This window comes from Saccharopolyspora sp. NPDC003752 (assembly GCF_053605825.1).
Genome location: NZ_JBSGJZ010000019.1, coordinates 57,672 through 148,996 on the forward strand (window position 1 = coordinate 57,672; position 91,325 = coordinate 148,996).

Annotated in this window: 84 protein-coding genes, 2 tRNA genes and 1 pseudogene; 48 read left to right on the forward strand and 39 right to left on the reverse strand. The window is 69.8% G+C overall.

Features of this window, described 5'->3' with window-relative positions; genetic code table 11:
• Positions 1 to 379 precede the first annotated feature (379 nt).
• Positions 380 to 784: a DUF5318 domain-containing protein gene (locus ACWEV3_RS24075; RefSeq protein ID WP_207954109.1), complete on the reverse strand. Its 405-nt coding sequence runs from the start codon at positions 782 to 784 to the stop codon at positions 380 to 382.
• 248 nt (positions 785 to 1,032) lie between these two features.
• Here ACWEV3_RS24075 and ACWEV3_RS24080 point away from each other — a divergent pair, with 248 nt between their 5' ends.
• Positions 1,033 to 1,623 carry a PadR family transcriptional regulator gene (locus ACWEV3_RS24080; RefSeq protein ID WP_452616086.1) on the forward strand — a complete coding sequence of 197 codons (591 nt, stop codon included), beginning with the start codon at positions 1,033 to 1,035 and terminating at the stop codon, positions 1,621 to 1,623.
• 20 nt (positions 1,624 to 1,643) lie between these two features.
• Positions 1,644 to 2,735, forward strand: a complete 1,092-nt coding sequence (locus ACWEV3_RS24085) for an inositol-3-phosphate synthase (protein WP_452616163.1) — start codon at positions 1,644 to 1,646, stop codon at positions 2,733 to 2,735.
• Positions 2,736 to 3,246: 511 nt separating this feature from the next.
• Here the strand turns inward: ACWEV3_RS24085 and ACWEV3_RS24090 are convergent.
• Positions 3,247 to 4,098, reverse strand: a complete 852-nt coding sequence (locus ACWEV3_RS24090) for a GGDEF domain-containing protein (protein WP_452616087.1) — start codon at positions 4,096 to 4,098, stop codon at positions 3,247 to 3,249.
• A 292-nt stretch (positions 4,099 to 4,390) separates the two neighbouring features.
• Between ACWEV3_RS24090 and ACWEV3_RS24095 the strand changes: the two genes are divergently transcribed.
• Complete coding sequence (locus ACWEV3_RS24095; RefSeq protein ID WP_452616088.1) at positions 4,391 to 5,695, forward strand: glycosyltransferase 87 family protein; 1,305 nt, start codon at positions 4,391 to 4,393, stop codon at positions 5,693 to 5,695.
• 115 nt (positions 5,696 to 5,810) lie between these two features.
• On the opposite strand, the gene ACWEV3_RS24100 is transcribed toward ACWEV3_RS24095, so the two are convergent.
• On the reverse strand, positions 5,811 to 7,178 hold the full coding sequence (locus ACWEV3_RS24100; RefSeq protein ID WP_452616089.1) for a hypothetical protein: 1,368 nt from the start codon (positions 7,176 to 7,178) through the stop codon (positions 5,811 to 5,813).
• A 177-nt stretch (positions 7,179 to 7,355) separates the two neighbouring features.
• Positions 7,356 to 8,219: a hypothetical protein gene (locus ACWEV3_RS24105; protein WP_452616090.1), complete on the reverse strand. Its 864-nt coding sequence runs from the start codon at positions 8,217 to 8,219 to the stop codon at positions 7,356 to 7,358.
• Positions 8,220 to 8,420: 201 nt separating this feature from the next.
• Here ACWEV3_RS24105 and ACWEV3_RS24110 point away from each other — a divergent pair, with 201 nt between their 5' ends.
• Positions 8,421 to 9,599, forward strand: a complete 1,179-nt coding sequence (locus ACWEV3_RS24110; protein WP_452616091.1) for an AI-2E family transporter — start codon at positions 8,421 to 8,423, stop codon at positions 9,597 to 9,599.
• Positions 9,600 to 9,693: 94 nt separating this feature from the next.
• On the opposite strand, the gene ACWEV3_RS24115 is transcribed toward ACWEV3_RS24110, so the two are convergent.
• Positions 9,694 to 10,890 carry a GGDEF domain-containing protein gene (locus ACWEV3_RS24115; RefSeq protein ID WP_452616164.1) on the reverse strand — a complete coding sequence of 399 codons (1,197 nt, stop codon included), beginning with the start codon at positions 10,888 to 10,890 and terminating at the stop codon, positions 9,694 to 9,696.
• Between the two features lie 174 nt (positions 10,891 to 11,064).
• Here ACWEV3_RS24115 and macS point away from each other — a divergent pair, with 174 nt between their 5' ends.
• The 6 genes from macS (at position 11,065) to ACWEV3_RS24145 (ending at position 16,144) form a co-directional block, all read left to right on the forward strand.
• Positions 11,065 to 12,249: a MacS family sensor histidine kinase gene (gene macS / locus ACWEV3_RS24120; RefSeq protein WP_452616092.1), complete on the forward strand. Its 1,185-nt coding sequence runs from the start codon at positions 11,065 to 11,067 to the stop codon at positions 12,247 to 12,249.
• Positions 12,246 to 12,923: a response regulator gene (locus ACWEV3_RS24125; protein WP_093260900.1), complete on the forward strand. Its 678-nt coding sequence runs from the start codon at positions 12,246 to 12,248 to the stop codon at positions 12,921 to 12,923. The genes macS and ACWEV3_RS24125 overlap by 4 nt, the downstream gene beginning before the upstream one ends.
• Positions 12,924 to 13,269: 346 nt before the next feature.
• The gene (locus ACWEV3_RS24130) at positions 13,270 to 13,437 is read left to right on the forward strand and encodes a hypothetical protein (RefSeq protein WP_452616093.1); all 168 of its coding nucleotides are present in this window, start codon (positions 13,270 to 13,272) and stop codon (positions 13,435 to 13,437) included.
• 81 nt (positions 13,438 to 13,518) lie between these two features.
• Entirely contained in the window at positions 13,519 to 13,692 is a 174-nt protein-coding gene (locus ACWEV3_RS24135) for a hypothetical protein (protein WP_165967928.1), read from the forward strand.
• Positions 13,693 to 13,807: 115 nt separating this feature from the next.
• The gene (locus ACWEV3_RS24140) at positions 13,808 to 15,139 is read left to right on the forward strand and encodes a hypothetical protein (RefSeq protein WP_452616094.1); all 1,332 of its coding nucleotides are present in this window, start codon (positions 13,808 to 13,810) and stop codon (positions 15,137 to 15,139) included.
• A 249-nt stretch (positions 15,140 to 15,388) separates the two neighbouring features.
• Complete coding sequence (locus ACWEV3_RS24145; RefSeq protein ID WP_452616095.1) at positions 15,389 to 16,144, forward strand: AfsR/SARP family transcriptional regulator; 756 nt, start codon at positions 15,389 to 15,391, stop codon at positions 16,142 to 16,144.
• Between the two features lie 308 nt (positions 16,145 to 16,452).
• Here the strand turns inward: ACWEV3_RS24145 and ptsP are convergent, their stop codons facing one another.
• Positions 16,453 to 18,090, reverse strand: a complete 1,638-nt coding sequence (gene ptsP / locus ACWEV3_RS24150) for a phosphoenolpyruvate--protein phosphotransferase (protein ID WP_452616096.1) — start codon at positions 18,088 to 18,090, stop codon at positions 16,453 to 16,455.
• Positions 18,091 to 18,301: 211 nt separating this feature from the next.
• Here ptsP and ACWEV3_RS24155 point away from each other — a divergent pair, with 211 nt between their 5' ends.
• The gene (locus ACWEV3_RS24155; RefSeq protein WP_452616097.1) at positions 18,302 to 18,580 is read left to right on the forward strand and encodes a hypothetical protein; all 279 of its coding nucleotides are present in this window, start codon (positions 18,302 to 18,304) and stop codon (positions 18,578 to 18,580) included.
• A gap of 298 nt (positions 18,581 to 18,878) precedes the next feature.
• Here the strand turns inward: ACWEV3_RS24155 and ACWEV3_RS24160 are convergent, their stop codons facing one another.
• Positions 18,879 to 19,211 (reverse strand): glutaredoxin family protein, encoded by a 333-nt coding sequence (locus tag ACWEV3_RS24160; RefSeq protein WP_358568329.1) that lies wholly within the window; start codon positions 19,209 to 19,211, stop codon positions 18,879 to 18,881.
• A gap of 254 nt (positions 19,212 to 19,465) precedes the next feature.
• Here ACWEV3_RS24160 and ACWEV3_RS24165 point away from each other — a divergent pair, with 254 nt between their 5' ends.
• Both ACWEV3_RS24165 and ACWEV3_RS24170 read left to right on the forward strand, forming a co-directional pair.
• On the forward strand, positions 19,466 to 20,173 hold the full coding sequence (locus tag ACWEV3_RS24165; RefSeq protein ID WP_452616098.1) for a TetR/AcrR family transcriptional regulator: 708 nt from the start codon (positions 19,466 to 19,468) through the stop codon (positions 20,171 to 20,173).
• 195 nt (positions 20,174 to 20,368) lie between these two features.
• Complete coding sequence (locus tag ACWEV3_RS24170) at positions 20,369 to 20,995, forward strand: hypothetical protein (RefSeq protein WP_452616099.1); 627 nt, start codon at positions 20,369 to 20,371, stop codon at positions 20,993 to 20,995.
• Positions 20,996 to 21,181: 186 nt separating this feature from the next.
• Here ACWEV3_RS24170 and ACWEV3_RS24175 read toward each other — a convergent pair whose 3' ends face one another.
• Positions 21,182 to 21,574: a hypothetical protein gene (locus tag ACWEV3_RS24175; RefSeq protein WP_452616100.1), complete on the reverse strand. Its 393-nt coding sequence runs from the start codon at positions 21,572 to 21,574 to the stop codon at positions 21,182 to 21,184.
• A 46-nt stretch (positions 21,575 to 21,620) separates the two neighbouring features.
• The gene (locus ACWEV3_RS24180) at positions 21,621 to 22,019 is read right to left on the reverse strand and encodes a zinc finger protein (RefSeq protein WP_452616101.1); all 399 of its coding nucleotides are present in this window, start codon (positions 22,017 to 22,019) and stop codon (positions 21,621 to 21,623) included.
• A gap of 15 nt (positions 22,020 to 22,034) precedes the next feature.
• On the opposite strand from ACWEV3_RS24180, the gene ACWEV3_RS24185 reads away from it, so the two are divergent.
• Entirely contained in the window at positions 22,035 to 22,898 is an 864-nt protein-coding gene (locus ACWEV3_RS24185; RefSeq protein ID WP_452616102.1) for a helix-turn-helix domain-containing protein, read from the forward strand.
• A 4-nt stretch (positions 22,899 to 22,902) separates the two neighbouring features.
• Complete coding sequence (locus ACWEV3_RS24190) at positions 22,903 to 23,094, forward strand: DUF397 domain-containing protein (RefSeq protein WP_452616103.1); 192 nt, start codon at positions 22,903 to 22,905, stop codon at positions 23,092 to 23,094.
• A gap of 68 nt (positions 23,095 to 23,162) precedes the next feature.
• Here ACWEV3_RS24190 and ACWEV3_RS24195 read toward each other — a convergent pair whose 3' ends face one another.
• Entirely contained in the window at positions 23,163 to 24,686 is a 1,524-nt protein-coding gene (locus tag ACWEV3_RS24195; RefSeq protein WP_452616104.1) for an ATP-binding protein, read from the reverse strand.
• A 136-nt stretch (positions 24,687 to 24,822) separates the two neighbouring features.
• Here ACWEV3_RS24195 and ACWEV3_RS24200 point away from each other — a divergent pair, with 136 nt between their 5' ends.
• Complete coding sequence (locus tag ACWEV3_RS24200) at positions 24,823 to 25,440, forward strand: GOLPH3/VPS74 family protein (RefSeq protein WP_452616105.1); 618 nt, start codon at positions 24,823 to 24,825, stop codon at positions 25,438 to 25,440.
• A 106-nt stretch (positions 25,441 to 25,546) separates the two neighbouring features.
• Here ACWEV3_RS24200 and ACWEV3_RS24205 read toward each other — a convergent pair whose 3' ends face one another.
• The gene (locus ACWEV3_RS24205; RefSeq protein ID WP_452616106.1) at positions 25,547 to 26,512 is read right to left on the reverse strand and encodes a hypothetical protein; all 966 of its coding nucleotides are present in this window, start codon (positions 26,510 to 26,512) and stop codon (positions 25,547 to 25,549) included.
• A 142-nt stretch (positions 26,513 to 26,654) separates the two neighbouring features.
• Between ACWEV3_RS24205 and ACWEV3_RS24210 the strand changes: the two genes are divergently transcribed.
• Positions 26,655 to 27,482 (forward strand): isocitrate lyase/PEP mutase family protein, encoded by an 828-nt coding sequence (locus tag ACWEV3_RS24210; RefSeq protein ID WP_452616107.1) that lies wholly within the window; start codon positions 26,655 to 26,657, stop codon positions 27,480 to 27,482.
• A 110-nt stretch (positions 27,483 to 27,592) separates the two neighbouring features.
• Here ACWEV3_RS24210 and ACWEV3_RS24215 read toward each other — a convergent pair whose 3' ends face one another.
• Positions 27,593 to 29,518, reverse strand: a complete 1,926-nt coding sequence (locus ACWEV3_RS24215) for an acyl-CoA dehydrogenase family protein (RefSeq protein WP_452616108.1) — start codon at positions 29,516 to 29,518, stop codon at positions 27,593 to 27,595.
• A gap of 231 nt (positions 29,519 to 29,749) precedes the next feature.
• On the opposite strand from ACWEV3_RS24215, the gene ACWEV3_RS24220 reads away from it, so the two are divergent.
• Positions 29,750 to 30,286 carry a nuclear transport factor 2 family protein gene (locus ACWEV3_RS24220; protein ID WP_452616109.1) on the forward strand — a complete coding sequence of 179 codons (537 nt, stop codon included), beginning with the start codon at positions 29,750 to 29,752 and terminating at the stop codon, positions 30,284 to 30,286.
• Positions 30,287 to 30,340: 54 nt separating this feature from the next.
• Here the strand turns inward: ACWEV3_RS24220 and leuS are convergent, their stop codons facing one another.
• Together leuS and ACWEV3_RS24230 are read right to left on the reverse strand one after the other, a co-directional pair.
• Positions 30,341 to 33,229, reverse strand: a complete 2,889-nt coding sequence (gene leuS / locus ACWEV3_RS24225) for a leucine--tRNA ligase (RefSeq protein ID WP_452616110.1) — start codon at positions 33,227 to 33,229, stop codon at positions 30,341 to 30,343.
• Positions 33,230 to 33,422: 193 nt separating this feature from the next.
• The gene (locus ACWEV3_RS24230; protein WP_452616111.1) at positions 33,423 to 34,487 is read right to left on the reverse strand and encodes an esterase-like activity of phytase family protein; all 1,065 of its coding nucleotides are present in this window, start codon (positions 34,485 to 34,487) and stop codon (positions 33,423 to 33,425) included.
• Between the two features lie 66 nt (positions 34,488 to 34,553).
• Between ACWEV3_RS24230 and ACWEV3_RS24235 the strand changes: the two genes are divergently transcribed.
• Together ACWEV3_RS24235 and ACWEV3_RS24240 are read left to right on the forward strand one after the other, a co-directional pair.
• Positions 34,554 to 34,967: an SdpI family protein gene (locus ACWEV3_RS24235; RefSeq protein ID WP_452616112.1), complete on the forward strand. Its 414-nt coding sequence runs from the start codon at positions 34,554 to 34,556 to the stop codon at positions 34,965 to 34,967.
• Between the two features lie 64 nt (positions 34,968 to 35,031).
• Positions 35,032 to 36,000 carry a magnesium and cobalt transport protein CorA gene (locus tag ACWEV3_RS24240; protein ID WP_452616113.1) on the forward strand — a complete coding sequence of 323 codons (969 nt, stop codon included), beginning with the start codon at positions 35,032 to 35,034 and terminating at the stop codon, positions 35,998 to 36,000.
• Between the two features lie 291 nt (positions 36,001 to 36,291).
• On the opposite strand, the gene ACWEV3_RS24245 is transcribed toward ACWEV3_RS24240, so the two are convergent.
• Positions 36,292 to 36,867, reverse strand: coding sequence for a YqgE/AlgH family protein (locus ACWEV3_RS24245; protein ID WP_452616114.1), 576 nt, complete (start codon positions 36,865 to 36,867; stop codon positions 36,292 to 36,294).
• A gap of 205 nt (positions 36,868 to 37,072) precedes the next feature.
• Positions 37,073 to 38,521 (reverse strand): CCA tRNA nucleotidyltransferase, encoded by a 1,449-nt coding sequence (locus ACWEV3_RS24250; protein ID WP_452616165.1) that lies wholly within the window; start codon positions 38,519 to 38,521, stop codon positions 37,073 to 37,075.
• A gap of 250 nt (positions 38,522 to 38,771) precedes the next feature.
• Here ACWEV3_RS24250 and ACWEV3_RS24255 point away from each other — a divergent pair, with 250 nt between their 5' ends.
• The 9 genes from ACWEV3_RS24255 to ACWEV3_RS24295 all read left to right on the forward strand — a co-directional run bounded on the left by ACWEV3_RS24255 (position 38,772) and on the right by ACWEV3_RS24295 (position 49,742).
• Positions 38,772 to 39,329: an NUDIX hydrolase gene (locus ACWEV3_RS24255; protein WP_452616115.1), complete on the forward strand. Its 558-nt coding sequence runs from the start codon at positions 38,772 to 38,774 to the stop codon at positions 39,327 to 39,329.
• Positions 39,326 to 41,593 carry a DUF6049 family protein gene (locus ACWEV3_RS24260; protein ID WP_452616116.1) on the forward strand — a complete coding sequence of 756 codons (2,268 nt, stop codon included), beginning with the start codon at positions 39,326 to 39,328 and terminating at the stop codon, positions 41,591 to 41,593. Before ACWEV3_RS24255 ends, ACWEV3_RS24260 begins: the two co-directional genes overlap by 4 nt.
• Before the next feature lie 224 nt (positions 41,594 to 41,817).
• Positions 41,818 to 43,563: a murein biosynthesis integral membrane protein MurJ gene (gene murJ, locus ACWEV3_RS24265; protein WP_452616166.1), complete on the forward strand. Its 1,746-nt coding sequence runs from the start codon at positions 41,818 to 41,820 to the stop codon at positions 43,561 to 43,563.
• Positions 43,564 to 43,660: 97 nt separating this feature from the next.
• Entirely contained in the window at positions 43,661 to 45,238 is a 1,578-nt protein-coding gene (locus ACWEV3_RS24270; protein ID WP_452616117.1) for a protein kinase family protein, read from the forward strand.
• 120 nt (positions 45,239 to 45,358) lie between these two features.
• Positions 45,359 to 45,967, forward strand: coding sequence for an RNA polymerase sigma factor SigM (gene sigM, locus ACWEV3_RS24275; RefSeq protein WP_093260861.1), 609 nt, complete (start codon positions 45,359 to 45,361; stop codon positions 45,965 to 45,967).
• Entirely contained in the window at positions 45,964 to 46,779 is an 816-nt protein-coding gene (locus tag ACWEV3_RS24280) for a hypothetical protein (protein ID WP_452616118.1), read from the forward strand. The genes sigM and ACWEV3_RS24280 overlap by 4 nt, the downstream gene beginning before the upstream one ends.
• A 170-nt stretch (positions 46,780 to 46,949) precedes the next feature.
• Positions 46,950 to 47,939: a thioredoxin-disulfide reductase gene (gene trxB / locus ACWEV3_RS24285; protein WP_452616119.1), complete on the forward strand. Its 990-nt coding sequence runs from the start codon at positions 46,950 to 46,952 to the stop codon at positions 47,937 to 47,939.
• Between the two features lie 36 nt (positions 47,940 to 47,975).
• The gene (trxA, locus tag ACWEV3_RS24290) at positions 47,976 to 48,305 is read left to right on the forward strand and encodes a thioredoxin (protein WP_358568250.1); all 330 of its coding nucleotides are present in this window, start codon (positions 47,976 to 47,978) and stop codon (positions 48,303 to 48,305) included.
• Positions 48,306 to 48,593: 288 nt separating this feature from the next.
• Positions 48,594 to 49,742: an N-acetylmuramoyl-L-alanine amidase gene (locus tag ACWEV3_RS24295; RefSeq protein WP_452616120.1), complete on the forward strand. Its 1,149-nt coding sequence runs from the start codon at positions 48,594 to 48,596 to the stop codon at positions 49,740 to 49,742.
• A gap of 206 nt (positions 49,743 to 49,948) precedes the next feature.
• On the opposite strand, the gene ACWEV3_RS24300 is transcribed toward ACWEV3_RS24295, so the two are convergent.
• Positions 49,949 to 50,575 (reverse strand): GNAT family N-acetyltransferase, encoded by a 627-nt coding sequence (locus ACWEV3_RS24300; RefSeq protein WP_358568247.1) that lies wholly within the window; start codon positions 50,573 to 50,575, stop codon positions 49,949 to 49,951.
• A gap of 590 nt (positions 50,576 to 51,165) precedes the next feature.
• On the opposite strand from ACWEV3_RS24300, the gene ACWEV3_RS24305 reads away from it, so the two are divergent.
• Entirely contained in the window at positions 51,166 to 52,509 is a 1,344-nt protein-coding gene (locus ACWEV3_RS24305) for an aminotransferase-like domain-containing protein (protein ID WP_358568244.1), read from the forward strand.
• A gap of 341 nt (positions 52,510 to 52,850) precedes the next feature.
• Positions 52,851 to 53,801, forward strand: a complete 951-nt coding sequence (locus tag ACWEV3_RS24310) for a D-alanine--D-alanine ligase family protein (RefSeq protein WP_452616121.1) — start codon at positions 52,851 to 52,853, stop codon at positions 53,799 to 53,801.
• A gap of 121 nt (positions 53,802 to 53,922) precedes the next feature.
• Here ACWEV3_RS24310 and ACWEV3_RS24315 read toward each other — a convergent pair whose 3' ends face one another.
• The 8 genes from ACWEV3_RS24315 to rpmH all read right to left on the reverse strand — a co-directional run bounded on the left by ACWEV3_RS24315 (position 53,923) and on the right by rpmH (position 59,349).
• Positions 53,923 to 54,924, reverse strand: coding sequence for a ParB/RepB/Spo0J family partition protein (locus tag ACWEV3_RS24315; RefSeq protein ID WP_452616122.1), 1,002 nt, complete (start codon positions 54,922 to 54,924; stop codon positions 53,923 to 53,925).
• Positions 54,921 to 55,820, reverse strand: a complete 900-nt coding sequence (locus tag ACWEV3_RS24320) for a ParA family protein (RefSeq protein WP_452616123.1) — start codon at positions 55,818 to 55,820, stop codon at positions 54,921 to 54,923. Before ACWEV3_RS24320 ends, ACWEV3_RS24315 begins: the two co-directional genes overlap by 4 nt.
• Positions 55,821 to 55,918: 98 nt before the next feature.
• Positions 55,919 to 56,617, reverse strand: coding sequence for a 16S rRNA (guanine(527)-N(7))-methyltransferase RsmG (gene rsmG / locus ACWEV3_RS24325; protein WP_397527314.1), 699 nt, complete (start codon positions 56,615 to 56,617; stop codon positions 55,919 to 55,921).
• A gap of 284 nt (positions 56,618 to 56,901) precedes the next feature.
• A complete protein-coding gene (locus tag ACWEV3_RS24330; RefSeq protein ID WP_452616124.1) occupies positions 56,902 to 57,450 on the reverse strand; it encodes a Jag family protein in 549 nt (182 codons plus the stop codon).
• A gap of 32 nt (positions 57,451 to 57,482) precedes the next feature.
• Positions 57,483 to 58,415: a membrane protein insertase YidC gene (yidC, locus tag ACWEV3_RS24335; protein ID WP_452616125.1), complete on the reverse strand. Its 933-nt coding sequence runs from the start codon at positions 58,413 to 58,415 to the stop codon at positions 57,483 to 57,485.
• Between the two features lie 5 nt (positions 58,416 to 58,420).
• Positions 58,421 to 58,747, reverse strand: coding sequence for a membrane protein insertion efficiency factor YidD (yidD, locus tag ACWEV3_RS24340; protein ID WP_093260838.1), 327 nt, complete (start codon positions 58,745 to 58,747; stop codon positions 58,421 to 58,423).
• Positions 58,747 to 59,193, reverse strand: a complete 447-nt coding sequence (gene rnpA / locus ACWEV3_RS24345; protein ID WP_452616126.1) for a ribonuclease P protein component — start codon at positions 59,191 to 59,193, stop codon at positions 58,747 to 58,749. The genes yidD and rnpA overlap by 1 nt, the downstream gene beginning before the upstream one ends.
• Positions 59,194 to 59,205: 12 nt before the next feature.
• Positions 59,206 to 59,349: a 50S ribosomal protein L34 gene (gene rpmH, locus ACWEV3_RS24350; RefSeq protein WP_083822226.1), complete on the reverse strand. Its 144-nt coding sequence runs from the start codon at positions 59,347 to 59,349 to the stop codon at positions 59,206 to 59,208.
• Between the two features lie 608 nt (positions 59,350 to 59,957).
• On the opposite strand from rpmH, the gene dnaA reads away from it, so the two are divergent.
• The 11 genes and pseudogenes from dnaA (at position 59,958) to ACWEV3_RS24405 (ending at position 73,714) form a co-directional block, all read left to right on the forward strand.
• Complete coding sequence (dnaA, locus tag ACWEV3_RS24355) at positions 59,958 to 61,667, forward strand: chromosomal replication initiator protein DnaA (protein WP_452616127.1); 1,710 nt, start codon at positions 59,958 to 59,960, stop codon at positions 61,665 to 61,667.
• A 1,533-nt stretch (positions 61,668 to 63,200) separates the two neighbouring features.
• Positions 63,201 to 64,325 (forward strand): DNA polymerase III subunit beta, encoded by a 1,125-nt coding sequence (gene dnaN, locus ACWEV3_RS24360; protein WP_358568219.1) that lies wholly within the window; start codon positions 63,201 to 63,203, stop codon positions 64,323 to 64,325.
• Positions 64,326 to 64,478: 153 nt separating this feature from the next.
• Positions 64,479 to 65,366 carry a phosphogluconate dehydrogenase (NAD(+)-dependent, decarboxylating) gene (gnd, locus tag ACWEV3_RS24365; RefSeq protein WP_452616128.1) on the forward strand — a complete coding sequence of 296 codons (888 nt, stop codon included), beginning with the start codon at positions 64,479 to 64,481 and terminating at the stop codon, positions 65,364 to 65,366.
• A 292-nt stretch (positions 65,367 to 65,658) separates the two neighbouring features.
• Positions 65,659 to 66,834 carry a DNA replication/repair protein RecF gene (gene recF, locus ACWEV3_RS24370; RefSeq protein ID WP_452616129.1) on the forward strand — a complete coding sequence of 392 codons (1,176 nt, stop codon included), beginning with the start codon at positions 65,659 to 65,661 and terminating at the stop codon, positions 66,832 to 66,834.
• A gap of 82 nt (positions 66,835 to 66,916) precedes the next feature.
• Complete coding sequence (locus tag ACWEV3_RS24375; RefSeq protein WP_452616130.1) at positions 66,917 to 67,474, forward strand: DUF721 domain-containing protein; 558 nt, start codon at positions 66,917 to 66,919, stop codon at positions 67,472 to 67,474.
• A 359-nt stretch (positions 67,475 to 67,833) separates the two neighbouring features.
• Positions 67,834 to 69,807, forward strand: coding sequence for a DNA topoisomerase (ATP-hydrolyzing) subunit B (gene gyrB, locus ACWEV3_RS24380; protein WP_452616131.1), 1,974 nt, complete (start codon positions 67,834 to 67,836; stop codon positions 69,805 to 69,807).
• A gap of 49 nt (positions 69,808 to 69,856) precedes the next feature.
• Positions 69,857 to 72,352: a DNA gyrase subunit A gene (gyrA, locus tag ACWEV3_RS24385; RefSeq protein WP_452616132.1), complete on the forward strand. Its 2,496-nt coding sequence runs from the start codon at positions 69,857 to 69,859 to the stop codon at positions 72,350 to 72,352.
• A 54-nt stretch (positions 72,353 to 72,406) separates the two neighbouring features.
• Positions 72,407 to 73,186: a DUF3566 domain-containing protein gene (locus ACWEV3_RS24390; RefSeq protein WP_452616133.1), complete on the forward strand. Its 780-nt coding sequence runs from the start codon at positions 72,407 to 72,409 to the stop codon at positions 73,184 to 73,186.
• Positions 73,187 to 73,301: 115 nt separating this feature from the next.
• A tRNA-Ile gene (locus tag ACWEV3_RS24395) sits at positions 73,302 to 73,375 on the forward strand.
• A 62-nt stretch (positions 73,376 to 73,437) separates the two neighbouring features.
• Positions 73,438 to 73,545, forward strand: a pseudogene (locus ACWEV3_RS24400) (DLW-39 family protein); the annotation flags it as partial.
• A 96-nt stretch (positions 73,546 to 73,641) separates the two neighbouring features.
• A tRNA-Ala gene (locus tag ACWEV3_RS24405) sits at positions 73,642 to 73,714 on the forward strand.
• A 385-nt stretch (positions 73,715 to 74,099) separates the two neighbouring features.
• Here ACWEV3_RS24405 and ACWEV3_RS24410 read toward each other — a convergent pair.
• Positions 74,100 to 74,294 carry a hypothetical protein gene (locus ACWEV3_RS24410; protein WP_452616134.1) on the reverse strand — a complete coding sequence of 65 codons (195 nt, stop codon included), beginning with the start codon at positions 74,292 to 74,294 and terminating at the stop codon, positions 74,100 to 74,102.
• A 220-nt stretch (positions 74,295 to 74,514) separates the two neighbouring features.
• Here ACWEV3_RS24410 and ACWEV3_RS24415 point away from each other — a divergent pair, with 220 nt between their 5' ends.
• A complete protein-coding gene (locus ACWEV3_RS24415; protein WP_452616135.1) occupies positions 74,515 to 75,762 on the forward strand; it encodes an MFS transporter in 1,248 nt (415 codons plus the stop codon).
• A 12-nt stretch (positions 75,763 to 75,774) separates the two neighbouring features.
• Here the strand turns inward: ACWEV3_RS24415 and ACWEV3_RS24420 are convergent, their stop codons facing one another.
• The 4 genes from ACWEV3_RS24420 to ACWEV3_RS24435 all read right to left on the reverse strand — a co-directional run bounded on the left by ACWEV3_RS24420 (position 75,775) and on the right by ACWEV3_RS24435 (position 77,752).
• A complete protein-coding gene (locus tag ACWEV3_RS24420) occupies positions 75,775 to 76,320 on the reverse strand; it encodes a Clp protease N-terminal domain-containing protein (RefSeq protein WP_452616136.1) in 546 nt (181 codons plus the stop codon).
• 2 nt (positions 76,321 to 76,322) lie between these two features.
• Entirely contained in the window at positions 76,323 to 76,532 is a 210-nt protein-coding gene (locus ACWEV3_RS24425) for a helix-turn-helix domain-containing protein (protein WP_093260818.1), read from the reverse strand.
• Between the two features lie 47 nt (positions 76,533 to 76,579).
• The gene (locus ACWEV3_RS24430) at positions 76,580 to 77,074 is read right to left on the reverse strand and encodes an SRPBCC family protein (RefSeq protein ID WP_452616137.1); all 495 of its coding nucleotides are present in this window, start codon (positions 77,072 to 77,074) and stop codon (positions 76,580 to 76,582) included.
• 102 nt (positions 77,075 to 77,176) lie between these two features.
• Positions 77,177 to 77,752 carry a hypothetical protein gene (locus ACWEV3_RS24435; protein WP_452616138.1) on the reverse strand — a complete coding sequence of 192 codons (576 nt, stop codon included), beginning with the start codon at positions 77,750 to 77,752 and terminating at the stop codon, positions 77,177 to 77,179.
• 140 nt (positions 77,753 to 77,892) lie between these two features.
• Between ACWEV3_RS24435 and ACWEV3_RS24440 the strand changes: the two genes are divergently transcribed.
• Together ACWEV3_RS24440 and ACWEV3_RS24445 are read left to right on the forward strand one after the other, a co-directional pair.
• On the forward strand, positions 77,893 to 78,441 hold the full coding sequence (locus ACWEV3_RS24440) for a peptidylprolyl isomerase (RefSeq protein WP_452616139.1): 549 nt from the start codon (positions 77,893 to 77,895) through the stop codon (positions 78,439 to 78,441).
• Between the two features lie 195 nt (positions 78,442 to 78,636).
• Positions 78,637 to 79,563 carry a rhomboid family intramembrane serine protease gene (locus tag ACWEV3_RS24445; protein ID WP_452616140.1) on the forward strand — a complete coding sequence of 309 codons (927 nt, stop codon included), beginning with the start codon at positions 78,637 to 78,639 and terminating at the stop codon, positions 79,561 to 79,563.
• Positions 79,564 to 79,567: 4 nt separating this feature from the next.
• Here ACWEV3_RS24445 and ACWEV3_RS24450 read toward each other — a convergent pair whose 3' ends face one another.
• Positions 79,568 to 79,975: a PH domain-containing protein gene (locus tag ACWEV3_RS24450; RefSeq protein ID WP_452616141.1), complete on the reverse strand. Its 408-nt coding sequence runs from the start codon at positions 79,973 to 79,975 to the stop codon at positions 79,568 to 79,570.
• Between the two features lie 167 nt (positions 79,976 to 80,142).
• Positions 80,143 to 80,409: a cell division protein CrgA gene (gene crgA / locus ACWEV3_RS24455; RefSeq protein WP_132479410.1), complete on the reverse strand. Its 267-nt coding sequence runs from the start codon at positions 80,407 to 80,409 to the stop codon at positions 80,143 to 80,145.
• A 183-nt stretch (positions 80,410 to 80,592) separates the two neighbouring features.
• Between crgA and ACWEV3_RS24460 the strand changes: the two genes are divergently transcribed.
• The 3 genes from ACWEV3_RS24460 (at position 80,593) to ACWEV3_RS24470 (ending at position 82,270) form a co-directional block, all read left to right on the forward strand.
• Positions 80,593 to 81,420 carry a class E sortase gene (locus ACWEV3_RS24460; protein WP_452616142.1) on the forward strand — a complete coding sequence of 276 codons (828 nt, stop codon included), beginning with the start codon at positions 80,593 to 80,595 and terminating at the stop codon, positions 81,418 to 81,420.
• Positions 81,420 to 81,548, forward strand: a complete 129-nt coding sequence (locus ACWEV3_RS24465; protein WP_452616143.1) for a hypothetical protein — start codon at positions 81,420 to 81,422, stop codon at positions 81,546 to 81,548. The genes ACWEV3_RS24460 and ACWEV3_RS24465 overlap by 1 nt, the downstream gene beginning before the upstream one ends.
• Before the next feature lie 80 nt (positions 81,549 to 81,628).
• Positions 81,629 to 82,270 (forward strand): aminodeoxychorismate/anthranilate synthase component II, encoded by a 642-nt coding sequence (locus tag ACWEV3_RS24470; RefSeq protein WP_452616144.1) that lies wholly within the window; start codon positions 81,629 to 81,631, stop codon positions 82,268 to 82,270.
• A 246-nt stretch (positions 82,271 to 82,516) separates the two neighbouring features.
• On the opposite strand, the gene pknB is transcribed toward ACWEV3_RS24470, so the two are convergent.
• The 7 genes from pknB to ACWEV3_RS24505 form a co-directional block, all read right to left on the reverse strand.
• The gene (gene pknB, locus ACWEV3_RS24475; RefSeq protein ID WP_452616145.1) at positions 82,517 to 84,472 is read right to left on the reverse strand and encodes a Stk1 family PASTA domain-containing Ser/Thr kinase; all 1,956 of its coding nucleotides are present in this window, start codon (positions 84,470 to 84,472) and stop codon (positions 82,517 to 82,519) included.
• A gap of 37 nt (positions 84,473 to 84,509) precedes the next feature.
• Entirely contained in the window at positions 84,510 to 85,820 is a 1,311-nt protein-coding gene (locus tag ACWEV3_RS24480) for a protein kinase domain-containing protein (RefSeq protein WP_452616146.1), read from the reverse strand.
• A gap of 3 nt (positions 85,821 to 85,823) precedes the next feature.
• Positions 85,824 to 87,278, reverse strand: coding sequence for a peptidoglycan D,D-transpeptidase FtsI family protein (locus tag ACWEV3_RS24485; protein ID WP_452616147.1), 1,455 nt, complete (start codon positions 87,276 to 87,278; stop codon positions 85,824 to 85,826).
• A complete protein-coding gene (locus ACWEV3_RS24490) occupies positions 87,275 to 88,684 on the reverse strand; it encodes an FtsW/RodA/SpoVE family cell cycle protein (RefSeq protein ID WP_452616148.1) in 1,410 nt (469 codons plus the stop codon). Before ACWEV3_RS24490 ends, ACWEV3_RS24485 begins: the two co-directional genes overlap by 4 nt.
• A complete protein-coding gene (locus ACWEV3_RS24495; RefSeq protein ID WP_452616149.1) occupies positions 88,684 to 90,063 on the reverse strand; it encodes a protein phosphatase 2C domain-containing protein in 1,380 nt (459 codons plus the stop codon). The genes ACWEV3_RS24490 and ACWEV3_RS24495 overlap by 1 nt, the downstream gene beginning before the upstream one ends.
• The gene (locus ACWEV3_RS24500) at positions 90,060 to 90,524 is read right to left on the reverse strand and encodes an FHA domain-containing protein FhaB/FipA (RefSeq protein ID WP_132479402.1); all 465 of its coding nucleotides are present in this window, start codon (positions 90,522 to 90,524) and stop codon (positions 90,060 to 90,062) included. The genes ACWEV3_RS24495 and ACWEV3_RS24500 overlap by 4 nt, the downstream gene beginning before the upstream one ends.
• A gap of 45 nt (positions 90,525 to 90,569) precedes the next feature.
• Positions 90,570 to 91,325 (reverse strand): FHA domain-containing protein (locus ACWEV3_RS24505; protein ID WP_452616150.1); only part of this gene is annotated, 756 nt, incomplete at its 5' end.

The window sequence follows — 91,325 nt, forward strand, 5'->3', positions numbered from 1 at the left end:
CTCCGAGCTGCGGTCCGCACCCGGCCACCGGTTGCCCGGCGGGTTCGGCGGCGCTGGCCGCTGGCCCGGCCCGCCCGGTCGCGGCTCCTCGCCCGGCCATGCCGGACCGCCCGCACCGGGCGGGCCCGGCGGCGGGCCGGACGCCGGACGCTGAGGGGGCCGCGCCTGGTCGCCGGCGCGCGGGGGCCCGGGGGGCGGGGGTGGCGTGCCTCGACCGTCGGGGTGCGGATGCCGTGAGTGGCGCCCTCGGGTGGGGTCGTCACGCTCGTCGTTCACGAGTGGGCCTCCAGGACAGGCGTCGTCGGACGCCGTGTGATGCGTTCACGTCGGGGTTTGCGCCGCACCGGGCGCGCGATCGTGTTCGGGGGCACGACCGCTGTCACTCCGCTGCAGTCTTGCGCCGGGACCGGCTGTTGTTCAACCCATCCGTCCCGAGGACGTACGACTGCACGAGGTGGTTCCAGTTACATGTGCGGCATACCTCTACGACGTAGACGTTGAACTCCTCGAACATGGCCGCCATCCGGTCGAGCTCCTCGGGGGCCCGCGCCGTTCCGGACGCGTGCTTGAGGGCGTCGCCGAAGACCCAGGAGACCAGGGTCAACGGTTCCTTCCGGCACACCGGGCAGGTCACCCCGCTCGGCTCACCATGGAATTTCGCCGCCCGCAGCAGGTACGGATCGGCGTCGCAGACCTCCATCACCCCGACGCGGCCAGCGTGGACCTGCGCGAGCAGCGCTCGGCGCTGCAACGCGTAGTCGACCACTTGCCGTTGGGTCCGCACGCCCACAGAGTACGTGTCGGTGACGGCTGCTCCATGCGCCGTTCAGGGCAGGCCGGGCCCCCGACCGCCACCAGCCGTGACGACTACCACGTCAAGGGCCGCTCGATTGTGTTTTCCGATATATCGGCGCGATACAATCCGAAGGGTGGCCTGCCTCGCCGCGATCTGTGGGCGTGCGGGGCCGCCCTGGAATCCGGCGCCGCGTTTGGGCGGCAATCGGGCGCTGAACGCGGGCGGAGGAGGTGCGAATGCTGGAACTCGCCGTGCTCGGGCTGCTCCACGAAGCCCCGATGCACGGCTATGAGCTGCGGAAGCGGTTGCACGACACGCTCGGCGCCTTCCGCGCACTGTCCTGCGGAACTTTGTACCCGACGTTGCGCAGGCTGCTGCGCGCCGGGTTGATCGAGGAAGAAACCGACGCACCCGGCTCGCGCGGGTGGGGTCGGCGGACGCGCCGCGTGTACCGCATCACAGCTGCCGGGCAGCACAGGTTCGCCGAGCTGGTCGGCGACTGCGGGCCGCAGGCCTGCGACGACAACGCCTTCGGCGTGCACATGGCGTTCTTCTCCCGCACGCCGGCCGAGGTCCGGATGCGGATCCTGGAAGGGCGTCGGCGCCGCGTCGAGGAACGCCGCGACGGCCTGCGCAGCGCGCTGGCGGGCTCCGGGGACCGGCTGGACCGCTATGCCCGCGAGCTGCACCGGCTCCGGCTGGACCACAGCGAGCACGAGGTTCGCTGGCTCGACGAAATCATCGAACAGGAACGCGCCGAGCAGGCTGCTGCGGCGCCGGGCCGACCCAACGTCGGCGAGCAAGAACTGCAAGGACACGACAGATGAGCAAGAAGGAGGGCCCTGCCATGGGCGGAGATCGTCGAGCGGTGCGGGTGGCGATCGTGGGCGTCGGGAACTGCGCGGCGTCGCTGGTGCAGGGCGTTCACTACTACGCCGACGCCGAGCCCGGGACCCGGGTTCCGGGCCTGATGCACGTCGCCTTCGGCGACTACCACGTGCGCGACGTGAAGTTCGTCGCCGCCTTCGACGTGGACGCGAAGAAGGTCGGCCGCGACCTGTCCGAGGCGATCGTCGCCAGCGAGAACAACACCATCAAGATCGCCGACGTGCCCCCGCTGGGCGTCACCGTGCAGCGCGGCCACACCTACGACGGTCTCGGCCGCTTCTACCGGGAGACCATCGAGGAGTCCGACGAGCGGCCGGTCGACGTGGTGCAGGCGCTCAAGGACGCCGAGGTCGACGTCCTGGTGTCCTACCTGCCGGTGGGCTCCGAAGCGGCGGACAAGTTCTACGCGCAGTGCGCGCTGGACGCCGGCGTGGCCTTCGTCAACGCGCTGCCGGTGTTCATCGCCTCCGACCCGGAGTGGGCGCAGAAGTTCACCGACGCGGGCGTGCCGATCGTCGGCGACGACATCAAGTCGCAGGTCGGGGCCACCATCACGCACCGGGTGCTGGCCAAGCTGTTCGAGGACCGCGGCGTGCACCTGGACCGCACGATGCAGCTGAACGTCGGCGGCAACATGGACTTCCTGAACATGAAGGAACTGGAGCGGCTGGAGTCGAAGAAGACCTCCAAGACGCAGTCCGTGACCTCGCAGGTGGACCGCGACCTCGGCAAGCGCAACGTGCACATCGGGCCGTCGGACTACGTGCCGTGGCTGGACGACCGCAAGTGGGCCTACATCCGGCTGGAGGGCCGTGCGTTCGGCGACGTGCCGCTGAACCTGGAGTACAAGCTGGAGGTGTGGGACTCGCCGAACTCGGCGGGGATCATCATCGACGCGATCCGGGCCGCCAAGATCGCCAAGGACCGGGGCATCGGCGGGCCGATCCTGTCCGCGTCGTCGTACTTCATGAAGTCGCCGCCGGAGCAGTACTCCGACTCCGCCGCCTACCAGGCGGTCGAGGACTTCATCGACGGCAAACTGGAGCGCTGACCGCAATTTCAATGAGGTTTTTCCAACCTCGATTTGCGTGGCGGTGCGGGTAGCGGCCCCCCTGCGGGAGTTACAGAGGCTCCCTGGACTGTGGATGCCCCTCCTGATGTATGCCCAATACACGGCGGAGGGGCCGTCCTCGCCGAGGGAACCCCGGAGGGGTGGGCACCGTGAACCCGCGACGGTGCGAGTGCCGTAGGTGGGCTATGCGCCTGCGGCGCATGCGACAGCCCATCGACGTGTGGCTTTGCGACCCGCGGCTGCGGACCGACCAGGATGAAAGACGCTCAATGGAAGTTGCGCCCTGTCGGCGTGTCACGCCACGACACACCGAACCCCTGTGGACAACTTCGGCCGACTGTGGATAACTCGCGCAATTTCAATGGAAATCGAAGGTCCGATTTCCATTGAAATTGCGGAGAACCGGACGGCGGAGGGGGCACCCGCTTCGCGCGGGTGCCCCCTGTTTCTTGCTCGGGGTCTGCTCAAGACCCACGCGGTACCTCCTTTCCTAGTGTTGGAGCTGTTGTTCGGCCCGGGCGAGGACCGCGTGCACCGACGCTTGACCGTCGGTGGTCACCCAGCTCACCCGCAGTCCGGGACGAACTCGCTTCCGGCCGATGCGCACCGGCCAGCCAGCCACCTCCCGCGCCTGCGCGGCGATCTCCTCGCCGGTGCCGCTCGGGTGCTCCGCGACCACCGCGAACTCGTCGCCGCCGTAGCGGGCGACGGTGTGCTCGTCGCTGAGCCCCTCCCGGAGCCGCCCGGCCAGCGTGGTCAGCAGGTCGTCGCCCCGGTCGAAGCCGTACTCGGCGTTGAAGGCGGCCAGCTGCTGCACGTCGATGAGCACCAGCGTGGACAGCGTGCCGCGGCTGCGAGCGCGGACCAGCGACTGCTCCAGCCGGTCCAGCAGGAGGACGCGGGCGGGCAGGCCGGTCAGCGGGTCCAGCAGGCCGCGGCTGTGCGGGACGTCGGTGTGCACCGGCTGCAGCAGCATCAGCACCCGGCGGCGGCCCTGCACCTGCACCGCGTGGTAGTCCGCCCAGATGCGGCTCAGCGGTTGGCCGCTGCGGGCGATCACCATCGGGATGGACAGCGGCGAACCGGCCCGCAGCACCTGGCCGGCCAGCTCGGCCCAGTCGGGCATCGGGGCGCCGGTGTCGTCGCGCACCTGCCAGCCGGTGGGCCGGGCGCCGGTGAGCAGGTCGGCCTTGGCCAACTGCATCAGTTCGGCGGCGACGTCGTTGGTGGCCAGCACCTGGCCGCGGTCATCGGTCAGCAGCACGCCGAGATTGAGTCCGCTGATGAGTTCGTCCCAAACCGGCGCCAACTGGCCCGGTGCGGTCACCTCGAGGACACTCATTCGGCCCCCTCCTCCCCACCAAACGGAGCAGTCCGTCTGAGCCTCCCCTCAGTGCAGGGCGAAATTCAAGGCCTCAGTGACCACCCGTAATGGTGGTATTCACGCTGTGCACATAACTGTGCGTTAGTTGTTCACGCACCGTTTCCGCCCAGGTCACCTCGACGGCCGGGACTTGAGGAAGCGAGCAGGTGAAACATCGTTAGGTGGCATTGCGCTCAAAACGCCCCGCGCCGCCCCTTCGGCCGATCGGATCCCTACTCTGGTCGAGGTGCCGCAGGCGAGAGGATGGTGCATGCCGGTGCACGGGACCGCGGGTCGACCGCCGCTGCGGGAGCGGTTGCGCGACCACCGATCTCTGCTGGCCGTGATCGCGGTCGCGGAGCTGGTCGCGGTGATGGTGGTCTCCACCGTCAACACGCACGACCACATCGACGGCGAGGTCTACCGGCTCGGCGCGAAGGCGCTGCTGGCCGGGCGCGACCTCTACAACGGCCTCCCGGCCACCGAATCCGGGCTGGAGCTGCCGTTCATCTACCCGCCGTTCGCGGCGATCCTGTTCGCGCCGCTGGCGCTGATCCCGAAGGCCGGCTCGACCGCGGTGATCATGCTGGTCAGCCACCTCGCGCTCATCGCGACGCTGTACGTGGTGCTCAGCGCCTCGACGTTCCTGCGCGCGCACCGGGACAAGGTGCTGCTGGTGACGGTGGCCGTGCTGCCGCTGGCCACGATCAGCGAGCCGGTGCTGGAGACGATCACCTACGCGCAGATCAACATCGTGCTGATGGCGCTGGTCGCGATCGACTGCCTGTGGCGGACCGACGGCGCGAAGAAGCTGCCGTACCCGCGCGGCCTGCTGATCGGCCTGGCCGCCGGGATCAAGCTGACGCCGCTGGTGTTCCTGCTGCTGCCGCTGCTGCGCCGGGACTTCCGGACGATCGTGGTCTCGCTGCTGACCTTCCTGGGCACCGCGCTGCTGGGCTTCGCGCTGACCTTCGACAACGCCCGGCGGTTCTGGCTGCAGGAGATGCTGGCCAGCAGCAACGTGTCCTTCGGACCGAAGTTCACCGGCGACGCGTCGACCTACGCGGGCAACCAGTCGTTGCGCTCGCTGCTGAGCAAGATGTCCACGCCGAGCCTGACCGTGGTGTTCGGGCTGCTCGCGCTCCTCGCGCTGGTGCTGGCCGTGGTGGGGATGGTGCACGCGGTCCGGCAGCGGGATCTGCCGACGGCGGTGACGATCAACGCCATCCTCGGGTTGCTGGTGTCGCCGATCTCCTGGTCGCACCACTGGGTTTGGGCGATCCCGGGCCTGGTGCTGCTGCTCGGCGCGGGCTACGTCCGGCGGAACTGGGGGTTGCTGCTCGCGGCCGCCATGGCGGCCGGGTTCTTCATGATGGGCCCGCACTGGAAGATGCCCCAGGGCGACGGCCTGGAGCTGACCTGGAACTTCTTCGAGCAGCTGATCGGCAATTCCTACGTCTACTTCGGACTGGCGTTCCTGCTCTACAACGCGGTGCTGTGGTGGCGCTCCCGGCGCACGGTGATCGACCCGGGCGAAGCGGCCCCGGAAGCCCCCCGAACCGCCCCGGTGCCGTAGCCGTTCGTGAGTGCTTTGGGGCGCTCCTAAGCACTCACGAGCCCTGGCCATCCTGGACGTGGGCATGAAAAAACCGGGGCGAGCACCACGCTCGCCCCGGTTTTTCGCGTTCGGATCAGATCCGGTTGAACACGACCGTGTCCGCGTTCTCCAGGGAGCGCAGCGCGCTGTCCGAGGTCAGGCCCGGCGTCGGGAGCGTGTGGCCCTGCACCGCCGTGATGTCCGGGACGCCGCCGCCGAGCACCGGCAGCGCCATGCCGCCGGTCCGCGGCGCGGGCACCGGCCGGAACGGGTTCTGCGTGACGACCTGCTCCGGGGGCACCGCCGCGGCCAGCTCGTCCAGCACCGTGACCGCCACGTCGGAGCGCAGCGGCGCAGCCGTGAACGCCGGCTCCTCGCTGCGCGCCGCGGTGCCGTCCAGCGCGGAGGAGATCCGGCTGACCTGCGGCACCGAGGTCTGGCCGCCGCTGAACGCGTTGAGCTCGCCCATCACCGGCAGCGGCGCCGTCACGCCGGGGGACTCACCGCGCTGCGTGGTGCCCGGCGTCCGGGACACGCTGACCAGGGGGATTCCGGTGAGGTCCGGGATCTCGTTGGCCTTCACCTGGTGCTCGCCCGGCACCTCCAGCGGCACGAGGTCGGCGCGCGGCGTCGGCTCGGCGGCGACCGCGGACAACGCCCCCGCCAGCACCTCGTGCGGCACGGTGCGCAGGTCGCTGCGCAGGCCGGGCAGCTCCGCGGTGGTGAGGTCCACCTGGTCCGGCGTCACCAGGCCGCCCTGGCCGCGGGACAGCGCGCCCTCCCAGAGCTCGACGATGCCGCCGGCCGGGGCGCTGAAGCCGTCGAAGTAGACCAGGTCGTCGTGCGGGATCACCAGGTCTGCAGGGACATCCAGGAGCGCACGCGTTTGAAAAGCACCCTCGTCGAGGGTGTTGGCACCCCCCTGGATGACGGCACCGATGGGACCTGCCCAGCTCAGCGAGCGGTGGAAGCCCTCGGCGGGCGTGACCGGGCGGTCGCCGTCGAAGGGCGACAGGCCGGGCACGAGGTCCAGCGGCCGGGCTTCGGCGGGGTCGGCGACCCAGCCGGCCAGGTGCAGCGGGGCGGTCTGCGCCGGCATGTGCCAGTCGCGCAGCGCCGGCATCTCCCGGGTCAGCTCGTTCTCGACGGCGGGCAGCAGGTCGCGCACCGGGTCGATGGTGCCGGCGATCGCGGTGACCGGGTGGCTGGTCCGCGACTCCACCAGCGGCACGTTGTGCCGCGTGCCGGAGCCCTCGGGGAACAGCTCACCCGCGAAGCACCGATCGGCAGGCACCGCATCGTCTCCGAGCTCGTCGAGTACTGGGGGGAGCATCGATTCGCCCAGCGGCGGGGTCGGACGCTCCGGGCAGGCCTGGCTGGCGGACGCGACCCCCGTGCCGACGGCCAACATCCCACCAGTGACCAGCGCGGCTTGCACACCGCGCTTCGCCCAAGACTGCATGGATCTCTCCTTCACAAGGTTTCCCCCTGCCGGGGAGGAAAATCAACTGCGGGCGCCACACCGTCATCGGAACTTGATCATCGGGAGACGGCGGGCATCGGAAATGTGGAGCCGGGTTGCGCGCGGCGGATTTCCTTTCGGCGGCAACGAGATCCGTCGCCTGCGCCGCGCGGCGGTCTAGTCGGGCGTGGTGCCCGGCTGCGGTTCGGGCGCGCTCATCAGCGTGCTGGCGATGTCGCGGGTCGACGCCCCGGCGAAGGCTGGGGTGCGGGCCGGTTCGGCCGGGTAGCAGCCGACCGCGGCGGTGTTGTGCTGCTGCCCGTCGCCGGTGCCTCCGCAGCCGGGCGCGCCGGGCAGCGTGGGCAGAGCGAAAGGCCTTGGCCAGCCCTGGTTTCCGGGCGCCTCAGCGGGTTCCGGCGCGTGCGGCCGGGTAACCGCGTCCGCCTGCTCCGGCGACCGCTGGTGCTCGACCAGCTGCGCCGGCTGCGGGACGGCGGGCGCTACGCCCGGCGCCGGTGCGGCCTGCGGAAGCGGCGCGGACGGCGAAAAACCCTGCTGCGGGCTGGTTTCCCCGGACAGCAGCGGGCCGCCGAGCCCGTCCAGTCCATTGTCGACGGACGTGGACAGCTCGCCGGCCTGGGCTTCGGTGACCGACAGCGCGTCGCCCGCGACGTGCTGGACGCCGTCGGTGGACTCCTGCAGCACGCCGGTCACCGGCTTCGCCGCGTCGAGCAACTGCTCCGCCGGCTCGGCCCGGACCAGCTCGACCGGGTTCAGGCGGCCGAGCGAGAACTCCGCCGGGCCGGACCGGTCGGTGGTCGCACCTCCCGCCGGCGCGGCCGGTGGGTTCGCCGATTCCGGCGGCGCGGCCGATTCGTCGGCGGGCGCGGCCGGGGCGAGGTTCGCGGCGTCCGCCGGGAGCCCGGTGCCGATGAGCCAAGCCGCGGAGGTTCCGGCGGCCGTCGCACCCGCCACCACCAGGGCACGGGTCAGCAGCCGCCACGGTCGGGCGGCTCCCGTCGTGCGGTAGCGGCCGGACATCTCGGTGCCAGAACCTCCTCGGCTTCGGGCGACTCCCCGTTGGACACTGCCTCCTCGCCGCGCCGCACTCTTTCACCACAACTGCCACTTCCGTAAGCACAGAGCGACAGCTTCGCCACATCGTGTTACTGGTGTTCCGGCTCGATAGCGCGCCGTGGTCGTTTCGCCCCCGGGTCCGGTGGTCGGCGCTACGGTGGCAGGGTGAACGACTTCAAGATCACCACCCGGGACGACGCCGCGGCGTCGATTCCCCGCGTGCTCCGCGTCTCGGCGGCGTTGAGCTGGCGGTTGGTGGTGGTACTCGGCGCCCTGTACGTGGTGGGGCTGGTCATCGGCCAGATCTACGTCGTCGTGATCCCGGTGGCCATCGCGCTGCTGCTGTCGGCGCTGCTGGCCCCGATCGTGTCCTGGCTGGCCCGGCGCGGCGTGCCGCGGGCGCTGGCCACCGCGATGGTGCTGGTCGGCGGCCTCGCGGTCGTCGGCGGCGTCCTCACCTTCGTCATCAACGCGTTCATCGAGGGCTTCCCCGACCTGCAGCGCCAAGTCGTCGCCAGCCTCAACCAGCTGAAGGACTCGCTGGCGCAGGGCCCGCTGCAGATCAACGAGGAGCAGATAGGCCACTACCTGGACCAGGCCCAGGAGTGGCTGGCCGCCAACCAGGCGGCGTTGACCAGCGGTGCGCTGTCCACCGCGGGCACCTTCGGCAACTTCCTCACCGGGTTGGTGCTGGCGCTGTTCACGCTGATCTACTTCCTGCACGACGGCCGCGGGGTGTGGCTGTTCGTGACGAAGCTGGCGCCGAAGCACGTGCGGCACCGGGTCGACGTCGCCGGCTGCAAGGGCTTCGCGTCGCTGGTCGGCTTCGTGCGGGCGACCGCGCTGGTCGCGGTGGTGGACGCGCTCGGCATCGGAACGGGCCTGATGATCCTGGGCGTGCCGCTGGCGATCCCGCTGGCGGCGCTGGTGTTCCTCGGCGGCTTCGTGCCGATCGTCGGCGCGGTGGCCTCCGGCGCGGTCGCGGTGCTGGTGGCGCTGGTGACCAAGGGCTGGGTCGTCGCGCTGATCGTGGTCGGCATCGTGCTCGTGGTGCAGCAGATCGAGGGCAACGTGCTGCAGCCGCTGATCCTGGGCCGCGCCGTGCAGATCCACGCGCTGGGCGTGGTGCTGGCGATCAGCATCGGCATGGTGGTCTCGGGCATCGTCGGCGCGCTGCTCGCGGTGCCGATGGTCGCGGTGCTGAACTCGGCGATCCGCTCGCTGGTGGAGGAGGAACCGGAGCAACCGGCCGAACCCGCCGGGGAGGCCGAAGCGGAACCACCGCCGCCCGACGAGACCCCGGACGAGAAGCCGGAACAGGCGCCGCAGAACTCCGAGGTCTGACGCGGTTCAAGAGGCTGTTTCGAACGTCGTGGCGTGGGGTGTTCGTTGTCTTTGAAGCGGCGCAGCCGCTTACCCCACCTGCGGAAACAGGCCCTCAGGCGAGGGTGACCGCGTTGCGGCCGCCGGACTTCGCCGCGAGGAGGGCCGCATCGGCGGCGACCAGCAGGTCGGTGAGCTCGTAGCCGAAGCGGGACGTGGTGGCCACGCCGATGCTGACCGTCAGGTCGTCGAGCTCCCGGTGCCGCCCGTGGACGTCGCGGGCGGGCACCGACAACGCGGCCGTCGACGCCCGGATCCGGTCCGCCACCGCGCACGCGATGCCCGTGTCCGTGCCCGGCAGCAGCACCACGAACTCCTCGCCGCCGAAGCGGCCGACCACGTCTTCCCGCCGCACGCTGCTGCGCAGCATCATCGCGACGGCCGCGAGCACCGTGTCGCCCGCCAGGTGCCCGATCTCGTCGTTGACCCGCTTGAAGTGGTCGAGGTCGAGCAGCAGCAGCGAGGCGGGCTGGCCGCGGACCTGCGCCCGGTGGAGCTCGTTGCGCGCCAGCCGCTCCCAGTGCGCGGCGTTGGCCAGGCCCGTCTTGCCGTCCCGCTGCGCGGACCGCCGCCACTGCGGCAGCTGGCCCGCCAGGTCCAGCAGGACCAGCGGCGGCCCGGCCAGCAGGGCGCTGCCCGGCTCGCTGTGCACCGCCACCGCCAGCAGCCCGCCCAGGCTCGCCGCGACGATGCCGAGCAGCACGTCGATCGGCTCGCCCACCACGTCCGCCCGCGCCGCCGACGGGTTGCGCAGCCGGATGCCGCCGGCGACCACGAAGGCCCGCACCAGCAGCAGCACCGCGCCGGTCAGCACGAACTGCGCGGGCGACCAGCCGGGTTCCGACCAGCCGATGAGGAACCGCGCGGACAGCGTGGCGATCGTGGTGGCCGCCGTGGTGAACAGCCAGCGGTGCAGCTCCGGGCGGCCGTCCAGCACGCCGTGCAGCGTCGGCCCGAGCAGCAGGAGCACCAGCAGGTTCGGCGGCAGCGTGAGGATCCCGGCGGCCAGGTAGGCGATGTGCAGCGTCCACGGGTTCCGCCGCACCTGCCGCTGCACGTTGATCGACACCGAGGTGATCACGATGACCGTCCCGGCGGTGGCGGCCAGCATCGCGAAGGTCAGCAGCTCGCGCGGCAGCGGCGACCGGCTCGTCACGAAGACCAGCACGACCAGCACCAATGCGATCGCTTGCACGGTGAGCACGTAGGCGATCGCCGCTGGCCGCAGTCGCCACAGCAGCCATCCCCCCACCAAGCCGATCACCTCCCCCGCCGAGCCTCGCACAGCGGACCGCCCCGCCGAAGCTCGCCACTCGGGCCATTCGGGGCGATGCTCGTCGTGATCACAAACACGCAGAGTGCTCGATCCGGCGGTCTCCGCCAACCCCGATGTACGGCAGGATGGTCCGCTGGGGAAGGAGCGAATGTGGGCAATCCGCAACAGCCGTCGCGCCAGCCGCAGGTCGCCGACGGCCGCTCGCCGCTTTGGCGCGGGCACAACGTGTTCCGCGTGGTCACGTTCCTCTACGCCTGCTTCTGGTTCTTCTACCAGCTCGGCGATTACGAGCGGCCGTGGCTGGCGGCGCTGGTCATCTTCCTGATGGGCGTGTGGACCGCGTTCACCGTCTGGCGGTACTGGTCCCGCGCGGGACGCACCAACCGGATGGTGCTGATCGACTGCGTCGTGGTGTCCGCGCTGTTCCTCAGCAACGAATTCATCCTCACCGAGCACCAGATGCTCGACAACCTCCCGACGGTGGTGACGGTGTGGCACCCGACGATGGTCACCGCCGCCGCCTCGCAGTGGGGCGTGTTCGGCGGGCTGGCCACCGGGATCATCGCGGCGGCCAGCAACTACCTGATCCGCGGCTTCAGCGATCAGACCATGTCGCTGGACACCCTGCTGCTGGTCGGCACCGGCCTGGTGATCGGCCTGGCTTCGGACACGGCGCGCCGGTCCACCGATCGGCTGGCCCGCGCGCTGCGCGCGGAGGCCGCGACCGCGGAGCGGGAACGGCTGGCGCGCAACATCCACGACAGCGTGCTGCAGGTGCTCGCGCGGGTGCGCCGGCGCGGCGCGGAGCTCGGCGGCGAAGCGGCTGAGCTGGCGAAACTCGCGGGAGAGCAGGAGATCGCGCTGCGCGCGCTGGTCGCCACCACGCCGCAGGAGACCACGGAGGACGGCGAGGTCGACCTCGCCGCGCGGCTGCAGGTGTTGCGCACCGGCCGGATCAACGTGTCGATACCGGGCAATCCGGTGCGGTTGCCGGAGCCGCTGAGCAGCGACCTGTTCGCGGTGGCGCGGGAAGCCCTGGCGAACGTCGAGAAGCACGCCGGCGCGGACGCCCAGGCGTGGGTGCTGCTGGAGGAGCTGCCGGACGAGGTCGTGCTCACCGTTCGCGACGACGGCCCGGGCATCCCCGAGGGCCGCCTCGAAGAAGCCGCCGCCGAGGGACGGTTGGGCGTGGCCAAGTCGATTCGGGGCCGCGTGGAGTCGATGGGTGGCACGATCACGCTCGACACCACGCCCGGCGAGGGAACGGAGTGGGAGGTCCGGGTGCCCCGACCCGAAGCGATCCCGGGCAAGCGCCGCAGAGGAGGAAAACGATGAGCGAGCCGCCCGTCACCGTGATGGTCGTCGACGACCACCCGATGTGGCGCGACGGAGTCGCCCGCGACCTGACGGAGCGCGGCTTCGAGGTTCGGGCCACCGCGAGCGACGGCGCATCCGCGCTGCGCATCGCGCGGACCGTCAAGCCCGACGTCGTGCTGATGGACCTCAACCTGGGCGACACCTCCGGGGTCAGCGCCACCCTGCACATCACCCAGGAGATCTCCGGGACCCGGGTGCTGGTGCTGTCCGCCAGCGGCGAGCACAACGACGTGCTGGAGGCGGTGAAGGCCGGCGCGTCCGGCTACCTGGTGAAGTCGGCGTCGGTCGAGGAGCTGGTGGACGCGGTGCAGCGCACCGCCGCCGGCGACGCGGTGTTCACGCCCGGCCTGGCCGGGCTGGTGCTCGGCGAGTACCGGCGGATGGCGATCACCCCGGACTCGGAGTCGCAGGCGCCGCAGCTGACCGACCGGGAGACCGAGGTGCTGCGGCTGGTCGCGAAGGGGATGACCGCCCGGCAGATCGCCAAGAAGCTGGTCATCTCGCACCGCACGGTGGAGAACCACGTCCAGTCGACGCTGCGCAAGCTGCAGCTCCACAACCGGGTGGAGCTGGCCCGCTACGCCATCGAGCACGGCCTGGACCAGGAGGAGGCCGAGCCCGAGGGAGCCTGACCTCCCGGGATTGGCCCGTGTTGCGGCCGCGCCGCTTCAAGAACAACTGAATTCGCAGGTCAAGACCCGTGTGCCCGGTCGGCGCACGGGTCTTTTTTTCGTTCTGTGACCCGCGATCCGTGCAGGATTTTCCTGGTTCACCCGATTCAACGATGAAAGGCCTTCACCAGGCCCCCTTTTCGCTGGACACCCCCGCCATTACGGGCCGTGACCCCGGGGCCTGCGCGGCGCATCGCGACTCCGCGTGACGGTGTGGTGACGGCCGAGTGACGGGCCTCTGGCGTACTCGTCACCAGCGGCACGAAGCCGCGGTCGAAATTCCGTCAATGCGAACAGGAGCATGACCATGGAGTTCTCGTACGAGTTCGCTGAGATGCTGCCCGAGCGCGAGGCCCTCGGCGGCTGGTGGGGCGGCGACGTCAACACCATCGTGGCCGACAACACCGCCGTGGCTCTCTTCGGGTCGCAGGCGACGGCTGCCCAGGTCATCACCCAGTCCAGCGGCCGGTGGTAACCGATCTGCCGTTAACACCTCCGGCCGCCCACCGCTGCTGCGCGTGGTGGGCGGCCGGCCACCAAAACGAGGAGATGGAACATGGACACTCTCGATCTTCACGACCAGTCCGCGGAACTGCTCCCGCAGCGCGAGGCCCTGGGTGGCTGCGGCTGCAACCTGTTCCCTGACGTCAACACCGTCGTGGCGGTCAACACCGCCGTGGCCCTCTTCGGGTCGCAGGCCACGGCCGCCCAGGTCATCAACCAGGTCTGACGGCCCAGTCTGGCCGGGAGCGAAGCGTTCGCTCCCGGCCAGGCTCGCGCGCCGCCCACCACCCGCCAAACCAGTGCAGCCCACCCGCACGTGAACGGGTTCGCAGGAGGAAGCCATGTCAGAAGTCACCCAGACCGACCACGCGGCGGAGACCGACGAGCAGGCGGTCGCGCGGCTGGCCGACGGAGTGTCGCTGTGCGGGGAGTACGAGGGTGGCGGCTTCGACGAACCGCGTTACCTGATCTCCCGCGGCGACGGCCAGATGGTGCTGGTGTCGCCGCTGCTGTACCAGATCGCGACCGCGATCGACGGCACCCGGAACCTGGCCGAAGTGGCGTCGCAGGCGTCGCAGGCGACCGGCCGGGAACTGTCCGCCGCCAACGCGGAGTTCCTCATCAACGAGAAGCTGCACCCGCTCGGCATCGCCACCCTGTCCGAGCCGCTGGCCGAGCCGCCTAAGGCGGATCCGCTGCTGTCGCTGGCCATGCACGGCGTGCTCGCGCCGCCCCGGGTGGTGCGGGCGGCGGCCGCCGTCCTGGCGCCGCTGTACACGCCCGCCGTCGTGGTGCTCGTGCTGCTGGGGCTGGTCGCGTTCGACGCGTGGCTGATCGGCTCCGGCTACGTCGACCTGGCGTTCCAGCAGTCCGTCGGTGAACCGTCGCAGGTGCTCCTGCTGCTCGCCCTGATGGTGAGCAGCACGCTGTTCCACGAGCTGGGGCATGCCGCCGGGTGCCACTACGGCGGCGCCAAGCCGGGCGCGATCGGCGTCGGCGTCATGCTGATCATCCCGTGCTTCTACACGAACGTCACCGATGCCTACCGCCTGGACCGGCGGGGCCGGCTGCGCACCGACCTGGGCGGCATCTACTTCAACGCGGTGTTCATCCTGGCGATGGCCGGGATCTACGGCCTGACCGGCTTCGCGCCGCTGCTGGTCTTCATCGCGCTGAGCCACATCCAGATCCTGCAGCAGCTGCTGCCGCTGCTGCGCATGGACGGCTACTACATCCTCGGCGACCTGGTCGGGGTGCCGAACCTGTTCTCCCAGATCCGCCCGTTCCTGCTGCGCCTCGTCGGGCGGAGCGGCAACGTGCCCGGCACGCACTCCGGGCTGCGGCCGCGGGTGCGGATCCTGGTCACCGCCTGGGTCCTGGTCGTGGTGCCCACGCTGCTCTTCGCGCTGGGAATGCTGCTCTGGCGGCTCCCGGTCTACCTGTCCAGGGCGTTCAGCCGGGGCCACGACTACTGGACGATGCTGGTGACCGGTGTCGGGCAGGGGCAGTTCTGGGCCCCGGTCCTGGCGATCGTCTCGATGGTCATCCTGCTGCTGCCGTGGCTCGGCGCGGGCGCCTTCGCGGTGCGCAGCTACCGGCGGATCTCCCGGCTCATCGCGCGCCGCCGCAAGCAACGGAGCACCGGCGGGCGCCACCGCAGCGTGCGCGCCTGAAGTGCTCCTCCATGGGGCTCCCACCGGGGGGTGTGGGAGCCCCACACGTGTGTGATGAGGACCGCTGGTCACGGTCCGTAGTGCGGTAACAGCAAAGTGGAGTGGCCCCGATAGGCACGAATGTGGGCCCTGGTTCCGGCGTCAACGCCGGTGCTCGGGAACTTCCGGGGGAGGGCAGTGGCTTCCCCGCGGAGCGCCCGTTTCAGGCCTGTCGAGGGGGGAACTATGACCGGTGGAACAGTGCGTCCGATGACACGCGTGCGGGCGCGCACTCCTGCGCAGCCCGACCAACCGTTCCGGCTGTCGCTGCTCGGCGGCTGGGATCTGCAGGCCGGCGGCGAGGGCGTGGCGATGTCCAGCAACGGGCAGCGCGTGCTCGCCTTCCTCGCGCTGCGCGGGCGCACCCAGCGTGACTACCTCGCCGGCATCCTGTGGCCAGAGAGCGATGAGCAGAGCGCGCTGGCCAATCTCCGGACGACCCTGTGGCGGGTGCGCCAGCGGGCCAAGGGCGCGGTGATCAGCACCTCGCACGAGCTCCAGCTCGCGCCGCTGGTGACGCTGGACGTCGACGGACTGGTCGCGGCGGGGCGCTACCTGGTGCGCCAGGATTCGGCGGAGTCGCCCGCGGACTGCGCGGAGATCGGCCGCGACCTCGCTAGGCACGCGCCGCTGCTGCCGGGCTGGTACGACGACTGGGTGCTGACCGAGCGCGAGAGCCTGCAGCAACTGCAGGTGCACGCGCTGGAGGTGGCCGCGGAGCGGCTGGTGCAGTCGCGGCACCTGGGGGCGGCGCTGGAGATCGCGCAGGCGGCGACCCAGGTGGAGCCGTTCCGCGAGACGGCGCACTGCGCGGTGGTCAAGGTGCTGCTGCAGCAGGCGAATCCGGCGCAGGCGGTGCGCCACTACCAGCGCTACGAGCGCCTGCTGGACCGGGAGCTGGGCATCGAGCCGTCGCCGAACCTGCGCGACCTGGTCCGCCCGGTCCTCGCCCGATCCCAGGCCTGACCCCGAAAGCCCGTTCCAGGCCGGCACCGCGGTCGGTGCTCCGCCGCGCGCTGGGGGGATGAAGTGAACGGCCTGTTCACCTCGCCTATCGGGACGAACGGTCCGTTCACTCCACACCAGCAGTGCCCACCGACGCCGAGGCGGATGAAGCGAACGGCCTGTTCACCTCGCCTATCGGGACGAACGGTCCGTTCGCTCCACGCCAGCAGTGCCCACCCGACGTCGGGTGGATGCGGTGAACGGCCTGTTCACCTCGTCTATCGAGGCGAACAGGCCGTTCACTCCGTACTAGGCGCGGGGCCAGCCGGTCAGGCGAGGACCGTCCGGACCGCTTCCCGGGCGCGGGCCGGGGTCGCCGCCGCGAGGGCCGCTTCCGCCGCCTGCTCGAAGGTCGCGATCGGGTGCTCGGCGAGCGCCGCGCCGACCGCCGGGACCGCCGCCGCGGCCATCGACAGGCTGGTCACGCCGAGGCCCGCGAACACCCCGGCCAGCAGCGGGTCGGAGGCGGCCTCGCCGCACACGCCGACGGGCTTGTCGAGCTCCCGCCCGGCCCGGCCGATCATCGCGATCAGCCGCAGCAGCGCCGGCTGCCACGGGTCGTTGAGCTCGGCGAGCGCGCCCGCCTGCCGGTCGGCGGCGAAGACGTACTGCGCGAGGTCGTTGGTGCCGATGCTGACGAAGTCGACCGCGCCGAGGATCTCCGCCGCGCTCAACGCCGCCGCCGGGATCTCGATCATCACGCCGGCCCGCGCCAGGCCCGCAGCCCGCACCCGGGCGGCGAACCAGGCGGCCTCGTCGACGGTCGCGACCATCGGGGCCATCACGGACACCTCGGCGCCGGAGTCGGCCGCGGCCGCGGCGATCGCCTCCAGCTGCCGTTCCAGCACGTCGGGCCGGTCGAAGGCGACCCGCAGCCCGCGCACGCCGAGCGCCGGGTTCGGCTCCACGCCCATGTCGAGGAACGCCAGCGGCTTGTCCGCGCCGGCGTCGAGCGTGCGGACGATGACCGGCTTGCCCGCGAACGGCGCGATGACCTCGTGGTACGCGGACCGCTGCGTCTCGACGGCCGGTTCCTCGCTCGCGCCGAGGTAGCAGAACTCGGTGCGGAACAGGCCGACTCCCTGCGCACCGGCCGCGACGGCGGCGCGCGCGTCGGCGCCCGATCCGACGTTGGCGATGACCTTGACCGGCTTGCCGTCCGCGGTCTCGCCGACGCCGTTCCACTCCGTGGCCGCGGCGCGCTCCGCGGCGTGCACGGGCACCGCTTCCTCGGAGGTCTCGACCTCGCCGCTGTCACCGTCCACGATCGCGCCGGCCACGTCGGGCACCCCGAGCACGCCGCGGACCGCCACCACCGCCGGGATTCCCAGTGCTCGCGCCAGGATCGCGGTGTGGCTGGTCGGGCCGCCTTCCTCGGTGACCAGCGCGAGCACCAGGCTCGGGTCGAGGTCGGCGGTGTCGGCGGGGGCGAGGTCGCGGGCCAGCAGCACGCTGGGCCGCGCCAGTTCGGGCACGCCGGGCGGCGTCACGCCGTGCAGCTCGGCGATGATCCGGTCCCGGACGTCCTGCACGTCGCGGGCGCGTTCGGCCATGTAGCCGCCGGCCGCGCTCAGCGCCTCGGCGAAGCCGTTGGCCGCCTCGAACACCGCGCGCGGCGCGGGCATCGAGCGGCCGGTGACGAGTTGTTCGGCTTGCGAGGTCAGCGCCGGGTCGAGCGCCATCGCGGCGGTCGTCTCCAGCACGGCCTTGGCGTCGCCCTCGACCCGGGTGGCGCGCTCGAACAACCGCTCCGCAACGGCCTCGGCGGCGGGCCGGATGCGGGCCGCGTCGGCGGCCGGGTCGGTGGGCGCGGGGGTGGCGGACGGTTCGGGCAGGGGATCGGCGACCCGGGCGACCGGCCCCGAGGCGCGGCCGGAGCTGACTCCGACACCAGTCAAACGCGACATGGTCTAGACCATACCCTTCTCGCTCGGGCTTTGGGGCGATCGTAGGCACGAGTACACCGTTCGGCCCGAACGTCGTGGCCAGCGTGAACACGCCCCGTGGCGACAGTGGTTCTTACGTCCCCCGAATGTCGCATTGAATCCATTACCGATGAGTAACAACTGAGTAGCCGTACGGATCCGACCGCAACCCCCGGAACAGGAGGCTGTGGGCATGGCATTGAGCACTCAGATCACCGAAACGAAACCACGCCTCGACTGGTTCGCCGAGCCCCTGGCCGCGATCGTGAACCTCTTCGCCAGCCAGCTCTCCGAATCCGGCACCGGCAGGAGCGACGACGCGTCGGGGACGGCCTCCGACAGACTCCCGCCGCCGACGAACGAACTGCCCGCCAAGCCGGTTCCCATCCCGGGCGAGCCCGTCGACACCAGCCAGGCCCACCCAGCGCAGTCCCCGGTCGTTCAGACCGGGGCTGCCCCGTCTTCGGAGTGATTCCGCGTTCATGCCACCAAGACACCGCCGCCAGACCCGCGAACGGCCCGTTCACCTCGGAAGCAGAGGAGAACGGGCCGTTCGTCGCATGCCTGGCCGACCACAGTTCGATCCCGTTCGGGGATCCACCGTTCGAGCTAAATTCCAGTCGTACATGGATCTTTTCGGAGCAGTCGAGCGTCAGACTGAACGGGTTGTTGCTCGCCGGTATCGCGCCACCGACGATCACAACCTGCTGAGGGCCGGCCGCAACGCCCCCCGTGCGGTCGGCCCCCGGTGAAAAGCCCGTCGGGCGCGCTCAGTCCCGCGCCTTGCGCAGGCCGAGGGCCTTCAGCGCTCCGTCCACCTTGCCGGGCTGCTGCTCCGGCAGCAGGTGCGGCGCCTGCTCGGCGACCGCGGAGACCACCTCGCTCGCCGAGGGGTTGACCGCCTGCCACTCGCCCACGACCACGGTCGGCACCGTCTCGTTGCCATCGGCGATGGAGCGGACCACCGCCGCCGCGTTCGGGTCCTCCCAGATGTCCACCTCGGTGAAGGCCAAGCCCTGGCGCCGCAGCCCGGCGCGCAGCGCGGTGCAGAACGGGCAGCCGGGCCGGGTGTAGACGACGACTTCCTCGACGACGGCGGTCATCTCTTCTCCTCCAGTCATGCGTGCTGGTCGCCGCGCGGATCCGGGGCCGGTCTCGCGGCGTTGCCCACGAGCTGCAACATCGCGGGCACCCGAATCATTCGCGACACCGCCGCATCCGGGGCCGGAGCGAGACGATGCTCACCCCGGGGCCCCCTCCCACTCACGCCCGCGATGGCGGATTCGGCCGCGTGCCCCCAGGCGAGGGGCCGGATGGGCCACAATCACGTGCGTCCACAGCGACACGGGAGTGGCACATGACCGAGGTGTCTCGACGCGGGCGGGTTCGCGCGGCCACCGAGCTCGAAATCCGCCAGCACGCGCGGGCGCTGCTCGTCGAGCACGGGAGCGACGCGGTCACGCTGCGCGCAATCGCCCGCGAGCTGGGCATCACGGCACCGGCCCTGTACCGGTACTGCGAATCCCGCGAAGACCTGCTGCACCAGCTCTGCGACGACATCTGCGCCGACCTGGCGACCGAGCTGCACGCGGCGCTAAAACCGGCGGCCGGGGGCTTCCTGGACAAGATCTTCGCGGTCTGCCGGGGGTTCCGGGGCTGGGCGATGGCGCATCCCGAGGAGTTCGCGCTGGTCTTCGCCACGCCTCGGGGCGAGGAGGGCAGCCGCAGGCAGGACCAGTTCGCCGGCGTCTTCCTGGGCATCGTCGGCCCGTTCCTGGCCGAAGGCGCCGTGAAGATCGATTCCGCGGTGGGGCTGCCGTTCGAGTTACCGGACATGTCGGCGCAGCGGGACGCCTTGGCGGCGGCGTTGTCCACCGAGGGCATCGAGGTGCCGGCGGAAGCCCTGAGCCCGGACGCGGTGTACGTCCTGCTGCGCTGGTGGGTCCGCCTGTACGGGCACGTGGCCCTGGAGGTCTTCGGCCGCTTCCCGTTCGACCTCACGCACGCCGACCGCCTCTTCGACTCGATGCTCCACGAGCTGGCCCACGAATCCGGCCTGGCCTGAACGCCGTTCGCGGTGCCCGTCGAGCCCTCCCGTTTTGCCTGGATTTGGGCGCTTCAGCGCCCCATCGGATCATTCGAGTAGTCCGATCGGAGCAAGTTTCGGGATCCTGCCGATCTTTTCGCGGTCCTCGATCAACCCCGCCCTCGCGCCGGGCGTCACAAGGACATTCACCGAAAGCGCGGGAAGGGTTGCACGATGTTCCAGAAGTCGGGGCGAGTTCTCATTGCGGCACTGGCGGTTGGCGCCGCCCTCTTTGCCGGCGGTTGCGCCGCCGGCGCGGGATCGGCACTGCAGGCCCCACACCCGCCGAACATAGCGACGACCGCCGAGGGATCGATCGCCGGGGACAGCCAGGCGACGCAGAGCTCCGGCGGCAGCACCGCGTCCGAGAGCACCGAGACCGGCAAGAACACGGGCAAGAACACCGGCGAGGTCACCGGCGAGAACTCGGGCGAGGGCAAGGAAACCGGCAACGGCTCGACGGCCGGTGTCGAGCAGGACATCCCGATCAGCAGCTACGCGTCGGACCACGAGACGAAGAAGCTGGTGACCTGGCCGAAGGAGCTGATCCTGCCGGACGAAGCCAGCGGCGGCGCCTCGGACGTGCAGTTCAAGAACATCACCTGGATCAGGTGGGGCGAGAACGGCGCGGAGGGCAGCGGCGACGCGTACGTCACCGGCGGCGGTGCCCCGCCGGAGACCATCCACAATGTACGGATCATCGTGGACGACGCGAAGACCGTCGGCGGCGTGCGGCAGTACACCCACTTCCTGATCATGTACCCGGACGGCATGGTCAACGAAGGCCGGACCGACTTCTGATCCCCGCATTCTTCGACGAGACCGGAACACGGTGCACGACCCCCTGGTGCACCGAACGGCGCCCGTTCTCGTCGAAACTGCCACCCCGGCAAGCCATGCCGGGGTGGCAGTTCTGCACCGTCAGCCGATGGCGGCGACGGCCTCGATCTCGATCTTGAGCCCGGTGGCGCACCCACACCGTCGTTCTCAGTGCGAGCGGAAGGCAGTGGTCGCGAGGGTGGCGGTGATCGGGGGATCGATCTCGTCGACGAGATCCTCCGTGGCGAGTCGGTGTTTGCCGACGTAGGACGGGGTTTCGGCGGCTAGTGCCCGGCGGCGTTCAGCCAGATATGCCCGGTAGTGCTCCGCGACCATGTCCTCGAAGACGGTCCGCTCGCGCACTTCCGGTTGTCGCGTAGCCGCCGCCTGCATGGTGTCTCGTATCTGCCAGACGCTCAACGAGCCGAGCCCCGCGCCGGCATGCTGCCCATTTCCGCCGCGCAATGGGAAAACCGCAACGAGCGCCGCGGCGGCGGCGAGCAGCCCGAACGCAGTCGGTGCGCCGAGCGGCGAATTGAAGAATCCGAGCACCACGTCCATGTCCAGCCTCCTTGTTCAGCAACCGCGTTCCGATGTCCGACGTGGATCAGCCGGCGGCGTCGCGCCGCGCTTTGGCTTCAGACCAGCATTTTTCGCAGGTGGGAGCCAGCCACTCCACCTCGGTAGGCCGGACGATGCCGATGGTCCGACCGCAAAGGGTCGAACGCTCCTGCCCGGGCACCGGCGGTTCGTCCGGCTCCAAACCATGCCGAGCGCCCTCGAAAGGCCGCCAATAGGCAACGGGCCGCTGAGGCTCCAGGAAAAACACCAAGAACACCTCCAGAGGTAAGGGGAAGACGGCGGCGGGCCAGCGGGGTCGGGGGGGAAGGGAACCGGCCCAGCCACCGTCTAGATCAAAAATTATCCTAGAAAGCTTTCTGGAGGTATTACCTGATCGGGTTCCCTTCAGTGTGCTAAACCTGAACCACTTCCCGATCCGCCACATGACATGGGGGACTAGATGGCACCCTCTTCGCCGCCCGTTGCAGCGTGGGAACTCGGAATCCGGCTCCGGGAAGCCCGCGAACTGGTCGACCTGAGCTCCACCGATGCCGCGAAATCCATTGGCATCACGCAGAACTACCTGAGCAACGTCGAGCACGGCCGACGCCGGATCGCCGAGGACAAGCTCGACAAGCTGCTCACCAACTACGGCGTGCGCGACGACGAACGCGAAGAACTCCTGGCACTGCGCCGAGCATCGGACGGGAGCGGTTGGTGGTCGCGTTACAGCGGGCTTTTCTCTCCAGAGCTCATCAGATTCTTCGGATACGAGCACGGCGCGCAGGAGGTTCACACCTACGAAGGCGCGATGATCTCGGGCTTGCTCCAGACCGAGAACTACTCCCGCGCCGTGCACAGCGGCGACAGCGCGAACCTGCGCAAGTCCGAGGTCGAGCGCCGCATCGAAGCCCGCATCCGCAGGCAGGAACGCTTGAGCGGGCCAGACCCGCTCAACGCGACGATCCTCATGGCCGAAGGCGCTCTTCACCAGCAGGTCGGCGGCCCCGAAATCCTGGCCGAACAGCTGCAACAACTGCTCACGATGATGGACGAGCACTCCGGAACGCTCGACGTCAGGATCATCCCGTTCAGTGCTGGCGCGTACTGCGCGCTGGGTAGCTCAACCTTCCACCTGCTTACCTTCCCGAGCACCCGGCTCGTGCGCTTGGGCTGGCACGAGACCGTGACCTCGCTGAATCTCGTCGAGAGCGAGCTGAAGATCCACCAGTACAGCGTCGCGTTCTCGGAAGCACTGAGCCGCGCAGCGGATCGAGACGGCTCCAAACAGCTCATTCACAAGGCGTTGCACCAGATAACATGAGCGGGTGTCGGATTTAGCGAAGAACTTAGCCAACGCCAACTGGTTCAAGTCCAGCTACTCGACAAGCTCCCAAGGCTGCGTCGAGGTCGCCCTGGCCGCACCGATCGTCGGTGTCCGCGACAGCAAGGACCCGCACGGCGGGAGCCTGGTGTTCGGCCGTCGACAGTGGGCCTCGTTTATCGCCTCTATGCGGTAATCAGCCCGTCAAGCCGCGCAGATCTGCGCGAACTTCGCGCGCTTCAGGCAAGCCAAGTTCCTCCACGATCACCAATGCTTGCCGCCACGCAACACGGGCACCGTCCAAGTCGCCAAGCTGCCGCAGCGAAGCCCCGAGCCGGCGCAGGCTGCCCGCTTCACCTCGGCGATGCCCAAATGTTGGAAGTCAATGGCATCCTTGAGAATTTCCATCGATTTTTGGAACTGGCCAAGGCATGCGTGCGCTTCGGCCATCCGGCTCAACGCCATACCCTTTCCTATTTCACCGCCAATCAAATCGCGCCACGGCTTCCCGTTGTCGTTGAAAGTCAGGCCAGGGACAGCAGACTTAGGGTGCTCCGGCGCGAAACGCCCGGTATGCGACGTTGTCTGCCAATTCGCGGCCGAGCTCGTACGAAGGTAGAAGTCGAGGAGACGTCGGACCGCTGTGTGGCGGGTGTCGACCGGCTCGTCGGCCGCCGCGCATTCGGCCGCGTAGGACCTGAGCAGGTCGTGGAATCGGTAGCGGCTGCGCTCGGGTTGTTCGATCAGATTGGCCCGCAGCAGCTCCGCCAAGGGGCGCCGGAGATCTCGCTTGGTGCGGTCGGCGAGAGCCGTCAAGGCATCCAGGCCGATGTCCGGGCCGGTCGGGAGGCCCATCAGGCGGAAGAGCCTGGCCGCTTCCGCGGAGAGCGAGTGGTAGGACCAGGAGAAGACCGCGCGCACGCCGGTTTCGCCGCCTGCGTCCAGGGCGTCCAGGCGTTCTCGTTCGTCGCGGAGCTCTTCGACCAGCTCGTCCAGCGGGAAGTCCGAGAACTCCGCTGCTCGGACCGCGACCACGCCCAACGCCAGCGGGAGTCCGGCGCAGTACGACACGATTTCCGCCACGGCTTCCGGTTCGGCGGTCAGCCGGTCCTGGCCCAGGTAGCGGGCCAGCAGCTCGTGGGACTCCTGTTCGGTCAGCACGGTGAGAGTCATGCGAGTGGCACCTTCGCGGATCACCAGGTCATCGAGGCGGTTTCGGCTCGTCACCACGACCAAGCAGGTAGGCGTGCCCGGCAGCAAGGCGCGCACCTGATCGGCGGTGCGGGCGTTGTCACAGAGCACGAGCATTCGCTTGTCGTGCACGAGGCTTCGGAACATCGCTGCCCGGGCGTCGTCGCTCGGCGGGATCCGTTCCGGCGCGACGTCGAGAGCGGCGAGGAAGAGGCCCAGTGCCTCGTTCGGCGCCATCGGTTCCGCGATCGGGTCGAATCCGCGCAGGTTGACGTACAGTTCGCCGTCCGGGAAGCGTTCCCGCACCCGGTGCGCCCAGTGCACCGCCAGCGTCGATTTGCCCACCCCGGCCGTGCCATCAATGGTCGACAGCAGTACCGCACCGTCGCTCCGCGAGCCGGCCAGCAGCGTGGTCAGCATGTCCTGCTCGACCGCGCGGTTCACGAAATGTCGCGTCGCACCCGGCAGTTGCCGCGGGACCACCGAATCCTTCGCGCCGTGGAAATGCACGTCACCCTGAATCGAGCCCGCTTGCACCACCGGCCCGTGCACCGGTGCCGCGACCTCGTTGCCGACCCCGTCCGCCTTCTCGCGCACGCATCCCCCAAGCCGATAGATCAACAATCAGCCTGGCACGGACGCCAACCCGCCAACACCTCCAGACACGTGAACGCTCCCGCCGGCCGGCCCGTCGCCGGGGGGCCAGGTGCTTTCGGGGCTCGGACGGATCACCATGGTGGGCATGGATCTTTCCCTTGCCGAACAGTTCGTGCTGTTGGCGCACAAGCCCACCGGCGGGCGCGTGCTCGCAGCTGACTACTCGGGCGCCGCCGAACTCGGGGACTTGACCCTTTGGCGTCGCGTCGAATTCGTCGGGGTGAAGATCCGGCTCCTCGACGTGACTCCGACCGGCATCGCGTGGCTCGACGGTGGGATCGGGCTGCTGCGCCAGTACGCCGGCTCCAGGAACAAGCCCGTGCCCGCTTACAAGTACATCCGTGACCGGTCCCCGGTTGGTTCGCCGAGCACATCGGCACTGGCCATGCACCGGAGTTCTCTCGCGCAGCGGGACTACCTGCGATGCGTGCGCAAGCGCGCGCTCGGTGTCATACCGCGCAAGCGCTACTACCCCAACCCGGCCATCTGGAATGCGGTGCTGGGCGATCTCCGAGCCTTCGCCCGTGGAGAACTCCAGCCGGACGGCCGCCTCACCCTGCTTGCCGCGTTGGTGCACTCCACCGGCTTGGCCCAGTCACTGCCGCTCGCCAACCCCGAACGCGGGCAGCTCAAGGCGATCAGCAACAACACCGCCCTCGGCGTGGCTGTCCGAGGCGTCATCAACTCGCAATAGCGTCCCGACCGGCCGACGGTTCCGGCCGCTCTGAGGCAGCGCCGCACCGCGCAAAAAGGAGCAGCGGCCCGTGGGGTGCTCGGGCCGCTGCTGGCGTCTGTCGGGATCAGAAGTTGGTGATCGCCGAGATGTTGCCCTTGTGGAGGTTCTCGATCACGTTGCGGGCGTCGCGGTACTTGTAGGAACCCGACTCGAAGAGCAGGTAGGCATCGCCCTTGTACTCAGTGATGCCCTCGGCCATGCTCGGCGCGCGGAAGCACTTCGTGGACGGCTTGTCGATGTCCGTCGCGCCCTTGTCCACCACGAAGACGTTGCTGCGCTTGTCGCGGCCGTAGGACGTGCTGAAGATGAACTTGTCCTTCGTGACCATCAGGCCCTGCGTCTTGGTGGGCACCTCGTAGCCGTGCTCCGTGGTCAGCGAGCCGTTGTCGTTGATCTTGTACGAGAACATCTTGCCGCGGCCGCCGTCGTTGAACTTGCCCGCGTACAGGGTGTCCCCGTAGCTGGAGATGAACGACGCCGCGTACACCCGGCGCCCCTGGCCGTCCTGCTTGACGTACGGGACGCCGCCCTTCTTCATGGCATCCTTGATGTCGGACAGCTTGTACTTGCGGATCGTGTCCCACTTGCCGGAGTCGCGGCCCTGCACGAAGGCCCAGCCCTTGCTGACCGTGATGCCGCCGACGTGCGACTCGGCGATGGCGACCGTGCCGACGTGCTTGCCGGTCTTCGGATCGATGCCGACGATGCGCGCGTCCTGGCCCTTCTCGCCGTACTCGGTCACCAGCAGCAGGTCGCTGTTGGCGCCGTCCCAGTTGTACCAGGGCGAAATGCCCTGCGGCGTGTACTTGTCCAGGCCCGGGACCGCCGGGCCCTTGCCGAAGGCCTTGTCGTAGACCTCCGACGCCGACGGGCCGCTGTAGAACGGGCCGTTGCCGCCGGCTTTCGTCTCGCACTTGATGCCCTGGTCGGCATCGCCTTCCTCGGCCGCGGCCGTGGTCGTCGCAGCAGTGCTGAGCAGGAACGCACCGCTGACCGCGGTGATCGCGACTTTGCGGAGGAGGTTGGACATCGTGCCTCTCAAACATTTCGGCATCCGTCGTACCTCCCTGTGACGCACGGGAGCCGCCACGGTTCCACCTGAGATCCACTTCTTGTTCATCCGCTGGTCACGGCGGAGAACGCTTGTCGGCCGAGCGTGGTGGACTGGGAACATGACGACCACCCAGCAGGACAAGGCAGAACTCTTCCATTCGCTGCACACCGACCGGGCCCCGCTGGTCCTGGCGAACGCCTGGGACGTGGCCAGCGCGCGGCTGGTCGAAGAGGCCGGGGCCGCGGCGGTGGCGACCACCAGCGCCGGCGTCGCGTGGAGCCTCGGCGCGGCGGACGGCAACGCGCTCGACCGGGGGCTCGCCGTCGAGCTCATCGCGCGCGTCGCCGCCGCAGTGGACCTACCGGTCACCGCGGACATAGAAGGCGGCTTCGCCGAAAGCGCCGGCGGCGTCGGGGAAACCATCCGCCTGGTGCTGGCGGCGGGCGCGATCGGCGTCAACATCGAAGACGGCGTCGGGCCGTCGCTGCGCCCGGTCGAGGAGCAGGTCGCGCGCATCACCGCTGCCCGCGCGGCGGCCGACGAAGCGCAGATCCCGCTGTTCATCAATGCGCGCACCGACCCGTTCCTGCGCCCGGTCCACGACGACCCGGCCGAGCGGTTGCGCGACGCCATCGGCCGCGCGGCCGCCTACGCGGAGGCCGGGGCGTCCGGGATCTTCGTCCCCGGCACCACCGATCTGGCGGTGGTCGCCGAGCTGGCGAAGAACATCGAACGGCCGCTGAACGTCCTGGCCGGGCCGGGCGCACCCGCCGTCGCGGAACTGGCGGAGGCGGGAGCGGCCCGCATCAGCCTCGGCGCGGCGGTGGCGCAGGCGGCGTACGCCGTGGCGCGCAAGGGGATTCGGGAGGCGCTGGAGCACGGCACCTACGGTTCGATCGCGGACGCCGTGGACTTCGGCGGCTTCAACGCCCTGTTCCGCAGCTGACCGGCACGACGAACCCCACGTCCACATCGGACATCCACCGGTAGGTGCGCGGTCCGGCCACGGGTGGAGGGCTCCCGATTCCAATCGGGAGCCCTCCGGCACCGGGAGGATCACCGGGCGTCGTGCGCGCGCTGGGCGTCTTGGCGGTCGGCTTCCGCTCCCGTGGCGATCGGGGCCGTGAGCCACTGGCGCGGGATGCCGAAGCCCGCCACCAGGTCCACCGCGTGCGGGCGGAGCCGTCCGCACAGCGCGTTGACCGCCTCCGTGATCGCCTTCGACCGGCGCGGCGAGATCCGCTCGTGCTCCAGGAACCAGGCGCGGTCCGCCTCGATGTTGGACAGCACGTACAGGTCGCAGAGCTCGTTCAGCAGCGCGGCGGTGCGCCGGTCGCGGCAGCGCTCGATCGCCGCGACGAACGCCTCCAGCACGATGCGGTCCACGTGCGCGCGAGCGGCGCGCAGCACGTGGTCCTGCGCGTTGTTGAAGACCTCGAACGCGTTGTCGCGGTTGGCCTTCCGCAGGCGGCGGCCCAGGCCGTCGAGCACGTGCCGCTCGCGGTCGTCGAACATCTTCAGCTGCCAGCCGCGGTCGAGGATGTCGTCCTTGCCGGAGCCGTCGATGATCCGCTGCACCAGGGAACGCGTCGCGGTCCGCTCGATCACCGCGCCCACGAACTGGTCGGCGATGAACTTGGCCATGCCGAGCGTGCCCAGGTCGTCGAACTGGTCCTTGTAGTTCGTCAGCAGGCCCTTGGCGACCAGCTGCAACAGCACCGTGTTGTCGCCCTCGAACGTGGTGAAGACGTCGGTGTCGGCCTTGAGCTGCGCCAGCTGGTTCTCCGCCAGGTAGCCCGCGCCGCCGCAGGCCTCGCGGCAGGTCTGGATGGTCTGCGTCGCGTGCCAGGTCGAGACGGCCTTCAGCCCCGCGACGCGGGATTCCAGCTCGCGCTGCTCGCGCTCGCCGCTGGGCGCGTCGTGCAGGGTGGCCACCAGCTCTTCCTGCGCGAAGTGCAGGGCGAACGTCTTCGCCAGCGCGGGCAGGAGCTTCCGCTGGTGCGCCAGGTAGTCCAGCACCACGGCCTCCTCGCCGGTGCCGGGCCGCTCGAACTGGCGGCGGGCGTCGCCGTAGCGCAGGGCGATCTCCAGCGCCAGCTTGGTCGCGCCGCCCGCGGTGCCGGCGACCGAGATCCGGCCGCGGATCAGGGTGCCGAGCATGGTGAAGAACCGCTTGCCCTTGCTGCTGATCGGGCTGCGGTAGGTGCCGTCCGGTTCGACGTCGCCGTAGCGGTTGAGCAGCGCCTCGCGCGGCACCCGCACCTGGTCGAAGTACAGCCGGCCGTTGTCGACGCCGTTGAGCCCGGCCTTGCGGCCGCAGTCCTCGATCCGCACGCCCGGCGCGGGCTGCCCGGCCTCGTCCCGGATCGGCACCAGCAGCGCGTGCACGCCGTGGCTCTCGCCGCCGGTGATCAGCTGCGCGAAGACCACCGCCAGCCGGCCGTCCCGCGCGGCGTTGCCGATGTACTCCTTGCGCGCCGCCTCGTGCGGCGTGTGCACCACGAATTCCTGCGCAGCCGGGTCGTACGTGGCCGTGGTGCGCAGGTTCTGCACGTCGGAGCCGTGGCCGGTCTCGGTCATCGCGAAACAGCCCGGCAGGTCCAGGCTCATGATGTCGCGCAGGTAGCGCTCGTGGTGGCGCTCGGTGCCCAGCGCGACGACCGCGCCGCCGAACAGTCCCCATTGGACGCCGGCCTTGACCATCAGGGACAGGTTGCCGGGCAGCATCTCCAGCGACACCACGGAACCGCCGGTGTCGCCGCGGCCGCCGTAGGCGACCGGGAAGCCGAGGTCGGTGATGCCGGACTTGGCCAGCAGGCGCAGCTGTTCGAGGGTCTGCGCGCGGTGGCTCTCGGTGTCGAGGCCGTCGGCCGGCGGCAGCGGGACGCCGTCGAGGGTGTCGCGGACCTGCTTGCGGACGTCGGCCCAGCGGCCGTCCAGCAGCGTCGCGAGCTCGCGTGCGTCGAATCCGGAGCTTCCCATCGCGGCCTCCACTCGTCGGTACCGGCTGCTCCGAGCGTAGTTACTCGTCAGTAACCCTGCCATGTGAGCTAGCTCGCCGCGCCACCGGACCCGGTGAGCGTCTCGTTGGGGGAGTGCGGATCGGCCGGACGCGGCAGAAGATCACTAGGGCGCCGGCACCGGCGGCCACCGCAATCACCCCGTTGCAGTTCGACACCCGCTGTTCTCACGAGGTTCAGGAGGTGCAGTTGCATGAGCTCGGACCCCGGCAACACCGATCTCGGCGCGATCTTCGACGAGCACTTGGCCGACGAGTTCGTCATGAAGGACGTGGCCGCGACGATGGCGACGATGACCAGGAAACCCGTGGTCAACCACGTGCCCACCACGGCGGGCGGCGTCGGCCGGGCCGCCGTTTCCCGGTTCTACCGCGACCACTTCATCGGCCAGTGGCCCGACGACATCAACATCACCCGCTTGTCGCGGACCGCCGACGCCGAGCGCGTGGTCGACGAAATGGTCATCACCTTCACCCACGACCGGGTCATCGACGCGCTGCTGCCCGGCATCGCCCCGACCGGCCGCCAGGTGGAGATCGCCGCGGTGGCGGTGATCGGGTGCGCGAACGGCAAGGTGGCCTACGAGCACGTCTACTGGGACCAGGCATCGCTGCTGGTCCAGGTCGGGCTCCTCGACCGCGACGGACTGCCGGTCACCGGCGCGGAGCAGGTCAAGGCCCTGCTCAACGACGGACCCCTGAACCTCCTGCAGCCCGCGAAGAGCAGATGAGCTCCCGACGAAGGGCGCCTTCACCGAGAAGGCGCCCTTCGGCCAGACAGAGACTCAGGCGACGACGTTGACCAGGCGGCCCGGGACGACGATGACCTTCCGCGGGTCCTTGCCGTCCAGCGCGGCGACGATCTTCTCGTCCGCCAGCGCGGCCGCCTTGACGGCGTCCTGGCCGGCCGACGCCGGCACCACGATGCGGGACCGCACCTTGCCGTTGACCTGGATCGGGTACTCCAGCGTGTCCTCGACCAGGTACTGCTCGTCGGCCACCGGGAACGGGCCGTGCGCCAGGCTGTCGCCGTGCCCCAGCCGGGCCCACAGCTCCTCGGCCAGGTGCGGCGTCAGCGGCGCGACCATCAGCACTAGCGGCTCCACCACCGACCGCGGCGTGCCCGCCGCCGACGAGTACGCCTTGGTGATCCGGTTGTTGAACTCGATCAGCTTCGCCACCGCGGTGTTGAACCGCAGCGCCGAGTAGTCCTCCCGGACCCCGGCGATGGTCTTGTGCAGCGCGCGCAGCATCTCGGTGTCCGGCTGCTCGTCGGTCAGCCGCAGCTCACCGCTGTTCTCGTCGACGACGTTGCGCCACAGCCGCTGCAGGAACCGGTGCGAGCCGATGACGTCCTTGGTCGCCCACGGCCGCGAGGCCTCCAGCGGGCCCATCGCCATCTCGTACAGCCGCAGCGTGTCCGCGCCGTAGGCGTCGGCCATCTCGTCCGGGGAGACGGAGTTCTTCAGGCTCTTGCCCATCTTCCCGAACTCGCGGTTGACCTCCTGGCCGTTGTGGAAGAACTTGCCATCACGCTCCTCCACCTCCTCGGCCGGGACGTACACACCGCGCGAGTCGGTGTACGCGTAGGCCTGGATGTAGCCCTGGTTGTACAGCCGCCGGTACGGCTCCTCCGACTGCAGGTAGCCCAGGTCGTGCAGCACCTTGTGCCAGAAGCGGGAGTACAGCAGGTGCAGCACCGCGTGCTCCATGCCGCCGATGTACAGGTCGACGCCGCCCGGGTCGTTGGGGCCGTGCAGCTCCGGGCGCTTGCCCATCCAGTACTGCTCGTTGGCCGGGTCGACGAACCGCTCCGAGTTGTCCGGGTCGATGTAGCGCAGCTGGTACCAGCAGGAACCGGCCCACTGCGGCATCACGTTGGTGTCCCGCTTGTAGTGCTTCAGCCCGTCGCCCAGGTCCAGCTCCACCTCGGCCCAGTCGGTGGCCTTGGCCAGCGGCGGCGCCGGCTCGCTGTCGGCGTCCTCCGGTTCGAAGGTGCGCGGCGAGTAGTCCTCCACCTCGGGCAGCTCGACCGGCAGCTGGTCCTCCGGCAGCCCGCGCGGGATGCCGTCCTCGCCGTAGACGATCGGGAACGGCTCGCCCCAGTAGCGCTGCCGCGCGAACAGCCAGTCGCGCAGCTTGTACTGGACGGTGCCCCGACCGTGGCCGTGATCCTCCAGCCAGGCGATGACCGTCTTCTTCGCGTCGGCGATGTCCAGGCCGTCCAGGCTCAGCCCGGTGGTCTCCGAGGCCGAGTTGATCGCCGGGCCGTCGCCGGTGAACGCGTCGCCGTCGAAGCCGTCCGACGGCTGCACCGTGCGGATGATCGGCAGGCCGAAGACGGACGCGAAGTCCCAGTCCCGCTGGTCCTGGCCGGGCACCGCCATGATCGCGCCGGTGCCGTAGCCCATCAGCACGTAGTCGGCGATGAACACCGGGATCTGGCTGCCGTTGACCGGGTTCGTCGCCCAGGCACCGGTGAAGACGCCGGTCTTCTCCTTGTTCTCCTGGCGGTCCAGGTCGGACTTCATCGACGCCGCGCGCCGGTACTGCGCGACCGCCTCCGCCGGGGTCGCCGCGCCGCCGGTCCAGCGGTCGTCGACCTCCGCGGGCCACGCTGTCGCGGTCAGCTCGTCGACCAGCGGGTGCTCCGGCGCCAGCACCATGTAGGTCACGCCGAACAGGGTGTCCGGGCGGGTGGTGAACACCTCGATGTGGTCGGCCGAACCGTCCAGCGGGAACCGGACGTTGGCACCCTGCGAGCGGCCGATCCAGTTCCGCTGCATGGTCTTGACCTTGTCCGACCAGTCCAGCCGGTCCAGGTCGTCGACCAGGCGGTCGGCGTAGGCGGTGATCCGCATCATCCACTGCTTGAGGTTGCGGCGGAACACCGGGAAGTTGCCGCGCTCGGTCAGCCCGTCGGCGGTGACCTCCTCGTTCGCGACCACGGTGCCCAGGCCGGGCGCCCAGTTCACCGGCGCCTCGGACAGGTAGGCCAGCCGGTACGAGTCGACGACCCGGCGCTGCTCGACGTCGGTCAGCTCGCCCCACGGGCGGCCGTCCGGGGTGGCGCGCTCACCGGTGGCGAACTGCTCGACCAGCTCGCCGATCGGCCGGGCGCGGCCCTTGCCGCCGCCTGCGTCGGTGTCGTACCAGGAGTTGAAGACCTGCAGGAAGATCCACTGCGTCCAGCGGTAGAACTCGATGTCGGTGGTCGCGACGCGGCGGCGCTCGTCGTGGCCCAGGCCCAGCCGGCGGATCTGCCCCAGGTAGCGCTCGATGTTCTGCTCGGTCGTGGTCCGCGGGTGCGTGCCGGTCTGCACCGCGTACTGCTCGGCGGGCAGGCCGAACGAGTCGAAGCCCATCGTGTGCAGCACGTTGCGGCCCAGCATCCGGTGGTAGCGGGCGTAGACGTCGGTGCCGATGAAGCCCAGCGGGTGGCCGACGTGCAGCCCGGCGCCGGAGGGGTAGGGGAACATGTCCTGGACGAACAGCTTGTCCTCGGGGACGTCGCCCTTGAGTGACCCGACGGGGTTCGGCGCGTGGAACGTGCCGCGCTCCTCCCAGAGTCGCTGCCAACGCTGCTCGATCTCGGTCGCCGTTTCCGCCGTGTAGCGGAACTGCGGGACCTCTTCGGCAACCCCGGTCGTCGAGCCCTCTGCCTGGCCACTCATCGTGTTGCGTCCTTCCCTGCCTTCTCGCCCGAACGCGCGGGTCATGCGCTCTTAGTGTGCCGCCTCCCGAAAATGGAAAACCCCCCAGGCCCTGGTGGGCATGAGGGGTTGCCGCGTCGAAGCGTCGCTACCGGACGTTCAACGCGGCCTCGCAAGAAGCAGACGCGTGCTCACGAGCCCAGGGTAACGCACCTCACCTCACGGACAACGTGATTACCTGCGTGGTCTGGTTCGGGGCGAAGTTGTCGTCGCTGACCAGCACCAGGCTGCGGCGGCCGTCAGGGAGCCGCGGGCCCCAGGTCATGCCCTCGACGTTGTCGATCGTGCTCAGCCCCAGGTCGGCGAGGTCGGCCACCAGCTCCTTGTGGACCGGGCGCACCTCCGCGTCCTGCAACGACGAGACGTCCTGCACGTCCGTCGCGCCGCGGGTGGTGATCCGGTAGATCCGGATCGAGTTGCCGACGCCGGTCACGAACGAGCGCTCCACCACCAGGTACCCGTCGCGGTCGGCCAGCAGCGCGCTGACGCCGTTGTTGGCGAAACCGCCGGTGGGGGACTCGGCGAACACCGGGTCCAGCGGGTAGGCGTACTGGCCCTGCACCTGGCCGGACCGGGACTGCACGGTGATCCGGGACAGCGCGCCGTGCTCGACGGTCGGCGACTCGCCGTCCTGCAGCAGCGGCCCCTCCATCGCGGTGACCACCCGGCTGCCGCCGGCGGCGAACGTCAGGCCCTCCAGCACCTCGTTCTGCTTCGGCCCGGCGGTCGGCTCCATCCGCAGGTTCGCCGGCAGCGGCAGTTCGCGGGAGGAGTGGCCGTCCGCGCCGACGCTGGAGATCGACGGGTCGATCAGCTGCGCGGCCCGCTCGCCCTCGCTGGTCCACCAGATCGTGCCGGACCACGGATCCCAGCGGACGTCCTCCGGGTCCACGGTGCCCTTCGGGTAGGTCGTGCCGTCCGGCCGCAGCAACGGCTTGGTGGCGGTCAGCCGGAAGCCGCCGCCGTCGAAGCGCGCGGTGTAGAACCGCGCGGGCTGCCGATCGGAGCGATCGTCGCTGATCAGCACCCATTCACCGGTGCGCGGGTCGTAGTCGATGCCGGAGAGGCCGCCGACCGTGGTGCCGTCGAACTCCATCGCGTGCGGCAGGGTCAGCTCGCCCACCAGGGCGACCTCGTCGGTCTTCGCCGCCGCCGGTGCCGCCGCGGCGACCAGCAGTGAGACGGCCAGCAGACCGGCCGGGACAATCTTCTTCGCCATGTGGGTCAGCACACCTGACCAGGGTGTCCGGCAGGTAGCGATGAGGTGGCGGCTTACGCTGTCGGGGTGTTCGCTGTTCAGGTGATCCTCTGCGCGCTCTTGGTCCTCGGCGGGGCGGCGCTGCTGTTCCTCGGCTTCCGCGGGCTGCGGGGCCAACTGGTCCGCAACCGCTACATCGGTGTCCGCACCCCCGCCGCCATGCGCAGCGAGGACGCTTTCGAGCTCGCCAACCGGGCCGCCGGGCCCGCGATGCTGGCGGGCGGCGCGATCGCGGTGCTCGCCGGTGTCTCGATGCCGATGCTGGCCGCCGCCTCCAGCGTCGTGATGGTCGCGGTGTTCGGGCTGGTCGGCGCCTTCGCGCTGATGACCGTCGGCGGTGTGGTCGGCAACCGCGCCGCCGAGGCGATGCCCGCGCCGGCGCCCGCCGCCGGCTGCGGTGGCTGCGCGGGCGGCTGCTGCGGCGTGCCCAAGCAGAGCTGACTCGCCGGCGAACACGGGCCACGGCTGCGCCGCGTCACGGCGAAGCCGTGGCAACGTGACCGGCATGCTGAGGTGCACCCGCTTCCGCGACGGCCGCCCCGAGGACATCCCGGGCGGCGAGGCTCTCGACGCGCTGCGCGACGTGCCGGCGGACGCCTTCGTCTGGCTGGAGGTGCCGCCGGAGCGGTTCGACCTGCTGCACGAGGCGGCGCGGCTGCTGAACCTGCCCGCGCTGGCCGTCGAGGACGCCGTGCGCGCCCAGCACCAGCGCGCCAAGTTCGAGCGGTACCCGGGCTGCGAGTTCATCGTCCTCAAGGTCCTCGGCTACGCCGAGGAGAGCTCGGCGGTCAGCACCTCGGAGCTGATGATGTTCCTGACCGAGCGGGTGCTGATCACGGTGCGGCACGGCGACCAGGACCCGGCCACCGAGGCCCACCGGCGGGCCGCCGACCGGCGAGACCTCGTCGCCATGGGCACGCGGGCGATGGTGTACCTGCTCACGGACTCGGTCGTGGACTCCTACCTGGTCATCGCGGCGGAACTCGGCGAGGACCTCGTCGCGCTGGAGCAGCGGGTGTTCGCCCCGAACCGGGACGACCCGACCGAGGACCTGTACTCGCTGAAGCGCGAGGTGCTGGAGTTCCGCGACGCCGTCGAGCCGCTGCTGCCGGTGGCGCACCAGCTGATCCGGCAGGACAACGGCGTGCCCGGGCTGCTCGGCCAGCACTTCCGCAACGTGGCCGACCACGTGATCCGGGCCGAACGCCAGATCGTCTCCTGCGACGAGCTGCTCAACTCGGTGCTCGCCGCCCAGTTCTCCCGGGCCGGGCTGTGGCAGAACGAGGACATGCGCAAGATCTCCGCGTGGGCGGCGATCGCGCTGATCCCGACCATCGTCGGCGCGATCTACGGGATGAACTTCGAGAACATGCCGGAGCTGCACTGGGCCTTCGGCTACCCGCTGGCGCTGCTGGTGATCGTCTGCCTGTGCTGCGTCCTCTACGTGATGCTCCGCCGGAACCGCTGGCTCTGACTTATCCACAGGAAGCTGTCCACAACTCTGTGGATAACTTCGAGATCTGGGGATAACTCACCCACCAATCCACAGGCCCGGGGATGGGTCGCATGGCAGTTTTTCTTTGAAGCGGCGCAGCCGCTTAGCCCACCCACGCAACTCGCACCGCCGCGGGTTCTCAGAGGTCTTCTCGCGAGGACAGCCCCGACGTGGTGAATTGGTCATTCATGATGTCGGGGATCCCACAGCGAGAAGGCCTCTGAGGTTCCGCCACCCGCACCGCCCCGCAAGGTGGGCCGGTACCTGAAATTAGTTGAGCTTGACGTCGCCGGGGTGGGTGGCGAGGAAGGCCAGCGGCGGGCCTTGGCGGCGGAGGACCCGGCCCCAGAGCTCGGTTCCCGGGTCGGCGATGACGTCGTCCGGCAGGGCCGGCACGACGATCCAGTCGCCGCGGTCGATCTCCCCGGCGAGCTGGCCGGGCTCCCAGCCGGCGTAGCCGGCGAAGAACCGGAGGCCGCGGGCCCGGGGGACCAGCTCGGCGGGATCGCCGTCGAGGTCGACCAGGCCGACCGGTCCGCGGACGCCGACCATGCCCGCGACCGCCCCGACGTCCTGGCCCGCGTGGAGCGTGGCCAGGCAGATCGCCGTGCGCTGCTCCACCGGCCCGCCGACGAACAGCGACTGCGGTTCGCTCGCGTGCTCGCCCCACTTCGGCAGCACGTCGTGCACCGCCACCTCGCTCGGCCGGTTCAGCACGACGCCCAGGGTGCCCTCGGCGCGGTGGTGGATCACGTAGACCACCGTCCGCCGGAAGTTCCGGTCCAGCAGCTGTGGGGCAGCGACGAGCAGCGTCCCCGGTTCCACGTCCGCGTCTGATCCCACCATCGCATGATCTCACTGGTTGCCCGTGCACGAACCACCCTGACCGAAACCGGGCCCGCCGGCACCGCCCGGAGAGCCCGGATCCCGGCAACAACTACTGATCAGCAATCAGCGATCGCAGGGAGATTTATTCATCATTAATATTAAAACTCTCTGACCTGTGAAGACTTCTCCGCAGGTTAGGCCAGCGGGGCCGGGCACCGATGGATCAGGGAACCTCGATGCCCTGTTCGCGGGCCCAGTTGAACAGCTCCTCGACGGCCTCGTCGTGGGACATCGGGCCGCGGTCCAGGCGTAGCTCTTTCAGGTGCTTCCAGGCCTGGCCCACGACCGGTCCGGGCTCGACGCCGAGCAGCCGGATGATCTCGTTGCCGTCCAGGTCCGGGCGGACCTTCGCCAGGTCCTCCGCCGCGGCGATCCGCGCGATCCGCTCCTCCAGGTCGTCGTACGCCCGCTGCAGCGCCGACGCCTTGCGCTTGTTCCGGGTCGTGCAGTCCGCGCGCACCAGCTTGTGCAGCCGGGGCAGCAGCGGGCCGGCGTCGTTGACGTAGCGGCGCACCGCCGAGTCGGTCCACTGGCCGTCGCTGTAGCCGTGGAAGCGCAGGTGCAGGAACACGAGGTCGGCGACGTCCTTGATGACGTCCTTCGGGTAACGCAGCGCGCGCAGCCGCTTGCGGACCATCTTCGCGCCGACGACCTCGTGGTGGTGGAAGCTCACGCCGCCGCCCGACTCGAACCGGCGGGTGGCCGGCTTGCCGATGTCGTGCAGCAGCGCCGCCAGCCGCAGCACCAGGTCCGGCGCGCCGCCCGGATCGTCCGCCTGCTCCAGGTCGATCGCCTGGTCCAGCACGGTCAGCGAGTGCCGGTAGACGTCCTTGTGCTGGTGGTGCTCGTCGATCTCCAGCTTCATGGCCGGCAGCTCGGGCAGCACGTGGTCGGCCAGCCCGGTCTCCACCAGCAGCTCGATGCCGCGCCGCGGGTGCTCGCCGCACAGCAGCTTGGACAGCTCGACCTGCACCCGCTCCGGGGTGATCCGGGTGATCTCGATGGCCATGTCGGTCATCGCCGTCACCACCCGGTCGGCCGCGGTGAAGCCGAGCTGGGAGACGAAGCGGGCGGCGCGCAGCATCCGCAGCGGGTCGTCGGCGAAGGAGTCCTCCGCCGCGGCCGGGGTGTCCAGCCGCCGCTCCGCCAGGTCGGCCATCCCGCCGTGCAGGTCGACGAACGTGCGGGCCGGCAGCTCGATGGCCATCGCGTTCACGGTGAAGTCGCGGCGCACCAGGTCGCCCTCGATGGTGTCGCCGAAGGCGACGTCGGGATTGCGGCTGACCCGGTCGTAGGTGTCGGCGCGGAACGTCGTGATCTCCACGGTCGTGCCGTGCCGGTACGCGCCGAGCGTGCCGAACTGGATCCCGGTGTCCCAGATCGTCTCCGCCCAGCCGGTCAGCAGCTCGCGGACCTGCTCCGGGTGCGCGTCGGTGGTGAAGTCCAGGTCGGTGCCCAGCCGGCCCAGCAGCGCGTCCCGCACGCTGCCGCCGACCAGGTACAGCCGGTGGCCCGCGGCGGCGAAGCGCTGCGCGAGCTCCTCGGCGATCGGTGCGACCTTCACCAGCTCCACGACGGCGTTGCGCTGCGCTTGGCGCTCCCGAGCCTGCAGCTCGGCGGGCGTGGCGGAGTCGTGGTGCGGCGAGGAAGGGGACACGATGTACCAGGGTATCGGCTGCTCAGGAGGTCCCCACCGGCTACCTGCGGCATGCGCGCATGCGCACTCGGCCACTCCGGCGCCGGACGAGCGGAGCAGCCGGTTGACCCGGCCGCGCGAACGGGATCGCGGGAGGTCGCCGGGGCGGCCGTTCGCCGAACGACCAGCTCCACTCGGAGGCGCTGATCGCACTACCATCGGCGGCATGCCCCCGTCGCCCGGCCGCTCCGGCGGTACCCAGCCGGGGCGTCGGAACCGGCGCCGGCGGCGCAGGCTGCGGACCGTCGACGAGACCTCGGCCGGTGGGCTGGTGGTGAACGGCGCCGAAGGCCGCGCTGCGATCATCGGGAGGCTGGACCGCAAGGGACGACTGCTCTGGTCGCTGCCGAAGGGCCACATCGAGGCGGGCGAGACCGCGGAACAGACCGCGGTGCGCGAGGTCGCCGAGGAGACCGGCATCATCGGCCGGGTGGTGGCCCCGATAGGCACGATCGACTACTGGTTCGTCGCGGGCAACCGGCGCATACACAAGACCGTGCACCACTTCCTGCTGGATGCGGTGGGCGGACAGCTTTCCGACGAGGACGTGGAGGTCACCGAGGTGGCGTGGGTGCCGCTTGGTGAACTGGACGAGGTACTGGCCTACGCCGACGAACGTCGGCTGGTGCGCCGCGCGCTGAGCCTGCGCGACGGCGAAGCGAACGAGGCGGGCGAGCGGCTCGGGGCCCGGCCGGCACGAGGTAGCGGAACGGAGCCGGGGTGAGGTTTCTGCTTGCCGCGCTGGTCGCGGTGTTGCTGTGCGCGTTGGTTCCGCTGGTCCCGGGCCCGCAGGCGGCCGCGCAGGGCGAGTCTCCGACCGTGCTCGACGTGACCAAGATCACGCCATCCGTGGTGAGCGCCGGTTCGCCCGGCGAGGTCGTCATCACCGGCCGGCTGACCAACACCAGCGATCACCAGATCAACAACGTCGAGGCCCGCGTCCAGCGCGGCAACGCGACCACCACCGAGCCCGCGGTCCAGCGCGCGTTGCGCGACGACCCGGCCACCGTCACCGAGCCCGCGTTCACCTCGGTCGCCGGCCGGCTCGCGCCCGGTCAGCAGATCCCCGTCGAGCTCCGCATCCCGCTGACCGGACCCAACTCCCTGCAGCTCAGCCAGCCCGGCGTGTACCCGCTGCTGATCAACGTCAACGGCGCGCCCAGCGGCGGCGGCCGCGCCCGCATCGCCCAGGCCCAGTTCCTGCTGCCGGTGCTCGCCACCCCGGGCGGCGAGCAGGCACGCCCGGAACGGCCGACCGAGACCAGCATGCTGGTGCCGATCGTCGACTTCCCGCGGCTGGAGCGGGAGGCCATCGGCGGCATGCGCGCGGTGCTGGTGGACGACCAGCTCTCCGCCTCGCTGGCGCCCGGCGGCCGGCTCTACGACCTGGTGCAGGCGGTGACCGACCGCGCGGGCCCCGGCTCGCCGGTGGGCAACGCCCTGTGCTTCGCGATCGACCCGGACCTGCTGATCACCGCCCGCGCCATGAAGGACGGCTACCTGGTGCGCCAGCCCGACGGCTCGCTGGTCGAGGGCATCGGCGCCGGCGCCGCCGGCCTGTGGCTGAGCAAGCTGCGCGAGGCCACCAACGGGCGCTGCGTGATGGCGCTGCCCTACGCCGACGCCGACATCGTGGCGCTCGGCCGCGCCGGGCTCCCCGACCTGGTCAAGGGCGCGCTGGACGGCGCCAGCCTGTTGCGCGACCCCAACATCCTGGGCGTCGAGCCGCGCGGCCTGCTCTGGCCTGCGGAGGGCGCGCTGGCCGATCCGGCGATCGCGGACCTGCCCCGCACCGCGCTGCTGGAGCCGCGGGCGCTGAACCTCCCCGCCGGATCGCTGTCGCCGGTCCGGGTGCGCGGCAAGGACATGGCCGCCGTGCCGATCGACCCGCTGCTGACCAGCGCGCTCGACCCGCTGCACGACACGGAGCTGAAAGTCACTTCGCTGTCGCCGCCGGAGAACGGGCTGCTGTCCGCTCAGAACGCGCTCGGCGCGCTGGCGTTCCGCGCGACGCAGGGCCAGGTGCCGGGCGCCACCTCGGTGCTGGCGCCGCCGCGTCGCTGGAACCTCCGCGGCGACGACCTGCGCGCCCTGCTCGACGGCATGCAGCAGCTGAACGAGGCCGGGCTGATCCGGCTCACCCCGGTGCCCGAACCGAACCCGGCCACGCTGCCGGAGGCCGACCTCGACTACCCGGTGGACGCCGGTTCGGCGGAGATCCCGCAGCCGGTGCTCGACCAGCTCGCCGCGCAGAACTTCAAGGTCGGCGACCTGTACGTGTCCTCCCAGGAGGAGCGGTCCAGCCCCGTCCAGCGCGGCCAGGTCACCACGCCGCTGCGCAACGGCCTGCTCCGCGGCGCCGCCAGCGCCTGGCGCGGCAAGCCCGACGCCGCGCGCCAATGGGTGGACCGGGCGACCGTCGCGATCAACGACGTGCTCGGGCAGGTCAGCGTCGAGTACTTCGAAGGCCAGCTCATGCGGACGGACTCGGCCGACAGCCCGATCCCGGTGACCGTGGTCAACGACCTGCCGATCACCGTGCACGTGGTGTTCCGGATCCCGCCGGTGCCCGGTGTCGAGATCCAGCAGGACTTCGGCGGCACGCTGTCCATCCCGGCCAACGGGCGGCGCCAGTTCTTGCTGCAGACCAACGCGCAGCGGGCCGGCAAGTTCACCATGGACGTGACCGTCACCACCGAGGCCGGCACCCAGTTCGGCACCACCAAGCGGCTGCAGATCGAGTCCACCAACTACGGCTCGCTGATCCCGATCCTCACCGGGATCGCCGCCGCGTTGCTGGTGCTGATGTCGACGATGCGGATCATCAAGCGGGCCCTGGCCAGGCGCCGCCGGGCAGAGGCGGCCGCCTCTGCCGACGCCGCGGAGCCGGCGGAACCCACCGACGCGGCGACGAACGGCGCACCGCAGGACAGCACGCCGGAAGCCGCCCACATCGCCACCACCGACGGTGATCGGAACCGGAACTGAGATCCTGAGCGGGGCCACGCCCATCACTCGTAGGTGTGGACCTCGATCGAACGACAGGACCGGTGCGTGCACTCGGTGTGCCGAGGGGCGAAGGATTTGAGGCAGTGAACCGAGACAGGGATGCCGGACGGTTCGGTGGTAATCCCGGGCCGCCCAGGCCCGCGCCGCACCCGGCACCACGCCCCGACGCCCGCCCGACCGCGCCGATCCGCCGCCCCGGCGCGATGCCCCAGGCGCCGGGAGCACCGCGCGGCTGGCACGTCGCGGAGACCCAGCCGATCCCGGCGGTGCCGCCGGAGCCCGGCATCAGCCAGGCCGCGGAGCAGGCCACCGAGCAAACGCAGGTCATTCGCCCGGTCTCGCCGGGCAAGCCGTCGCTGCTCAAGGCCAGCGGATCGATGGCCATCGCCACCCTGACCAGCCGGGTCACCGGCTTCCTGTGGAAGCTGATGCTGGCCGGGGCGATCGGCTTCGCGGTCGAGAACGACTCGTTCAACGTGGCCAACACGATGCCGAACATGCTCTTCGAGCTGCTCATCGGCGGCGTGCTGACCAGCGTCGTGGTGCCCGTGCTGGTGCGGGCGAAGAAGTCCGACGCCGACGGCGGTGAGCGGTTCGTCCAGACGCTGATGACGCTGGCCACCGTGGTCCTGGCACTCGGCACGCTGGTGGCGATGCTCTGCACGCCGATCCTGACCTGGGCGCTGGTCACCGATTCCGACGCCTCCAACCGGGATCTGGTCAGCGCCTTCGCGTACCTGCTGCTGCCGCAGATCTTCTTCTACGGCATCAGCGCGCTGGTCGGCGCGATCCTGCAGGCGAAGCAGATCTTCAGCCCGCCGGCCTGGGCGCCGGTGGTGAACAACCTGGTCGTGATCGCCACCATCGGCGTCTACGTGCTGCTGCCGGGGCGGCTCACGATCGACCCGGTATCGATGACCGACGCGCACCTGCTCGTGCTGGGCGTCGGCGTCACCCTCGGCGTGGTCTGCCAGGCTGCGGTGCAGGTGCCGGCGCTGCGCAAGACCGGATTCCGGTTCCGCTGGCGGTGGGGCTGGGACCCGCGGTTGTCGGAGTTCGGCGGGCTCGCGCTGTGGATGCTCGGTTACGTGGCGGTCAGCCAGGTGGGGCTCTGGGCGCTCACCCGGGTGGCCACCGGTGCCGCCGGCGGCGCGCTGTCGACCTACACGTACGCGTGGATGCTGCTGCAGCTGCCCTACGGCGTGATCGGCTTCTCGATCATGACCGCGATCCTGCCGCGGATGAGCGCCGCCGCCGCGGACGGCGACAACGCCAAGGTGATCGACGACCTGTCGCTGGGCAACCGACTGTCCACTGTGACCTTGTTGCCGATCAGCGCGGTCATGACCGCGCTCGGCGTCCCGCTGGCGGTGGCCCTCTTCACCACGGCCAAGCCCGACCTGCTCGAACAGGCCAACACCCTCGGGCTCGGCCTGGCCGTCTCCGCGTTCGGCGTGCTGCCCTACGCGCTGACGATGATGCAGATGCGCACGTTCAACGCGTTCAACGACGCGCGCACCCCCACCCTGATCATGGTCGTGATGACCGTCGCGAAGGTGCTGATGGCCTTCGCGCTGCCCTCGGTGCTCGCGCCCGAGCACGTGGTGTTCGGCCTGTGCTTCGTCAACTCGTTCACGTTCGTGGTCGGTTGGCTGGTCGGCGAAGCCTGGCTGCGGCACCGGCTCGGCCCGCTGGGCAGCCGGCGTTTCCTTGTCACACTGGCAAAAACGTTGACGGCCTCGGTGCTGGGTGGGCTCGTCGCCTGGGCGAGCACGCTCGGCGTGGACGCGCTGATCCCCGGAACCGCCGGCGCGGGAACGGGATGGTTGCAGCTGATCGTCGGTGTGCTGGCCGGTTTCGCGGCGATCTTCGGCCTGATGTCCTTGCTGCGGGTGACGGAACTCCAGCCTGCGATCGGGCGGCTCACCGGTTTGCTGCGTCGTCGCTGACTTCCGCGTCACGTACCCTCGTTGGCGAAGTCTCCTTCCGTGGGGGATGGGGGTGGCACGCAACCCCTTGCAGACCGGGAGGAGCGGGAGAGGGAAGGTGACCAGCAAACCCACCGAGCAGATCGCGGCGGAACGCGACGAGTCCGGCGACGAGGGTTCGACCGAGCAGGCGCTGACCCCTGGCCGCGTACTGGATCATGGCCGGTATCGACTCCTTTCCCAGGTCGGCGTCGACGACCGCTGCAACGTGCAGCTGTGGCGGGCCAAGGACGGTGTGCTCGGACGGGATGTCGCGCTCACAGTCCTGGTCGGCGACCGCTCGGACGCCGAAGCAGCGTCGAACGCGCGCCGGACCCTGGAACGCGCGATGCACGCCAGCACCTTCAACCACATCGGCGTCGCGCGGGTGCTCGACGTCGTCACGCAGTCCTCCAGCGATCCGACCGGCGTGCTCGGCATCGTGATCGCCGAGTGGACCCACGGCACCGACCTGCTCGACCTGGTCGCCGAAGGCCCGCTGCCGCCCGGCACCGCGGCCCGGCTGCTGCAGCCGCTGGCCGCCGCGGTCGAGGCGGCGCACCACGCCGGGCTGGTGCTGGGCGCCGACCACCCGCAGCGGATCCGGGTCACGCCGGACGGCGAGATCCGGATGGCCTTCCCCGGCCCGATGGCGCAAGCCACCTCCAGCGACGACGTGCGCGGTCTCGGCTCCGCTCTGTACCTGCTGCTCACCGGCCGCTGGGCGCTCGGCCCCGCGCCGGAGGGCCTGCCCGCCGCCCCGACCGGCCCCGACGGCAACCTGGTCGCGCCGCGCACGCTGCGCCCGACCGTGCCGCTGGAGCTGTCCACGGTCGCGGTGCGCGCGCTGGGCAACCCCGACTCCACGGGCACCACCGGCGGCGTCCGCACCGGTGCCGCCGTGCTCCGCGTGCTGGAGCAGCACGCGACCTTCGAAACCACCAGCACGGTGGGGCAGAGCGGGCAGTCCACCGAGAGCAACGAGGTCTGGCGGCGCGAGGACCCCAAGCCGGACCAGGAGAAGCGCAAGAAGCTGATGATCAGCGTCGGCGTGCTCGCGGTGGCCACGCTGCTGGTGGTCGGCTGGATCGCGGCGTCCCTGATCGGCATGTTCACCGAGAACAACGCCACCCGCGGCTCGGGCCAGGTCATCGGCGAATCCGGCAACCACCCCGGCGGCCAGCAACCGCCACCCGCCCAGCCGCCGGCGGCCGCGACCCCGGTGAAGATCACCGGCGGCGTGTCGTTCAACACCAGCGGCGACGCCGATGCGCCTGCTCGCATCCCGAACCTGTTCGACGGCAACCCCGGCACCTGGTGGTCGACGTTCAACTACCGGCAGCAGCTCGGCCCGGGCGGCATCAGCAACGGCACCGGTGCGGTGCTGACGCTGGAGCGTGCGGCGGTGCTCCGCCAGGTGGTGATCAACTCGCAGAGCGCGGGCACCAAGGTGGAGATCCGGCAGGTCAACGGCACGCCGAGCATGGACGGCAAGCTGCTCGGGTCCGCGGTGCTCACCGCCGGGGACACCCCGATCCAGATCCAGGCCGATTCACCCAGCCAGCAGATCCTGGTCGTGATCACCCAGCTGGTGCCCAGCAACGGCGAGTTCGCATCGCAGATCAACGAGGTCACGGTCAGCGGCAGCGTCGCCTGATCGGTCGCGAGCGCGCGCCGGGTTCCGCCCGGGCGCGCTCGTGATCGTTGACCTGGCCCGATCCGTCACTCGTCAGTGGGGCGGGTGTGCCGGTTCACACGAACAGTAAAGTTCTGTTCCGTGTCTGTCCCCGTCAGCTCGGACGCCGAACTCATAGCGGCGCATACCAACGGAGATCCACATGCGTTCTCCGAGCTCTTCCGCCGACATCGGGATCGGCTGTGGGCGGTTGCGCTGCGGACCATGCGCGATCACGAAGACGCCGCGGATGCGCTTCAGGACGCGATGATCTCGGCCTTCCGCAACGCGTCATCGTTCCGCGCCGAATCCCAGGTGACCACCTGGCTGCACCGGATCGTGGTGAACGCCTGCCTCGACCGGATCCGCCGCCGCCAGGCCCGTCCCACCGTCCCCCTTCCGGAAACCGGCCCCACCGAACCGGCGGTGCCGCGCGACGCGATCGCCGAACAGGACACCAGGATGGCGGTCCAGGAGGCGCTCGCCGAACTCCCCGAAGATCAACGCTCCGCGATCGTCCTGGTGGACGTGGAGGGATACTCCGTGGCGGAGACCGCGGTGATGCTGGGCGTTGCGGAGGGCACCGTCAAGAGCCGGTGCGCACGTGGTCGGGCCAAACTCGCCAAACTTCTGGGGCACCTGCGGAACCCAAGTGCAGATGCGAACGTCCCAGATGACGCGATGGCCATCCGTCGACGGGAGGGACGATGAGTGGTGAACAACGGCGCACGGGGGCGCCGCAGGGACCACCGTGGTCCCTGGACCTGCTGGCCGATCTGCACGCGGGGGTGCTGGACCAGCAGACCGCCGATCAACTGCGCGTCCAGGTCCAGGATGACCCGGAGGCACGGGAGATCCTGGCGGCGTTGGACGCCACCAGTTCCGATCTGGCGGCCCTGCCGCCACTGACGATTCCGGACGACGTCGCGGCACGCATCGACGCCGCGCTGGAGGACGAGGTCCGGGCCTGGGCCCAGGAGCAGAGCGGTGCTGCGGCACCTGCCGAGCCCGTGGCCCCGCAGCCCGCACCAGCCGCCGAGGAGGGCGGCCAGGTGATCGACTTCGCGGCGGCCAAGCGGCGCCGCCGGCGGAAGTTCACGCTGGGCGCCGGACTGGTCGGCGTGGCCGCGGCGGCCGCCGCGGTGGTGTTCTCGGTCCTGCCGAACAGCACGAGCTCCGACAGCAACCAGGCGCAGCCCGGTGCGACGACCGGCAGACCCGCGCCGCTGGCGCTGCAGGGTGATCAGGTCACGCTGAACGGCGAGCAGTTCGGCGAGATCATGAAATCGGAGCAGTACAGCAGCGCGCTGGCCGATCCGCAGCGGCTCATCGGCTGCCTGCAGGCCAACGGCGTCACGGGCGGCAAGCCGCTCGGGGCGCGGGAGATCACGCTCAACGGGAACCCGGCCCAGCTGCTGATCCTGCCCGGGGGCGGCCTCGGCAAGTTCCGCCTCTTAGCGGTCGGACCCGACTGCGGCCCGGGCAACCCGGCCAAGATCTCGGACTCCACCTTCGGCGGCTGAGCCGCCGGAACGCAGCCGCGCCGGCTCCCGGTCCATGGGACGGGAGCCGGCTTCGCTGTGCCCTGCCGCACCGCCTCCCCGTGATCGGGAACAGACCCGAATAGGATCGCGTTGAGCCGGATACGGTCGCGCGCCGAGCGCGGCGGAGACGCTACGACGGAAGGGGCGCGGTGACTGACGACGTCCGCAACGTGATCATCGTGGGCTCTGGCCCTGCCGGGTACACCGCTGCGGTGTACGCCGCACGGGCGGAACTCGAACCACTCGTCTTCGAGGGCACCCAGTTCGGTGGCGCGTTGATGACCACCACCGAAGTGGAGAACTTCCCGGGCTTCCGGGAAGGGATCATGGGCCCCGACCTGATGCAGGAGATGCGGTCCCAGGCCGAGCGCTTCGGCGCCGAGCTGCGGGCCGAGGACGTCGAACGCCTCGACCTGACGAGCCAGGTCAAGACCGTGCTGGCCAACGGTGTCGAGTACCGCGCGAAGGCCGTCGTCCTGGCGATGGGCGCGGCCGCTCGCTACCTCGGCGTGCCCGGTGAGGAGCGGCTGCTCGGCCGCGGCGTCTCCGCCTGCGCCACCTGCGACGGGTTCTTCTTCCGCGACCAGGACATCGCCGTCATCGGCGGCGGTGACTCGGCGATGGAGGAGGCCACCTTCCTGACCCGCTTCGCGCGGTCGGTGACGATCATCCACCGCCGCGAGGAGTTCCGCGCCTCCAAGATCATGCTGGAGCGGGCCCGGGCCAACGAGAAGATCAAGTGGCTGACCAACAAGGCGGTCACCGAGGTCGTCGGCGACACCACCGTCAGCAGCCTCAAGCTGCGCGACACGGTCACCGGCGAGACCTCCGAGCTGGACGTGAGCGGCATGTTCGTCGCCATCGGCCACGACCCGCGCAGCGAGCTGGTGCGCGACCAGGTAAGCGTGGACGACGAGGGCTACGTGCAGGTCCAGCAGCCCACCACGCACACCGGCCTCCCCGGCGTGTTCGCCGCGGGCGACCTGGTGGACCACACCTACCGGCAGGCGATCACCGCCGCGGGTTCCGGCTGCTCCGCGGCCATGGACGCCGAGCGCTGGCTCGCCGAGCACGACGTGCCCCAGGCCGAGATGGCCGCAGAGCTCGTCGGCGGCGGCTACGGGCCCTCGGCGAACTGACTCCAGGCAGCACCAAAACCGATAGGGAGAAGGAACATGGCCGACACCAACACGGTGGTCGTCGACGAGAGCACGTTCAAGGAAAAGGTCCTGGACAGCGACAAGCCGGTCCTGGTCGACTTCTGGGCCACCTGGTGCGGCCCGTGCAAGATGGTCGCCCCGGTGCTCGAGCAGATCGCCGGTGAGCACAAGGACAAGATCGTCGTCGCCAAGCTGGACATCGACGCCAACCCCAGCCTGCAGCGCGACTACCAGGTGATGTCGATCCCGACCCTGCTGCTGTTCGACAAGGGCCAGCCGGTCAAGCAGATCGTCGGCGCCAAGCCGAAGGCGGCGCTCGAGTCCGACCTGTCCGATTACCTGTGAAATCGGACTCCATCTGACGCAACCGAATAACGCGGTCCCGCCGTCTCTCCGATAGGACAGTGACGGCGGGATCGTGTTTTCGCGCACTCAACGAGATCACCCACCCACGGACCGTTGTCGCACGTCCGCCCCGGTGGCCGTGGGCCGCAGCGCCGGGTCCCGGTACACAAGGCACAATGACCCGACGGGTCCGCCTTCCGGACCCGGCACGCAGAACAGGACCCCGGGTATCCCCGGCCATCCTTCGCGTCGGTGCCAAAACCGGCGCCTGAATCGAGCGAGGAGTGCATGCAGCTGCTCCACCGCGGTGACGTCGGTCCGGCCGTTGCCGAGATCAAGAACACTCTTGCGGCGTTGGGTCTACTTCCGTCCAACGGTCGGACGGGACCGGTGATCTACGACGAAGCGGTGGAACAAGCGGTCCGGGTCTTCCAGCAACAACGCGGGTTGATCACCGACGGCGTCGTCGGCCCGGCGACGTACCGGGCGCTGACGGACGCGCGCTGGCGGCTCGGCGACCGCTCGCTGGCCTTCCTGGTGTCCAAGCCGATCAGCGGCGACGACGTCTTCGCGCTGCAGGAGCGGCTGCTGGAGCTCGGCTTCGACGCGGGCCGCCCGGACGGCATCTTCGGCCGGGAGACCGAGCAGGCGCTGCGCAGCTTCCAGCGGGACTACGGGCTGAACCCGGACGGCATCTGCGGGCCGGGCACGCTGCGGGCGCTCAAGCAGCTCGCGCCGAAGGTCCGCGGCGGGCGACCGGTGTTCCTGCGGGAGCAGGAGAAGGTCCGGCGTGCTGGACCGCGGCTGCGCGGAAAGCGCATCGTGATCGATCCAGGGCACGGCGGTGCGGATCGCGGGGTCTGCCTGGGCAACGTGCACGAGGCCGACCTGACCTGGGACCTGGCCCGCCGGCTGGAAGGCCGGATGGTCGCCACCGGGATGGAAGCGCTGATCACCCGCGGCCCCAACGCGAGCCCGCCGGACGCCGACCGGGCCGGCTTCGCCAACGAGGCCGGCGCCGACATGTTCCTGTCGCTGCACATCGACGCCAACCGCTCGCCGCTGGCGGAGGGCGTGGCCAGCTTCCACTTCGGCACCGGCAACGGCACCACGTCCACCGTGGGGGAGGCCCTGGCGGGCTTCCTGCAGCGCGAGATCGTCGCCCGCACGGGGCTGCGGGACTGCCACACGCACCCGAAGACCTGGGACGTGCTGCGGCTGACCCGGATGCCCGCGGTGCGGATGGAGATCGGCTACCTGACCAACGCCCGGGACCGCAACCGGCTGCTGGACCCGGCGTTCCGGGACGTCGTGGCGGAGGGCCTGCTGGTCGCGGTGAAGCGGCTGTACCTGCTGGGCAAGGACGACCAGCCCACGGGCACCTTCACCTTCGACGACCTGCTGCGCCACGAGCTCGCCCGCGCCGAAGGCGCCTGACCCCTCCTGGTCTCCCCGGTCGACCGCAATTTCAATGGAAATCGAAGGTCCGATTTCCATTGAAATTGCGGCGAACGAAACCCGGGTTCTGCGATGCGGAAGTTTCCGGGAGGATTTGTCGACTTGGTGACTTGGCGGCTTGGCGGCTTGACCACTCCGGGCGCCGGGGCACCTGGGTCGTGGGGCGCAGGTGGTCTTGGGGTCGGTCAGGCGCCGCCGACCATCGGTTCCGCCGTTTTGATCGTCACCGAGCTCAGCAGCCGCTCCAGCGCCGCTTCCACGTCTTCCTTCCAGGAGATCGCGGTGCGCAGTTCCAGCCGCATCCGCGGCCACTTGGGGTGCTGGCGGACCGTCTTGAATCCCACCTGCTGCAGGAATCCGGCCGGGATCACGCAGCCCGAGGCCGAGCCCGTCAGGTCACCGAACGCCTCCACGGCCTTCACGCCGCGCCGGGTCAGGTCCTTCGCCACGTTCTGCACCAGTACGCGCCCCAGCCCGCCGTGCTCGTACTCGGGCTGCACGCGCAGCGCCGTGAGCAGCACTGCATCGGCGCTCACCGGGGCGGTAGGGAAGGCTCCGCCACGCGGCACGGCCGCAGGAGGGGCGTACATGGCGTAGCCCGCCGGAACCCCGTCCACGTAGATGATGCGGCCGCAGGAACCCCACTCCAGCAGCACGCTGGAGACCCAAGCTTCCTTCTCCAGTTCGGTCTCGCCGAACTCCTCGGCCTGCTCCCGGACGTGCGGCGCCAACTCCCAGAAAACGCATCGGCGACACCGCTGGGGCAGGTGGTCGAGGTTGTCCAGCGTGACGCCGACGACGCGTCGCGACACCTGACCTCCTGGAAACCCGCACGAACCCGCGCACATCCGGCGGGAATGTCGCCAGGATAAGCCGCCGCAGGCCGCGACCGGAAGCGCCAGCGCTCACCGTCAGCGACTCGATGGGGTGAGATGGGTTACCGCCCAGTCGGTTTGGCGATGAGAACCGGCACGACCATCGGCGCCACCATCAACCCAACCCCGGAGCCATCTGAACAACCCTGGAGCTCTCTGAACAACCGCCGCCGCGACGCCCGGCGCAGCATGTGCGAGAGCTGCCGCAAGCGGCGCAGCCGCTTAGCCCACGCCCGCAACCGGCACCGCCGCGGGTTCTCAGACGGTGCCCACCCCACTGGGGTTCTTGGCGAGGACAGCCCCGACGCCGCGTATTGGTCATACGCAAGTCGGGGATCCCGGAGTCCAGACGGCGGCCGTAATTCCCGTAGGGGCCGCCACCCGCGCCGCCACGCAAAACGAGCCTGGAATCCCCTCGAAGCGAGGTGCTGGTTACATGTCGAGGGGGTTGTGGCGATAGGACCTATAGAATCGCCCGATCGTCCCCATGGGACGACCAGAGCGCACAACCGAAACCGGAGCGCGATATGTCGGATCACGGAAGCCAGCCGGCCAAGCCGGAACAGCCCAGCTCGCCCGAGAAGCCCGCACGCAACCTGGACGCGTACCGGGCGCACTACGCCGAGCGGACCGCTGGGATGACCGCCTCCGAGATCCGAGCTCTCTTCGCCGTCGCCAGCCGCCCCGAGGTGGTATCCCTGGCCGGCGGCATGCCGAACCTCGCCGCGCTGCCGCTGGACTCGCTGGCCGCCGAGGTCGCCCGGTTGATCTCCGTCGACGGCCAGGTGGCGCTGCAGTACGGCTCCGCGCACGGCGTTCCGGAGCTGCGCGAGCAGATCTGCGACGTCATGGCGCTGGAGGGGATCTCCGCCCACCCGGACGACGTGATGGTCACCGCGGGCTCCCAGATGGCCCTGGACATGGTCACCCGGATCTTCTGCGACCCGGGCGACGTCATCCTCGCCGAGGGCCCGTCCTACGTCGGCGCGCTCGGCTCGTTCGCCGCCTACCAGGCCGAGGTCGTGCACGTCGCGATGGACGACGACGGCCTGCAGCCCGACGCGCTGCGCCAGGCCATCGCCAACGTGAACGCGCAGGGCAAGCGGATCAAGTTCCTCTACACGATCCCGAACTTCCACAACCCGGGCGGCATCACGCTGGCCCTGCCGCGGCGCGCCGAGATCCTGGAGATCTGCGCCCAGCATGGCATCCTGGTGGTGGAGGACAACCCGTACGGCCTGCTCGGCTTCGACGGCCAGGCGCTCCCGGCGCTGCGCAGCATGGACGCGGACAACGTCGTGTACCTCGGTTCGTTCTCCAAGACCTTCGCCTCGGGCCTGCGGGTCGGCTGGGTGCTGGCGCCGCACGCGATCCGGGAGAAGCTGGTGCTGACCGCGGAGTCGGCCACGCTGTGCCCGCCCACGCTGAACCAGATGATCGTGTCCCGCTACCTGAGCACGCACGACTGGCAGGGGCAGATCAAGATCTTCCAGGAGCAGTACCGCGAGCGCCGCGACGCGATGCTCAGCGCGCTGGAGCAGTACATGCCCCCGGGCTGCACGTGGACGCGCCCGGACGGCGGTTTCTTCGTCTGGCTGACCGTGCCGGAAGGCGTGGACACGAAGGCGATGCTGCCGCGCGCGGTGACCCAGCGCGTCGCGTACGTGTCGGGCACCGGCTTCTACCACGACGGGTTCGGCAGCCGGCAGATGCGGCTGTCGTTCTGCTACCCGACGCCGGAGCGGATCCGCGAGGGCGTGCGGCGACTGGCCAACACGCTGACCGAGGAGATGGAGCTGGTGCGAACCTTCGGCACGGTGCCCCAGCGCAGCGTCCAAGGCCCGCAGGCTCCGTCGCCCGACACGGCGTAGAGTTTTCGCCGAATCCTGGCAGGAAAAGGGTTCGCTGGCTGGTTTGCGTAGGTGGTCCCTCAGCGGAACCTCAGACGCCGTCTCGGCTGCGGGATCCCCGACTTGTGTATGACCAATACGCGGTATCGGGGCTGTCCTCGCGAGACGACCTCTGAGAACCCGCGGGTGGTCGACCTGCGCAGGTGGTCGGAAGCGGCTTCGCCGCTGCCTGACGTCACAGTGCGGTGCGGTGGGACGGATCTCGCCTGCCAATCCGCGTGATCCGAAACGAGAAAACAGTCCACTGTGCACCAGGAGTCCTCCTGAGCACAGTGGACTACTACTTTCCAGGGGTGTGCTGAGTGTCTGATCGCTGGGTTGCCGTGCTCGCCGGAGGGCTGTCGCACGAGCGCGAGGTGTCGTTGCGCTCCGGGCGTCGATTGTCCGCCGCGCTGCGCTCGGTCGGCTTGACCGTGGCGGAGTGGGATGCGGACGCCCGGCTGCTGTCCCGCATCGAGCAGGAGCGCCCCGATGCGGTCGTGGTCGCCCTCCACGGCGGGGAAGGGGAGAACGGCGCGGTTCAGGCCGTGCTGGACATGATCGGCGTCCCGTACGTCGGCACCGGCCCGCACGCGTGCCGCAGGGCGTGGGACAAGCCCACCGCCAAGGCCGAGCTGGCGCGCGCCGGACTGGCCACCCCGGACTGGGTCGCGCTGCCGCACGCCACCTTCCGCGAGCTCGGCGCGCAGGCGGTGCTGGACGCGCTCGTGGCGAAGCTCGGGCTGCCGTTGATGCTCAAGCCGGACCAGGGCGGGTCGGCGCTGGGCGCGCACGTGGTGCGCGACGCCGCCGAGCTCCCGTCGGCGATGGTGGGCGCGCTGTCCTACGGGGACGCGGTGCTCGTCGAGCAGTTCGTGGAGGGCACCGAGGTGGCGATCACCGTCATCGACGGGCCGGACGGTCCGGAGGCGCTGCCCGCGGTGCAGATCGAACCGGCGGACGGGGTTTACGACTACACCGCCCGATACACCGCCGGGCTCACGAGCTACCGCGCACCCGCCGAGGTCTCGCCGGAGGCCGCCGCCGCTGCGGGCGAGTTGGCGATCGCCGCGCACCGACTGCTCGGGCTCCGCGACGTCTCCCGGACCGACGCGATCATCGACCGCAACGGGACGCCGCACTTCCTCGAAGTCAACGTGTCGCCCGGGCTGACCGAGACCTCCCTGCTGCCGATGGCGGTCGAGGCCGCCGACCGGTCGCTGGGGGAGGTCTTCGCAACTCTCGTCGAGCGGGCGATCGCGCGATCGCAATGATCCGCCGTTTCACGTGAAACAAGAGGGCCGGTCTCCGACGAGACCGGCCTTCTTGTTTTGGCCACCAATCGTGATTTTCAATCACTCAAAGTCATCGTCACCGTGACGAAAGACCCCGGTGTCATTGATCGTCGAGTCCGCGGGCGTGTTCGCCCAAGATCAACTCCGTGACCCGTTCAAGATCGTCCACGGACCCGAACTCGACGACGATCCGCCCCTTGCGCTTGCCGCGCTCCACCTTGACCCTCGTGTCGAAGTGGTTGGACAGCCGATCGGCCAGCCGCTCGAAGCCAGGGGCCTGGATCGGCTTCTTCGCCGCCGGCTTCTCCTTCGCGGGCGTCGCCGACTTCTGGAGCGTCACCGCTTCCTCCGTCGCGCGGACCGACATGCCCTCCGCGACGATCCGCTTCGCGAGGTCTTCCTGGGCTCCGGCGTCCTCCAGGCTGAGCAGGGCGCGGGCGTGCCCGGCCGAGAGGACCCCGGCCGCCACCCGGCGCTGCACCGCCATCGGCAGCCGCAGCAGACGGATGGTGTTCGAGATGACCGGGCGGCTGCGGCCGATCCGGTCGGCCAGCTCGTCGTGCGTCACGCCGAACTCCTCCAGCAGCTGCTGGTAGGCCGACGCCTCTTCGAGCGGGTTGAGCTGAACCCGGTGGATGTTCTCCAGCAGCGCGTCGCGGAGCAGCTCGTCGTCCTGCGTCTTGCGGACGATGGCCGGGATGAACTCCAGCCCGGCCAGCTGCGAGGCGCGCCACCGGCGCTCGCCCATGATCAGCTCGAACTGATCGGCTTCGAGCTCGCGGACCACGATGGGCTGCATCAGGCCGAACTCGCGGATGGAGTGCTGCAGCTCCTGCAGCGCCTCCTCGTCGAAGACCTGACGCGGCTGCTTGGGGTTCGGCGTGATCGAGGAGATGGCGATCTCGCGATAGACCGCGCCGGCCACGGTGCCGCCGGTTTCACGTGAAACCGGCTCCGCCACCGGCTCGGTGCTCGGCGCGCCGCGGAGCACCGGACTGCGCAGCGCGGCGCCGTCGGCTCCCGCTGGGGGAGCGCCAGCCGGGGGACCGCTGGGGATCAGCGCGGCGATGCCACGGCCGAGACCACCTCGACGCTCGGTCATGCTGTCTTCCTCTCGGCCCCCCGCTCGGCGATCTCCCGAGCGGCGTCCAGGTAGCTCATCGACCCGCGCGAGCCCGGGTCGTACGTCAGCACTGTCTGGCCGAAGCCGGGCGCCTCGGAGATCTTCACGCTGCGCGGGATGACCGTCCGCAGCGCAAGCTCGCCGAAGTGCCCGCGCACCTCGGCGGTCACCTGATCCGCCAGCTTGGTGCGCCCGTCGTACATCGTCAGCAGGATCGTCGAGACCCACAGCGCCGGGTTCAGGTGCGCCTGCACCAGCTCGATGTTGCGGAGCAGCTGCCCCAGGCCCTCCAGCGCGTAGTACTCGCACTGGATCGGGATCAGCACCTCGTGCGCGGCGACCATCGCGTTCACCGTGAGCAGGCCCAGCGACGGCGGGCAGTCGATGAAGACGTAGTCGGGCGCGAGCTGCTCCACCGCTTCGGAGTTCAGCGCCTCCTTCAGGCGGCCCTCGCGCGCCACCATGGTGACGAGCTCGATCTCCGAGCCCGCCAGGTCGATCGTCGCCGGCACGCACCACAGGTTCTTCGACTGGGTGCTCTGCGCCGCCGCGTCGGCGATGTTGATTTCGCCGAGCAGCACCTCGTACACCGACGGCACGCCGGAGCGGTGCTCGACGCCCAGCGCGGTGCTCGCGTTGCCCTGCGGGTCGAGGTCGATGACCAACACCTTGAGCCCGTGCAGCGCGAGCCCGGCGGCGAGGTTCACCGTGCTCGTCGTCTTGCCGACGCCGCCCTTCTGGTTCGCCACGGTGATGATCCGCCGGCGGCTGGGGCGGGGGAGTTCCAGGGCCTCCGGGTGCAGCACCCGGGTCGCCCGCTGGGCCTCCTCCATGATCGGCGTCCAGCCGATGTCGTCCCTGCCGAAGCTGCTCATCGACGGGTCGCTACCCGGCCCGGAAGGAAACCGCAGCCCGCCCATTGCACGCCCCTTCGTTTCACGTGAAACACGACCCGCTCCGTTTGACTCCGGATTCACCGTCCACGATCCTTTCTCGTTCGACGTGCACCGTCACGACGCCGACCGGACGCATTTCGGGCCGCCGAGACCCGCTCCACCACGACAACGGTCGTCGGCACTTCGAGCACGCCGACGCCGCACGAAACCACCTCGCCGGGGCCGCCACCTACCGCGGCGATCGCCGCGGCGTCCCGTTCGAGTTCCTCCGCCGCGCTCTCACCCTTCATGGCGAGCAGCCGGCCGCCCGTCCGCAGCAGCGGGACGCACCACTTCGCGAGCCGTTCCATCGGTGCCACGGCGCGCGCGGTCACGGCGTCCTGATCGGCCAGCCGTTCGCGCACCGGGCCCTCCTCGGCACGTCCGCGCACCACCTCGACGGTGAGCGCCAACTCGGTGATGACTTCCTGCAACCACGTCACCCGTCGAGCCATCGGCTCCAACAGGGTCAGGCTGAGATCCGGGCGGGCGATCGCCAACGGGATGCCCGGCAGCCCCGCCCCAGAGCCTACGTCCAACACCCGGCAATTCGGTGGCAGCAACTCCGCAATGACCGCAGAGTTCAACAAATGTCTTTCCCAGAGCCGGTCCAACTCGCGCGGACCGATCAATCCGCGGCGGATCCCGTGCTCCTGGAGCAGGTCGTAGAACCGTTCGGCCAACGCCACTCGCTCACCGAACACGACCTGCGCCGCCGCCGGCACACCTTCGGTCAAAGCATTCACCCCGATGTTTCACGTGGAACCAGGTGTCTGACCTAAGCCTGCCGGATTGCGCTCCGCAGCCAAGCATCAACCCACGTTTCACGTGAAACCCACCGCTTCGGGCTTGAAGGCCCGCCGAGAGGGATGCCGGATTCGGTGTTGTTTCACGTGGAACACGGCCCAAATACACCGGTGCTCCTGCCGTATCGGACAGGAGCACCGGATCAAGATATTCAGTTCAATCGACCGCAACTGCGAAGCTCACCGCCGCCACGCAGAGCGAGCCGTCCATTCACCTAGCTCTTGAAGACGACGACCTTGCGGTTGGGCTCTTCGCCTTCGCTCTCGCTGTGGACACCATCGACGGCCGCGACCGCGTCGTGGATGATCTTCCGCTCGAACGGGGTCATCGGGCGCAGTCGCGCCTCCTTGCCGCTCTCCAGCACGCCCTCGGCGGTCGACCGCCCGAGCTCCGTCAGCTCCTGCCGACGGCCGGCCCGCCAGCCGGCGACGTCCAGCATCAGCCGGCTGCGGACACCGGTCTCCTGCTGCACCGCGAGCCGAGTCAGCTCCTGCAGCGACTCCAGCACCTGACCGCGGGTGCCGACCAGCTTCTCCAGGTCTTCGCCGCCGTCGATGCTCACCACCGCACGGCCGGCCTCCACGTCGAGGTCGATGTCCCCGTCGTAGTCCAGCAGGTCGAGCAGCCGCTCGAGGTAGTCACCCGCGATGTCGCCCTCCTGCACTAGGAGCGCCTCGGTGTTCGACACCTCGGACTTCTCGGCGGTCTCTTCGTTCTGGGGCTCGGCCGCGGACGGGCTCGACTCCTGCACGGTTTCGGACACTGGGTGTCTCCTCTCCAGGGTTCGCGACGAATTCAGCGGGACTCGCCCGGCTTGTCCGCGTCGCGAGAACGGTCTTCGATCACCCCGGGGATCTCACCGGGTTCGTCCTTGGCCACCGGGTCCGCGCTGCGCGTGGTGTCGGTCTCCACCGCGGTGGATTCGACGACCGCGGGCGCGCCGGCCAGCGCAGCCTCCTCGCGGTCGATCCGGCTGTACACCACCCGCTGCTGACCCAGCGTCCAGAAGTTGTTGGCCAGCCAGTAGATCAGAATGGCCAGCGGCAGGAACGGACCACCGATGATCGCGAACATCGGGAAGATCCACAACGTCATCCGGTTCATGATCGCCGTCTGCGGGTTGGCCGCGGCGTCCGCGGTCTGCCGCTGCACGGAGTGGCGCGCGGTGAAGTGCGTGGCGATCGCGGCGGCGATCATCAGCGGCACGCCGACCAGCATCATGTCCCAGCGGTCGGTGCCGAACGTCGCGAGCACCTCGGGGGCCTGGCTGATGGTGTTCGACAGCTTGGCGCCGAACAGGTCGGCCGCCACGAACGAGGCGACGTCGTCGGCGTTGAAGATGAAGTTCGAGGGCGCGCCCGGCTTGAACCCGCTGAGCACGTGGAAGAGCCCGATGAACACCGGGACCTGGACCAGGACCGGCAGGCAACCGCTGATCGGGTTGAAGCCCTGCTCGGCCTGCAGCTTCTGCATCTCGGCGGCCAGCTTCTGCCGGTCGTCGCCGTACTTGGCCTGCAGCTCGCGGATCTGCGGCGCGAACTCCTGCATCTTCTTCATCGACCGCACCTGGTGCACGAACGGCTTGAACAGCAGTGCGCGCAGCGTGAAGACCAAGAAGATGACCGCCAGTGCCCAGGCGTAGCCGCTGGCCGGATCCAGCACGAAGCCGAACACCTTGTGCCAGAACCACAGGATGGCCGACACCGGGTAGTAGATGAAGTCCAGCACGCGGGCTACTCCTCGGCAGGTTTCTCGGGTACGCGGCCACCCGCCGCGGACCGCTCACGGGGCGGTGGGACCGGGTCCAGGCCTCCAGGGTGCCAGGGGCCGCAGCGCAGCAACCTGCGCAACGTCAACCAGCCGCCGCGGAACAGGCCGTGCACGGTGAGCGCCTCGACCGCGTAGGTGCTGCAGCTCGGGTAGAACCGGCACGAAGGCGGCAGCAGTGGCGAGATCACCTTGCGGTAGACGTGCACCGGACCGAGCAGCACCCAGGCGAGCGGGCTCGGGCGCCGAGCGGGGGCGCGGAGCCTGTCGTCCTGCTGCTCGTCCGGAGCCATCACCTGGAACCTGTCGCCGGAACATCGGGGGCGATGACGCGGAGCTTGCGCAGTGCCGCGTCGAGGTCCGCACCGAGTTCACGGCTGGACGCACCTGCTGCCGGTGGCAGGGCGCGGACCACCACCAGTGTGCCAGCGGGAAACGCGGGCAGGAGGTCGCGCATCAGGTGCCGGAGGCGGCGGGTGACCCGATGCCGGACCACCGCCGTGCCCACGGCCTTGCTCACGACAAAACCCACCCGGGTCGCGATATCCGATTTCCGGGTGGGTGCCGTATTCGCCTCGGCTTCCGGTAAGGCCTCGCCGGTGCGATGCGGGCCGAGGTCCCGTGCCTGGTCCGCGCGCAGAACGTGGACCACCAAGCGGGACCGACCGGCCCGACGACCACGACGGACCACCAGGCGGAACTCCTGGTTCTTGGTCAGCCGGGCTGCCGCGGGAAGCACGGCCGGACGCGATCAGGCAGTCAGCTGCGCGCGACCCCGGCGACGGCGCGAGGCCACGATGGCCCGGCCGGCCCGAGTGCGCATGCGCAGCCGGAACCCGTGCTTCCTGGCACGGCGGCGGTTGTTCGGCTGGAAAGTGCGCTTGCCCTTGCTCACGGTCGGATCTCCCGGTTACTACAGGCACCGATGGCCACGGTGAACCACGGTTCGGTCAAGGTGTCCCTGCCTCGCGAGCCGCAGTCGCCGGACGTGCGGCGATCGGCAACACCGAGCGGTGCACGGCGCCAGAATCTCGGCGCAGCGACATGCCCGCTCAGGAAGCGGGGGACTGTACGAGGGTACGCACTGGCGGCGAGGGGCGCTTAACCGGGGTCATGATGTGGAAGCGACAGCCCGCGCGCCGACGGTCCACAGGCTGCCACATCGCGATCTTCCTGGCATCTCCGGGACTCGCTTGTAAGCGTGGCGTGACCTTGTTAGCGTGCCCCCCTGCGATTCGCGGACCGGTGGGTGGGAGCACCGGACTCTGTGGGGATGCCCTGACCTGGATCGCAGCGGTACGACGGCCCCAGGGGGGATCACCGGACCGGCCTGCCGTACCTTCATACACAAGTTGTGGACAACTCTGTGGACACCTGCTCGAACAGGTGTCCACAGGAGTCTGGCCCCATCGTCCCGTGACACCGAACGCGCCCGAGCATCGTGGGGGCCAGGCCCCGGGACCGCACCGGGGGCTGCGCGAGCGAGGGGAGGGGAGCAAGGCGGTGTCCGACCACCAATCCGATCTCGGTCGAGTTTGGGAAGAGGTGGTGCAGGAGCTGTCCTCCGGCACCCTCTCACCACAGCAGCGCGCCTGGATGCGGGTGACCCGGCCGATCGGGCTGCTGGACGGTACGGCGTTGCTCGCCGCGCCCAGTGATTTCGCCAAGGAAGCCATCGAGCGCGCGCTGCGCGATCCGATCACCGACGCGCTGTCGCGCCGCCTCGGCCGCGCCGTGTCGCTCGCGGTGAAGGTGGACACCGCGGTTCCCGCACCCACCCGCCCGGTCGCGGCGCCCGCGCCGGCCGACTCCTGGTCCGGCCGCGCCACACCGCCCGGCGCCGATCAGCCCACGCCCGGTTACGTCCCCGCGACGGGCTTCGGCCGGGGCACCGACACGTTCGGCCACACCGCGCACACCGGCTCGATCCCGGCCGTCGTCGAAGGGCGGCACGCCGCGCCGGACCCGAAACCCGAGATCGACTTCCCGACCGCCGAGTTCAAGTGGCCGGGCGGCGACGTCCCGCAGCCGCTGGAGGCCGACGAGGCGGATGCCGAGCCGGAGAGCGCGCCCGAGCCGGAAGCCGAGGAGAACGGCAACGAGATCTGGCCGACCTTCGGCCGGGGCGAGCCGCCGCAGGGCCAGCCGTTCACCGCGCCGAAGCACGCGCCGCCGACCTCGCAGACCAGGCTGAACGCGAAGTACACCTTCGACACGTTCGTCATCGGGTCCTCGAACCGGTTCGCGCACGCCGCCGCCGTCGCCGCGGCGGAAGCGCCGGCCCGCGCGTACAACCCGCTGTTCATCTGGGGCGAGTCCGGGCTCGGCAAGACGCACCTGCTGCACGCGGTCGGGCACTACACCCAGCGGTTGTTCCCCGGGATGCGCGTCCGCTACGTGTCCACCGAGGAATTCACCAACGACTTCATCAACTCGCTGCGCGACGACCGGCAGGTGGCGTTCCAGCGCCGGTACCGCGACGTCGACGTGCTGCTGGTGGACGACATCCAGTTCCTGGAGGGCAAGGAAGGCACCCAGGAGGAGTTCTTCCACACCTTCAACACCCTGCACAACTCGAACAAGCAGATCGTGGTGTCCTCGGACCGGCCGCCGAAGGGGCTGCGGACCCTGGAGGACCGCCTGCGCACCCGGTTCGAGTGGGGCCTGATCACCGACATCCAGCCGCCCGAGCTGGAGACGCGGATCGCGATCCTGCGCAAGAAGGCCGCCCAGGACCGGATGAACGCGCCGGCCGACGTGCTGGAGTTCATCGCGTCCCGGATCGAGCGCAACATCCGCGAGCTGGAGGGCGCGCTGATCCGGGTCACGGCGTTCGCGTCGCTGAACCGGCAGCCGGTCGACCTGCAGCTGGCCGAGATCGTGCTGCGCGACCTGATCCCGGACTCGCAGACCCCGGAGATCACGGCGCCGACGATCATGGCCGTGACCGCGGACTACTTCAGCGTGACCATCGACGACCTGTGCGGCCCGGGCAAGACCAAGGCGCTGGCGCAGGCCAGGCAGATCGCGATGTACCTGTGCCGGGAGCTGACCGACTCGTCGCTGCCGAAGATCGGCCAGTACTTCGGCGGCCGCGACCACACCACGGTGATGTACGCGGACAAGAAGATCCGCAAGGAGATGGCGGAGCGGCGCCGCGTGTACGAGCACGTCCAGGAGCTCACCGCCCGCATCAAGCAGCAGTCCCGCTGATTCTTGGGAATCTGGGGTTTTTCTGCGTAGCGGTGCGGGTAGCGGCCCCCCTGCGGGAATCACGGCAGCCTTCTCGACTCCGGGATCCCCGACTTGAGTATGTCCAATAGGAGGCGTCAGGGCTGTCCTCACGAGAAGACTCCTGAGAACCCGCGGCGGTGCGAGTTGCGAGGGTGGGCTAAGCGCCTCCGGCGCTTGCGGCAGCTCAGGTTCGTGTCGAGTTGAGTTTCGCGGCGGCGGTTGCGCTTGCGGAATGGGTAACGGGCCATCTTGGCCTGACGTCTCGGCTTCTGCCCAGGTCAGAGGGGTCGACCCGCTCAGATGGCCTGTGCCGGGCTATCGCGCTGTCCCCGGTGTGATTCCCTTCGGCTCGCGCGGCGAATCTTTCTGCCGACCCACCCTGCCGCGAGCCGCCCCCGTCAACAGAAAGCTCTCCGGCCGAGCGCCGTAGGTCATCGGTCCGGCGAGTCGCCGCCGAGCCCGCAGCGGGGAGACGTCCGGGCGCGGATGGCAGCGCGCCCCTCGGGCCCCTTCGGAACTCGGGGCATCTCAGGAGTCCGCCGGGCGCGGCGAGATGTTTCTGTTGGGCCGCCCGGCCCGGATCAGACCGCTCTGACAGAAAACTTCGGGTTCCTCGCCGGGCTCCGGAGGCCGCGAAGCGCACGCGTCGAGCCGTCGCCGGCCGCGCCGGGACAGCAAATCACCACGTTCCGAGGTCGATCAAGCGCGCTCCGCAGTTGTGGAGGGAGTTGGCGCGCCGAACTTTTCTGGGGACCAGGGTGGTCTTCGCCTCACCCCTCCGGCAAAAAAGTCCACCGGAGCGCTGGCTGTCCACAGATTTTCCATCCCCAGGCCTGACCTGGAGTTTTCCCCAATCCATCCACAAGCTGTGCACAAGTTGAAGCGGTCTGCCCACAGAGCGGAGCCGGGTTGACCACAACGCTCTCACAGCTTTGCCCACAGCCCGATCGGTGGAGGGGCCCAAAACCGGCAGGGGATGGGTACAACTGGGTCGACAACTGTGGATGGAACTGTGGACAACTGGGGATGGTTGTGGACTGACCGAGATGGGGCAGAAGTTGTCCACCACCCGGTTGCCGTAGTCCCCGGTTACATCCCGTGCTCATCCACACCCGACCACGCCACCCGACCAGCCCAAACGCCACTTGTCCCCACAACTCACAGCCCTTACTACTACTGCTCTCATTTCTTCTCTTTGAAGAAAAAAGAAAAAGAGAAGAAGGCTCGGTGGATAAGTGGACAACTCGGCCCGGACCGCCAGGACGGCCTGACGAACTGCTCGGACCCGGATGCGGAGATCGCGTCGCACGCTCTACGGTGGAACTCCCGCGGAGACCGCCGGCGTGAACTCCGGATCGAGCTCGGGCCGAACTTCGCGTGCACGGCGCTCGTGGGGGATCGCTTCGCCCTCATTGCGGGGACACGAGGCACAACGACCCGATGAGCTGCTTCGCTCCAGCTCGACACACAGTTCTCGGCAGCCGAGCCACGGCTGGAACCGAAAGGACACCCATGAAGATCCGCGTGGAACGTGACGGTCTCGCCGACGCCGTCGCCTGGGTCGCGCGCAGCCTGCCGTCGCGGCCACCGGTTCCGGTGCTGGGCGGAGTGCTGCTCGACGCGAGTTCCGGAGAGGCGCTGACCATCTCCGGGTTCGACTACGAGGTCTCGGCCCAGGTCACCATCGACGCCGCGATCGACAACAGCGGGCGGACCCTCGTTTCCGGGCGGCTGCTGGCGGACATCACCAAGGCGCTCCCGGCCCGCCCGGTGGAGCTCACCGTCGACGGCTCCCGCGTCACCATCACCTGCGGCAGCTCCCGGTTCAGCCTGCCGACCATGCCGGTCGAGGACTACCCGGAACTGCCCGCGATGCCCGAGCACGCCGGTTCCGTCCCGGGCGATCTGTTCAGCGAGGCCGTCGGCCAGGTCGCGGTGGCGGCCGGCAAGGACGACACGCTGCCGATGCTCACCGGCATCCGGATGGAGATCAACAACGACAAGCTGACCATGGTCGCCACCGACCGGTTCCGCTTGGCGATGCGCGAGATCACCTGGGAGCCGGGCACTTCGATGGACGACACCGCGGTGCTCGTCCCGGCCAAGACGCTCGCCGACTCCGCGAAGACGCTGGGCGCCGGCGGCAGCAAGGTGGAGATCTCGCTGGCTTCCGGCGACGGCCTGCTCGGGCTGTCCGGGACCGCGCGCCGCAACACCACCCGGCTGCTCGACGCCGAGTTCCCGAAGTACCGCCAGCTGCTGCCCGCCGAGAGCGCGGTGACCGCCAACGTCGACGTCGCCCCGCTGGTCGAGGCGATCAAGCGCGTGTCGCTGGTCGCCGAGCGCGGCACCCAGGTGCGCCTGGAGTTCTCCGACCGGGTGCTGCGGCTGACCGCCGGCGGCGACGACGAGGGCAGCGCCGAGGAAGAGCTCGCGATCGAGCTCTCCGGTGAGCCGCTGACCATCGCGTTCAACCCGGCCTACCTGCTCGACGGCCTGGGCGCGATGAAGACCGAACGCGCCCAGCTGCAGTTCACCACCGCCAACCGCCCCGCGCTGGTCAAGCCGGTCGGCGAGGATGGCGAAGTGGCGGAGGGCTACCTCTACCTCCTGATGCCGGTCCGCCTCCCGGGCTGATCTGGGTCACATCCGGCGCACTGCCCGGCCGGAGCCGCGGCCGTCGATGGCTAGGCTCCGGTCGGATCGATTCAGCTGGTGAAGGTCCTCACCCCGCGGCCGGCCATCCGCGCCGACCAACCAGTCGATACACAGCTCGCAGAGGGAGATCCGGTGCAACTCGGACTTGTCGGTCTCGGCCGAATGGGTTTCAACATGCGTGAGCGGCTGCGCGCCGCCGGTCACGACGTCGTCGGTTACGACCGCAACCCGGACGTCAGCGATGTCGCGTCGATCGCGGAGCTGGTGCAGAAGCTGGCCGGCCCGCGGATCGTCTGGATCATGGTGCCGCACGGCGACCCGACCCGTCAGACGGTCGAGGAGCTGGCCGGGCTGCTGTCCGCCGGTGACCTGGTGATCGAGGGCGGCAACTCGAAGTTCACCGACGACCAGGCCAACGCGGCGCTGCTCGCCGAGCACGGCATCAAGTACCTCGACGTCGGGGTTTCCGGTGGGGTGTGGGGCGCCAAGAACGGCTACGGCCTGATGGCCGGTGGCGACGCCGAGGACGTCGAGCGCGCCATGCCGATCTTCGACGCGCTGCGCCCGGAGGGGCCGCGCGAGGAGGGCTTCGCGCACGCCGGCCCGGTGGGTGCCGGGCACTACGCGAAGATGGTGCACAACGGCATCGAGTACGGCCTGATGCAGGCCTACGCCGAGGGCTTCGAGCTGCTGTCCGCCTCGGGCGTGGTCACCAACGTGCCGGAGACGATCAAGGCGTGGAGCCGCGGCACCGTGGTCCGCTCCTGGCTGCTGGACCTGCTGGTCCGGGCGCTGGAGGAGGACCCGGAGCTGGCCGAGCTGCGCGGCTACGTCAGCGACTCCGGCGAGGGCCGGTGGACGGTCGAGGAGTCGATCAACAACGCGGTGCCCACCCCGGTGATCACCGCCTCGCTGTTCGCGCGGTTCGCCTCGCGGCAGGAGGACTCGCCGGCGATGAAGGCGGTCGCGGCGCTGCGCAACCAGTTCGGCGGCCACGCCGTGCAGAAGACCGAGGACTGATCGCGGCCTTCGCGGGCCGGGTCGATTTGTCGACAAATCACCCCGGCCCGCGAAGGGGTGCACGTCGTCAGATCGCCTTGTCGACAAATCGCCAGATGCAGGTCGACGGCCGCTCGGCGCCGCTATTCCGGTGCGAACGTCCCGTTCGCCCGCGCCGGACCACCTGCCGGCTCGGTGTGAACGGACCGTTGACCTCGTAGAACGTGGCGAACAGGCCGTTCGCTCCACCTCACCGACCGACCGGGGCAGCAGGGCTCCGGCCGGCGCGGGCCGACCTCTAAGTTGGATCGTCGTGTACGTCCGTCATCTGCAAGTGACCGACTTCCGGTCCTGGCCGCACGCCGACCTGGCCCTGGAGCCGGGCATCACCGTGCTGGTCGGGTCCAACGGACAGGGCAAGACGAACCTGGTCGAGGCGATCGGGTACGTCGCGACCCTCGGCTCGCACCGCGTCGCCACCGATGCGCCGCTGGTCCGCGACGGCGCGGCCCGCGCGGTGGTGCGGGCCGCCGTGGTCAACAGCGGGCGTGAGCTGCTGGTCGAGCTGGAGATCACGCCGGGCAAGGCCAACCGCGCGCGGATCAACCGCGGCGCCGTCGCGAAGCCGCGCGACGTGCTCGGCATCCTGCGCACCGTGCTGTTCGCGCCGGAGGACCTCTCGATCGTCCGCGGCGACCCGGGCGAGCGCCGCCGGTTCATGGACGACCTGCTGGTCTCGCGGTCGCCCCGGTACGCGGGCGTTCGCGCCGACTACGACCGGGTGCTCAAGCAGCGCAGCGCCCTGCTGAAGTCCGCAGGAGCGGCGCGGCGGGGCGGCGGTTCGGCGGACGTGCGGACGCTGGAGGTCTGGGACGGTCACCTGGCCCGCTGCGGCGCCGAGCTGCTGGCCGGCCGGCTCGACCTGGTCGCCGCCATCGCACCGCACGTGACCAGCGCATACGCCAACGTCGCCGCCACCGACGAGGCCACCTTGCCGTCCGGCCGGGTGGCCGACGTCCGCTACCGCAGCAGCCTCGGCGAGTCGCTTCCCACCGGGTACGGCGTACCGCTGGGCAAGGCCGCCGACCCGGCCGAACTGGAATCGGCCCTGCTCGCCGAGCTGGAGCGGGTCCGGCCGCAGGAGATCGAGCGCGGCGTGTCGTTGGTCGGGCCGCACCGCGACGACCTGGAACTGCTGCTCGGCGACCTGCCCGCGAAGGGATACGCCAGCCATGGAGAATCTTGGTCCTTCGTACTGGCGTTGCGGCTGGCTTCCTACCACCTGCTCACCGAAGATGGCGCGGAGCCGGTGTTGATCCTGGACGACGTCTTCGCCGAGCTCGACCGCCGCCGCCGGGCCCGGCTGGCCGACCTGGTCGCCGGCGCCGAGCAGGTGCTGGTGACCGCGGCGGTGGCGGAGGACGTGCCGTCGGAGCTCATCGGCGCCCGATTCGACGTCCGCGAAGGCGAGGTGCGACGTGTCGAGTAACCGTTCGCGGTCGTCAATTACACGCAGAGTGACCGAAGAGGCGGGAAAAGTCGTCGATCTACCCACATCTGGGGATAACTCTGTGGATGGTGTGGATAACTCGGCGGCGTCAACACAGGTCCCGGTCGGGTCCGATGGCGCCGCGCTGTCCGGGCCGGATCTCGCCCGGGCCGCCCTGCAGGCCGCCCGCGAGCAGTCCGCCGCCCGCCGCCGCGACGCCAAGAAGAAGGGTGGTGGCGTCCGGACGCGCCGCCGTCGTGGCTGGTCGGGGCCTCGCCCGGACGACCGCGACCCGCAGCCGCTGGGGCGGCTGGCCGCGCGGATCGCCAGCGAGCGCGGCTGGACCGAGCACCTCTCCGGCGGCCAGGTCTTCGCCCAGTGGGCCACCCTGGTCGGCGGCGACGTCGCCGAGCACACCAAGCCGGTGGCGCTGAAGGACGGCGAGCTCACCGTCCAGGCCCAGTCCACCGCGTGGGCCACCCAGCTGCGACTGCTCCAGCGCCAGATCCTGAAGCGGATCAGCGACGGCGTCGGCCGCGACGTGGTGCGCCGGATCAAGGTGCAGGGCCCGGCCGCCCCCAGCTGGCGACACGGCCCCCGGCACGTTCCCGGGCGGGGCCCGCGGGACACCTACGGCTAGTAGCCTCGCGGTGCGCGCCGTCCTCCGGACGCGCGGGCGACCGGCCGATCGCGGCAGAGATCCCCCGGCGATCGCTCGCGGCTCTCGGATGGTGGATTGATTCGAGTTCTCCGCTCTGTGAGGAAGTCAGGGGTGTCCTTGCCCTACTTCTGTCACGGGGGACCAGTAGAATCAGAAGAGGGTGTGGCCGACGCCTTCGACCGCGGTGAGCTTCGAGGCGCGGGGCGACGGCGCGCATCAGGGTGCGGCCCCGGCAGACGAGTCGCCCCGAAGTGGTCTGCGGTGCGGGACGGGGCGCGTTTTCGAACCGGCACCGGCCAACCTGACAGCACAGTCGGCTCAAGGAGAAATCGAGGCCCGTGGCACCGAAGAAGAGCGATTACAACGCGTCATCCATCACCGTTCTCGAGGGCCTTGAGGCCGTTCGCAAGCGTCCCGGCATGTACATCGGTTCGACCGGTGAACGCGGTCTGCACCACCTGGTGTGGGAGGTCGTGGACAACTCCGTCGACGAGGCGATGGCCGGCTACGCGTCCAAGGTCGAGGTCACCCTCCTCGCCGACGGCGGCGTCCGCGTCGTCGACGACGGTCGCGGCATCCCGGTGGACATGCACCCCGTGGAGAAGAAGCCGACCCTGGAGGTCGTGCTGACCGTGCTGCACGCGGGCGGCAAGTTCGGCGGCGACGCCTACGCCGTCTCCGGTGGTCTGCACGGCGTCGGCGTCTCGGTGGTCAACGCGCTGTCGATGTCGCTGGAAGCCGAGATCTGCATCAACGGTTATGTGTGGCGGCAGCGCTACGAGGACTCCAAGCCCGTCTCCGACGTCGAGCGCGGCGAGGCCACCGACCGGACGGGCACGAGCATCACGTTCTGGGCCGACCCGAAGGTGTTCGAGACGACCCGGTACAACGCCGAGACGGTCTCCCGCCGACTGCAGGAGATGGCGTTCCTGAACAAGGGCCTGACGATCGTGCTCCGCGACGAGCGAGCGGCCGAGGAAGACGAGTCCGGTGAGGACGCGTCCGGCGCTGCCGCGCGAGCCACCGAGCGCACCTTCCACTACCCGGGCGGCCTGGAGGACTTCGTCCGGCACATCAACGCCACCAAGGAGCCGATCCACAAGAAGGTGGTGTCCTTCAGCGCGTCCGGCAACGGCTCCGAGCTGGAGATCGCGATGCAGTGGAACTCCGGCTACAACCAGTCGGTCTACACCTTCGCGAACACCATCAACACCCACGAGGGCGGCACCCACGAGGAGGGCTTCCGGTCGGCGCTGACCCGCGTGGTCAACAGCTACGCCAAGGAGAAGAAGCTCCTCAAGGAGAAGGACGGCAGCCTCACCGGCGACGACGTCCGCGAGGGTCTCGCCGCGATCGTCTCGGTGAAGGTCCGCGAGCCGCAGTTCGAGGGCCAGACCAAGACCAAGCTGGGCAACACCGAGGTCAAGTCGTTCGTGCAGACCACCGCCTTCGAGTGGCTCACCGACTGGTTCGAGCGCAACCCCGCCGAGGCCAAGGTGATCGTCAACAAGGCGGTGTCCTCGGCGCAGGCGCGGATGGCCGCGCGCAAGGCCAAGGAGCTGGTGCGCCGCAAGAGCGCGATGGACATCGGCGGCCTGCCGGGCAAGCTGAAGGACTGCCAGTCCAACAACCCGGAGGAGTGCGAGCTCTACATCGTGGAGGGCGACTCCGCGGGCGGCTCCGCGAAGGAGGGCCGCGAGTCGCGGTTCCAGGCGATCCTGCCGCTGCGCGGCAAGATCATCAACGTGGAGAAGTCGCGGATCGACAAGGTCCTCAAGAACAACGAGGTCCAGGCGATCATCACCGCGCTGGGCACCGGCATCCACGACGAGTTCGACCTGTCCAAGCTGCGGTACCACAAGATCGTGCTGATGGCCGACGCCGACGTCGACGGCCAGCACATCCGCACCCTGCTGCTGACGCTGCTGTTCCGCTTCATGCGCCCGCTGATCGAGAACGGCCACGTGTTCCTCGCGCAGCCGCCGCTGTACAAGATCAAGTGGCCGCGCTCGGAGCCGGAGTACGCCTACAGCGACAAGGAGCGCAACGCGCTGCTGGAGCAGGGCGCCGCCGCGGGCCGCAAGCTGCCCAAGGACGACGGCATCCAGCGCTACAAGGGTCTCGGCGAGATGAACGCCGACGAGCTGTGGGAAACCACCATGAACCCGGAGACCCGGCTGCTGCTGCAGGTCTCGCTGGACGACGCGGCGACCGCGGACGAGCTGTTCAGCGTGCTGATGGGTGAGGACGTCGAGGCCCGGCGCTCGTTCATCACCCGCAACGCCAAGGACGTCCGCTTCCTCGACGTGTGACGCCACGCGCCGCTAAGCCCCCGAACTTCCCGGAAAGCGAAGGACGAGCATGACGGAAATCCTGCCGCCGGAACACGGCCGGATCGAGCCGGTCGACATCCAGCAGGAGATGCAGCGCTCCTACATCGACTACGCGATGAGCGTGATCGTGGCCCGCGCGCTGCCAGACGTGCGCGACGGCCTCAAGCCGGTGCACCGGCGCGTGCTGTACGCGATGTACGACTCGGGCTTCCGCCCGGACCGCGGTTACGTGAAGTGCTCCCGCGTCGTCGGCGACGTGATGGGCAACTACCACCCGCACGGCGACTCGGCGATCTACGACACCCTGGTCCGCCTGGCCCAGCCGTGGTCGATGCGCCACCCCCTGATCGACGGCCAGGGCAACTTCGGTTCGCCCGGCAACGACCCGGCCGCGGCGATGCGGTACACCGAGTCGCGGCTGGCCCCGTTGGCGATGCACATGCTCGCCGACATCGAAGAGGACACCGTCGACTTCGCCGACAACTACGACGGCCGCACCCAAGAGCCCACCGTGCTGCCGTCGCGATTCCCGAACCTCCTGGTCAACGGCGGTGGCGGGATCGCGGTCGGCATGGCCACCAACATCCCGCCGCACAACCTGCGCGAGGTCGCCGACGGCGTCGTCTGGGCGCTGGAGAACCCGGAAGCCGATGACGAGCAGCTGCTCGAAGCGCTGATCGAGCGGATCAAGGGTCCGGACTTCCCGACCCGCGCGCTCATCCTCGGCACCACCGCGATCGCCGACGCGTACCGCACCGGTCGCGGCTCCATCAAGATGCGGGCCGTCGTCGACGTCGAAGAGGACAACAAGGGGCGCACCACGCTGGTCGTCACCGAGCTGCCCTACCAGGTCAACCCGGACAACCTCATCGAGAACATCGCCTCGATGCACCGGGAGGGCAAGCTCACCGGCATCTCCGACATCGCCGACGAGTCCAACAGTCGGCGCGGCATGCGGATCGTGGTCACGCTCAAGCGCGACGCGATCCCGAAGGTCGTGCTGAACAACCTCTTCAAGCACACCCAGCTGCAGACCACCTTCGGCGCCAACATGCTGTCCCTGGTCGACGGCGTGCCGCGCACCCTGCGGCTGGACCAGATCATCCGGTACTACGTCAAGCACCAGGTCGAGGTCATCGTCCGGCGCACCAAGTTCCGGCTGAAGAAGGCCGAGGAACGCGCCCACATCCTGCGCGGTCTGGTCAAGGCGCTGGACATGCTGGACGAGGTCATCGCCCTGATCCGCCGGTCGCCCACGGTGGACGACGCGCGCACCGGGCTGATCGAGCTGCTCGACGTCGACGAGATCCAGGCCAACGCGATCCTGGAGATGCAGCTGCGCCGCCTGGCCGCCCTGGAGCGGCAGAAGATCGTCGACCAGTTGGCCGAGATCGAGCGGGAGATCGAGGACCTCAAGGACATCCTCGCCAAGCCGGAGCGGCAGCGGCAGATCATCCGCGACGAGCTCATGGAGATCGTCGACAAGTACGGCGAGGACCGCCGCACGAAGATCGTCCCGTTCGAGGGCGAGGTCTCCATGGAGGACCTCATCGCCGACGAGGACGTGGTCGTCACGATCACCCGCACCGGCTACGCCAAGCGGACCCGCACCGACCTGTACCGGGCGCAGAAGCGCGGCGGCAAGGGCGTGCAGGGCGCGCAGCTGAAGCAGGACGACATCGTGTCGCACTTCTTCGTGTGCTCCACGCACGACTGGATCCTGTTCTTCACCAACAAGGGCCGGGTCTACCGGGCGAAGGCCTACGAGCTGCCGGAGGCCAACCGCACCGCTCGCGGCCAGCACGTGGCGAACCTGCTGGCGTTCCAGCCGGACGAGCAGATCGCCCAGGTCATGCAGATCAAGGACTACACCGCGGCGCCGTACCTGGTGCTGGCCACCCGGAACGGGCTGGTGAAGAAGTCCCGCCTGACCGACTTCGACTCCAACCGATCGGGTGGTCTGATCGGCGTCAACCTCAAGGACGACGACGAGCTGGTCGGCGCGGTGCTGTGCTCCGCCGATGACGACCTGCTGCTGGTGTCCGCCGAGGGCCAGTCGATCCGGTTCCACGCCACCGACGAGGCGCTGCGGCCGATGGGCCGGGCCACCTCGGGCGTGCTGGGCATGCGGTTCAACGACGGCGACGAGCTGCTGGCGATGGGCGTGGTCCGGGAGGACCGGTACGTGCTGGTGGCGACCGACGGCGGCTACGCGAAGCGCACCCCGATCGATGACTACCCCGTGCAGGGCCGCGGCGGAAAGGGAGTGCTGACTCTCCAGTACGACAACAAGCGTGGCAGGCTGGTGGGGGCTCTCATCGTCGAGATCGACGACGAGCTCTATGCGATCACCTCGACCGGTGGGGTCATCCGGACCACCGCCAAGGAGGTGCGCAAGGCCGGCAGGCAGACGAAGGGGGTTCGTCTGATGAACCTGGACGAGGGGTCCGCGCTGGTGGCGATCGCGCGCAACGCCGACGAGGCCGCCGACCCGGACGCTGCGGGGCCGGAGCAGCAGCAGTAAAACCGTGGGAGACCACGTCGCACACCGCCGCCGACGATCATCGAAGGATCGCTCGTGACACCTTCCGAGAAGCCGGAGCAGGCTGATCCGCAGCAGGATGCGGACGGGGCTTCGGTCAGCACCCAGACAGCCGACGACAGCACCGGGGGCGAGGGCACCGAGTCCGGCTCGGCCGCCAAACCGGACGCCGAAGGCAACGGGGAGGCCCTGCACGGCACCGAGGCACCGCCACCGTGGCAACGCGCCTCGGCGACCGCGCCGGGCGAGGCCGGTACCCCGATGGCGACCACCGCCTCGGGGCCGGACGTCGCCGACACGCAGAACATCCCGAAGCAGGTGCAGGACCAGGAAACGGTGCGCACCAAGGTGCCGCAGGCCGCGCGGACGACCGTGTCGTTCACCGGCGGCGCCACCGGTGCCGCCGGGGCCGCCCGCACCTCGCCGACGGCCTCCGCGCGGCGGCCGAGCAGAGGCCCGCGGCGGGCCAGCCTGCAGGTGAAGCGGTTGGACCCGTGGTCGGTGCTGAAGCTCGCCCTGGTGCTCAGCGTCGCGCTGTTCTTCGTGTGGATGATCGCGGTCGCGGTGCTGTACGGCGTGCTCGACGGCATGGGCGTGTGGGACCAGCTCAACGGCACGTTCACCGAGCTGACCCAGCCCGACGACGCGGCCAGCGAGCCGCTGATCAGCGCCGGCCGGGTGTTCGGCGTCGCGTCCATCATCGGCGCGATCAACATCGTGCTGGTGACCGCGCTGGCGACGGTGGCCGCGTTCATCTACAACGTGGCGGCCGACTTCGCCGGCGGCGTCGAGGTCACCCTCTCCGAGCGGGAATGAGCCGCTGACGTGGCGATTCCGGTCCCTGACCGGGATCGCCACGTCCGGGGAGATCCCAACGGGGACCCCCGTTTCGGGTGCCGGAAGGCGTCCTGTAGTGTTTGAAGCACACCAAGGGCCTATAGCTCAGGCGGTTAGAGCGCTTCGCTGATAACGAAGAGGTCGAAGGTTCAAGTCCTTCTAGGCCCACTGGAATTTTTCCCAGCTCCGAGAACTGCTCGGGCTGACGCCGTGCTAGGAGGCGACCGGAAGTGAAGAAGCTGCTCGCACTCGCCGCAGTTGCTGGAGTCGTGCTGTTCGTCATCCGGCGCAACCGGGCCGCCAAGGCCGAGGCCGACCTGTGGCGCGAAGCCACCGCCGAGGCCTGATCGTTTCTCCGGGCGCTTGAGTCGGCCGTCGAGTCGGCAGCCATCGCGCGTCACCGGTCAGCAGACCTGAGTGGGGCTGCGATAGCCGGGGACGTAGCTCAATTGGCAGAGCACCGCCTTTGCAAGGCGGGGGTTAGGGGTTCGATTCCCCTCGTCTCCACGCGTTAGTTCGGTGGAGTGTGCCCACGGAAAGCGTGGGCCTTTACTACCGCGTCATTATTTTGCGGGGGCCGAGCCCCCGCAGACCCCCACGGTGTGGGGGTCTTTTTTTGTCTGCTCCTCACCCTGGGAGCGTTCCCGGCCTGCTCACGGACCAGCCTTTTGGTGGGTTTTCTCCAGCCTTCGGCTGTCGGAGTGCTGGGCGGCTTCCCGGTGTGCCGTTCGAGGTGTTCGGCCTTTTGTTCGGCCTCGGTTTGTGGGGTAGCGCCTGTTCGTCCTGTTGCGGGCTTTTCGTCAGCCTTCGGCTGTGTTTGGGTATTGGCAGCCTTCGGCTGTCCGTGCTTTTTCTGGTTGTTGGTCAGCCTTCGGCTGTGTTGTTCTTGTTGTCAGCCTTCGGCTGTGATGGCTTTTGCGGGCTTCGGCTGCGTGCTCGTGTTGGTCGGCTTGGCTCTGGTTCGGCTGCTGGTGTCTCGGACATTGGTGGCTTCGTCTTCTCTGGGGTTGCTCCCCGCCTCCGCCTCGGCGTCTGCCTTCGGCTCCTGCTTGTTCTTCCGCTTGGTTTGGTTGTCCTCTTTGGACATTTGGTTTCGTTGGTCTTGGTTTCGTTGCGGGTTTGGTCCTGGTTTCGTGGTGGTTTGGTTTTCGGGGTCGTTACCTGGGGATTCGTTGTCCTTCCTGGTTCGGGGGGCGGGTGACGGTTTTGCTTCGATTCCGTTCAGTGGAAGGTCTTGTGGTTGGTCGGGCCTCTGCGGCGGGGAGCATTCGCGCATTCCGGTTCTGCGACGGTGCAGTGGAGGTGGCATGTCGAGCCAGGTCGATGCCGGGCGGGCCCGTTGGGTTCTGCCCCTGTGCTGGACCGCCGTGTTGCTGGACGGGTTCGACCTGGTCGTGCTCGGCAGCGTGTTGCCCGTGCTGCTGGAGGCGAAGCAGTGGGGGCTCACCGCCGCGAGCGCTTCCGTCGTTTCCACCGTCGGCCTGGTGGGCATGACCATCGGCGCCCTGGCCATCGGCACCATCACCGACGTCGTCGGCCGGCGGAAGGCGCTGATCTTCTCCGTCGCCAGCTTCTCCGTGTTCACGGCGCTGTGCGCGCTCGCGCCTTCGGTCTTCGCCTTCGGGTTGCTGCGATTCCTCGCCGGGCTCGGGCTCGGCGGGTGCCTGCCGACCGCGATCGCGCTGGTCACCGAGTACGCCCGCGCGGGCAAGGGCGGCAGCGCTACCACCACGATCATGACCGGCTACCACGTCGGCGCCGTGCTCACAGCGCTGCTCGGTATCGCCGTGCTGCCGAGCCTCGGGTGGCGCGCGATGTTCGTGATCGGGGCCGCGCCCGCGCTCGTGCTCGTTCCCCTGATGCTGCGCTACCTGCCGGAATCGGCTTCCTTCCTGCGCGCCGCCGCTCCGGAGCGCAAGCTCAGCGGCGGCGCCAGCGCGGTGGCCTCGCTGTTCCGCGGCGGTTTCACCCGCGCCACGCTCGCGTTCTGGGTCACCTCGTTCATGGGGTTGCTGCTGGTCTACGGGCTCAACACCTGGTTGCCGCAGATCATGAAGTCCGCCGGGTATCCGCTGGGCGCCGCGCTGGGACTGCTGCTGACCCTGAACATCGGGGCCGTGATCGGGCTGGTCGTCGCCGGGGCGGTGGCCGACCGGGTGGGGCTGCGGCTTTCGACGATCGGCTGGTTCGCGGCCTCGGCCGTGTTCCTCGCCGCGCTGAGCGTCAAGCTGCCCGGCATCGGCGTGTACGTGGCGGTGCTCATCGCGGGCTGCTTCGTGTTCAGCTCGCAGGTGCTCGTCTACGCCTACATCGGGCGCGTGTACCCGGCGGAGAGCCGGGCGACCGGGCTCGGCTGGTCGGCGGGGATCGGGCGCATCGGGGCGATCTGCGGTCCGCTGCTCGGCGGCGCGATGCTCACCGCCGGCATCGCGTACCCGTGGGGCTTCTACGCATTCGCGGTGGTCGGCGTGCTGGGTGCGATCGGCGCTGTCGCGGTCGGCCGCCCCGCAACCGCGGAGGAGTTCGAGGCCGAGCCGACCCAGCAGGCGTCGTAGCGGTTTCCCGGTTCAGGCCGCGCTGCGCAGGGACGCGCGAACGCCTCGGTAGGTCATGCCGTGGCGTTCGAGCAGCTCTGCGGCGACTCCCTTGCCGAGCAGCAGCGCGAGCAAGAGGTGTTCGTCACCGATGCGGCGGTCGCCGAGCTCGATGGCCTCGCGCAGCGTGGCTTCGAGCAGGCGCTTGCCTGCGGTGCTGAACGGGATGTGCGACTTGAAGAAGCGCCGCCGTCGGCTGGGCCGGCGGGCGAGGGCGTCCGCGCCGAGGGAGCGCTCGATGCTGGCGACGACGTCGTGCACGTCGATGCCCAGTTCGCGGAGCGCTTCCGCATCGGACGTGCTCAGACCGCCGAGCCGGCGCGCCTGCTGGTAGGCCGTCGTGACGGCATCGCGCTGCACTTCGTGCGCGGCCAGCAGGCGCCCCGCCGCGGTGTTCGGGTCATCGACGAGTGCGAGTAGCAGGTGCTCGTCGGTGACTTCCGGGGCGCCGTGCTGCTCGGCCTCGTGCACCGCGCGGACCACCGCCTGCCGGGTGGTCGGGGCGAACTTCTCGAACATGATCAGGACCTCCCGTGTTTCTTGTGCACGGCTTGCCGGGAAACGCCGAGCTCCGCGGCGATCTCCTGCCACGACCAGCCCTGGTTGCGGGCGTTGCGGACCTGGACGGATTCCAGTTGTTCGAGCAGCTTCCGCAGCGCCGCAACGGCTCGCAGGCCGATCCGCGGATCGCGGCTGCTCGCCGCGGAGGCGAGTTCCGTCGCTTCTGCCATGCTGTCAACTTATGTTGACAATCGGGAGGTGTCAACCCTGGTTGACGTCAGCGCTGGACGGCGTCCCGGATCGCGTCGACGGTCTGCTGCATGGCCTGCTGCAGCCGCGATCGGCGGAACTCGTAGAAGGTGGCGGCCCGGTCGGCGGGCAGGCTCTCCTTGATCGACGCCAGCCGGCTGGGCGGCTGCTTCATCTGGAAGCGCTGGGTCAGGGTGCAGCCGTCGCCGTCGGGTTCGATCTCGAAGGACCACACCGAGTTGTCCGGCGTCGGCTGGTAGCTCCGCACCGCCCAGGCGAACCGGCGGCCGGGCTCGGCCGCGGTCACCTCGCACTCGGTCGTCCAGACGTCGTCGCGGTGCCGGTTGTGGCCCTTGAAGGTGGCGCCGGCGGTGCCCGGTTCGCCGGACGCCCACTCGCCGCCGGTGCACTCCGGGCTCCACTCGCCCATCCGCGTGATGTCGCTGGCGACTCGGTAGACCGCGTCCGGCGTGGCGGACACGTGCGTGGAGGCGTGCAGGTCGTAACTGGTCGGTTCGCTCATGTCAGCATCGTGACCACCGGACCAGCCGGTCGGAACGTGACATGCAACACGCCGAAAAGAGAGAGGCCGGGCCGAACCGGCCCGGCCTCCGCGCGTGCGAGGTCAGTGGGATCGTTCCGGTGCGATGTGCGACTGGCCGTCGGTCTGCGCGGGCACGTCGGGGCGCTCCGCGCGGTGGCGGGCCTGGGTGTCCCGCTTGGGGAAACCGTCGTTGGCCTCTGCGATCGGCAGCTCCTCCGGGCGGCGGGAGAACGCCACCGCCACCGCGGCGCCGAGGCTTGCCAGCACCAGCAGCACCCACGGCCACTTGCGCCGCCGCTTCGGCTTGCTCGGCTCGATGATCGCGGCCAGCTCCTTGCGGGCCGCGGTGGTGTTCTTGGCGAGCTGCTTGCGGGACTTCTCGGTCTTCTTCTCCCATTGCTTGCGCGCCTTGCGGCTGCGCTTGGCGAGCTCCTTGCGGGACATCCCGGTGGTCGCCTGGGCGATGCGCTCCTGCAACTCGTCGGGGGAGTAGCCGTGGTTGGCGAGCTCCTGCTCGGCGCGGGCGGCGGCCTGCTTGGACAGCGCCACCCCGACCTCGCCGGCGCGTTTCGCGCCGTGGCGGGCGGACTTCAAGCCCGTCCCGACCGCCTTGCCCACGCTTTCGCCAGCTCGGGCCATCGCCTTCACCTCGTCCATCGTGTGCCTCCTCGGCCCGGCGTTCGCCGGTCGACTTACTCGACCCACGCCCGCGGCGTGGGCACCGCCCGGCAGGCGGCGATCAGCCCCATATTGCACCCAGACACGGCGTTCGGCCTCTTCGATGGCAGGATGGTCTGGTGGCTGAAGACAACGGATCGCTCGTTGGGACGAAGGTGACCGCGACCCTGCACACCTCGCAGGGCGACATCCGGATCAACCTGTTCCCCGACAAGGCGCCCAAGACAGTGGCCAATTTCGTGGGCCTGGCCGAAGGAACCAAGGAGTACACCGAACCCAACGCCAAGGGTGAGCGCTCCGGGCCGTTCTACGACGGGGTGATCTTCCACCGCGTCATCTCCGGCTTCATGATCCAGACCGGGGACCCGACCGGCACCGGCCGCGGCGGCCCGGGCTACCAGTTCGGCGACGAGTTCCACCCCGAGCTGCAGTTCACCAAGCCCTACCTGCTGGCGATGGCGAACGCCGGGCCGAACACCAACGGCTCGCAGTTCTTCATCACCGTCGGCGCCACGGACTGGCTGAACTACAAGCACTCCATCTTCGGTGAGGTCGCCGACCAGGACTCGCGCAACGTCGTCGACGCGATCGGCAACACCGCGACCGGCCGGCTGGACCGCCCGGTCAACGACATCGTCATCGAGAAGGTCTCGATCGACCGCGGCTGAAACCCGGCCTACTAGGCTTGCTTTGGGGAGCGGCGTCAGCCGCTTGCGGCGTGAGGCTCGGCTTGCGCCGTCGCGGGTCCTCGGGCGTCGTCCACCCAGTCGGGGTTGTCCCCGGCGAGACGATGCCCGAGGTTCCGCTGCCCGCGCCGCCGCCAGGCCCATTCGAAGCGGTCTCGACCGGAGAGCAGGTCTGACGTGACTGTTCCGCCCGGATCTCTGCCCGGATCGGACGGGGCTCCGCCGCAGCTGCCGACCTGCGTCCGGCACCCCGACCGCCCCACCGGGCTGCGCTGCACCCGGTGCGAGCGGCCGTCGTGCCCGGAATGCCTGCGCGATGCCGCCGTCGGCCAGCAGTGCGTCGACTGCGTTGCGCAGGGGCAGCGCGGCATGCGGCAGCCGGTGACGGTGGCCGGTGCCCGGCTGCCCGCGAAGCCGATCCTGGTGCCGGTGCTGATCGCGATCAACGTTGCGGTCTTCGCGCTCACCGCGGTGCAGGCCGGCAGCATCCCCGGCAACTCCACCGCCGCGCTGTTCACCGACTTCGCGCTGTGGCCGATCCTGGTCGCGGGCGGGCAGTGGTGGCGCCTGATCAGCGCCGGGTTCCTGCACATCGGGCTGCTCCACCTGGCGATGAACATGATCGCGCTGTGGGTGATCGGCCGGGATCTGGAGCTCCTGCTGGGGCGGGTGCGGTTCGGCGCCGTCTACCTGTTGTCGCTGCTCGGCGGCAGCACCGCGGTGTTCGTGTTCGGCGATGAGCTGCAGCAGGTGGCCGGCGCGTCCGGCGCGGTGTACGGCCTGATGGGCGGCATCGCGATCGCCGCGCTGCGGCTGAAGGTCAGCCTGCGGCCGGTGCTGGTGGTGATCGCGCTCAACATCGCGGCCAGCGTGGTCATCCCGGGCATCTCCCTGCTGGGCCACATCGGCGGGCTCGTCGTCGGCGTGATCGCGACCGCCGCGCTGGTCTACGCCCCGCGCGAGCGGCAGGTGCTGGTCCAGGCGGGTGCGCTGGCGGCGCTGCTGGTGGTGCTGATCGCGATGCTGGTGACGCGCGACCTGCAGTTCGGCAACGTCGTGTGCTTCGGCTCCGGCGAGGAAACCCGCTGCGGCCTGGGCAGCTGACGGGTCAGCGGCGCAGGCCGCGGAGTTCGTCCTCGACATCTTGCGGGTCGGCGCCCAGGTCGAGCCTGGTCAGCACGATCAGCTGCGGGTCCGCGTCGAGTTCCAGGGTCCGCACCGTGCGGCCGAGGCGGCGGTCCTGCCGGACCCGGATCGTCACCGCGGGCCAGGCCCAGTGCCGTCGGCCCAGCAACGTCCGCACGGTGATGCCCTCGACGTCCGCGCGCAGTCGAGGTCGGCAGATGCTGCCGTGCGCGGAGACAGCGGCCAACGCCAGCACCAGCACGCCGATGAACAGCCGGTCGACCGGCTGTTCGGCGAGGAGCCACCACAGCGCTGCGGCCGCGGCGAGCGCCCAGCCGCAGGAGACCAGCCCGATCGGCGTCGACCACTGTCGGGAACCGCTCGCATCCACCGTTATCCACCCGCTACCGATGAGTTATCCACAGGAGTTATCCCCACTGGGGATGAGTTACACCTGTGTTGTTCGCTGACCGAACGTCAAGAGGTCAACGAGATGAGTGAGGTCCGAAGGGATTGACCCCTCCGGACCTCGACCACATTCAGCTAACGTGCTACGGGTCAGCGCCAGCGCATCGTCATCAACAGGCCGATGATCATGAACGCGAAACCGACGGCGAAGTTCCACCCGCCCAGGTCGACCATGAACGGGATCTTGTCGCCGGCGATGTAGTTGACCACCAGCCAGAGCAGGCCGATCACCATCATCCCCAACATCACGATGACGTAGATCGGGTGCGACGGGCCGACCGCCTTCGCCTTCACCGGCGTGCGGCGATCGGTCACCGGGGTGGGGGAGTCCTTCTTGCGGACCTTGGACTTCGGCATGGTGTCCTCGCCAGGTGGTGCGGCGTCGTGCGCCGCTTGCTCGGGCGGTCACCGCACCCCGGGCTGCGGCGCCCGAGGGCGCGCGCAACTTCTCGCGATGCGGCTCGTTTTCCAGCTACCACGTTAACGTAATCACAGCGTTGATCTACCCCGTGGTCCAAGCCGTGACCGGAGAGGAACACCGTGGCTTCCTCGGAGCTGATGGTGGCACCACCGCGGGAGAGCCGGCCCGCCCGGCTGCGCACGGCGCTGCACGTCCTGGGAGAACTGCTGATCACCGCGGGGCTGGTGTTGCTGCTGTTCGTCTTCTACGCGGTGTACGTCACGGACTGGTTCACCGCGCAGAAGCAGGCCGAGGCCACCGATCAGCTGAAGGTCCAGTCGCAGCACCCGCCGCCGGCGGCGGAGCCGCCCGCGCCGGTCGCCGGCGCCGGGTTCGCGCAGCTGCACATCCCGGCCTTCGGCCCGGACTTCCGCTTCGCCGTGCTGGAGGGCACCGACGCGAAGACGCTGGCCGCCGGGCCAGGGCACTACGTCGGCACGGCGTGGCCCGGCGAGCAGGGCAACTTCGCCGTCGCCGGGCACCGGATCGGCAAGGGCGCGCCGTTCAACGACCTCGACCAGCTGCGCTCCTGCGACGCGCTGGTCATCGAGACCGCGACGCACTGGTACGTCTACCGCGTGCTCCCGATGACCGGCGAGGTCGTGGCCTGGAACGGGCGTGCGGCGGACCCGAGGTGCGCGGGCGTGGCGCCCATCGGCGGGCCGTACGAGCAGGTGGTCGGCCGGAGCATCGTCCTCCCGGAGCAGGGCGAGGTGATCTTCCCGGTGCCCGGGCAGCCGCCGGAGCTGCTGCCGCGCGACCAGCAGACCCGGCTGATCACCCTCACCACCTGCCACCCGGAGTTCTCCGCCGCGCAGCGGCTGATCGTGCACGGCGTGCTGGTCAAGCAGTACCCCAAGGACCCGGCGCATCCCGGGCTGCGGCCGGCCGAGCTGGAGGAACGCTGATGTACGCGTGGATCTGGCGGCGCCTGCCGGGCGGCACCGCGGCGAAGGCCGCACAGGCCGTGCTGCTGGTCGAGGACAGCCCCGATGTGGTGAATTGGTCATTCATGACAGCGAGAAGGCGACCGTAATTCCCGCAGGGGGCCGCTACCTGCGCCGCGATGCAAGACGAGTCTGGAATCGGCTTTCACCCTCCGCGTACCCTGGCGGGGTGCGCGTACTCGTCGTCGACAACTACGACAGCTTCGTCTACAACCTCGTGCAGTACCTCGCTCAGCTGGGCGCGGACTGCGTCGTGCGCCGCAACGATGTCGTCACCGACGACGACGTTGCCGCCGCCGACGGCGTCCTGCTCAGCCCGGGTCCGGGTACGCCGGATCGCGCCGGGCGCACGATGGAGCTGATCGAGCGCTGCGCCGCCGAGCGCAAGCCGGTGTTCGGCGTTTGCCTCGGGCACCAGGCCGTCGGCGCCGTGTGGGGCGGGGTCGTCGAGCGGGCGCCGGAGCTGCTGCACGGCAAGGTCAGCGAGATCCACCACTCCGGTACCGGCGTGTTCGCCGGGCTGGCGGAGCCGTTCATCGCGACCCGGTACCACTCGCTGATCGTCCGCGCGGACACCATCCCGGACGACTTCGAGATCACCGCCAAGACCGCGAGCGGCATCGTGATGGGCATGCGGCACCGGGAGCTCCCGGTGGAGAGCGTCCAGTTCCACCCCGAGTCGGTGCTCACCGACGGCGGCCACCGGATGCTGGCGAACTGGATGGCCTCGGCCGGTCACCAGGTGGACGGGCACCTGGTCGACGAGCTCGAACGCGGCATGCGCCAGGTCGCCGCCGCCGCGCGGCGCTGACCGCCGGGACCAGGTGCGCGTGCCGGAGGGGCCACTTGGGCCCGTTGCGGTAGTTCCACTGCATGTACTCGTGGAGGAAGTCCAACGACAGCCGCCGTTCGTCGGCGTCGGTGTGGAAGTCGCGCCGGAGTCCCGCGGTCGGCACCGGATCTCGCTGGACTCCTCGCGGGATCTTCCAGTCCTGAAAAGCGGAAGGGCACCTGCGCCCGGTCATGCCGGTGGCAGGTGCCCTTCGCGTCGAAGCGGTCAGCCGAACGGCGGGAAGAGCCCGCCGTCGGCAGGTGTGCTGGTGGTCGGACTCGAGGTGTAGTCGCCCACGTACAGCGTCACCGGCTGGTCCTTGCCCACCTTCTGCCCGGCGGACGGCGACGAGCCGACCACCTTGCCGTCCATGTTCTTGTCCGTGGTCGACTGGTCGGACTCGATGATGCTGCCGTTCCAGCCGCGTTCCCGCAGGGCCTGCTCGGCCTGGCTGGGCGTCATGCCGACCAGCGACGGCATGCTGATCTGCCCGCCGTTGGACACCACCAGGACGATCTCGCTGTTCGGCTTCGCCTTGCTGCCGCCCGACGGGGACTGCTCCAGCACGGTGCCCGCGGGCTGGTCGGAGTCGCGGTCCTGCTTGCTGACCTTGAACCCGGCGCCGACCAGGTAGGCCTTCGCCGTGTCGAAGGGCTGGCCGACCACGTTCCGGACGTCGACCATCCTGGGCGCCTCGCCGATCACGACGGAGATCGTGGTGCCCTGGGTGACGGTTTCGCCCCGCTTGCTCCAGTCCATGACCTTGCCGACCTGCTTGGAGTCGTCCGTCTCGCGGTACTCCGGCGTCAGCCCCAGCTTCAGCCCGGCCTCTTCCAGCTTCTTCTGGGCGTCGTCGATGTTCAGGCCGGTCAGGTCCGGCACCTGCACGCTCCCCGGCCCGGTGCCGGCGCAGAGCCGGATCGACTGGGTCTCCTTGACGATCTGCGTCCCCGGCTGCGGGTTCTGCCCGACGATCTTGTCCTTGTCGTCGACGCTGGACGGGGCCAGGCACCAGTTGACGCGCCACTGCTCGGATTCGGCCTTGACCCGCGCTGCCGCCTGGGTCATGGAGGTGAAGTTCGGCACCGCCTCCGTCTTCGGCTCCGAGGTGAACACCCACGTCGCCAGCCAGGCCGCGAGCGCGAACACGAGCACGCAGGCCGCCGTGACCAGCGCGATCATCCGGTGCTTCCGGCGCTTGCGGTCGGCTTCGACGTCGACCTCTTCCGGCTCCCGCTCGACCGACCGGTGGCGGCCCGGCGCCAGCAGTTCGGTCGCCGAGGTCTGCGTGAGCATCGCCGTGCGCTCGTCCTCGGACATGATCATCGGCGCCTTCGGGCGCTGCCCGGAGAGCACCCGCACCAGGTCGGCCCGCATCTCGGCGGCCGACTGGTAGCGGTTCGCCGGGTTCTTGCTCAACGCCTTGAGCACCACGGCGTCCAGCGAGGCCGGCGTCGTCGGGTTGACGTCGGAGGGCTTGCGCGGCTCCTCCCGGACGTGCTGGTAGGCCACCGCGACCGGCGAGTCACCGGTGAACGGCGGCTCCCCGGTGAGCAGCTCGAACAGCACGCAGCCGGAGGCGTAGACGTCGCTTCGCGCGTCCACCGCCTCGCCGCGGGCCTGCTCCGGCGACAGGTACTGCGCGGTTCCTATCACCGCGGCGGTCTGCGTCACCGCGGCCTGCCCGTCGGCCAGCGCACGGGCGATGCCGAAGTCCATCACCTTCACGGCGCCGCCGCGGGTGATCATGATGTTGGCGGGCTTGACGTCCCGGTGCACGATGCCGTGGCGATGGCTGAAGTCCAGCGCGGCCGACGCGTCCGCCATGACCTCCATGGCCCGGCGCGGCGACAGCGGGCCCTCGGTCTTGACGATGTCGCGCAGCGTCCGGCCGTCGACGTACTCCATCACGATGTACGGCAGCGGCCCGCTCTCGGACTCGGTCTCGCCGGTGTCGTAGACGGCCACGATCGCCGGGTGGTTCAGCGCGGCCGCGTTCTGCGCCTCGCGGCGGAACCGCAGCTGGAACGTGGGGTCGCGGGCGAGGTCGGCGCGGAGGATCTTCACCGCCACGTCGCGGCTCAGCCGGGTGTCGCGGCCGCGGTGCACCTCGGACATACCGCCGTAGCCGAGAGTCTCACCGAGCTCGTAGCGGTTGGACAGAAGTCGAGGTGAACTCATCGAAGCGTCGTTCCGATCCTTGTCAACGATCGTCCCATCATGCCGATTCGCCCGATCCGATCGGTACCGGCTGGGCGACCAGCGGTGTTCCCCCGAGTTCCGTGTCCGGCCACCCCGCTGGTGCCGCCCCGATCCCGGGCGCGAGCCGTAGCGAAGTCTGGCCCAAAGCAGCTGCCGAATCCAGGTTGTGCGTTGTCACAGTGCCGGATTCGACCAATCCCTCGTTGAAGTTGACCACCCAGTACGTGGCCACCCCGACGGCGACCAGCAAGGCTATCGCGAGCACCGCCACCAGCAGCCAGACGATGATCTTGTTCGTGCGCGGTGCCGCCGCCTGCGGAGGCGGCAGTTGCGGGGCCGGCGCCTGCGGCGGGATCAGCCCCGGTGGGTACGTGTTGCCCATCGGCGGCAGCTGCGCGGGCATCTGGTGGACGCCCGTGTTCGGCACGGCGACGTTGAGCTGCTGCTGCCGCTGCTGCGGCACCACCAGCGAGGACGGCGTGGGAAGCGGCCGGCCCGCGCGCACCGCGGCGACGGCGTTGGCGAATTCGCCGCCGTCGGCGTAGCGCCGCCGCGGGTCCTTCGCCAGCGTCGCCTCGATCAGCGCCCGCACACCCGGCGGCACGTCCGGCGGCAGCGGCGGCGCGATCTCGCGGATGTGCATCATCGCGACCGTCACCGCGTTGTCGGACAGGAACGGGCGGTGACCCATCAGGCACTCGTAGCCGACCACGGCCAGCGAGTACACGTCGCTGGACGGCGTCGCGTCGTCGCCGAGCGCCTGCTCCGGCGCGATGTAGTGCGCGGTGCCCATCACCATTCCCGAGCGGGTCACCGGTGCCGCGTCGGCCGCCTTCGCGATGCCGAAGTCGGTCAGCTTCACCTTGCCCTCGGGCGTGATCAGGATGTTGCCCGGCTTGACGTCCCGGTGCACCAGGCCGCGTTCGTGCGCGGCCTGCAGCGCCCGCCCCGCCTGCTCCAGCATGTCCAGCGTGTGGTCGGTGTTGATCCGGCGCTCGCGGGCCAGGATCGCGGCCAGCGGCTCGCCCTCGACCAGCTCCATCACCAGGTACGCGGTGTCCTCCGGCCCGTCCGGGATCGCGGCGGTCTCACCGTAGTCGTGCACCGCGGCGATCCCCGGGTGGTTCAGCGACGCGGTGGTGCGGGCCTCGGTGCGGAAGCGGTGCAGGAACTCGGCGTCGCCGCACAGCTCCGCCTTGAGCACCTTGATGGCGACGGTCCGGTCCAGCCGGACGTCCACCGCCTGCCACACCTCGCCCATCCCGCCGACGGCGATCCGCTGGCCGAGCCGGTACCGGTCGGCGAGTAACTGGCCGGTGGTCAGCACGGGTCAGCCACCCCCCTGCAGACCGGCCCGGATGACCGCGCGGCCGATCGGGGCGGCGATGGAGCCACCCGTGGCCTCGGTGCCCTCGTCGCCGCCGTTCTCGACGATCACCGCGACGGCGATGGTCGGGTTCTCAGCCGGGGCGAACGCGACGTACCAGCCGTGCGGCTGGTCCTTGGCGTCGCCGTGCTGGGCGGTACCGGTCTTCGAGGCGATCTCGACGCCGGAGATCTTGCCCTCGCCCTTGGTGTTCTTCTCCGACTGGATCATCATGTCGCGCAGCATCGCGGCGACCTGCGGGGAGACGGCCTCGCTCATCTCCTCCGGCCGGAGGGTGTCCAGCTCCGACATGTCCGGCGCACGGGTCGCCTTCACCAACTGCGGCTGCATCAGCTTGCCGCCGTTGGCGATCGCGGCGGCCATCATCGCGTTCTGCATCGGCGTGACGCGGACGTCGCGCTGGCCGATGCCGCTCTGGTACAGCGAGGCCGCGTCGGCCATCGGGCCGAGGTCCGACTTGGCGACGGTCATCGGGATCTGCAGGTCCTGGCCGAAGCCGAACGCGGCGGCGGTCTTGCGCATCTTGTCCGGCCCGAGCTCACCGGCGATCTTGGCGAACGCGGTGTTGCAGGAGTGCGCCAGCGCCTTGGTCAGGGTGTTGCCCGCGCACTGCTTGCCGCCGTAGTTCGGCAGCTGCGTGCTGGTCTGGGGCAGCGTGATCGACGCGGCGTCCTCCACCGTGCTGTTCGGGTTGTACCCGTTCTCCAGCGCGGCGGCCGTGGTGATCAGCTTGAACGTCGAACCGGGCGGGTAGAGCTCGGACACCGACCGGTTCGCCATCGGCCGGTCCTTGTCGGCGTCCAGCTTGTTCCACTCCGCGGCGACGGCGTTGTTGTCCGCCGAGGCCAGCGGGTTCGGGTCGTAGGACGGCGCGTTGACCATCGCCAGGATCTCGCCGGTCGACGGGTTCAGCGCCACCACCGAGCCCTGGAAGCCCTTCTTGGTCAGCTGGTCGTAGGCGACTTGCTGCATCGCCGGGTTGATGGTCAGCTCAACGCTGCCGCCGCGCGGCTCGCGCCCGGTGATCATGTCGGACAGCCGGTCGAACGCCATGCTGTCGTCCGTGCCGTTGAGGATCTTGTCCTCGGCGCGCTCGATGCCGTTGGAGCCGTAGTAGAACGAGTAGAACCCGGTCACCGGCGCGTACAGCGGCCCGTTCGGGTAGTTGCGCAGGAACTTGAAGCGGTCGTGCTCGTTGGGGACCGAACTGGCCAGCGACTGGCCGCCGGCGGTGATCTGCCCGCGCTCCCGGGCGTACTCCTCGTACAGCGTCCGCTTGTTGAGCGCGTGGTCACGCAGCTCGTCGGCCTGGATGACCTGCACGTACGTCGCGTTGCCCATCAGCAGCACGACCATCACCATCATCGCCAGCGCCACCCGGCGCAGCGGCTTGTTCATCGGGGACGCTCCACCAACTCGGTATGTGCCTCCGCGATCGGGGCCTGCTTGGCCTTCGGCTTCGCGGGTGCCTGCGGGCGACGCGCGGCGTCGGAGACCCGGAGGAGCAGCGCGATCAGCATGTAGTTCGCCAGCATCGACGAACCGCCCGAGGCGAGGAACGGCGCGGTGAGACCGGTCATCGGGATGAGCCCGGTGGAACCTCCGGTGACCACGAACAGCTGCAGCGCCACGGTGAACGACAGACCGCCAGCGAACAGCTTGCCGAACGAGTCGCGCACCGCCAGCGCGCTGCGCAGCCCGCGCATCATCAGCAGCAGGTACAGCATCAGCAGCGCCATCAGCCCGGTCAGGCCGAGCTCCTCGGCCAGCGACGGGATGATGAAGTCGCTGAACGACAGCGGGGTCAGGTTCGGCATGCCCGAGCCCAGCCCGGAGCCGCCGATCCCGCCGTTGGCCATGCCGAAAAGAGCGGAACGCAGCTGGTCGTTCGCCGCTCCCTCGGCCAGCGGGTCCAGCCAGGTGTTCACCCGGGCTTGGACGTGGTCGAACAGGTTGAAGGCGATGACGCAGCCGAGCGCGAACATCGACAGGCCCAGGAAGACCCACACCGCGCGCTCGGTGGCGATGTAGATCATCACCAGCACGATGCCGAAGAACAGCAGGGACGTGCCCAGGTCCTTCTCCAGCACGACGATGCCGATGGACAGCAGCCACGCCGCGATCACCGGGGCCAGGTCCCGCGGGCGCGGCCAGTCCACGCCGAGGAACCGCTTGCCGGCCGTGGTGAACAGCTCCCGCTTCGACACCAGGAACGAGGCGAAGAACACCAGCAGCAGGAGCTTGGCGAACTCGTTCGGCTGGATGGACACGAAGCCGAGGTTGATCCACAGCTTCGCGCCGTTGGCCTCGGAGATGCTCGACGGCAGCAGGCCGGGCAGCGCCAGCAGCGCCAGCCCGACGAAACCGCACGTGTAGCCGTACTGCGCCAGCGTCCGGTGGTCCTTGACGAACACCAGCACCAGGATGAACAGCACCACGCCCGCCGTGGTGAACACGATCTGCTTGGGCGTGTACGGGGCGCCGACCACCGGTGCCAGGTCGAGCCGGTGCAGCATCACCAGGCCCATCCCGTTGATCAGCGACACCAGCGGCAGGATCAGCGGGTCGGCGTAAGGCGCCCAGCGGCGCACGCCGAAGTGCGCAGCGCCGTAGAGCGCGAGGAACGCGAACCCGTAGTAGAAGAGCTCCCGGGAGATCGTCTGCTCCTGCGCGAGTTCCACGAGGATCAGCGCGAAGGTGACGATCACCGCCGAGCAAACCAGCATGAACAGCTCGGTGCCCCGCCGAGTATCGACTCGGGGGGCCCCGCTGGCAGCTCCGGTCGTAGCGGCCGGTTGTGCCATCAACTCACCATCCGGCAGGTCACGCCCGGTTTCTGCTCCTCCGTCTGCAGCGGGGTGGCGTCCGGAGTGGACTCGGGCGGCGGCTGGGGCTGGCCCGGCGGCACCTGAGGCTGTTGAGGCTGCTGCGACGTCGGGGGTTCCGGCTGCTGGCATTCCGGCAGCAGCGCCGTCATCCGGAGCCGCCGCATCGCGTCACGGGCCTCCTGCAGCCCGTTGACCTCGGTGATGCCGTTGCGGACGTCCGGCCGCTGGGCCTCCTGCAGGTCGGTCACCTTGATCGGCGTGCAGTCCTGCGCCGAGTCCACCGGGCAGGAGGTCTCGACCTGCCAGTTCAGCGAAACGCCGAGCATGCTGCCCTGCACGCCTTGGTAGATCACCACCTCGTCGGCGCGGTTCGCACCGATGTAGTACTGGTTGAGCACCCACCAACGCCCGACCAGTGCGATTGCGGCCAACACGATGAGCACGCCGCACGTCACCAACAGCGAACGCAGCCAGCGACGCTTGCGCGGCCGCTCCGCCGGAGGTGAGGTGGGCTCGAAACGCTGCGGCTGCGGCCGCGGCATGGTCACCGCGGATGCGCGCGCCGCCGACGAATCGGGTTGCGGATGCTCATCGCCATTTCCCGCCGCGCCCCCGACGATCGGGGCGTCGTCGCCGAACTCGACGTCGACGACGTCGGCGATGATCACGGTCACGTTGTCCGGACCACCGCCCTTGAGGGCGAGCTCGATCATCCGGTCCGCGCATTGCTGCGGGTCCGGGATGCGCAGCGCCTCCGCCATCGTCTCGGTGCTCACCGGCCCGGTCAGGCCGTCCGAGCAGAGCAGGTAGCGGTCGCCGGCGCGGGCTTCCCGGATCGCCAGGCTCGGTTCCACCTCGTGGCCGGTCAACGCGTGCAGCAGCAGCGAGCGCTGCGGGTGGTTGGCGGCCTCCTCCTCGGTGATCCGGCCTTCGTCGATCAGCGACTGCACGAAGGTGTCGTCGTGGGTTATCTGGGTCAGCTCGCCGCCGCGGACCAGATAGGCCCGGGAGTCGCCGATGTGCACCAAGCCCAGCTTGCTGCCTGCGAACAGCACAGCGGTGAGCGTGGTGCCCATCCCCTCCAGGTCCGGGTCGTTGGCCACCAGCTCGGCGATCGCACCGTTGCCGGCCAGCACCGCACCGCGGAGCTGGCCGAGCAGGTCGTCGCTGGGCTCGTCGTCGTCCAACGGCGCCAACGCCGCGATGACGACCTTGCTGGCGACCTCACCGGCGGCATGTCCACCCATGCCGTCCGCGAGGGCGAGTAGTCGTGGGCCGGCATAGACCGAGTCCTGGTTGTTGGAGCGCACCAGGCCGCGGTCGCTGCGGGCTGCGTAGTGAAGGACGAGGGTCATGAGCGCAGCTCGATCACCGTCTTGCCGATTCTGATCGGAACGCCGAGCGGGACCTTGGTCGGCCCCGTGACCTTCGCCCGATCGAGGTATGTGCCGTTAGTGGAGCCTAGATCCTCCACGTACCAATCGGAGCCTCGAAGTGACAATCTCGCGTGTCGTGTCGACGCGTAGTCGTCGTCGAGGACCAACGTGGAGTCGTCGGCGCGGCCGATCAGGATCGGCCGGCCGTCCAGGGAGATGCGAGTGCCGGCCAGAGCGCCGTGCGTCACCACCATCTGGCGGGGCGCCTTGCTCTTGCCCCGGGCCTGCTTGCCCGGGAGCCGACTCGCACCTGGGATCGGGACCCGCATCCCGGACGCCGAGTAGAGATCCGAGCGAACCACGCGAAGCGCAGCCAGCACGAACAACCAGAGCAGGGCGAGAAACCCTGCTCTGGTCAGCTGAATCACCAGCTCTGGCACTTGTTGTGAACGCTCCTACTCGTGTCCGGACGCGGATTTCCGCGCTCAGGCCTGCTGAGCCCGGAAGACCAGGGACGAGTGGCCCACCCTGATCACGTCGCCGTCTGCCAACTGCCAAGTCTGCACCGGCGTGCCGTTCACCGTGGTGCCATTCGTCGAACCGAGATCGGCCAACATCGCGCTCTGGCCGTCCCAGGTGATCTCGATGTGCTTGCGCGACACACCGGTGTCCGGCAGGCGGAACTGGCCCTCCTGGCCCCGGCCGATGATGTTCGAGCCGTGCTGCAGCGTGTACGAGCGGTTCGAACCGTCGTCGAGGTGCAGCGTCGCGGTCATCTGCCCGCGCGGGCCGCCCGCGGCGAAACCGCCGCTCTGCGGGAAGGCGCCGCCGGGCTGCTGGCCGTAGCCGCCCTGGTCCGGGAAGCCACCGGACTGCGGGTACGCCCCACCCGGCTGCTGGCCGTAACCCTGGTCGAAACCTGGCTGGCCGTAGCCCTGGTCGTAGCCCTGCTGCGGCTGCTGGCCGTAACCCTGGTCGTAGCCCTGAGGCTGCTGGCCGTAGCCCTGGTCGTAGCCGCCGGGCTGGCCGTAGCCCTGGTCGTAACCCTGCTGCGGCTGCTGGCCGTAGCCGCCCTGGTCGTAACCGGGCTGCGGCTGCTGGCCGTAACCCTGGTCATAACCCTGCTGCGGCTGCTGGCCATAGCCCTGGTCGTAGCCCTGAGGCTGCTGGCCGTAGCCCTGGTCGTAGCCGCCGGGCTGGCCGTAGCCCTGGTCGTAACCCTGCTGCGGCTGCTGGCCCGT

Bases quoted from the DNA above. Each gene is read 5' to 3' on its own strand.
- ACWEV3_RS24080 (WP_452616086.1), top strand. From the start codon at position 1,033: ATGCTGGAACTCGCCGTGCTCGGGCTGCTCCACGAAGCCCCGATGCAC.
- ACWEV3_RS24085 (WP_452616163.1), top strand. From the start codon at position 1,644: ATGGGCGGAGATCGTCGAGCGGTGCGGGTGGCGATCGTGGGCGTCGGG.
- ACWEV3_RS24090 (WP_452616087.1), bottom strand. From the start codon at position 4,098: ATGAGTGTCCTCGAGGTGACCGCACCGGGCCAGTTGGCGCCGGTTTGG.
- ACWEV3_RS24095 (WP_452616088.1), top strand. From the start codon at position 4,391: ATGCCGGTGCACGGGACCGCGGGTCGACCGCCGCTGCGGGAGCGGTTG.
- ACWEV3_RS24100 (WP_452616089.1), bottom strand. From the start codon at position 7,178: ATGCAGTCTTGGGCGAAGCGCGGTGTGCAAGCCGCGCTGGTCACTGGT.
- ACWEV3_RS24105 (WP_452616090.1), bottom strand. From the start codon at position 8,219: ATGTCCGGCCGCTACCGCACGACGGGAGCCGCCCGACCGTGGCGGCTG.
- ACWEV3_RS24125 (WP_093260900.1), top strand. From the start codon at position 12,246: ATGAGCGAGCCGCCCGTCACCGTGATGGTCGTCGACGACCACCCGATG.
- ACWEV3_RS24130 (WP_452616093.1), top strand. From the start codon at position 13,270: ATGGAGTTCTCGTACGAGTTCGCTGAGATGCTGCCCGAGCGCGAGGCC.
- ACWEV3_RS24135 (WP_165967928.1), top strand. From the start codon at position 13,519: ATGGACACTCTCGATCTTCACGACCAGTCCGCGGAACTGCTCCCGCAG.
- ACWEV3_RS24140 (WP_452616094.1), top strand. From the start codon at position 13,808: ATGTCAGAAGTCACCCAGACCGACCACGCGGCGGAGACCGACGAGCAG.
- ACWEV3_RS24145 (WP_452616095.1), top strand. From the start codon at position 15,389: ATGACACGCGTGCGGGCGCGCACTCCTGCGCAGCCCGACCAACCGTTC.
- ptsP (WP_452616096.1), bottom strand. From the start codon at position 18,090: ATGTCGCGTTTGACTGGTGTCGGAGTCAGCTCCGGCCGCGCCTCGGGG.
- ACWEV3_RS24155 (WP_452616097.1), top strand. From the start codon at position 18,302: ATGGCATTGAGCACTCAGATCACCGAAACGAAACCACGCCTCGACTGG.
- ACWEV3_RS24160 (WP_358568329.1), bottom strand. From the start codon at position 19,211: ATGACCGCCGTCGTCGAGGAAGTCGTCGTCTACACCCGGCCCGGCTGC.
- ACWEV3_RS24165 (WP_452616098.1), top strand. From the start codon at position 19,466: ATGACCGAGGTGTCTCGACGCGGGCGGGTTCGCGCGGCCACCGAGCTC.
- ACWEV3_RS24170 (WP_452616099.1), top strand. From the start codon at position 20,369: ATGTTCCAGAAGTCGGGGCGAGTTCTCATTGCGGCACTGGCGGTTGGC.
- ACWEV3_RS24175 (WP_452616100.1), bottom strand. From the start codon at position 21,574: ATGGACGTGGTGCTCGGATTCTTCAATTCGCCGCTCGGCGCACCGACT.
- ACWEV3_RS24180 (WP_452616101.1), bottom strand. From the start codon at position 22,019: ATGTGGCGGATCGGGAAGTGGTTCAGGTTTAGCACACTGAAGGGAACC.
- ACWEV3_RS24185 (WP_452616102.1), top strand. From the start codon at position 22,035: ATGGCACCCTCTTCGCCGCCCGTTGCAGCGTGGGAACTCGGAATCCGG.
- ACWEV3_RS24200 (WP_452616105.1), top strand. From the start codon at position 24,823: ATGGTGGGCATGGATCTTTCCCTTGCCGAACAGTTCGTGCTGTTGGCG.
- ACWEV3_RS24205 (WP_452616106.1), bottom strand. From the start codon at position 26,512: ATGTCCAACCTCCTCCGCAAAGTCGCGATCACCGCGGTCAGCGGTGCG.
- ACWEV3_RS24210 (WP_452616107.1), top strand. From the start codon at position 26,655: ATGACGACCACCCAGCAGGACAAGGCAGAACTCTTCCATTCGCTGCAC.
- ACWEV3_RS24215 (WP_452616108.1), bottom strand. From the start codon at position 29,518: ATGGGAAGCTCCGGATTCGACGCACGCGAGCTCGCGACGCTGCTGGAC.
- ACWEV3_RS24220 (WP_452616109.1), top strand. From the start codon at position 29,750: ATGAGCTCGGACCCCGGCAACACCGATCTCGGCGCGATCTTCGACGAG.
- leuS (WP_452616110.1), bottom strand. From the start codon at position 33,229: ATGAGTGGCCAGGCAGAGGGCTCGACGACCGGGGTTGCCGAAGAGGTC.
- ACWEV3_RS24230 (WP_452616111.1), bottom strand. From the start codon at position 34,487: ATGGCGAAGAAGATTGTCCCGGCCGGTCTGCTGGCCGTCTCACTGCTG.
- ACWEV3_RS24240 (WP_452616113.1), top strand. From the start codon at position 35,032: ATGCTGAGGTGCACCCGCTTCCGCGACGGCCGCCCCGAGGACATCCCG.
- ACWEV3_RS24245 (WP_452616114.1), bottom strand. From the start codon at position 36,867: ATGGTGGGATCAGACGCGGACGTGGAACCGGGGACGCTGCTCGTCGCT.
- ACWEV3_RS24255 (WP_452616115.1), top strand. From the start codon at position 38,772: ATGCCCCCGTCGCCCGGCCGCTCCGGCGGTACCCAGCCGGGGCGTCGG.
- murJ (WP_452616166.1), top strand. From the start codon at position 41,818: ATGCCCCAGGCGCCGGGAGCACCGCGCGGCTGGCACGTCGCGGAGACC.
- ACWEV3_RS24280 (WP_452616118.1), top strand. From the start codon at position 45,964: ATGAGTGGTGAACAACGGCGCACGGGGGCGCCGCAGGGACCACCGTGG.
- trxA (WP_358568250.1), top strand. From the start codon at position 47,976: ATGGCCGACACCAACACGGTGGTCGTCGACGAGAGCACGTTCAAGGAA.
- ACWEV3_RS24295 (WP_452616120.1), top strand. From the start codon at position 48,594: ATGCAGCTGCTCCACCGCGGTGACGTCGGTCCGGCCGTTGCCGAGATC.
- ACWEV3_RS24305 (WP_358568244.1), top strand. From the start codon at position 51,166: ATGTCGGATCACGGAAGCCAGCCGGCCAAGCCGGAACAGCCCAGCTCG.
- ACWEV3_RS24315 (WP_452616122.1), bottom strand. From the start codon at position 54,924: ATGACCGAGCGTCGAGGTGGTCTCGGCCGTGGCATCGCCGCGCTGATC.
- ACWEV3_RS24320 (WP_452616123.1), bottom strand. From the start codon at position 55,820: ATGAGCAGCTTCGGCAGGGACGACATCGGCTGGACGCCGATCATGGAG.
- yidD (WP_093260838.1), bottom strand. From the start codon at position 58,747: ATGGCTCCGGACGAGCAGCAGGACGACAGGCTCCGCGCCCCCGCTCGG.
- dnaN (WP_358568219.1), top strand. From the start codon at position 63,201: ATGAAGATCCGCGTGGAACGTGACGGTCTCGCCGACGCCGTCGCCTGG.
- gyrA (WP_452616132.1), top strand. From the start codon at position 69,857: ATGACGGAAATCCTGCCGCCGGAACACGGCCGGATCGAGCCGGTCGAC.
- ACWEV3_RS24410 (WP_452616134.1), bottom strand. From the start codon at position 74,294: ATGTCCAAAGAGGACAACCAAACCAAGCGGAAGAACAAGCAGGAGCCG.
- ACWEV3_RS24415 (WP_452616135.1), top strand. From the start codon at position 74,515: ATGTCGAGCCAGGTCGATGCCGGGCGGGCCCGTTGGGTTCTGCCCCTG.
- ACWEV3_RS24420 (WP_452616136.1), bottom strand. From the start codon at position 76,320: ATGTTCGAGAAGTTCGCCCCGACCACCCGGCAGGCGGTGGTCCGCGCG.
- ACWEV3_RS24425 (WP_093260818.1), bottom strand. From the start codon at position 76,532: ATGGCAGAAGCGACGGAACTCGCCTCCGCGGCGAGCAGCCGCGATCCG.
- ACWEV3_RS24430 (WP_452616137.1), bottom strand. From the start codon at position 77,074: ATGAGCGAACCGACCAGTTACGACCTGCACGCCTCCACGCACGTGTCC.
- ACWEV3_RS24435 (WP_452616138.1), bottom strand. From the start codon at position 77,752: ATGGACGAGGTGAAGGCGATGGCCCGAGCTGGCGAAAGCGTGGGCAAG.
- crgA (WP_132479410.1), bottom strand. From the start codon at position 80,409: ATGCCGAAGTCCAAGGTCCGCAAGAAGGACTCCCCCACCCCGGTGACC.
- ACWEV3_RS24465 (WP_452616143.1), top strand. From the start codon at position 81,420: ATGTACGCGTGGATCTGGCGGCGCCTGCCGGGCGGCACCGCGGCGAAG.
- pknB (WP_452616145.1), bottom strand. From the start codon at position 84,472: ATGAGTTCACCTCGACTTCTGTCCAACCGCTACGAGCTCGGTGAGACT.
- ACWEV3_RS24485 (WP_452616147.1), bottom strand. From the start codon at position 87,278: ATGAACAAGCCGCTGCGCCGGGTGGCGCTGGCGATGATGGTGATGGTC.
- ACWEV3_RS24490 (WP_452616148.1), bottom strand. From the start codon at position 88,684: ATGGCACAACCGGCCGCTACGACCGGAGCTGCCAGCGGGGCCCCCCGA.
- ACWEV3_RS24495 (WP_452616149.1), bottom strand. From the start codon at position 90,063: ATGACCCTCGTCCTTCACTACGCAGCCCGCAGCGACCGCGGCCTGGTG.